General features: G+C 66.1%; 107 protein-coding genes, 2 tRNA genes and 2 pseudogenes (1 of these 111 only partly in view). 44 read left to right on the forward strand and 67 right to left on the reverse strand.

The features are described from left to right. Positions 1-425: pseudogene (locus tag QQK63_RS14425) on the reverse strand (hypothetical protein); the annotation flags it as partial. A 175-nt stretch (positions 426-600) separates the two neighbouring features. Here QQK63_RS14425 and QQK63_RS14430 point away from each other — a divergent pair. From QQK63_RS14430 to lexA, 6 genes are all read left to right on the forward strand, one after another. After that, on the forward strand, positions 601-1,197 hold the full coding sequence (locus tag QQK63_RS14430) for an anthranilate synthase component II (protein WP_277828445.1): 597 nt from the start codon (positions 601-603) through the stop codon (positions 1,195-1,197). Further along, a complete protein-coding gene (gene trpD, locus QQK63_RS14435) occupies positions 1,194-2,219 on the forward strand; it encodes an anthranilate phosphoribosyltransferase (protein ID WP_277828447.1) in 1,026 nt (341 codons plus the stop codon). Before QQK63_RS14430 ends, trpD begins: the two co-directional genes overlap by 4 nt. An 8-nt stretch (positions 2,220-2,227) precedes the next feature. After that, positions 2,228-3,028 (forward strand): indole-3-glycerol phosphate synthase TrpC, encoded by an 801-nt coding sequence (trpC, locus tag QQK63_RS14440; protein WP_277828449.1) that lies wholly within the window; start codon positions 2,228-2,230, stop codon positions 3,026-3,028. Between the two features lie 4 nt (positions 3,029-3,032). Beyond that, complete coding sequence (moaC, locus tag QQK63_RS14445; protein WP_277828451.1) at positions 3,033-3,512, forward strand: cyclic pyranopterin monophosphate synthase MoaC; 480 nt, start codon at positions 3,033-3,035, stop codon at positions 3,510-3,512. 94 nt (positions 3,513-3,606) lie between these two features. Beyond that, entirely contained in the window at positions 3,607-4,806 is a 1,200-nt protein-coding gene (locus QQK63_RS14450) for a molybdopterin molybdotransferase MoeA (protein ID WP_277828453.1), read from the forward strand. Positions 4,807-4,912: 106 nt separating this feature from the next. Next, positions 4,913-5,596 (forward strand): transcriptional repressor LexA, encoded by a 684-nt coding sequence (gene lexA / locus QQK63_RS14455; RefSeq protein ID WP_277828455.1) that lies wholly within the window; start codon positions 4,913-4,915, stop codon positions 5,594-5,596. Here the strand turns inward: lexA and QQK63_RS14460 are convergent. After that, positions 5,590-7,776, reverse strand: a complete 2,187-nt coding sequence (locus QQK63_RS14460; RefSeq protein ID WP_277828457.1) for a ComEC/Rec2 family competence protein — start codon at positions 7,774-7,776, stop codon at positions 5,590-5,592. The two genes, lexA and QQK63_RS14460, sit on opposite strands and share 7 nt — an antisense overlap. Before the next feature lie 155 nt (positions 7,777-7,931). Here QQK63_RS14460 and gltX point away from each other — a divergent pair, with 155 nt between their 5' ends. From gltX to QQK63_RS14520, 12 genes are all read left to right on the forward strand, one after another. Then, positions 7,932-9,347, forward strand: coding sequence for a glutamate--tRNA ligase (gene gltX / locus QQK63_RS14465; RefSeq protein WP_277828459.1), 1,416 nt, complete (start codon positions 7,932-7,934; stop codon positions 9,345-9,347). A 122-nt stretch (positions 9,348-9,469) separates the two neighbouring features. Beyond that, a complete protein-coding gene (locus QQK63_RS14470; RefSeq protein WP_277828461.1) occupies positions 9,470-10,765 on the forward strand; it encodes a citrate synthase in 1,296 nt (431 codons plus the stop codon). A gap of 147 nt (positions 10,766-10,912) precedes the next feature. After that, complete coding sequence (locus QQK63_RS14475; RefSeq protein ID WP_277828463.1) at positions 10,913-11,851, forward strand: nucleoside hydrolase; 939 nt, start codon at positions 10,913-10,915, stop codon at positions 11,849-11,851. 51 nt (positions 11,852-11,902) lie between these two features. Then, positions 11,903-13,345: a protein adenylyltransferase SelO gene (locus tag QQK63_RS14480; protein WP_277828465.1), complete on the forward strand. Its 1,443-nt coding sequence runs from the start codon at positions 11,903-11,905 to the stop codon at positions 13,343-13,345. A 93-nt stretch (positions 13,346-13,438) separates the two neighbouring features. Beyond that, the gene (locus QQK63_RS14485; protein WP_277828467.1) at positions 13,439-13,852 is read left to right on the forward strand and encodes a Fur family transcriptional regulator; all 414 of its coding nucleotides are present in this window, start codon (positions 13,439-13,441) and stop codon (positions 13,850-13,852) included. A gap of 110 nt (positions 13,853-13,962) precedes the next feature. After that, the gene (locus QQK63_RS14490; protein WP_277828469.1) at positions 13,963-15,147 is read left to right on the forward strand and encodes a phosphoglycerate kinase; all 1,185 of its coding nucleotides are present in this window, start codon (positions 13,963-13,965) and stop codon (positions 15,145-15,147) included. A gap of 89 nt (positions 15,148-15,236) precedes the next feature. Next, positions 15,237-16,127 carry a fructose bisphosphate aldolase gene (locus tag QQK63_RS14495; RefSeq protein WP_277828471.1) on the forward strand — a complete coding sequence of 297 codons (891 nt, stop codon included), beginning with the start codon at positions 15,237-15,239 and terminating at the stop codon, positions 16,125-16,127. Positions 16,128-16,258: 131 nt separating this feature from the next. Continuing rightward, positions 16,259-16,552, forward strand: a complete 294-nt coding sequence (locus QQK63_RS14500) for an FtsB family cell division protein (protein WP_277828473.1) — start codon at positions 16,259-16,261, stop codon at positions 16,550-16,552. A 234-nt stretch (positions 16,553-16,786) separates the two neighbouring features. Further along, a complete protein-coding gene (pdhA, locus tag QQK63_RS14505; RefSeq protein ID WP_277828475.1) occupies positions 16,787-17,812 on the forward strand; it encodes a pyruvate dehydrogenase (acetyl-transferring) E1 component subunit alpha in 1,026 nt (341 codons plus the stop codon). A 15-nt stretch (positions 17,813-17,827) separates the two neighbouring features. Further along, positions 17,828-19,204, forward strand: a complete 1,377-nt coding sequence (locus tag QQK63_RS14510; protein ID WP_277828477.1) for a pyruvate dehydrogenase complex E1 component subunit beta — start codon at positions 17,828-17,830, stop codon at positions 19,202-19,204. Between the two features lie 13 nt (positions 19,205-19,217). Beyond that, the gene (locus QQK63_RS14515; RefSeq protein ID WP_277828479.1) at positions 19,218-20,537 is read left to right on the forward strand and encodes a pyruvate dehydrogenase complex dihydrolipoamide acetyltransferase; all 1,320 of its coding nucleotides are present in this window, start codon (positions 19,218-19,220) and stop codon (positions 20,535-20,537) included. A 161-nt stretch (positions 20,538-20,698) separates the two neighbouring features. Beyond that, positions 20,699-21,031 (forward strand): carboxymuconolactone decarboxylase family protein, encoded by a 333-nt coding sequence (locus tag QQK63_RS14520; RefSeq protein WP_277828481.1) that lies wholly within the window; start codon positions 20,699-20,701, stop codon positions 21,029-21,031. 28 nt (positions 21,032-21,059) lie between these two features. Here the strand turns inward: QQK63_RS14520 and QQK63_RS14525 are convergent, their stop codons facing one another. The 5 genes from QQK63_RS14525 to QQK63_RS14545 all read right to left on the reverse strand — a co-directional run bounded on the left by QQK63_RS14525 (position 21,060) and on the right by QQK63_RS14545 (position 26,766). Then, positions 21,060-21,641, reverse strand: coding sequence for a pseudouridine synthase (locus tag QQK63_RS14525; protein ID WP_284283237.1), 582 nt, complete (start codon positions 21,639-21,641; stop codon positions 21,060-21,062). Further along, a complete protein-coding gene (gene polA, locus QQK63_RS14530) occupies positions 21,638-24,442 on the reverse strand; it encodes a DNA polymerase I (protein WP_277828486.1) in 2,805 nt (934 codons plus the stop codon). The genes QQK63_RS14525 and polA overlap by 4 nt, the downstream gene beginning before the upstream one ends. Before the next feature lie 79 nt (positions 24,443-24,521). Beyond that, on the reverse strand, positions 24,522-24,713 hold the full coding sequence (locus QQK63_RS14535; RefSeq protein ID WP_277828488.1) for a zinc-finger domain-containing protein: 192 nt from the start codon (positions 24,711-24,713) through the stop codon (positions 24,522-24,524). Positions 24,714-24,789: 76 nt separating this feature from the next. Beyond that, positions 24,790-25,173, reverse strand: a complete 384-nt coding sequence (locus tag QQK63_RS14540) for an HIT domain-containing protein (RefSeq protein ID WP_277828490.1) — start codon at positions 25,171-25,173, stop codon at positions 24,790-24,792. Between the two features lie 15 nt (positions 25,174-25,188). Next, positions 25,189-26,766, reverse strand: a complete 1,578-nt coding sequence (locus tag QQK63_RS14545; RefSeq protein ID WP_277828492.1) for a DUF5928 domain-containing protein — start codon at positions 26,764-26,766, stop codon at positions 25,189-25,191. Between the two features lie 147 nt (positions 26,767-26,913). On the opposite strand from QQK63_RS14545, the gene QQK63_RS14550 reads away from it, so the two are divergent. Beyond that, the gene (locus QQK63_RS14550) at positions 26,914-27,732 is read left to right on the forward strand and encodes a sulfotransferase family protein (RefSeq protein WP_277828494.1); all 819 of its coding nucleotides are present in this window, start codon (positions 26,914-26,916) and stop codon (positions 27,730-27,732) included. 26 nt (positions 27,733-27,758) lie between these two features. On the opposite strand, the gene QQK63_RS14555 is transcribed toward QQK63_RS14550, so the two are convergent. After that, positions 27,759-28,751 carry an adenosine kinase gene (locus QQK63_RS14555; protein WP_277828496.1) on the reverse strand — a complete coding sequence of 331 codons (993 nt, stop codon included), beginning with the start codon at positions 28,749-28,751 and terminating at the stop codon, positions 27,759-27,761. Next, a complete protein-coding gene (nth, locus tag QQK63_RS14560; protein ID WP_277828498.1) occupies positions 28,748-29,392 on the reverse strand; it encodes an endonuclease III in 645 nt (214 codons plus the stop codon). The genes QQK63_RS14555 and nth overlap by 4 nt, the downstream gene beginning before the upstream one ends. 95 nt (positions 29,393-29,487) lie before the next feature. Between nth and QQK63_RS14565 the strand changes: the two genes are divergently transcribed. From QQK63_RS14565 to QQK63_RS14575, 3 genes are all read left to right on the forward strand, one after another. Then, on the forward strand, positions 29,488-30,321 hold the full coding sequence (locus QQK63_RS14565) for a bifunctional helix-turn-helix domain-containing protein/methylated-DNA--[protein]-cysteine S-methyltransferase (protein ID WP_277828500.1): 834 nt from the start codon (positions 29,488-29,490) through the stop codon (positions 30,319-30,321). 120 nt (positions 30,322-30,441) lie between these two features. Continuing rightward, positions 30,442-31,086: a YiaD family glycine zipper/OmpA-like lipoprotein gene (locus QQK63_RS14570; protein WP_377135118.1), complete on the forward strand. Its 645-nt coding sequence runs from the start codon at positions 30,442-30,444 to the stop codon at positions 31,084-31,086. A 76-nt stretch (positions 31,087-31,162) separates the two neighbouring features. Next, the gene (locus QQK63_RS14575) at positions 31,163-31,933 is read left to right on the forward strand and encodes a FadR/GntR family transcriptional regulator (protein ID WP_277828502.1); all 771 of its coding nucleotides are present in this window, start codon (positions 31,163-31,165) and stop codon (positions 31,931-31,933) included. 65 nt (positions 31,934-31,998) lie between these two features. Here the strand turns inward: QQK63_RS14575 and QQK63_RS14580 are convergent, their stop codons facing one another. Together QQK63_RS14580 and QQK63_RS14585 are read right to left on the reverse strand one after the other, a co-directional pair. After that, positions 31,999-33,228, reverse strand: a complete 1,230-nt coding sequence (locus QQK63_RS14580; protein WP_277828504.1) for a mandelate racemase/muconate lactonizing enzyme family protein — start codon at positions 33,226-33,228, stop codon at positions 31,999-32,001. A 98-nt stretch (positions 33,229-33,326) separates the two neighbouring features. Then, positions 33,327-34,418 (reverse strand): alcohol dehydrogenase catalytic domain-containing protein, encoded by a 1,092-nt coding sequence (locus tag QQK63_RS14585; RefSeq protein ID WP_277828506.1) that lies wholly within the window; start codon positions 34,416-34,418, stop codon positions 33,327-33,329. 160 nt (positions 34,419-34,578) lie between these two features. On the opposite strand from QQK63_RS14585, the gene pcaD reads away from it, so the two are divergent. The 3 genes from pcaD to QQK63_RS14600 are packed head-to-tail and all read left to right on the forward strand — an operon-like array spanning position 34,579 to position 37,970. After that, positions 34,579-35,373 carry a 3-oxoadipate enol-lactonase gene (gene pcaD / locus QQK63_RS14590; RefSeq protein WP_277828508.1) on the forward strand — a complete coding sequence of 265 codons (795 nt, stop codon included), beginning with the start codon at positions 34,579-34,581 and terminating at the stop codon, positions 35,371-35,373. After that, positions 35,370-36,710 carry a lyase family protein gene (locus QQK63_RS14595; RefSeq protein ID WP_277828510.1) on the forward strand — a complete coding sequence of 447 codons (1,341 nt, stop codon included), beginning with the start codon at positions 35,370-35,372 and terminating at the stop codon, positions 36,708-36,710. Before pcaD ends, QQK63_RS14595 begins: the two co-directional genes overlap by 4 nt. 33 nt (positions 36,711-36,743) lie before the next feature. Next, the gene (locus QQK63_RS14600; protein WP_277828512.1) at positions 36,744-37,970 is read left to right on the forward strand and encodes a TCR/Tet family MFS transporter; all 1,227 of its coding nucleotides are present in this window, start codon (positions 36,744-36,746) and stop codon (positions 37,968-37,970) included. 31 nt (positions 37,971-38,001) lie between these two features. Here QQK63_RS14600 and QQK63_RS14605 read toward each other — a convergent pair whose 3' ends face one another. From QQK63_RS14605 to QQK63_RS14615, 3 genes are read right to left on the reverse strand one after another with little or no spacing between them, the layout of a single operon-like run. Beyond that, a complete protein-coding gene (locus QQK63_RS14605) occupies positions 38,002-38,976 on the reverse strand; it encodes a threonine ammonia-lyase (protein ID WP_277828514.1) in 975 nt (324 codons plus the stop codon). Further along, on the reverse strand, positions 38,973-39,809 hold the full coding sequence (locus tag QQK63_RS14610) for an alpha/beta fold hydrolase (protein ID WP_277828516.1): 837 nt from the start codon (positions 39,807-39,809) through the stop codon (positions 38,973-38,975). Before QQK63_RS14610 ends, QQK63_RS14605 begins: the two co-directional genes overlap by 4 nt. Then, positions 39,810-40,496: a haloacid dehalogenase type II gene (locus tag QQK63_RS14615; RefSeq protein ID WP_277828518.1), complete on the reverse strand. Its 687-nt coding sequence runs from the start codon at positions 40,494-40,496 to the stop codon at positions 39,810-39,812. A 162-nt stretch (positions 40,497-40,658) separates the two neighbouring features. Here QQK63_RS14615 and QQK63_RS14620 point away from each other — a divergent pair, with 162 nt between their 5' ends. The 3 genes from QQK63_RS14620 (at position 40,659) to QQK63_RS14630 (ending at position 43,141) form a co-directional block, all read left to right on the forward strand. Further along, complete coding sequence (locus QQK63_RS14620) at positions 40,659-41,087, forward strand: FKBP-type peptidyl-prolyl cis-trans isomerase (protein ID WP_277828520.1); 429 nt, start codon at positions 40,659-40,661, stop codon at positions 41,085-41,087. A gap of 264 nt (positions 41,088-41,351) precedes the next feature. Continuing rightward, positions 41,352-41,675, forward strand: coding sequence for a c-type cytochrome (locus tag QQK63_RS14625; RefSeq protein WP_277828522.1), 324 nt, complete (start codon positions 41,352-41,354; stop codon positions 41,673-41,675). A 194-nt stretch (positions 41,676-41,869) separates the two neighbouring features. Further along, entirely contained in the window at positions 41,870-43,141 is a 1,272-nt protein-coding gene (locus tag QQK63_RS14630) for a PQQ-dependent sugar dehydrogenase (protein WP_277828524.1), read from the forward strand. A 49-nt stretch (positions 43,142-43,190) separates the two neighbouring features. Here QQK63_RS14630 and QQK63_RS14635 read toward each other — a convergent pair whose 3' ends face one another. From QQK63_RS14635 to fabA, 3 genes are all read right to left on the reverse strand, one after another. After that, the gene (locus QQK63_RS14635; protein ID WP_277828526.1) at positions 43,191-43,979 is read right to left on the reverse strand and encodes an enoyl-ACP reductase FabI; all 789 of its coding nucleotides are present in this window, start codon (positions 43,977-43,979) and stop codon (positions 43,191-43,193) included. A 7-nt stretch (positions 43,980-43,986) separates the two neighbouring features. Beyond that, positions 43,987-45,216 carry a beta-ketoacyl synthase N-terminal-like domain-containing protein gene (locus tag QQK63_RS14640; RefSeq protein WP_277828528.1) on the reverse strand — a complete coding sequence of 410 codons (1,230 nt, stop codon included), beginning with the start codon at positions 45,214-45,216 and terminating at the stop codon, positions 43,987-43,989. 124 nt (positions 45,217-45,340) lie between these two features. Then, positions 45,341-45,850: a bifunctional 3-hydroxydecanoyl-ACP dehydratase/trans-2-decenoyl-ACP isomerase gene (fabA, locus tag QQK63_RS14645; RefSeq protein ID WP_277828530.1), complete on the reverse strand. Its 510-nt coding sequence runs from the start codon at positions 45,848-45,850 to the stop codon at positions 45,341-45,343. Positions 45,851-46,014: 164 nt separating this feature from the next. Here fabA and irrA point away from each other — a divergent pair, with 164 nt between their 5' ends. After that, entirely contained in the window at positions 46,015-46,434 is a 420-nt protein-coding gene (gene irrA / locus QQK63_RS14650; protein ID WP_277828532.1) for an iron response transcriptional regulator IrrA, read from the forward strand. A gap of 119 nt (positions 46,435-46,553) precedes the next feature. After that, positions 46,554-48,374 (forward strand): translational GTPase TypA, encoded by a 1,821-nt coding sequence (gene typA, locus QQK63_RS14655; protein ID WP_277828534.1) that lies wholly within the window; start codon positions 46,554-46,556, stop codon positions 48,372-48,374. Positions 48,375-48,483: 109 nt separating this feature from the next. On the opposite strand, the gene cysE is transcribed toward typA, so the two are convergent. The 27 genes and pseudogenes from cysE to QQK63_RS14785 form a co-directional block, all read right to left on the reverse strand. After that, positions 48,484-49,308, reverse strand: a complete 825-nt coding sequence (cysE, locus tag QQK63_RS14660; RefSeq protein ID WP_277828537.1) for a serine O-acetyltransferase — start codon at positions 49,306-49,308, stop codon at positions 48,484-48,486. Positions 49,309-49,380: 72 nt separating this feature from the next. Further along, positions 49,381-50,091: a DUF2793 domain-containing protein gene (locus QQK63_RS14665; protein WP_277828539.1), complete on the reverse strand. Its 711-nt coding sequence runs from the start codon at positions 50,089-50,091 to the stop codon at positions 49,381-49,383. Beyond that, complete coding sequence (locus QQK63_RS17745; protein ID WP_431312820.1) at positions 50,084-52,432, reverse strand: baseplate megatron protein TIM-barrel domain-containing protein; 2,349 nt, start codon at positions 52,430-52,432, stop codon at positions 50,084-50,086. The genes QQK63_RS14665 and QQK63_RS17745 overlap by 8 nt, the downstream gene beginning before the upstream one ends. A gap of 90 nt (positions 52,433-52,522) precedes the next feature. Further along, positions 52,523-54,514: pseudogene (locus QQK63_RS17750) on the reverse strand (baseplate multidomain protein megatron); the annotation flags it as partial. Positions 54,515-54,518: 4 nt separating this feature from the next. After that, on the reverse strand, positions 54,519-54,950 hold the full coding sequence (locus QQK63_RS14675) for an NlpC/P60 family protein (protein ID WP_277828543.1): 432 nt from the start codon (positions 54,948-54,950) through the stop codon (positions 54,519-54,521). Further along, entirely contained in the window at positions 54,947-55,831 is an 885-nt protein-coding gene (locus tag QQK63_RS14680) for a DUF2163 domain-containing protein (protein ID WP_277828545.1), read from the reverse strand. Before QQK63_RS14680 ends, QQK63_RS14675 begins: the two co-directional genes overlap by 4 nt. After that, on the reverse strand, positions 55,828-56,460 hold the full coding sequence (locus QQK63_RS14685; RefSeq protein ID WP_277828547.1) for a DUF2460 domain-containing protein: 633 nt from the start codon (positions 56,458-56,460) through the stop codon (positions 55,828-55,830). Before QQK63_RS14685 ends, QQK63_RS14680 begins: the two co-directional genes overlap by 4 nt. Before the next feature lie 12 nt (positions 56,461-56,472). Next, positions 56,473-57,060 carry a phage tail tape measure protein gene (locus QQK63_RS14690; protein WP_336618813.1) on the reverse strand — a complete coding sequence of 196 codons (588 nt, stop codon included), beginning with the start codon at positions 57,058-57,060 and terminating at the stop codon, positions 56,473-56,475. Then, positions 56,945-57,346, reverse strand: a complete 402-nt coding sequence (locus QQK63_RS17710) for a rcc01693 family protein (protein ID WP_336618810.1) — start codon at positions 57,344-57,346, stop codon at positions 56,945-56,947. The genes QQK63_RS14690 and QQK63_RS17710 overlap by 116 nt, the downstream gene beginning before the upstream one ends. Beyond that, positions 57,343-57,657: a gene transfer agent family protein gene (locus QQK63_RS14700; protein ID WP_277828551.1), complete on the reverse strand. Its 315-nt coding sequence runs from the start codon at positions 57,655-57,657 to the stop codon at positions 57,343-57,345. Before QQK63_RS14700 ends, QQK63_RS17710 begins: the two co-directional genes overlap by 4 nt. 3 nt (positions 57,658-57,660) lie before the next feature. After that, positions 57,661-58,074 (reverse strand): phage major tail protein, TP901-1 family, encoded by a 414-nt coding sequence (locus QQK63_RS14705; protein ID WP_277828553.1) that lies wholly within the window; start codon positions 58,072-58,074, stop codon positions 57,661-57,663. 39 nt (positions 58,075-58,113) lie between these two features. Then, a complete protein-coding gene (locus tag QQK63_RS14710) occupies positions 58,114-58,521 on the reverse strand; it encodes a DUF3168 domain-containing protein (protein WP_277828555.1) in 408 nt (135 codons plus the stop codon). Further along, positions 58,518-58,847 (reverse strand): phage head closure protein, encoded by a 330-nt coding sequence (locus QQK63_RS14715; RefSeq protein ID WP_277828557.1) that lies wholly within the window; start codon positions 58,845-58,847, stop codon positions 58,518-58,520. Before QQK63_RS14715 ends, QQK63_RS14710 begins: the two co-directional genes overlap by 4 nt. Next, positions 58,844-59,431, reverse strand: a complete 588-nt coding sequence (locus tag QQK63_RS14720) for a head-tail connector protein (protein ID WP_277828559.1) — start codon at positions 59,429-59,431, stop codon at positions 58,844-58,846. Before QQK63_RS14720 ends, QQK63_RS14715 begins: the two co-directional genes overlap by 4 nt. A 200-nt stretch (positions 59,432-59,631) precedes the next feature. After that, positions 59,632-60,828, reverse strand: a complete 1,197-nt coding sequence (locus QQK63_RS14725; protein WP_277828561.1) for a phage major capsid protein — start codon at positions 60,826-60,828, stop codon at positions 59,632-59,634. A gap of 27 nt (positions 60,829-60,855) precedes the next feature. Then, positions 60,856-61,419: an HK97 family phage prohead protease gene (locus QQK63_RS14730; protein ID WP_277829082.1), complete on the reverse strand. Its 564-nt coding sequence runs from the start codon at positions 61,417-61,419 to the stop codon at positions 60,856-60,858. A gap of 26 nt (positions 61,420-61,445) precedes the next feature. Continuing rightward, entirely contained in the window at positions 61,446-61,691 is a 246-nt protein-coding gene (locus tag QQK63_RS14735) for a GTA head formation protein, RCAP_rcc01685 family (protein WP_277828563.1), read from the reverse strand. Then, positions 61,688-62,851 carry a phage portal protein gene (locus QQK63_RS14740; RefSeq protein ID WP_277828565.1) on the reverse strand — a complete coding sequence of 388 codons (1,164 nt, stop codon included), beginning with the start codon at positions 62,849-62,851 and terminating at the stop codon, positions 61,688-61,690. The genes QQK63_RS14735 and QQK63_RS14740 overlap by 4 nt, the downstream gene beginning before the upstream one ends. Positions 62,852-62,935: 84 nt before the next feature. After that, positions 62,936-64,291, reverse strand: coding sequence for a DNA-packaging protein (locus QQK63_RS14745; protein ID WP_277828567.1), 1,356 nt, complete (start codon positions 64,289-64,291; stop codon positions 62,936-62,938). Further along, positions 64,206-64,565 (reverse strand): hypothetical protein, encoded by a 360-nt coding sequence (locus tag QQK63_RS14750; protein WP_277828569.1) that lies wholly within the window; start codon positions 64,563-64,565, stop codon positions 64,206-64,208. Before QQK63_RS14750 ends, QQK63_RS14745 begins: the two co-directional genes overlap by 86 nt. A gap of 297 nt (positions 64,566-64,862) precedes the next feature. Continuing rightward, positions 64,863-66,026, reverse strand: coding sequence for an endolytic transglycosylase MltG (gene mltG / locus QQK63_RS14755; RefSeq protein ID WP_277828571.1), 1,164 nt, complete (start codon positions 66,024-66,026; stop codon positions 64,863-64,865). Positions 66,027-66,033: 7 nt separating this feature from the next. Next, entirely contained in the window at positions 66,034-67,290 is a 1,257-nt protein-coding gene (fabF, locus tag QQK63_RS14760; protein WP_277828573.1) for a beta-ketoacyl-ACP synthase II, read from the reverse strand. 172 nt (positions 67,291-67,462) lie between these two features. After that, positions 67,463-67,696: an acyl carrier protein gene (locus QQK63_RS14765; RefSeq protein ID WP_277828576.1), complete on the reverse strand. Its 234-nt coding sequence runs from the start codon at positions 67,694-67,696 to the stop codon at positions 67,463-67,465. A 205-nt stretch (positions 67,697-67,901) separates the two neighbouring features. After that, positions 67,902-68,639, reverse strand: a complete 738-nt coding sequence (fabG, locus tag QQK63_RS14770; RefSeq protein ID WP_277828578.1) for a 3-oxoacyl-[acyl-carrier-protein] reductase — start codon at positions 68,637-68,639, stop codon at positions 67,902-67,904. Between the two features lie 19 nt (positions 68,640-68,658). Next, complete coding sequence (locus QQK63_RS14775; RefSeq protein WP_277828580.1) at positions 68,659-69,231, reverse strand: hypothetical protein; 573 nt, start codon at positions 69,229-69,231, stop codon at positions 68,659-68,661. Then, positions 69,224-70,168 (reverse strand): ACP S-malonyltransferase, encoded by a 945-nt coding sequence (fabD, locus tag QQK63_RS14780; protein WP_277828582.1) that lies wholly within the window; start codon positions 70,166-70,168, stop codon positions 69,224-69,226. The genes QQK63_RS14775 and fabD overlap by 8 nt, the downstream gene beginning before the upstream one ends. A 100-nt stretch (positions 70,169-70,268) precedes the next feature. Then, positions 70,269-71,150 (reverse strand): hypothetical protein, encoded by an 882-nt coding sequence (locus tag QQK63_RS14785; RefSeq protein WP_277828584.1) that lies wholly within the window; start codon positions 71,148-71,150, stop codon positions 70,269-70,271. A gap of 288 nt (positions 71,151-71,438) precedes the next feature. On the opposite strand from QQK63_RS14785, the gene rpsF reads away from it, so the two are divergent. The 4 genes from rpsF (at position 71,439) to QQK63_RS14805 (ending at position 73,998) form a co-directional block, all read left to right on the forward strand. Continuing rightward, positions 71,439-71,861, forward strand: coding sequence for a 30S ribosomal protein S6 (gene rpsF, locus QQK63_RS14790; protein WP_277828586.1), 423 nt, complete (start codon positions 71,439-71,441; stop codon positions 71,859-71,861). Positions 71,862-71,878: 17 nt separating this feature from the next. Then, a complete protein-coding gene (rpsR, locus tag QQK63_RS14795) occupies positions 71,879-72,106 on the forward strand; it encodes a 30S ribosomal protein S18 (protein ID WP_277828588.1) in 228 nt (75 codons plus the stop codon). 12 nt (positions 72,107-72,118) lie between these two features. Continuing rightward, positions 72,119-72,712: a 50S ribosomal protein L9 gene (rplI, locus tag QQK63_RS14800; RefSeq protein ID WP_277828590.1), complete on the forward strand. Its 594-nt coding sequence runs from the start codon at positions 72,119-72,121 to the stop codon at positions 72,710-72,712. Between the two features lie 89 nt (positions 72,713-72,801). Then, positions 72,802-73,998 carry a PQQ-dependent sugar dehydrogenase gene (locus QQK63_RS14805; RefSeq protein WP_277828592.1) on the forward strand — a complete coding sequence of 399 codons (1,197 nt, stop codon included), beginning with the start codon at positions 72,802-72,804 and terminating at the stop codon, positions 73,996-73,998. Between the two features lie 67 nt (positions 73,999-74,065). On the opposite strand, the gene QQK63_RS14810 is transcribed toward QQK63_RS14805, so the two are convergent. From QQK63_RS14810 to QQK63_RS14830, 5 genes are all read right to left on the reverse strand, one after another. After that, entirely contained in the window at positions 74,066-75,565 is a 1,500-nt protein-coding gene (locus tag QQK63_RS14810; protein WP_277828594.1) for a hypothetical protein, read from the reverse strand. A 272-nt stretch (positions 75,566-75,837) separates the two neighbouring features. Then, the gene (tig, locus tag QQK63_RS14815; protein WP_277828595.1) at positions 75,838-77,163 is read right to left on the reverse strand and encodes a trigger factor; all 1,326 of its coding nucleotides are present in this window, start codon (positions 77,161-77,163) and stop codon (positions 75,838-75,840) included. Between the two features lie 207 nt (positions 77,164-77,370). After that, a complete protein-coding gene (gene ggpS / locus QQK63_RS14820) occupies positions 77,371-78,855 on the reverse strand; it encodes a glucosylglycerol-phosphate synthase (protein WP_277828597.1) in 1,485 nt (494 codons plus the stop codon). A gap of 16 nt (positions 78,856-78,871) precedes the next feature. Further along, positions 78,872-79,642 carry an HAD family hydrolase gene (locus tag QQK63_RS14825; protein WP_277828599.1) on the reverse strand — a complete coding sequence of 257 codons (771 nt, stop codon included), beginning with the start codon at positions 79,640-79,642 and terminating at the stop codon, positions 78,872-78,874. After that, positions 79,639-80,781, reverse strand: coding sequence for an NAD(P)H-dependent glycerol-3-phosphate dehydrogenase (locus tag QQK63_RS14830; RefSeq protein ID WP_277828601.1), 1,143 nt, complete (start codon positions 80,779-80,781; stop codon positions 79,639-79,641). Before QQK63_RS14830 ends, QQK63_RS14825 begins: the two co-directional genes overlap by 4 nt. Before the next feature lie 341 nt (positions 80,782-81,122). Here QQK63_RS14830 and QQK63_RS14835 point away from each other — a divergent pair, with 341 nt between their 5' ends. Continuing rightward, a complete protein-coding gene (locus QQK63_RS14835) occupies positions 81,123-82,004 on the forward strand; it encodes a UTP--glucose-1-phosphate uridylyltransferase (RefSeq protein WP_277828603.1) in 882 nt (293 codons plus the stop codon). Between the two features lie 21 nt (positions 82,005-82,025). On the opposite strand, the gene QQK63_RS14840 is transcribed toward QQK63_RS14835, so the two are convergent. Further along, positions 82,026-83,351, reverse strand: a complete 1,326-nt coding sequence (locus QQK63_RS14840; RefSeq protein ID WP_277828605.1) for a UDP-glucose dehydrogenase family protein — start codon at positions 83,349-83,351, stop codon at positions 82,026-82,028. A gap of 132 nt (positions 83,352-83,483) precedes the next feature. Continuing rightward, a tRNA-Thr gene (locus QQK63_RS14845) sits at positions 83,484-83,559 on the reverse strand. Between the two features lie 118 nt (positions 83,560-83,677). Here QQK63_RS14845 and QQK63_RS14850 point away from each other — a divergent pair. Beyond that, positions 83,678-84,553, forward strand: coding sequence for a hypothetical protein (locus QQK63_RS14850; RefSeq protein WP_277828607.1), 876 nt, complete (start codon positions 83,678-83,680; stop codon positions 84,551-84,553). A 253-nt stretch (positions 84,554-84,806) separates the two neighbouring features. Here the strand turns inward: QQK63_RS14850 and QQK63_RS14855 are convergent, their stop codons facing one another. Then, entirely contained in the window at positions 84,807-85,076 is a 270-nt protein-coding gene (locus QQK63_RS14855; RefSeq protein WP_277828609.1) for a DUF2312 domain-containing protein, read from the reverse strand. Positions 85,077-85,216: 140 nt separating this feature from the next. Here QQK63_RS14855 and QQK63_RS14860 point away from each other — a divergent pair, with 140 nt between their 5' ends. Then, positions 85,217-85,432, forward strand: coding sequence for a hypothetical protein (locus QQK63_RS14860; protein ID WP_277828611.1), 216 nt, complete (start codon positions 85,217-85,219; stop codon positions 85,430-85,432). A gap of 41 nt (positions 85,433-85,473) precedes the next feature. Next, positions 85,474-86,313, forward strand: a complete 840-nt coding sequence (rsmA, locus tag QQK63_RS14865; protein WP_277828613.1) for a 16S rRNA (adenine(1518)-N(6)/adenine(1519)-N(6))-dimethyltransferase RsmA — start codon at positions 85,474-85,476, stop codon at positions 86,311-86,313. A 221-nt stretch (positions 86,314-86,534) separates the two neighbouring features. Here the strand turns inward: rsmA and QQK63_RS14870 are convergent, their stop codons facing one another. The 6 genes from QQK63_RS14870 to QQK63_RS14895 form a co-directional block, all read right to left on the reverse strand. Beyond that, positions 86,535-87,218, reverse strand: a complete 684-nt coding sequence (locus QQK63_RS14870) for a DUF4167 domain-containing protein (protein WP_277829083.1) — start codon at positions 87,216-87,218, stop codon at positions 86,535-86,537. A gap of 240 nt (positions 87,219-87,458) precedes the next feature. Next, complete coding sequence (gene prmC / locus QQK63_RS14875; RefSeq protein WP_277828615.1) at positions 87,459-88,307, reverse strand: peptide chain release factor N(5)-glutamine methyltransferase; 849 nt, start codon at positions 88,305-88,307, stop codon at positions 87,459-87,461. A 93-nt stretch (positions 88,308-88,400) separates the two neighbouring features. Continuing rightward, positions 88,401-89,456, reverse strand: coding sequence for a peptide chain release factor 1 (prfA, locus tag QQK63_RS14880; RefSeq protein WP_277828617.1), 1,056 nt, complete (start codon positions 89,454-89,456; stop codon positions 88,401-88,403). Positions 89,457-89,487: 31 nt separating this feature from the next. Continuing rightward, a complete protein-coding gene (locus QQK63_RS14885) occupies positions 89,488-89,943 on the reverse strand; it encodes a DUF1499 domain-containing protein (RefSeq protein WP_277828619.1) in 456 nt (151 codons plus the stop codon). 31 nt (positions 89,944-89,974) lie between these two features. Beyond that, positions 89,975-91,129 carry an acetate/propionate family kinase gene (locus QQK63_RS14890; protein WP_277828621.1) on the reverse strand — a complete coding sequence of 385 codons (1,155 nt, stop codon included), beginning with the start codon at positions 91,127-91,129 and terminating at the stop codon, positions 89,975-89,977. Then, complete coding sequence (locus tag QQK63_RS14895) at positions 91,120-92,499, reverse strand: bifunctional enoyl-CoA hydratase/phosphate acetyltransferase (protein WP_277828623.1); 1,380 nt, start codon at positions 92,497-92,499, stop codon at positions 91,120-91,122. Before QQK63_RS14895 ends, QQK63_RS14890 begins: the two co-directional genes overlap by 10 nt. Before the next feature lie 285 nt (positions 92,500-92,784). Here QQK63_RS14895 and QQK63_RS14900 point away from each other — a divergent pair, with 285 nt between their 5' ends. From QQK63_RS14900 to QQK63_RS14910, 3 genes are all read left to right on the forward strand, one after another. After that, entirely contained in the window at positions 92,785-92,991 is a 207-nt protein-coding gene (locus tag QQK63_RS14900) for a cold-shock protein (protein ID WP_109670163.1), read from the forward strand. Between the two features lie 222 nt (positions 92,992-93,213). Continuing rightward, complete coding sequence (locus tag QQK63_RS14905) at positions 93,214-94,914, forward strand: FkbM family methyltransferase (protein WP_277828625.1); 1,701 nt, start codon at positions 93,214-93,216, stop codon at positions 94,912-94,914. Continuing rightward, positions 94,914-96,035: a glycosyltransferase family 61 protein gene (locus QQK63_RS14910; RefSeq protein WP_277828627.1), complete on the forward strand. Its 1,122-nt coding sequence runs from the start codon at positions 94,914-94,916 to the stop codon at positions 96,033-96,035. The genes QQK63_RS14905 and QQK63_RS14910 overlap by 1 nt, the downstream gene beginning before the upstream one ends. 11 nt (positions 96,036-96,046) lie before the next feature. Here the strand turns inward: QQK63_RS14910 and QQK63_RS14915 are convergent, their stop codons facing one another. The 7 genes from QQK63_RS14915 to QQK63_RS14945 form a co-directional block, all read right to left on the reverse strand. Further along, complete coding sequence (locus tag QQK63_RS14915) at positions 96,047-97,816, reverse strand: IlvD/Edd family dehydratase (RefSeq protein WP_277828629.1); 1,770 nt, start codon at positions 97,814-97,816, stop codon at positions 96,047-96,049. Between the two features lie 109 nt (positions 97,817-97,925). Further along, a complete protein-coding gene (locus QQK63_RS14920; RefSeq protein WP_277828632.1) occupies positions 97,926-98,129 on the reverse strand; it encodes a formate dehydrogenase subunit delta in 204 nt (67 codons plus the stop codon). Then, positions 98,119-98,928: a formate dehydrogenase accessory sulfurtransferase FdhD gene (gene fdhD / locus QQK63_RS14925; protein ID WP_277828634.1), complete on the reverse strand. Its 810-nt coding sequence runs from the start codon at positions 98,926-98,928 to the stop codon at positions 98,119-98,121. The genes QQK63_RS14920 and fdhD overlap by 11 nt, the downstream gene beginning before the upstream one ends. Further along, entirely contained in the window at positions 98,925-101,837 is a 2,913-nt protein-coding gene (fdhF, locus tag QQK63_RS14930) for a formate dehydrogenase subunit alpha (protein WP_277828636.1), read from the reverse strand. The genes fdhD and fdhF overlap by 4 nt, the downstream gene beginning before the upstream one ends. 118 nt (positions 101,838-101,955) lie before the next feature. Beyond that, a complete protein-coding gene (locus tag QQK63_RS14935) occupies positions 101,956-103,452 on the reverse strand; it encodes an NADH-ubiquinone oxidoreductase-F iron-sulfur binding region domain-containing protein (protein ID WP_277828638.1) in 1,497 nt (498 codons plus the stop codon). After that, on the reverse strand, positions 103,449-103,922 hold the full coding sequence (locus tag QQK63_RS14940) for a formate dehydrogenase subunit gamma (protein WP_277828640.1): 474 nt from the start codon (positions 103,920-103,922) through the stop codon (positions 103,449-103,451). Before QQK63_RS14940 ends, QQK63_RS14935 begins: the two co-directional genes overlap by 4 nt. Before the next feature lie 137 nt (positions 103,923-104,059). Next, positions 104,060-104,944, reverse strand: coding sequence for a LysR family transcriptional regulator (locus QQK63_RS14945; protein WP_277828642.1), 885 nt, complete (start codon positions 104,942-104,944; stop codon positions 104,060-104,062). A gap of 350 nt (positions 104,945-105,294) precedes the next feature. Between QQK63_RS14945 and QQK63_RS14950 the strand changes: the two genes are divergently transcribed. Next, positions 105,295-109,377 (forward strand): calcium-binding protein, encoded by a 4,083-nt coding sequence (locus QQK63_RS14950; RefSeq protein ID WP_277828644.1) that lies wholly within the window; start codon positions 105,295-105,297, stop codon positions 109,375-109,377. A gap of 76 nt (positions 109,378-109,453) precedes the next feature. Here the strand turns inward: QQK63_RS14950 and QQK63_RS14955 are convergent, their stop codons facing one another. After that, positions 109,454-110,341 (reverse strand): homocysteine S-methyltransferase family protein, encoded by an 888-nt coding sequence (locus tag QQK63_RS14955; protein WP_277828646.1) that lies wholly within the window; start codon positions 110,339-110,341, stop codon positions 109,454-109,456. 334 nt (positions 110,342-110,675) lie between these two features. On the opposite strand from QQK63_RS14955, the gene QQK63_RS14960 reads away from it, so the two are divergent. Beyond that, complete coding sequence (locus QQK63_RS14960) at positions 110,676-111,068, forward strand: DoxX family protein (protein ID WP_277828648.1); 393 nt, start codon at positions 110,676-110,678, stop codon at positions 111,066-111,068. Positions 111,069-111,118: 50 nt separating this feature from the next. On the opposite strand, the gene QQK63_RS14965 is transcribed toward QQK63_RS14960, so the two are convergent. Then, positions 111,119-111,203: transfer RNA gene (locus QQK63_RS14965), tRNA-Leu, on the reverse strand. Positions 111,204-111,435: 232 nt separating this feature from the next. Between QQK63_RS14965 and QQK63_RS14970 the strand changes: the two genes are divergently transcribed. Then, positions 111,436-111,456 carry the start of a Hint domain-containing protein gene (locus QQK63_RS14970; RefSeq protein WP_277828650.1) on the forward strand. It continues 471 nt past the right edge of the window, so the window shows 21 of its 492 coding nt (coding positions 1-21); it begins with the start codon at positions 111,436-111,438; its stop codon lies beyond the right edge, outside the window.

Raw genomic sequence — 111,456 nt, forward strand, 5'->3', positions numbered from 1 at the left:
GGGGTATCGGCGCGCGGCAGGCGCGGCGCGGGATCGGCGGCGGGCCGGGGCAAGGCCGTGGCCATGGGCTGTTCCGCCTCGGCCGGGGGGGCGGCGGCGGGATCCGGGGCGACATCTGCTTGCGGCTCAGGGGCGGCTACGGCCTCGGGCGCGGTTGCGGGGGGGCGTGTGGCGGCGGGTTCCTCGGCCGCAGCCTCGGGCATCGCGCCCGGCAGCACGACAACGGGAGAGGTCGGTGCGTCATCGGCGTCGGGCGCGGCATCCTCGGGGACGGCCGGAACGAGGGTCAGCGGCCCGACCGGCATGGGCGCGGGCGACGGTGCCTCGCCACGATCCGGCAGCGGCGTGGAGAGCGACACGGCCCCCAGGACCACGCCGGAGACCACGAGGCCGAGGATAAACCCGTTCAGAATTCCGCCACCCATACTGCCCCCGCTCGTTTGCGTCGGGCCAGATACCCGGGCGCTGTCCCGGCGATCCTGGCCCCAGCCGCCTTGACCACGGGCGCTTGACCACCCGGCGCGGCTTTGAAACATGTATACCTCGGGTGTGCGCCGCCTTCACCCCCCCTTTTGAACCTCAAGCGCCGGACCCGCCCCCATGCTGCTCCTGATCGACAATTACGACAGTTTCACCTGGAACCTCGTCCATTACCTGGGCGAATTGGGGGCCGAGACGCAGGTGGTGCGCAACGACCAGATCACGGTGCAGGACGCGCTGGCGCTGGCACCTTCGGCCATCGTCCTGTCGCCCGGCCCCTGCGATCCGGCGCAGGCGGGCATCTGCCTTGCGCTGACGCGGGCCGCCGCCGGGGCGGGTGTGCCGCTGTTGGGGGTTTGCCTCGGCCACCAGACCATCGGGGAGGCCTTTGGCGGCAAGGTGCAGCGCCACAGCGAGATCGTGCATGGCAAGATGGGCGAGATCCATCACGCGGGCAAAGGCGTCTTTGCGGGCCTGCCCTCGCCGCTCAAGGCCACGCGGTATCATTCGCTGGTCGTCGACCGCCCCACGCTGCCCGATGTGCTGGAGGTGACGGCCGAGTTGCCCGACGGCACGATCATGGGCCTGCGCCACAAGACCCTGCCCATCGAGGGCGTCCAGTTTCACCCCGAAAGCATCCGGTCCGAACATGGCCATGCGATGCTGAAGAATTTCCTGAACATGGCGCAAACCGCCGAGGGAGCCGTCCCCGCATGACCGATGCGATGAAACCGTTGATCTATGCCGCCTCGGAAGGGCCGTTGTCGCGCGCGCAGGCCGAAGCCGCCTTCGAGGAATTGTTCGAAGGTACCGCCACGCAAGCCCAGATCGCGGGATTGCTGATGGCGATGCGGGCGCGGGGCGAATCCGTGGCCGAATATGCCGCAGCGGCCCAAGTGATGCGGGACCGCTGCGTGAAGGTGGCGGCGCCCGAGGGCGCGATGGATATCGTGGGCACGGGCGGCGACGGGATGGGGACGCTCAACATCTCGACGGCGGCGGCTTTCGTCGTGGCGGGCGCGGGCGTGCCGGTGGCCAAGCACGGGAACCGCAACCTGTCGTCGAAATCGGGATCGGCCGATGCGCTGTCGGAGCTGGGGATCGACGTGATGGTCCCGCCGGCGGTGGTCGAGCGCGCCATCGCGGAGGCGGGCATCGGGTTCATGATGGCCCCCATGCATCATCCGGCGATGAAACAGGTGATGCCGGTGCGGACCGAACTGGGCTGCAAGACGATCTTCAACATCCTCGGGCCGCTGACGAACCCGGCGGGGGTGAAGCGGCAATTGACCGGGGCCTTTGCCATCGACCTGATCTTTCCCATGGCCGAAACGCTGCAGGCGCTGGGGTCGGAGGCGGCGTGGCTGGTGCATGGATCGGATGGAACCGACGAGATTTCCATTTCCGGCCCGACCTCGGTTGCGGTGCTGAAAGACGGAAAGATCCGGCCGCGCGAGGTTCATCCCGAGGAGGCGGGGCTGCCGGCGCATCCGTTCCGCGACATCCTGGGCGGGACGCCCGCCGAGAATGCGGTCGCGCTGCGGGCGCTTTTGGCCGGTGAAAAAGGCGCCTATCGCGACGCGGTGCTGCTCAACGCAGCCGCCGCACTGGTGGTCGCGGAAAAGGCCGGGGATCTGAAAAGCGGGGTCGAGATCGCCGCCGAGAGCATCGACAGCGGCAAGGCAAAGGCCGCGGTCGAGAAGCTTGCCGCGATCACGCAAGCGGCCAAGGGAGCATGAGCGCGGCGATGGCAACCATTCTGGACAAGATCAAGACCTACAAGCTGGAGGAAATCGTCGCCGCCAAGGCCGCGCGACCGCTCGCGGGCGTGGAGGAGGCCGCACGCGCCGCCCCCCGCGTGCGGGGCTTCGGCGCGGCGCTGACGGCGGCGGAGAAAACCGGCTACGGGCTGATCGCCGAGATCAAGAAGGCGAGCCCGTCCAAGGGTCTGATCCGGGAGGATTTCGATCCGCCGGTTCTGGCGCGGGCCTATGAGGCGGGTGGCGCGACCTGCCTGTCGGTCCTGACCGATACCCCCAGTTTTCAAGGCAAGCCCGAGTACCTGAGCCGGGCGCGGGCGGCCTCCTCCCTGCCCTGCTTGCGGAAGGATTTTCTTTACGACACCTACCAGGTGGCCGAGGCGCGGGCCTGGGGCGCGGATTGCATCCTGATCATCATGGCCTCGGTCGAGGATGGTCTGGCGGCTGAACTGGAAGATGCGGCGCGGCATTGGGGGATGGACGCCCTGATCGAGGTGCATGACGATGCGGAGCTGGACCGCGCCTTGACGCTGAAAAGCCCGCTGCTGGGGATCAACAACCGCGATCTGAACACCTTTGTGACCGATCTGGCGACGACCGAGCGGTTGGCGGCGCGGGTGCCCGGAGACCGTATGGTCATCTCGGAATCGGGACTGTTCACTCCTGCCGATCTGGCGCGCATGGCCGAGGCGGGGGCGCGGTCCTTCCTGATCGGTGAAAGCCTGATGCGACAGGCGGATGTGACGGCGGCAACCCGCGCGATCCTGTCCGACCCAGTGGCGGGGTGAGACCATGGCGGAACTGACCCATTTCGACGGCGCGGGACAGGCCCATATGGTCGACGTCTCGGACAAGGCGGTGACCGACCGGATCGCGGTGGCCGAAGGTTGGGTCAAGATGCGGCCCGAGACGCTGGCATTGGTGGAACAGGGCAGCGCGAAGAAGGGCGATGTTCTGGGCATCGCGCGGCTGGCGGGCATCATGGGCGCCAAGAAGACCGCCGATCTGATCCCGCTCTGTCACCCTTTGCCGATCACAAAGGTGACGCTGGATCTGGTGACGGATGCGGCGCTTCCCGGCGTACGGATCACGGCGACGGTCAAGACCACGGGCCAGACAGGTGTCGAGATGGAAGCGCTGACCGCCGTGTCGGTGGCGGCCTTGACGGTCCATGACATGTTGAAGGCGGCCGAGAAGTCGATCGAGATCGGCGGCATCCGCGTCGTGCTGAAGGATGGCGGCAAATCCGGGCGTTACGAGGCGGCGCCGTGAGAGGCGGTCCGCGCCCTGCCCCGTGGGTGGCGCGGGTGGCAGCGGCCCGCCATCCGTATTTTCGGGAAGATGAAGCCATGAGCGGGGGGCGCGGATGATCACGGTCGAGGAAGCGCTGGCCGCCTGCCTTGCGCTGGTGCGCCCGTTGGAGGTGGAGCGCGTGGCGCTGGCCGATGCCGGGGGGCGCGTTCTGGCCGAGGATGCCGTCGCGCGCCGCGACCAGCCGCCCTTTGCCGCATCGGCGATGGATGGGTACGCGATCTTGCAGGAGGATCGGGTGGCGGGGCGCAGCCTGCGCGTGGTGGGCGAGGCGCCCGCCGGCCGCGCCTGGGCCGGCCGCCTCGGGCCGGGAGAGGCGCTGCGCATCTTTACCGGCGCGCCGGTGCCCGAGGGGGCGGATTGCGTCGTGATCCAGGAAGATGTGAGCCGGGCGGGCGATGTCGTCACGCTGGGGGCACAGCTTGACGGCGCGTCGAACATCCGCCCTGCGGGGGGCGATTTCCGCTTGGGTGCGCGGCTGGCCGCCCCGCGGCGGATGAGCCCCGCCGATGTGGCGCTGTGCGCCGCGATGAACCTGCCCGGACTGGTGGTGCGGCGGCGACCCGAAGTGGCGGTCATCGCCACGGGAGACGAATTGGTCAGCCCCGGTGAGGCACCGCGCGCCGATCAGATCGTCGCCTCGAACAGTTACGGGGTGAAGGTGCTGGTCGAGGCCGAGGGGGGGCGTGCGCGGCTTTTGCCCATCGCGCGGGATCGGCGCGAGAGCCTTGAGCAGGTGCTGAAACTGGCCGAGGGCGCCGACCTTGTGGTGACGATCGGTGGCGCATCGGTCGGGGATCATGACCTTGTCGGCGCGGTCGCGGGGGGCATGGGATTGGAGCGCGCGTTCTACAAGGTCGCGATGCGGCCCGGAAAGCCGCTTATGGCCGGTCGGCTTGGTGATGCGGTCTTGCTGGGCTTGCCGGGAAATCCGGTCTCGTCGCTGGTGTGTGCCGAGATCTTCCTTGTGCCGATGCTGCGGGTTCTGCTCGGGTTGCCGGGCGGGCCCCGGGTGCGGCGGATGGGCGTGTTGGCCTGCGACCTGCCCGAGAACGGGCCACGCGAGCATTACATGCGCGCGACGCTGACGTCCGGGGGGGACATGCCGCGCCTCTTGCCGCATGACAGCCAGGACAGTTCGCTCCTGACGGTGCTGGCCCATGCCGGGGCACTGGTCGTGCGTCCGGTCCATGACGGGCCGCGCGCGGCGGGCGATGTTGTGGAGTACCTGCCGCTTGGGGCGGATTTCACGTGATTCGTTGACACGGACCGGGAACAGGGGTAGAACATTACCCGAACGTGGCGGGAATGGACCCCGACATTGGACCCGATGTGATGCCCCATCTGAGGAGTATGCGCCGATGCTGACCCGCAAGCAGCGTGACCTGCTGGAATTCATCCACAAGCGCGTGCAGCGCGATGGCGTGCCGCCGTCCTTCGACGAGATGAAGGAGGCGCTGGACCTGCGGTCGAAATCCGGCATCCATCGGCTGATCACGGCGCTGGAGGAACGGGGCTTTATCCGGCGACTGGCGCATCGGGCCCGCGCGCTGGAAATCGTGAAGATGCCCGATGCGGTCGAACGGCCCGGGTTTGAGCCGCGCGTCATCGCGGGCGACCGGACGGATCCGCCCCGCGGCGCGATGCCTGTGGAGGCCGCGGCGATGGAGGTGCCGGTGATGGGCCGGATCGCGGCGGGCACGCCGATCGAGGCGATTTCGCAGATCGAGAGCCATGTCGCGGTGCCGCATCAGATGATGCGGTCGGGGCGCAGCCATTACGCGCTGGAAGTGCGCGGGGATTCGATGATCGAGGCCGGGATCAACGATGGCGACATCGTGGTGATAGAAGAAGGATCGACAGCCGATAACGGCGATATCGTCGTGGCCCTGGTCGAAGGCCAGGAAGCCACGTTGAAGCGATTGCGCCGCAAGGCGGGGATGATCGCGCTGGAGGCGGCGAACCCCGCCTATGAGACGCGGGTGTTCCGCGACGATCAGGTCAGCGTTCAGGGCAAACTGGTCGGGTTGATCCGCACCTATTGAGGGGCAATGGCCTCGGCTTGGGGCGACCATGGGCGGTCGCCCTGCACCCTGCGCGCGGTGATCACACGAAGCGCCGCGCCTTCGGGCATCAGCGCGATTGCCCCGGTCCGGGCCAGAAGCGTCCCGTCGAGGACATGACAGGCGGGCCCGGGCAGAAGCCTTGCAGCCGGGTCACCCGATAGCCTTTCGGCGAGCTCCGCGGCGGATGCGGTCAGGGGGCCCTCGGGCGCGGGTTCCGAAAGGACGACCAGATCGTATCGGGTGCAAGCGGCGGCAGCCTCGGCCAGCGCCGTGCGCCCTGACCCGTGCCATATCGACCAGTCGCCGATCCGCGCCCATTGCCCGGCCCCCGAGATTTGCCAGACGGGACGGGCCGCAGCCTCGGGCTGGGTGGCGGGATCGCCGTCATTCTCCAGCCAGATTCCGGCGACGAACCCCTCGCCCTGCGCGCGGCTGAGCGCGCGCCCCGCCTGAGACATGAGGCCGACCATGCCGCCGCTGTCGGAGACGAGGATGGCAGGCCGCCCGTCAGCCGACCACAGCAGGAGCGCGGTGATCATAGGCAGAACGCCCAACCACCGCGCCCGCCCCTGCCAGAGCAGCACGACAAGCGCGCCGAGCGTGATCGCCCCGAGCGTCCAGCCCGCTGGTGTCGGCACCGGCTCCACCGCGCCGGGCAATGCTGCGACATGGGCGGCCACGGCAAGGATCCAGGCCAAGCCCCATTCCATTGCCCACCAGACCGGTCCCGACAGGCCAAGCGGCCAGAGGATCGCGGCCAGAACCGCACCGGGGATGATCAAACTGCCCATTACCGGCACGCTCAGAAGATTTGCGGCCAGGCCATAGACCGAGATCTGGTTGAAATGCACCGCCCCGAATGGCGCGGTTGCGGCACCCGCAACGGCGGAAGATACGACCAGCGCAAAGGCCCCCTTGGCCCATTTCGGCCAACCCTGCATCCAGACAGCACCCCGCAGCGCACCAAAGACCCCCACAAGCGCCGCAGTGGCCGCAAAGGACATCTGGAAACCCGGCGAGAGCAGCGTTTCAGGCCGGTGAACCAACACGATCAAGGCCGCGATGGCGACCGAGCGCAACGTCAGGGCACGGCGGTCAAGAAGCACGGCGGCAAACATCACCGCCACCTGAATGAAGGCGCGTTCGGTCGCGACATTGCCGCCCGACAGCGCGAGGTAGAAGGCCCCTGCCCCCAATGCCGCCACCGCCGCCCATTTGCGGATCGGGTAGCGCAAGGCGAGCGCGGGGATCAGCGCGAGGAGCTGGCGCAGGGCTGCGTAGACGAAACCTGTGAGCAGGCCCATGTGCAGCCCGGAGATTGCCAGAAGATGCGCGATGTTGGCGGCGCGCATCGCCTCGACCGGGCCGGCCTCCAGCCCGGAGCGATCCCCGGTCAGGACGGCGGCGGCAAAGGCCCCCGGCTGCCCCGCGATCCGGTCCTGTATCGCGGCCGACATGGCAAGGCGCAGGTGAAAAAGGCGCGCAGCCCCCGGCGCGCGGTGGTCGAGCAGCACAACGGGCGTGCGCGTATAGCCGACCGCGCCGAGCGACAGGAAATAGGCGTGAAGCTGGAAGTCGAACCCGCCCGGTTCGGCGGGACCGGCAGGGGCCGACAGATGCCCGGTCATCATCACGATGCTGCCCGGTTCGGGCGCAGCGCCCTGCCCCGCGCCGTGAAGCGACACCCGCACACGCGGCGGGGTGCGGGCGGGATCCAGATCTTCGAGCCGGACCTGGTCGAGCGTGAGGCGGATCGCATCGGAGGCGGAGCGGTCGACGCCCACCACCCGCCCCTCGATCGCACCGTAGTAGCGGAATTCAAGTACGGGTCCCGCCACCTGATGCGTGCGCCCCGCCGCAACAAGGACGCCACCGGCGACAAGCGCCACGGCAAGAAAAAGCGGCCCGAACCCGTCGCGCCAACGCCACGCGCCCAGAAGACCGGCACACAAAAGAAACGCGATGCAGGCAAGACCGAGAGGCCCCGGTTCCCGCGGCAGCGCGAAATAGATCGACACCCCCAGCCCCAGCATCACCGCCGACCAAGGCATGAGCGCGCCCCGCTGCCGCACAAGCATCCCGACAAGAGGCGCGGCAAGCCGGATGGAAGCCTTTGGCGCGCGTTCCGGCGCGAGGATGGCGTCAGCCCGATCTGCCACTTGCCCGACCTGTCACTTGCGGACCCGCCACTTGCCGACCCGCCACTTGCTTGTCAGCGCCCCGAGAGTTGCGGTAACGAGCCCAAGTCTTGCCCGGACATGGTTTCCAACAGGTTAACGCGCGCCCGCCTGCCGGGATGCGGAAGGGATGAGAAATGGCCAATTCCTCGCAGATCGTCACGCGCATCGCGCCCTCGCCCACGGGGATCATGCATATCGGCACGGCGCGCACGGCGCTGTTCAACTGGCTCTACGCGCGCGGGCGCGGCGGCAAGTTCCTTCTCAGGATCGAGGATACGGACCGCGCGCGATCGACCCCCGAGGCGACCGAGGCCATTTTGGAGGGCATGCGCTGGCTTGGCCTCGATTGGGATGGGGAGGCGGTCAGCCAGTTCGCCCGCGTCCCCCGCCATGCCGAGGTCGCCCACGAGATGCTGGCCATGAGCCATGCCTACAAATGCTTCGCCAGCCAGGACGAGATCGAAGCCTTTCGCGAGGCGGCGCGGGCCGAGGGGCGGTCGACCCTCTATCTCAGCCCGTGGCGCGATGCCGACCCGGCAAGCCATCCCGACCGGCCTTTCGTGATCCGGCTGCGCGCACCCCGCGAAGGGGAGACGGTGATCGAGGATGCGGTGCAGGGACGCGTGACCTTTCGCAACGACCAACTCGACGACATGGTCCTGCTGCGCTCGGACGGAACGCCGACCTACATGCTGGCCGTGGTGGTCGATGACCATGACATGGGGGTCACCCATGCGATCCGGGGCGACGACCACCTCAACAATGCCGCGCGGCAGGCGCAGATTTACCGCGCCATGGGCTGGGCGGAGCCTGTCTGGGCGCATATCCCGCTGATCCATGGCGAGGACGGCAAGAAACTGTCCAAGCGCAACGGGGCCACGGGCGTCATGGAATATGCCGAGATGGGGATACCCGCGGCAGCGATGCGCAATTACCTTGCGCGGCTGGGCTGGAGCCATGGCGATGACGAACTGTTCACCGATGCGCAGGCGATGGCGTGGTTCGATTTGCCCGGCATCGGGCGCGCGCCCGCCCGTCTCGACATGAAGAAGCTGGAGAATGTTGCGGGCTGGCACATCGCCCGGATGGCCGATGACGTGCTCTTGTCGGAAATCGAGGCTTTCTTGGCGCTGACAGGCCAGCCGCCCCTTTCGCAGGCGCAGCACGATCTGATGAATGCTGCGATGTATTGCCTCAAGGATCGGGCGAAATCCCTGCCCGATCTGCTTGAAAAAGGCCAGTTTGCCTTGGCCTCCCGCCCCTTGCAGCCCGACGAGAAGGCACAAGCCGCGCTCGACCCGGTATCCCGTGGTATACTGCATGAATTGACTGCGCAGTTGCAGAATGTTAGCTGGGATCGCGACACGCTCGAGGCGGTGCTGACCCGGACGGCAGAGGCCCATGGGACGAAATTCGGCAAGCTTGCCGCGCCCCTGCGCGCGGCCCTTGCCGGGCGCAGCGTCACGCCGAGCGTCTTCGACATGATGCTGGTCATCGGCCGCGCGGAATCGCTTGCGCGCCTGACCGAGGCGGCTTCCCGCGACGGCTGACAGGTCGGGGGGCTGCCGGAGACGGACAGGGGGCCGGCTGCGTTGCGTCTGGCACGCCCCATGCAGGTACCGCGCAGCGCCAATCCGGCGCGGCGACAGGCCAAGACGGAGAAGGGACGACCATGGCAGACACGACCAGAACCGCGACCTTGACGATTGACGGACAGAGCTACGAGCTGCCGATCCATTCGCCCACGGCCGGCCCCGATGTCATCGACATCACAAAGCTTTACGCCAAGGCGGGTGTCTTTACCCATGACCCGGGCTTCACCTCCACCTCGTCTTGCGAAAGCGCCATCACCTATATCGACGGCGACAAGGGCGAGCTGATGCACCGCGGCTACCCGATCGACCAGCTGGCCGAGAAATCGCATTACCTCGAAGTGTGCTACCTGCTCTTGTACGGTGAACTGCCCTCGGCGGCCGAACTGGAACAGTTCGAGACGACGATCACCCGTCACACGATGATCCACGAGCAGATGCACAACTTCTTCCGCGGCTTCCGCCGCGATGCGCATCCGATGGCGACGATGGTGGGTGTGGTCGGCGCGATGTCGGCCTTCTACCACGATTCGACCGACATCAACGACGAGCGCCAGCGCGAGATCGCAAGCCACCGCCTGATCGCCAAGATGCCCACGATCGCGGCTATGGCTTACAAATATTCGATCGGCCAGCCCTTCGTCTATCCGCGCAACGACCTCGACTACGCCTCGAACTTCCTGCGCATGTGCTTTGCCGTGCCGGCCGAGGAATATGTCGTCGATCCGGTTCTGGCCCGGGCCATGGACCGCATCTTCACGCTCCATGCCGATCACGAACAGAACGCCTCCACCTCGACGGTGCGTCTGGCTTCCTCCTCGGGTGCCAATCCCTTTGCCTGTATCGCGGCCGGCATCGCCTGCCTCTGGGGGCCCGCGCATGGCGGCGCGAACCAGGCCTGCCTCGAGATGCTCAAGGAAATCGGCACGCCCGACCGCATCCCCGAATTCATCGCGCGCGCCAAGGACAAGAACGATCCGTTCCGCCTGATGGGCTTCGGCCACCGCGTCTACAAGAACTTCGACCCCCGCGCGACGGTGATGAAGCAATCCGCCGACGAGGTGCTGGATCTTCTTGGGGTGGAAAACAACCCGCTCCTGCAGATCGCCAAGGAGCTGGAGCGGATCGCGGTCAACGACGAGTATTTCATCGAGAAAAAGCTCTTCCCGAACGTCGATTTCTACTCGGGCATCATCCTCGAGGCGATGGGCTTCCCCACCTCGATGTTCACGCCGATCTTTGCCGTCTCGCGCACGGTCGGCTGGATTTCGCAGTGGAAGGAACAGCTGGCCGACCCCGCGATGAAGATCGGTCGCCCGCGCCAGCTCTACATGGGCGAGACGCTGCGCGACTACGTCGAGATCGAGAACCGCTGAGGCTTGTCGCCTTGCGCAACGAGGGCCGTCCCGTACCGGGCGGCCCTTTTCCTTTGGCCTTCATCTTTCCCCAAATACGGCCGCCGGAGGCATTGAAGTCTCTGCCGCAACTGTGAAACCTGCGCCGCGACAGACAGGAGCCCCAGCATGGCCAGAAAGATCATCATCGACACCGACCCCGGACAGGATGACGCCGTGGCGATCCTGCTCGCGCTTGCCTCGCCCGAGGCTTTGGAGGTTCTGGGCATCACCGCCGTCGCGGGCAACGTGCCGCTGTCCCTGACCCAAAGGAACGCGCGCATCGTCTGCGAACTGGCTGGGCGGCGCGATATCCGGGTCTTTGCCGGATGCGAAAAACCGCTGGCCCATGCGCTGGTGACCGCGGAACATGTCCATGGCAAGACCGGGCTCGACGGCATCGACCTGCCCGAGCCGACCATGCCGCTGCAGGAGATGCACGGCGTCGATTTCATCATCGAGACACTTCGGACCGAACCGGCCGATACAGTCACGCTCTGCCCGCTCGGGCCGCTGACGAATATCGCCACGGCCTTTCGGACCGCGCCCGACATCATCCCCAAGGTGCAGGAGATCGTGCTGATGGGCGGGGCCTATTTCGAAGTGGGCAACATCACGCCCGCGGCCGAATTCAACATCTATGTCGATCCCGAAGCCGCCGAGATCGTGTTCAAGTCGGGTGTGCCGCTGACCGTGATGCCGCTCGACGTGACCCACAAGGTCCTGACCACGCGGCCGCGGATCGAGGCGATCCGCGCCATCGGATCGTCTGTCGCCCATGCGGTCGCGCAATGGACCGATTTCTTCGAACGCTTCGACATGGAGAAATACGGCCATGACGGTGCACCGCTGCACGACCCTTGCGTCATTGCCCATCTGATCAATCCGGGCCTGTTTTCGGGGCGGCACATCAACGTCGAGATCGAAACGATGTCGGAGCTGACGCGGGGCATGACGGTGGCCGATTGGTGGGGCGTGACCAAAAGACCCAAGAATGCCCATTTCATGGGCGATGTGGACGCCGATGGCTTTTATGACCTGCTCACCGAACGTCTTGCGCGGCTCTGACCCTTTCCCCCGGCGGCCCCGCCCCCTATGTCTGTGGGGAAAGGAGGGCCCATGACCCCCCGTTTCCCCTTCGACAACAGCTATGCGCGCCTCCCCGACAGGTTCTACACCCGCCAGCCGCCGGTGCCCGTCACCGCGCCCCGACTGGTTGCGGTGAACCGGGCGCTGGCCGGCCGGCTGGGGATCGAACTGCCGCAAGATGAGGCCGAAATCGCCAGCATCTTTGCCGGAAACGCCCTGCCCATGGGGGCGGAACCCTTGGCGCAGGTCTATGCCGGTCACCAGTTCGGCGGCTGGTCGCCGCGTCTGGGCGATGGGCGCGCGATCTTGCTGGGCGAGGTGGTGGCACCCGACGGCGCGCGGTTCGACATCCAATTGAAGGGTGCGGGCCAGACGCCCTATTCCCGCATGGGCGACGGGCGTGCGTGGCTTGGTCCGGTGCTGCGGGAATACATCGTCTCCGAAGCCATGGCCGCGATGCGCATTCCCACCACCCGGGCGCTTGCCGCCGTCACCACGGGCGAGATCGTGCAGCGCGACGGCTTGCTGCCCGGTGCCGTCTTTACCCGGGTGGCCGCCTCTCACATCCGGGTCGGAACCTTTCAGTATTTCGCCGCCCGCAAGGATACCGAGGCGCTTCAGGCGCTGTGCGACCACGCCATCGCGCGGCATTACCCGCAGGCGAAAGGTCCGGCCGGGTTGCTCGACGCGGTGATCGGGGCGCAGGCGCGGCTGATCGCGCAATGGATGGGCGTGGGCTTCATCCATGGCGTGATGAACACGGACAACATGGCGATTTCGGGCGAGACCATCGATTACGGCCCCTGCGCCTTCATGGATGCCTATCACCCCGATACGGTGTTTTCCTCGATCGACCAGTTCGGGCGCTATGCCTTTGCCAACCAGCCCCGGATCGCGGTCTGGAACCTTGCGCAGCTGGCCACGGCCCTGTTGGCCCTGATCCCCGACCGCGACGAGGGGATCGAGGTCTTCACCACCGCCGTCAACGGCTTTGCCGACCGGTTCGATGCCGAATGGCAGTCTGTCTTGGCGCGCAAGCTCGGCCTTGGCGAAAACCGGGAAGGTGACGCAAGCCTTGCCTTTGACCTGTTGAACATGATGGCCGAGAACGGGGCCGATTTCACCCGCACCTTCCGCGCGCTGTCCGGCCCCGATCCCGCGCTGGCGCGCGACGAATTCATCGACCCGACCGTCATGGACGCCTGGCAGGTGCGGTGGCGCGCGCGGATGGCGCAAGAAGACATCGGGCCAGAGATGCGCGTGGCGCGGATGCGCGCGATCAACCCCGCGCGGATCCCGCGCAACCACCGGATCGAACAGGTGATCGCCCAAGCCGCCGAGGGCGATTATGCCCCCTTCCACGGGTTGATGGCGGCACTGGCCGATCCTTTCGCCGAAGCCCCCGAGCTTGTCGCCTACGAGGCCGCGCCCGAGGATGGCGAACATGTCACCCAGACCTTCTGCGGCACCTGAGCGCCCCTGCCCTTCTCCGGCTTCCTTGCGGCTTTTCCCACGCCGCCAAATCGCCTAAACCTGCGGGCCACGACCAAAGCTGCGGGGCCCGCCATGTCCGACACGATCGAAGGCCGCTGCGAGGCGCGGGGCCTGCGCATGACCGAGCAGCGCCGCGTCATCGCGCAGGTGCTGGAACAGGCGACAGACCATCCCGATGTCGAGGAACTCTATGCCCGCGCAAGCGCCCGTGACCCGCGCATCTCCATCGCCACTGTCTACCGGACGGTGAAGCTTTTCGAGGAATCGGGTATTCTCGACCGGCTGGAATTCGGGGATGGCCGCGCCCGCTACGAGGATGCGGAGCGCGATCACCACGATCACCTGATCGACATGCATACGGGACAAGTGATCGAATTCGTCGACCCCGAGATCGAGGCGCTTCAGGAAAAGATCGCCGAGAAGCTGGGTTACCGGCTCAAGGGGCATCGGCTGGAACTTTACGGCGTGCCGATCAAGCGGGGCTGAGCCGCCAAGGTCTCTTGTCCCTCGTCCGGGCCAGCAGACGCTGGCCACCAGACGCTGGCCTGTCGCGCGTCGCATGATATGACGGGCCCGAACAGATGACGGAGATCGCGATGAGCTGGAAAACCCTCGACGACATGGATCTTGCGGGCAAGACCGTCCTGACCCGCGTGGACATCAACGTGCCCGTACAAGACGGCCGCGTCACCGACGACACCCGCATCACCCGCATCCTGCCCACGATCCGCGATATCCTCGCCAAGGGGGGCAAGCCTGTCCTGATCGCCCATTTCGACAGGCCGAAAGGCAAGGTGGTGCCGGACATGTCGCTCAAGGTGACCCTGCCCGCGCTGGAGGCAGCCTTGGGCCAGCGCGTCCGTTTCGCCGCCGAGGATTTCGCGGCGGCCATCGCCGCCACCGAACCGGGCGAGGTTTTGCTGCTGGAAAACATCCGCTTCTTTCCCGGCGAGGAAAAGAACGATGCCGCATTTGCCGCCGAACTCGCGGCGCTGGGGGATATCTATTGCAACGATGCCTTTTCCGCCGCGCACCGGGCCCATGCCTCGACCGAAGCCGTGGCGCATCTCTTGCCCGCTTGTGCCGGGCGCCTGATGGAGGCGGAGTTGCGCGCGCTCGAGGCGGCCTTGGGCAATCCCGCGCGCCCGGTCGTGGCGGTTGTGGGCGGGGCAAAGGTTTCGACCAAGCTCGACCTGTTGTCGAACCTGATCGACAAGGTGGACAGCCTCGTGATCGGCGGCGGCATGGCCAATACCTTTCTCGCCGCGCAGGGCATCGGCGTGGGCAAATCCTTGTGCGAACATGATCTTGCCGACACCGCCCGCGCGATCATGGCCAAGGCCGAGGGGGCGGGTTGTGAGATCATCTTGCCCGGCGATGTCGTGGTGGCAGACCGTTTCGCCGCCGGGGCCGATCACGAAACGGTCGCGGCGGGTGCCGTGCCCGAGGGCGGCATGATCCTGGACGCGGGCCCCGAGACGGTCGCCCGCATCGTCGCGGCCTTCGAGGCCGCGCGGACCCTGATCTGGAACGGGCCGCTTGGCGCCTTCGAGATCGCGCCCTTCGACGCGGCGACCGTGGCGGCGGCGCGGGCCGCGGCCGATTTGACGGAAGCGGGGCGGCTGGTTTCGGTCGCGGGCGGCGGCGACACGGTGTCGGCGCTGAACCATGCCGGGGCGGCCGATCGCTTCACCTATGTCTCGACGGCGGGTGGCGCATTCCTCGAATGGATGGAGGGCAAGACCCTTCCGGGCGTCGCGGCGCTGGAACGGGCGGGCTGATCCGGGACTGTTTGCGCCACCATCATGGACAGCGCCCGCCCGCTTTGGCAGACAGGCGCGACAAGACCCCCAGCAGGAGAGCGAGACAGATGCCCGACGCCGCCATGACAGACCGGATCGCGACCGGACAGGGGTTCATCGCAGCCTTGGATCAATCGGGCGGCTCGACCCCCAAGGCGCTGCGCCTCTACGGCGTCGGGGAAAACGACTATGCCTCCGAAGCCGAGATGTTCGACCTCATCCATGCCATGCGGACGCGCATCGCCACCTCGCCCGCCTTCACCGGCGACAAGGTGATCGGCGCGATCTTGTTCGAACAGACGATGGACCGCGATTTCGCGGGCAAACCGGCCGCGACCTACCTGTGGCAGGACAAGGGCGTGGTGCCCTTCCTCAAGATCGACAAGGGTCTGGAAGAGGCCGCAAGCGGCGTTCAGATGATGAAGCCCATCCCGGGCCTCGACGCCCTGCTCGACCGCGCGGTGGCCAAGGGCATCTTTGGCACCAAGGAGCGCTCGGTGATCCTTGCGGCCAATGCGGGCGGCATCGCGGGCATCGTGGCCCAGCAGGTCGATCTGGGCTTTCAGGTGCTGGCCAAGGGCCTGATCCCGATCCTCGAACCCGAGGTGGACATCAAGGCCCCCGACAAAGCCGAGGCAGAAGCCATCTTGCTTGCCGAATTGCTCAAGGGGGTCGATGCCATCCCGGAGGGCCAGCAGGTGATGCTGAAACTCAGCATCCCGACCAAACCCGACCTCTACGCGCCGCTGATCGCCCATCCGCGCGTGATGCGCGTCGTGGCGCTGTCGGGCGGCTACGAGCGGGCCGAGGCCTGCAAGCGGCTGGCTGCCAATCCCGGCATGATCGCCAGCTTCTCGCGCGCCTTGACGGAAGGGTTGTCGGCGCAGCAATCGGATGCGGAATTCAACGCGACGCTTGCCGCCACGATCGACGCGATCCGCGCGGCCTCCATCACCTGACCAAGGGGCCGCGCGCCCTGCCCTGTGGCCCCCTCGAAAGGGGGGATTCCCTTTTGCGAATCAATGTGCGAATCTGTTGTCCACGGCCCCGTCAGAGGGCCGGTTGATCCGAGGCACAGGCAGATCACCACATGGCGCGCAGCGCATCGCTTACCGGGCTCGTCCTGCCCCTCGCCCTACTGCTGATCGGGGCCTATTTCACCTTCACCGCGGTGCAGGGCAATTACGGCCTGTTCCAGCGCATCCAGATCAGTGCTGAGGCCGACCGGCTGGAAACCCAGCTTGCCGCGCTGGAGACGGAGGTGGCGCGCATGGAATTGCTGACGCGGCGCCTGTCGGACGATTACCTCGACCTCGACCTGCTCGACGAACAGGCCCGTGACGTGCTGGGCTATGTCCGCGCTGACGAGATCATCCTGCCCTAAACCTCCGACGCGAGCGGCACGAAAGCCGACAGGAGGTTCCACGGCGACCTCCCGAAAGACAGCGTCCCTCCCTTCATCTTCCCCCAAATACGGACAGCCCCACGCCTGTCGTGAAGCCTTGCATCCCCTGCAAGGCCCTGCGTCAGGATTGCGGGGTGCAATCTGCGGTTGCCTCTGGTAGAGAAATGTTCAACGTTAAACTATCTCTGCGACCCCCGGGGGAGGATAACCCGAATGCCACCACGCAAGACCGCCGCAGCCCAAGCGGGCGCCACGCCGAACGTCTCGGCTGACGAGCTCAAGCGCTATTACCGCGAGATGCTCCTGATCCGTCGCTTCGAGGAAAAGGCCGGCCAGCTTTACGGGATGGGCCTGATCGGCGGCTTTTGCCACCTCTACATCGGGCAAGAAGCGGTCGTCGTGGGCCTTGAGGCTGCGGCCTCCGAAGGTGACAAGCGCGTCACCTCTTATCGCGACCACGGGCACATGCTGGCCTGCGGCATGGATCCCAAGGGCGTCATGGCCGAGCTGACTGGCCGCGAGGGCGGCTATTCCAAGGGCAAGGGCGGCTCGATGCACATGTTCTCCAAGGAGAAGCATTTCTACGGCGGCCACGGCATCGTCGCGGCGCAGGTGCCGATCGGCGCGGGTCTGGCCTTTGCCGACAAGTACCTTGGCAATGACCGCGTGACCTTCACCTATTTCGGGGATGGCGCGGCCAACCAGGGCCAGGTGGCCGAAAGCTACAACATGGCCCAGCTCTGGGATCTGCCGGTCATCTTCGTGATCGAGAACAACCAGTACGCGATGGGCACGAGCGTCAAGCGCGCGACCAAATCCCCCGATTTCTGGGAACGCGGCGCCGCCTACGGCATCAAGGGCGAAGCGGTCGACGGCATGGACGTTCTGGCCGTCAAGGAAGCGGGCGAGCGCGCCGTGGCCGAGTGCCGCGCGGGCAAGGGTCCCTATATCCTCGAGGTCATGACCTACCGCTACCGCGGTCATTCCATGTCGGACCCCGCGAAATACCGCACCCGCGAAGAGGTGCAGGAGATGCGCGAGAAGCGCGACGCCATCGAACATGTCCGCCAGATGCTGCTGACCGGTGGCCATGCCTCCGAAGACGATCTGAAAAAGATCGACAAGGAGATCAAGGACATCGTGAACGAGGCGGCCGAGTTTTCCAAGGAAAGCCCCGAGCCCGATCTTTCCGAGCTTTGGACCGACATCTACGCCGACGCGGCACCGCAGACCGCCTGAGGGGAGCAGACAGATATGGCAACCGAAATTCTCATGCCCGCCCTCTCCCCCACGATGGAGGAAGGCACGCTGGCCAAATGGCTGGTCAAGGAAGGCGACACCGTCAATGCCGGTGACATCCTGGCCGAGATCGAAACCGACAAGGCCACGATGGAATTCGAGGCCGTCGATGAAGGCGTCATCGGCAAGATCCTTGTCGCGGAAGGCACCGAAGGTGTGAAGGTCAACACCCCCATCGCCATCATCGGCGAGGCGGGCGAGGAGATGGAAGCGCCCAAGGCCGCCGCCGCCCCTGCCCCTGCCGCTCTCCAGACCTCCGAGGGCCGGGCCGATCCCGCGCCGTCGACGGCAGCCCCGGCCCCGGCAGCGCCCAAGGCACCCCGCACGCCCGATTGGCCCGAAGGCACCAAGATGAAGACCCAGACCGTCCGCGAAGCGCTGCGTGACGCCATGGCCGAGGAAATGCGATCCGACGACACCGTCTTCGTCATGGGCGAGGAAGTTGCCGAGTATCAGGGCGCCTACAAGATCACCCAAGGCCTGCTGGACGAATTCGGGGCGCGTCGCGTGATCGACACGCCGATCACCGAACACGGCTTTGCCGGGATCGGTGTCGGCGCGGCCTTCGGCGGGCTCAAACCCATCGTCGAATTCATGACCTTCAACTTCGCCATGCAGGCGATCGACCATATCATCAACTCGGCGGCCAAGACGCTCTACATGTCGGGCGGCCAGATGGGCGCGCCGATGGTGTTCCGTGGTCCCAATGGTGCCGCGGCCCGCGTCGGCGCGCAGCACAGCCAGGATTACGCGGCGTGGTATTCCCACATTCCGGGCCTCAAGGTCGTGCAGCCCTATTCGGCGGCAGACGCCAAGGGCCTCTTGAAGACCGCGATCCGCGATCCGAACCCGGTCATCTTCCTTGAGAACGAGATCCTCTACGGCCGGTCCTTCGAAGTGCCGGATGTAGAGGATTTCACCATCCCCTTCGGCAAGGCCCGTATCTGGCGCGAAGGGTCGGATGTGACCATCATCAGCTTCGGGATCGGCATGACCTACGCGCTGGAAGCGGCCGAGAAACTGGCCGCTGAGGGCATCGAGGCCGAGGTGATCGACCTGCGCACGCTGCGCCCGCTTGATTACGACACGATCCTAGAAAGCGTCCGGAAAACCAACCGCTGCGTGACGGTCGAGGAAGGTTTCCCCGTCTGCTCCATCGGCAACCACCTGTCGGCCTATATCATGACCCATGCCTTCGATTACCTCGATGCGCCGGTCCTGAACTGCACCGGCAAGGACGTGCCGATGCCCTATGCGGCCAATCTCGAGAAACTGGCGCTGACCTCCACCGCCGAGGTGATCGAGGCCGTTCGCCAAGTCACCTACCGCTAAGGAGAAGCGCGCGATGCCCACGGAAATCCTGATGCCCGCGCTGTCCCCGACCATGGAGGAAGGGACGCTGGCGAAATGGCTGGTCAAAGAGGGTGATACCGTCAATGCCGGTGACATCCTGGCCGAGATCGAAACAGACAAGGCGACGATGGAATTCGAAGCCGTCGACGAAGGCGTGATCGGCAAGATTCTTGTAGAAGAAGGCAGTGCAGGGGTGAAGGTGAACGCCCCCATCGCCGTGCTGCTGGCCGAAGGCGAAACCGCGGCGGATATCGGCGGCGGATCGGCACCGGCGGCCAAGACCTCCGACGCCCCCAAAGCGACAGAGGCGGCCCCTGCCCCCGCGCAGGCCACCCCTGCGCCTGCGGCCACCAAGGCTGCGGATGGCGAGCGCGTCTTTGCCTCGCCGTTGGCACGCCGGATCGCCGCCGACAAAGGCCTCGATCTGAGCCAGATCAAGGGGTCCGGCCCGCATGGGCGGATCGTGAAGGCCGATGTGGAGGGCGCGACCGCCAGCGCCGCACCCAAGGCAGCGGCCCCTGCCGCGGCGGCCTCTGCCCCGTCCGAGGCGCCCAAGGCCGCAGCAGCGGGGATGCCGACCGGCCCCGATGCGAGCCAGGTCATGCGCATGTACGAAGGCCGCGACTACGAAGAGGTCAAGCTTGACGGGATGCGCCGCACGGTTGCTGCCCGTCTGACCGAGGCGAAGCAGACGATCCCGCATTTCTACCTGCGCCGCGACATCAAGCTCGATGCGCTGATGAAATTCCGCGGCCAGCTGAACAAGCAGCTGGAAGGGCGCGGGGTGAAGCTGTCGGTCAATGATTTCATCATCAAGGCCTGCGCCAATGCACTGCAACAGGTGCCCGCCGCCAATTCCGTCTGGGCGGGTGACCGGATGCTGCGGCTGAAGCCCTCGGACGTGGCGGTGGCCGTCGCGGTCGATGGCGGGCTGTTCACGCCGGTCCTGAAGGACGCGCACCAGAAATCTCTGTCGGCCCTGTCGGCGGAGATGAAGGACCTCGCCACACGCGCCCGCGACCGCAAGCTTGCCCCACATGAATATGTCGGCGGCAGTTTCGCGATCTCCAACCTCGGCATGTTCGGGATCGAGAATTTCGACGCGGTGATAAATCCGCCCCATGGCGCGATCCTGGCCGTGGGCGCAGGCGTGAAGAAACCCGTGGTTGGGGCCGATGGCGAATTGACCGTGGCGACCGTCATGTCGGTGACGCTGTCCGTCGATCACCGGGTCATCGACGGCGCGCTGGGTGCCGAACTTCTGCAAGCGATTGTTGACAATCTTGAGAACCCCATGACAATGCTTGCATGAACAAGGAATAGCGGCGCCGGGGAGGAGTGGCGACGCTTTTAGACGGGGCTGCGCAGAAACGCGCGGCCCCGTCGCCATTTGGAGATGACATTTGATCTGTCGCAAGGTGGCGGCGCGGGCATCGATCTATCCGGGGAAGATCTTGCACAAGGATAGTACCGATGGATTGGAAAGACACGCTGCGCCAGACCTCTGCCCTGCTGGGTCCGATGCGCGCGGAACAGGCCGCGACCGCCAAAGGGTTTCACGAGCTGCACGAAGCGGCCCTTGCCCCCGGCGCGCTGTCGACCAAGGACAAGGAATTGATCGCCCTTGCCATAGGCATTTCCAAGCAGTGCACCGATTGCATCGGCTTTCACGTCAAGGCCGCGATCCGGGCGGGCGCCACGCGCAAGGAGGTGGCGGAAACGGTCAATGTCTGCGTGCTGATGAACGGTGGGCCCGGCTACATGTACGGGGCCAAGGCGATGGAGGCGTTCGACCAGCTGTCGTGATCTTGCGCAAAACTGCAGGTTTGTCTGACTAGGGCTGAAGCGCCTTCCAGCCGCCGGGCCTCAGACCCTCGACCGTATGAGGGCCGACGGACCAGCGGATCAGGCGCAGCACGGGCAGGCCGACATGGGCACACATGCGCCGGACCTGCCGGTTGCGCCCCTCGGTGATCGTCAGCTTCAACCACGCCTCGGGGATGCTCGCGCGGAACCGCACCGGGGGATCGCGGGGCCAGAGCCAGCCGGGCTCCGCCACCTGTTCGACCCGCGCGGGCCGCGTCGGCCCATCCTTGAGCGTCACGCCAAGACGCAACGCCTCGAGCGCGGCTTCGGTCGGTGTGCCTTCGACAAGGACGAAATAGGTCTTGGGCGTGTGGGATTTCGGATCGGTCAGCCGCGCCTGCAAGATGCCGTCATTGGTGAGCAGGAGAAGTCCTTCGCTGTCGCGGTCGAGCCTGCCCGCCGGATACATCCCCGGCATGTCGAGATACCGCTTCAAACCCGGCCAATTCCCGTCATCGGTGAATTGGCTGAGCACATCCATCGGCTTGTTGAAGGCGATCAACCGCGTCTCGCCCTTGGGCGTCCGGGGTCTTGGGCGTGGACGGCTCAATGCGCCACGGCCCAGTTCGCCCCCTGCCCCGCATCGACGATCAGCGGCACGTCGAGATGCACGGCGGGATGGGCGGCCCCCTCCATCACCTCGCGGGCACGGGTGATGAGCGGATCGACCGCGCCCTCGTCGACCTCGAACAGAAGTTCGTCGTGGACCTGCAACAGCATCCGCGCGGGCAGATCCTCAATGGCATCCTCCATCCGGATCATGGCGCGGCGAATGATGTCTGCAGCCGTGCCCTGAATGGGCGCGTTGATCGCCGCGCGATAGGCAAAGCCAGCGCCCGGACCCTTGGCATTGATCTCGGGCGTGTGGATCTTGCGCCCGAAGAGCGTCTGGACGTAGCCGTTCGACTTGGCGAAGGCCTTGGTCGCCTCCATGTAATCCTTGATGCCGGGAAAGCGTTCGAAATAGCGGTCGATGAACCCCTGAGCCTCGGCGCGCGGGATGCGCAGGTTGCGCGCAAGGCCAAAGCCCGAGATGCCGTAGATCACGCCGAAATTGATCGCCTTGGCCTGACGGCGCACATCGGCTGTCATCTGGTCGAGCGGCACGCCGAACATTTCCGACGCGGTGGCCGCGTGAATGTCCTGCCCCTCGCGGAAGGCCTGTTTGAGCGCGTCGATCCCGGCGATATGGGCAAGGATGCGCAATTCGATCTGGGAATAGTCGAGCGATACCAGAACCTTGCCCCGATCCGCCACGAAAGCCTCGCGGATGCGGCGGCCTTCTTCGCTGCGGACAGGGATGTTTTGCAGGTTCGGATCGGTCGAGGCGAGGCGCCCGGTATTGGCGCCCGCGATAACATAGGAGGTGTGGACGCGCCCCGTCTCGCGGTTGATGTGGTCTTGCAGGGCATCGGTATAGGTCGATTTCAGCTTCGACAGTTGCCGCCAATCCAGCACGCGGCCCGGCAGGTCGTGTTCGGTGGCCAGATCCTCCAGCACATCGGCGGGGGTCGCGTATTTGCCGGTCTTGCCCTTCTGTCCGCCGGGCAGGCCCATCTTGTCGAACAGGATCTCGCCCAGTTGCGCGGGGCTGCCCACGTTGAAGCTTTCCCCGGCCAATTCATGGATTTCGGCCTCCAGCCCCGCCATCTTCTGGGCGAAGGCATTGGACATGCGGCTCAGGACATCGCGGTCGACCTTGATCCCTGCCATTTCCATCCGCGCCAGAACCGGCACCAGCGGGCGCTCCAGCGTTTCATAAACCGTCGTGACCTGCGCGCGGTGGAGTTGCGGCTTGAAGGTCTGCCACAGCCGCCATGTCACATCGGCATCCTCGGCGGCATAGGGGGCGGCATCCGCGATCTTGACCCGGTCGAAGGTGATCTGGGATTTGCCCGATCCGATCAGATCCTTGATCGGGATCGGCACATGGCCAAGGTAGCGTTCGGAGAGCGCATCCATCCCATGCCCGTGCAGGCCCGCGTTCATCGCGTAGGACATCAGCATCGTGTCGTCGATGGGCGCGACCTCGATCCCGTAGCGCGCGAGGATCTTCACGTCATACTTGGCGTTTTGCAGGATCTTGAGAACGCTCGCATCCTCGAAGAGCGGTTTCAGGAGCGCCAGTGCCTCCTCGAGGCCCAACTGCCCCTCGGCCAAGGCGTCGGACCCGAACAGCCCCTCGCCGCCCTCGGCCTTGTGCGTGAGCGGGATGTAGCACGCAGCCCCCGGCCCGGTGGCCAGCGCGACACCGACCAGATCGGCTTTCATCTCGTCAAGCCCGGTGGTTTCGGTGTCGATGGCGACCTCGCCCCGCGCGGTGGCGCGCTCGATCCATGCCTTCAGCGCGGCGGCGTCGCGCACCACCTCATATGTGCTGCGGTCGATGGGCGGCATCTTGGGCGCATCGCCCGGGGCGGGCTCCGCCCCGGCGGGATCGGCATCGGGGATGGCGGGCGCCTCGACGCCCAGACCATCGGCGATGCGCTTGGTGAGCGTGCGGAATTCCATCTTGCCCAGGAATTCGAGCAGCACCTGCGCATCGGGTTCCATCACCTCCAGATCGTCGAGCGTCACGTCCAGCGGCACCTTGTCATCGAGCGTGACCAGACGCTTGGACAGGCGGATCTGGTCCGCAAACTCGATCAGCGTCTGGCGGCGCTTGGGCTGCGGCACCTCCTCGGCCCGCTCCAGCAGCGCCTCGAGACTACCGAATTCGTTGATGAGAAGGGCGGCGGTCTTGATCCCGATGCCGGGGGCGCCGGGAATGTTGTCGACGCTGTCGCCCGCCAACGCCTGCACATCGACCACCTTGTCGGGGGCGACCCCGAACTTGGCCTCGACCCCCTCTGTGTCGATGCGGGTGTTCTTCATCGCGTCGAACATCTCGACCCCGCCGCCGACCAGCTGCATCAGGTCCTTGTCCGAGGAAATGATGGTGCAGCGCCCGCCCGCCTCGCGCGCCTGTCGGGCCAGTGTCGCGATGATGTCGTCGGCTTCGTAATTCTCCAGCTCCAGACAGGCGAGGTTGAAGGCGCGCGTCGCCTCGCGCGTCAGCGGGATTTGGGGGCGCAGATCCTCGGGCATGGCCTCGCGGTTGGCCTTGTAGAGGTCGTACATGTCATTGCGGAACGTATGGCTGCCCTTGTCGAAAACGACGGCGGCATGGGTCGGCGCATCGGGGCCGGTGTTGGCCTCGATCATCCGGTGGATCATGTTGCAAAAGCCCGAGACGGCCCCGATGGGCAATCCATCGGATTTGCGGGTCAGCGGCGGCAGCGCGTGATAGGCGCGAAAGATGAAGGCCGAGCCGTCGACCAGATGCAGGTGATGTCCCTTGCCGAATGCCATTGCCGCGCCCTTTCCCCGGTTCGTCCAAGGGTGGTTCTAGCGCGGGCGGGCGCGGGGTGCATCCCCGGTTTTGCGCCTCTCAGTCGGCGACGCCGGTCTTGTCGGCGAAATCGGCATGTACGAATTTCTTGTCGCAATAGCCGCATTCGACCTCGCCCGTCGCGGGTGACAGCGACAGCCAGACCCGCGGATGGCCCAATGCGCCCTGCCCGCCGTCGCAGGCGACGCGCCATTGGGTCACGATCTCGGTTTCGGGCGCGGGGACGGGCATGGCTGTACTCCTCGGCTGGTCGTTGCGGGCGATATGGCAGGTTGTGGCGGCCCGGACAAGTCGCGGGCCCTGCGGCTCATTCGGCCTTTTGCAGCATGCGGCCCAACGGGCGGCCTGACAGGATATGGACGTGGTAATGCGGCACTTCCTGCACCGCGACCTCGCCCGCGTTGGAAATGGTGCGATAGCCCTGACCGCCCTCACCGGGCTGAAGACCCTTGTCGGCACAGATGCGCCCGACCGTGCGCCAGAAATCGACGATCTCGGCCTCCGATGCCTCCAGCGCGAAATGGTCGGCGCAGACATAGGGCCCCTTGGGGATCACCAGAACATGGACCGGCGCCTGCGGATAGATGTCGTTGAAGGCCAGCGTATGCTCTGTCTCGGCCACGGTCTGGTTGGGAATCTCGCCGCGCAGAATACGGGCAAAGATGTTCTGGGAGTCATAGGCATAGGGCATGGCAGTCTCCGGGCTTCAATCTGCGAAGAGATACGGTGTCTCGGCCAGAGCCTGACCGTGATCGGCGGGAATGTCGAAGAAATCGGCAAGGGCCGCCGCATTTTCGGCAACGGACCGATCCTGCCGGATCCGCCAGTGGCGCGGGAATTCGGCATCCCGGATGCGGATCGACTCATCGGCGAATTCATGGCGCAGTGTCGGCAGCATCCGCCCGATCACCTCGCCCGGCGTGTCGGCCGTGGCCAGCCCCACCCGATGGGCATGGCCGACCAGATACTGGTCATCGAAGACGCATTGCAATTCGAGGATGCGGGCGTTGGCGCGGTCGGTCATGAAATCGCGCATCAGTCCGATATTGCCGGGATCGAGGCAGATCATCAGCTTGTCGGTGTCGTAATAATCGAACAGCATCCGCATCAACGCGCGCCTGTGGCGGTTGCGCTTTTCCAACGTGCGCTCGATCCCGCCCAGATGCGGCACCGCGCAAGACGCCTCGTCGAACAGGTACTCCACACCCCGGATGTCCAGCCCGTCCGAGGCGGCGTGCAGCAGGCGCTTGGCCACGTGCCATTTCTTGCAGACCAGCATGTAGAGATTGCGGTCGGGGCCCAGCGTGCTTTCGCGTTCCCAGAACCGCGTGCCGTAGCGCTTGCCGATCCGCCCGCGCCCGGTGAGGAAGGCGTGGAGTTTCTCGCCCTCCTTGCTGGTGGCGAAATCCACCCGTTCGGATTGCCACAGCGCGCCAAGCCGTTCCTTGAGCAGCATCGCCTCAGGGCTGATCTTGCGGGCGAACAGGTAGTCTTGCGAAATCAGCAGGTCATATTGATCGTTGTAGAAAGTGACGGGCATCCCGTAATCGCTGAACATCTTGAAAGTCAGCGTCCGGCTCTCGATCTCGCGGTCGGGCACGAGATGGCGCACCAGCGTCTGGAAAAACGTTTCGTCCGGGATCCAGGTCGTCGAGAAAAAGCGCACCACGTCACGCCGCGTGCGGCAGAATTCCAGCACCTTCTCGATCGTCCGGCGGCGCAGGCACCACCACTGGCTGCCGATCTGCACCTCGATATCCTCGGGGATACGCCGCGTCAGGCCCAGCGCCTTCTGGATCTCAAAGCTGCGGTAGAAAAGCTTCTTGTGGGTGCGTTCGTTGAACCAGTGCCGGTAGATCAGGCGTTCTTCCTTGAAGCCCGTCTTGATCCAGTCCGAATTGAAGAAATCGAAGCTTTCGATGTAGTCGCGGTCATGCGCGTCGAGAAACCTGTGGGCATAGGCCGCCGATTTCACCGGCAGGCAATCGCCCGACAGCATGTAGAAATGCGTGGCCTTGGGAAACTTGCGCTCGGCCGCCTCGATCGCGTTCAGCGTCGCCTGCACAAGGCTCCACGCGCCCCAGCCGCATTTGATCCGCCGCTTGGCGAAACAGACCGAAGGATTGTCGGCCAGCGCCTCGGTTATGGCGGCGTAATCGGCATCCTTCGACCGCGCGTCGAAATGGATCGCCACGCAATCACCTGTCGCCGTCAGACGCTCGGCCTGACGGATGACTGCGGCCGGGTCCTTGTGACACAGCAAGATGAATGCGATTTTCGCCATGCGTAGAACTACTGCGCCTCAGTCGTACGTTAGTGTTTGACTATACATAACTTGCCAGAGAATGAAGACGCAGATCTAGTTTGATCCTATCGGTAACTTGTCCTAACGGCACCCTGTCTGGGCAAGAGCAAGAACGAGGCCAAGAGTATGGGATTTCCCGGAACCTGGATGACGGAGAGCGAGAGCGTCGTGTACCGCGTGGTGCCGAAATGCGCCTGTTCGACCATCGGCCAGATCATGTATTATTCAGATAACGGCGTCTATTTCGACGGCGACATCCATGACGCGACCGGTGGCATGCACAAATGGTCGCTCGAGGCGAGCCAGCCGGTGATCGAGCGCAGCGTCAGGGCGCGCGAGACCTATACTTTCACCTGCGTGCGCAACCCCTATACCCGTATCCTGTCGTCGTTTTTCGACAAGATCTGCGGCATCCAGCGCAACGGCAAACGCTATCGCGGCAACCTCGTACCGCTCTTGATCCAGAAATACGGGATCGAGGTGGGCGGCGATGACGGCAAGGGCGAATTCGACCAGATCGCGAGCTTTCGCCGCTTCCTGTTGTTCGCGCGCGACACGATCCGCTGGCGCCGCCCGATGGAGCCCGACATCCACTGGTCGGCCATGGCGGGACATGTCTCGACCCTGATCGTGAACGGCGGGCGCTACGACAACATCTTCTGGACCGAGAAATTCGACGAAGGCATGCAAAGCGTTCTGGACGCGATCGAGGTCAAGCACCCGGTCGAGTTGAAGAACGTGCCGCGGTTCAACGAAAGCGAAGGACACGGGCCCAAGCGGCTGCACCCGGTGGAGGAGTACTTCGACGATCTGTCGATGCATCTCGTCTACGAGATCTACCACCGGGATTTCGAGCTGTTCCGATACGATTTCGAGAACCCTGCGAACAAGATGCCGACAGGGGAAATCGATCTCGACGAGGTCCACGCCAAGTTGGGCGACTGACGCGTCGCCCGACCTGCTTCTCCGGATCAGATGAGACCGGCCTCGGCAAAGACCTCCGACAGGGGGCGCTGCGGGCGGGGGCCGACATGGCGGATCACTTCGGACGCGGCGGCCACGCCCATGCGCCCCGCCGTCTCCAGATCGCGGCCCGTGGCCATGCCATACAGGAACCCTGCCGCGAATTGATCGCCCGCGCCGGTCGCGTCCACGGGCGTGATGCGGGTCACCGGCACCTCGACGCGTTCGGCGCCGCGCAGGATCTTTACCGGTTCCCCGGAATGGGTGCAGACGACGATATCGCAGATCGCGGCAGCCTGCGCGAGCGCCGCATCCAGGTCATCGGTCTGGTAGAGCGCCAGCCATTCCTCGTGGTTGCCGATAACGTAATCCATCTGCCCCTCGATCAACGACAGGAAATCGGCGCGGTGCCGGTCGACGCAGAAGGGATCGGAAAGCGTGATGCCGACCTTGCCACCCCCCTTGCGGCAATGATCGGCGGCAGCGGTGAAGGCCGTTTTCCCCTCAGGCTTGTCGTAAAGATAGCCCTCGAGGAAGAGCCACCGCGCATGACCCGCGACAGAGGCATCCACATCGCCCGCGTCGAAATCGGCACCGGCTCCGAGGTAGGTGTTCATCGACCGCTCGCCATCGGGCGAGACGAAGATCATCGAACGCGAGGTCGGCGCAGGCGCATCCTTGACCGGCGGATTGGGAAAATCGGTGCCCTGATCGGCCATGCCCTGCGCATAGAAACGGCCCAGCGCGTCATCCTTGACTTTGCCGAGGAAGGCCGTGGTCAGCCCGAGCGTGCCGGCCCCCGCGATCGTGTTGGCGACCGACCCGCCCGGCGTCTGCACCCGGTCCTTCATCGCGGCATAGAGCAATTCGGCGCGTTCCCGGTCGATCAGCTGCATGATCCCCTTCTCGATCCCCATGTTGTCGAGAAAACTGTCATCGCCATGCGAAATCACGTCGACGATGGCATTGCCGATCCCGACAAGGTCGTAGGTCTTGGTCATTGGGTCTTGTCCTCGTATTGGCACAGGTCGGCGATCAGGCAGGCGGCGCATTTGGGTTTGCGCGCGACGCAAGTATAGCGGCCGTGCAGGATCATCCAGTGATGGGCGTGAAGCTGGAATTCGGCGGGAACATGGTCTTCGATGGCGCGCTCGACCGCATCGACATCACGGCCCGGCGCGATGCCCGCCCGATTGCCAAGCCGGAAGATATGGGTGTCGACCGCTTGCGCGGGAAAACGCCACCACATGTTCAAGACCACGTTGGCGGTCTTGCGCCCCACGCCCGGCAGCGATTGCAGCGCGGCACGGGAGGACGGCACTTCCCCCCCGTATTCCTCGACGAGGATCCGGCTCAGCTTGATGACATTCTTGGCCTTGTTGCGGAAAAGGCCGATCGTCTTGATATGCTCGATCACACCCTCTTCGCCCAATGCGAGCATCTTTTGAGGCGTGTCCGCGATCTCGAAGAGCCGCTTTGTCGCCTTGTTGACACCGGCATCGGTGGCCTGCGCGCTGAGCGCCACGGCGACGACGAGGGTGAAGGCGTTGGTATGGTGCAATTCGCCCTTGGGCTCAGGTTCGGCAGCCTGAAACCGGGCGAAGATCTCGCGCATCACGGGATAGGGCAATTGCTTGGCCATGGCGCCCTTTTGGCCGCTTGCGCCCCGCCCGGCAAGGCCGTTTTGGCGCAAGTTCCGGGTCGCGCGCCCTGCCCTCGGCAGGCTATGGTCGCGGCATGACCCAAGAGACCGCATATCATTACAACGTCATCCGCCGCGCCATCGCGGAGATCGACGCAGCCGATGCCCCGCTGAGCCTCGAGGCGCTGGCCGCACGAATGGGGATGAGCGCCGCGCATTTCCAGCGCATCTTCACCGCATGGGTGGGCGTCAGCCCCAAACGCTACCAGCAATATCTGGCCTTGGATCACGCGCGGATTCTCTTGCGTGAGCGGTTCACGACGCTGGCCACCGCGGATGCCATCGGCCTGTCCGGGTCCGGGCGGCTGCACGATCTGTTCCTGACCTGGGAGGCGATGGCCCCGGGCGATTACGCGCGCGGGGGCGCGGGGTTGACGATCCGGCAGGGATGGTTCGACAGCCCCTTTGGCCCGGCGCTGGTGATGGGTACTGATCGCGGCATCTGCGGACTTGGCTTTGCCGCCGAAACCGGGCCGGAGGCGACCTTGGCCGACCTGCAGGGGCGCTGGCCCGCAGCGCGGTTTGTCGAAGATACGGCGGCGCTGGCCCCGATGGCCGCAGCGGCCTTCGGCGAGACCGAGGGCGAAGCCAAGCTGCACCTCATCGGCGCACCCTTCCAGATCAAGGTCTGGGAAGCGCTGTTACAGGTGCCCACAGGCCATGTGACCACCTATTCCGAGATCGCGCTGGCCACGGGCCACCCCCGTGCGGTCCGGGCCGTCGGCACGGCGGTGGGGCGCAACCCGATCAGCTGGTTGATTCCCTGCCATCGGGCCTTGCGCAAATCGGGCGAATTGGGCGGCTATCACTGGGGCCTGCCGGTCAAGCGCGCCATGCTCGCGCATGAAGCGGCCCGCACCGGGGCGTGACCGGCGGGATTCCGCCATTTTTGCCAAATTCCCCCTGCGACCGGCGCGCGGGACTGCTATAGTTGCTCTGAACGAGATCCGCGGGCCAACCGCGCCGGAGCAGACTGGAAGGGCTAAGCCATGAACATCCGTACGACATCCATTGCCTTCGTCACCGTATCGGCCTTGGCCCTGACGGGCTGTGTGAACACCGCCCCGATGGGCGAGCGCACCCAAAGCGGCGCGATCATCGGGGGCATGCTGGGGGCCGCGGCCGGCGCCTTCGGCAATGACAGCGATCCGGGCATGGGCGCGATTGTCGGCGGCGCGGCGGGGGCGCTGGCGGGCGGGGCCATCGGTGCCGCACTCGACCGGCAGGCGCGCGACCTGCGCGGCAGCCTTGCCAGCGACGACATCCGCATCGTCAACACCGGCGAGGAACTGGTCGTGACCATGCCCGAAGGCATCTTGTTCGACATCGACAGCGCCGCGATCCGCGCCAGCCTGCAATCCGATCTGCGGGCGCTGGCGCGCAACCTGCAACAATATCCCGACACCACGGTGGACGTGATCGGCCATACCGACAACACCGGCAGCGCGGGCTACAATCAGGACCTCTCGGCGCGCCGGGCGCAAGCGGTGGCAGGCGTCTTGCTGGAACAGGGCGTGTCGCCGGGCCGGGTGCGCGCCTTTGGCCGCGGCGAGGACGAACCCGTCGCCTCGAACCTCACCCCCGAGGGTCGCGCACAGAACCGCCGTGTCGAGGTGGTCATCCGCCCGCGCTGATCCCCGGACGCGCCGCCATTCAACTGGACAGCCCTCTCCCGCTGGTCATAGAATTTGACCAATTCGGGAGGGGGCCATGCCGTTTCAACGCATCGAGGCCGAGAAACTGTCGCATTCCGTGGTGCGGCAGATCGAGCAACTGATCCTGCGCGGCATCCTGCGCCCGGGTGAACGTCTGCCGTCCGAACGCGAATTGAGCGAGCGTCTGGGCGTGTCGCGTCCGTCCTTGCGCGAGGCCATCGCGGAATTGCAGGATCGGGGGCTTCTGGCCACCCGGGCGGGCGCGGGGATTTATGTCGCCGATGTGCTGGGCTCTGCCTTTTCGCCGGCATTGATCCGCTTGATCTCGAGCCACGAAGAGGCGGTTTTCGACTACATCGCTTTTCGCCGCGATCTGGAGGCGATCGCCGCCGAACGGGCCGCCGTGCAGGGTTCGGACACCGATCTGAAGGTGATCGACACGATCTTCCGCAAGATGGAAGCCGCCCACAAGAAACGGAACCCCGCCGACGAAGCCGAACTGGACGCCGAGTTTCACCTCGCCATCCTCGAGGCCAGCCACAACGTGATCTTGCTGCACATGATGCGCTCGATCTTCGACCTCCTGAAACAGGGGGTCTTCTTCAACCGCCAGCGCATGTTCAAGAGCCGCACCACACGGGATTTGCTGCTGGATCATCACCGCGAGATCAACGCGGCCCTTCAGGCCCGCGATGCGCCCGCCGCCCGCGCCGCCGTGGTGGAACACCTGAGCTATGTCGAAAGCCGGCTGGGTGAATTGCGCCGCGCCGAAAAGAACGAGGAAGTCGCGCGGCTGCGTTATGCCCATGAGCAGGAACGCGACTGAACCCGCGCCCTGCCCTTCCTCTTTCCAAAAATATGCACGGGCCCAAGCGGGCCGCGCGCGCAGCGTCAATCCACTGCGCCGCCGCCGAACGCATTGCCGTTCTGCCAGTCGCAGGGTGCCTCCTGCATCTCCAGATGCAACCGATTGCCCGTCCAGGAGTGGGCGGCGGCCAGCGTATCGTCCAGTTCGATCCCGAGACCCGGCGCATTCGGCGCTTCGACAAAGCCCCCCTCCACGACGGGGCGACCGCGCACCAGGGACTTGTGAAAATCGGTTTCGATCGCCTCGACCATGAGGAGGTTTGGGCAAGCGACGCCCAGATGCACATTGGCCGCCCATTCCACCGGACCGGCATAGAGATGGGGCGCGATCTGGGCGCTGTGCGCTTCGGCCAGGATGGCGATCTTGCGCCCCTCCCAGATACCGCCCGCGCGGCCCAGCGCGGGTTGCACGATCCGCACGCCGGCGCGCAGCGCGGCGGCGAATTCCATCTTGCCGCACAGCCGTTCGCCGGTTGCGACCGGGATCGAGGTGGCGCGCGCCACCTCCGCCAGCCCCGCGATATCGTCGGGCGGGATCGGTTCCTCGTACCACAGCGGGTCATACGGTTCGATCGCCTTTGCCAGCCGGATGGCATGGCCGGGCGTGAATTGGCCATGGGTGCCGAAAAGAAGATCGGCGCGATCCCCCACGGCACCCCGGATCGATTTGCAAAACGCCGCCGACAGGCTGATGTCCGCCCCCGCGGGCGCATGGCCACCCCGGATCGTGTAAGGCCCTGCGGGGTCGAATTTCACCGCCGTCCAGCCCTCGGCCACGCGGGCGGCGGCGGCTTGTGCCTGGGCATCCGCATCGACCCAGAACCGCCCCACCTCCTCTGCCGGGGTGTCGTCGTCGGGGTAGATGTAGGTATAGGCGCGCAACCTTTCGTTCATCTTGCCGCCCAGAAGCGCCCAGACGGGCCGTTCCCGCGCCTTGCCGAGAATATCCCAGCACGCCATCTCGAGACCTGCGAAGGCTCCGAAGACGGTGGGATCGGCGCGCTGGGTAAAGCCCGATGACCAGACGCGCCGCGCCATCAGTTCGATATTCTCGGGATTTTCGCCCAGCATATGGCGTTCGAACACGTCACCGATCACGGCGCGCATGGCCTTTGAACCTACGGCCGCGGCGTAGACTTCACCCAGCCCCGTAATCCCGCAGGCGGTGGTGATCCGCACGATCTGCCAATACCGCCCGCCCCAGCCGGGCGGCGGCGGTGCGATGCTGAAGATCTCGAGGTCTTGGAGTTTCATGGGTCATTCCCTGTGGTTGGCGGGGGGGCGGGGGGCTCTGCCCCCGACACGGCCCCTGGCCGCGTCTCCCCCGGAGTATTTCGCAAGCAAAGACGGGATCAGGGCGGGAAGGTGAGGACGTTGCGCCGGGCCTGCCCGGCTTTCGTGTCGGCGATGGCGTCATTGATCTGTTCGAAGCGCCATGTCCGGGAGACGAGTTCGTCGAGCTTGAGGCGGCTCTGGGCGTGGAGATCGACCATCCACGGGATGTCGCGGGCCAGAACCACGTCGCCCATCTTGGTCCCGCGCAGGCCCTGTCCGAGGGCGGCGAGAATGACCGGTTCGTAGGAGGCGCGCGCACCCGAATGCGGCATGCCCACGGCATAGGCCGTGCCCCCCGGCGCCAGAAGCCGCGGCGCGACATCATAGGCCGGGATCGCCCCCACGGTGACGAAAACATGGGCTGCAAGCCGCCCACCCGTGATCTGCAAAAGCTTGCGCCAAGGCTTTGGGTCGGTGGCGGCAATCGTGTCGGTCGCGCCGAAAGCCATCGCATCCTCGAGCTTGGAGGGTTCGAGGTCCATCGCCACGATCCGCGCCGCCCCCGCGATCCGTGCCCCCTGTATCGCGTTCAGCCCCACGCCGCCCGCACCGATCACAACGACGATCTCGCCCGGACGCACGCCGGCGGTGTTGACGACGGCGCCGACCCCCGTGGGCACCCCGCAAGCCAGCAGACAGGCGCAATGGGGGGCGATCGTCTCGCCCAAGGGCGCGATCTGCGAGCGGTGAACCAGCACATGATCCGCAAAGGCGCCGCAGTCCATCGCGGCCTCGACCACGTGGCCCGCCGTATCCGTCAGCTTGGGGGCGGTCGCAGGCTTTCCGCCGCAGTAGACCGGGCGGCCACCCGCGCAATCGGGGCAGCTGCCGCAGGCGCGGATCAGGGTGACCAGCACGCGGTCCCCGAGCGCAAGGCCGCCGGTTTCGGGGCCAAGGGCGGTGATCCGGCCTGCCGCCTCATGGCCATAAACGGCGGGCAACGCGCCACCCCACGCTCCTTCGAGATAGGAAATGTCGGAATGGCAGATCGCGACCGCCTCGAGCCGCACCTCGATCTCGCCGGGGCCCGGGTCGCGCAGCGTAAGCGTCTCTAGGCCAAGCGGCGCGCCAAAGGCGCGGCAGACCGCGGCGCGAATTTGTCTGGGCATGCGCTGGGATCCTCCCTCCCGCCGTTCCGGGTCCCATCCTTGCACAGGGGACGCGCGCCGCAAGGCCGAACTGCGCCCCCGGCTGGCCCGTTCGCGACCCTGCCCCCTTGCAGGGCGCGGGTGGCTGGCCCAAAACCGGGGCATAGGCAGGGAGGATGCAATGGACAGTCTCGATCTGGGCGATGTGGTGCTGCATTACGCCGATACCGGGCCACGGGAGGCACCGGTTGTGGTGTTTTCCAATTCGCTGGGCACGGATTTCCGGCTTTGGGATGCGATCTTGCCCTATCTGCCCCAAGGCCTGCGGGTGATCCGCTACGACAAGCGCGGGCATGGGCTGTCGACCTGCCCGCCATCGCCCTACACGATGGGCGGGCTGATCCATGACGCCGAACGGCTGCTCGACCATCTGGCTGTGCGGGACTGCGTTTTCGTGGGCCTGTCGATCGGGGGGATGATCGCGCAGGGTCTGGCGGCCAAGCGGCTGGACCTGATCCGGGCGGTAGTCCTGTCGAACACGGCACCCAAGATCGGCACACGCGAGCTTTGGGCAGAGCGCATCGCCATCGCCGAGACGGAAGGTACGGGGCCGATGGCCGACGCGATCATGACGCGCTGGTTCTCCAAGGGCTTCCGCGAGACGCCGCAGGTTTCGCCTTGGCGGCGCATGGTCGAGACGACGCCGGGGGCAGGCTATGCAGGCTGTTCGGCGGCGATCGCGGGCACGGATTTCTACCCCACAACGGCCGCGTTGCGCCTGCCTGCGCTGGTCATCGCAGGATCGGAGGATGGATCGACGCCGCCCGATCTGGTGCGCGAACTGGCCGATCTGATCCCCGGCGCGCGCTATGAGCTGATCCGGGGCGCAGGCCATCTGCCCTGCGTGGAAAAGCCTGAAGTCTTCGGCCCGCTTCTGGCAGGGTTCCTGCGCGATATCGGGCATCTCGCGCCATGAGCGTCAGCCCCTTTGACAGCGCGATCCACCGCCAGCTTTTCGGGGATGCCGAGATGGGTCGGCTATTTTCGGACACCGCCGAGATCCGGGCGATGATGTTGGTTCTGGGCGCCTTGGCCAAGGCGCAGGGCCGCGCGGGCGTGATCCCGGAGGTTTCTGGCGCCTTTCTGGCGCGCGCCATGATGGAAGTGCAGATCGACCCCGCGGGCCTTGCCGACAGCGTCGGACGGAACGGGGTCAGCGTGCCGGGCTTGGTGGCAGCCTTGCGCAAGGCGCTGGACGCGCCGGAACATGCCACCTGGCTGCATTTCGGAGCCACGAGCCAAGATATCCAGGACACCGGCCTGATGCTGCGGCTCAGGCAGGTGCTTGCGCTGATCGAGGCGCGGCTGGTCATGGCCTCGGCGCGGTTGGCCGATCTGGCAGAGGCGGCGGCAGAGATGCCCATGGCCGCGCGGACCTATGGGCAGGTCGCGGTGCCGACCAGTTTCGGTGCGATGGTGGCGGGATGGGGTTGGCCCGTAATGCGCGCGGTGGAGCGCGTCCGCGCCCTGCGCCCCCGGCTTGTCGTGTCGCTCTCCGGGGCGGGCGGAACGGCATCCATGCTGGGGGAGGATCCGGCCGCGATCCGGGCAGATCTCGCCGAGGCATTGGGGCTGGCCGATCCGGGCAGAAGCTGGCACGCGGACCGGAGCCTGATCGCCGAACTCGGGCATCTGTTGCAGGAGGTCACGGCAGCGAGTGCGAAGGCGGGTGAGGACCTCCTGATCCTGACGCGCAGCGATGTGGTCGAGGTACGTCTGGGCGGTGGGGGGGCCTCGTCGACCATGCCGCAAAAGGAAAACCCGGTCGCGCCCTCGGTTCTCGTGGCGCTGGTGCGCTTTGCCGCCGCCCAAGGCGCAGCACTTGGCCATCCGCACCGCGAGGCGCGCGATGGGGCGGGCTGGTTCACCGAATGGCTGGTGCTGCCGGGGCTGGCGATGGCCGCGGGGAAATCCGCCGCCGTACTGGCCGATGTCATGGCGCAGGTGGAACCCGACGCCGCCGCCATGGAGACACGGCTGACCGCCGCGCCGGGCCTGATCCATGCAGAGGCACTCAGTTTCGCACTGGCCCGCCACATGCCCCGGCCCGAGGCGCAGGCCGAGGTCAAGCGGCTGGCGGGCGAGGCGCGGGCAACGGGCCGCCCGCTGCCCGATCTGGTCGCAAAGGCCTATCCGGGGCTTGACCTGTCGGGCCTGTCGAGCCTCGGGCAAGCACCGGCCGAGGCGCGGGCCTTTGCCCGGGAAGCGCGAAAAATCGGCGATGGACAAGGGCAAGGTGTAAATCTAGATTGACACATGTCCGACAGAAACCCTGAAAGGCCAGCCATGGCCAACCCCCGCCTGCCCGTCCTGTTCATCCTGATCACCGTGACGCTGGACGCGATGGGGATCGGGTTGATCCTGCCCGTTATCCCGGACCTGATCCGCGAGGTGGAGGGCGTGTCGCTGTCGGATGCGGCGCTTTGGGGTGGCATCCTGTCTGCCTCCTACGCTGTGATGCAATTCGGCTTTTCCCCCACGCTGGGCAACCTGTCGGATCGGTTCGGGCGGCGGCCGGTTCTGCTGGTGTCGTTGGCCGTTCTCGCCCTTGATTACGTCATCATGGCCGTGGCGGGCTCGATCTGGATCCTGCTTTTCGGGCGGATCATCGCGGGGGCGGCTGCGGCGACGCATTCGACCGCCTTGGCCTACATGGCCGACATAACGGATGGGTCCAAAAGAGCGCAGAATTTCGGCCTGATCTCGGCGGGCTTCGGGATGGGGTTCATCTTCGGCCCAGCCCTTGGGGGATTGCTGGGCGGGCTTGATCCGCGCGCGCCCTTTGTCGCCGCCGCCTGCCTTGCAGCGCTGAATTTCGCCTTCGGCTATTTCGTTCTGCCCGAAAGCCTGCCCAAGGAACGCCGCCGCGCCCTGGACTGGAGCCGCGCGAACCCCGCAGGTGCCTTGCGCGCGGTCGGACGCTTGCCGGGTGTGAAGGCGCTTCTGGCGGTGATGCTGGCCTACCAGATCGCGAATTTCACCTATCCTGCCATCTGGGCCTATTACATTCAGGGCGCGTTCGGCTGGGACGCGCGAATGGTGGGCCTGTCGCTGGCCGCCTACGGGGTTGCCATCGCGGTGGTGCAGGCGGGGCTTATCCGGGCGATCCTGCCCCGACTGGGCGAGACGCGGGCCGTTGTCTGGGGGCTCATCCTGAACACGCTGTGTCTGGTGCTTTACGGATTTGCCACGCAGGGCTGGATGATCTGGATCCTGATCCCGATCTCGGCCATGGGGGCCATCGTCGCCCCTGCGATGCAGGGCGTGATGAGCCGCGCGGCAGGCCCGGACGCGCAGGGCGAATTGCAGGGCGTCCTGTCCTCTATCTCGGCGCTGTCGATGATCCTGTCGCCCTTGATCATGACACAGGCCTTTTTCTGGTTCACGCGGCCGGAGGGCGCGATCATCCTGCCCGGTGCGCCCTTCCTGATCGCCGCCGTGCTGATGGCGGGGGCGTTCTTTCTCTATGTCTCGACGCGCGCCACCCCCACGCCGGTGACAGCGGCGGAGTGAAGGGTTCCCGTATTTGGGGAAAGATGAAGGATCAGCCGCCCGCGAGGATCTCGGCGTAATGGCCGGGGTCGGCGTTGCCACCCGAAAGCGTGCAAATCACCGGGCCATCGTCTAGATCGCGGCCATGAAAGAGCGCCGCGGCAAGCGCCACCGCGCCGCCGGGTTCCACCACCAGTTTCAATCGGCTGGCGGCAAGGCGCATCGCCTCCTTCACTTCCAGTTCGGTGACGACGATACCCGGTCCGCAGAGGCGCGACAGGATCGGAAAGGTGATCTCGCCCGGCATTGGCGTGAGAATGGCGTCGCAAAAGCCTGCTTCGGGCGATGCGTGGCGGGTGCGGGTGCCGGAGGCGAGTGAACGCGCGGTATCGTCGAAGCCTTGGGGCTCCACCGGACGGACGGTCATGCCCGGCGCGTGTGCCGCAAGCGCCAGCGCGATCCCGGCGGTCAGCCCACCGCCACCGCAGCACGTCAGGACCGTGCCGGAGGTGACACCCAGTACCGCGGCCTGCGCGGCGATCTCTAGCCCGCAGGTGCCCTGCCCCGCGATGACCTGAATGTCATCGAAGGGTTTGATCAACGTCATGTTCCGTTCCGCCTGCAGCCGCGCACCGATCTCCGCGCGATCCTCGCCGCCTGCCCGGTCGTAAAGTACAACCTCGGCCCCCAAGGCGCGCGTGTTCTCGATCTTCAGCGCGGGCGCGTCCTTGGGCATGATGATGACGGCAGGCACACCATGGAGCGCCGCCGCATAAGCCACGCCCTGGGCGTGGTTGCCCGAGGAAAAGGCCAGAACGCCGCGGGCGCGCGTTTCGGGATCGAGGGCGGAGACGGCCGACCATCCGCCCCGGAACTTGAAGGAGCCCGTGTGTTGAAGCACCTCGGCCTTGGCAAGGACAGGGCGGCCCGCGATTTCGTCGAGGAAAGGCGAGGAGAGAAGCGGCGTTTCGCGCACGATCCCCTTGGCGCGGACGGCAGCGGCTTCGATCTGGGCGATGTCGGTCATGTCTTTGCTTGCTCCAGCACGGTTTCGATCACGCGGATCGCGGGGGGTTCATCGAGGAAAGGCACATGGCCCCGATCGGCCAATTCGGCATGGGCCATGTCGGGGCGGCGGCGGCGCATTTCGGATGCGGTTTCGGCCGACAGGATGTTCGACCCTGCTCCCCGGATAAGGCCAAGCGGCGCGCCCGCGAGCGCATCGAACAATGGCCAGAGATCGGGGGCCACGGCACCCGGTGCAAAGGCGGGCGCGACCGCCTCGCGCAGGGCGGGATCATAGCGGTTCACCAAACGCCCCTGCTCCTCGCGGTAGATCCGGCGGGCCATAGCGGCCCATGTCGTATCAGGCACGTTGCGAAAGGCCGGGGCATAGTGGCGCGGCAGGGAGGTCGCGGCTTCCTCAAGCGTTTTGAAGCGCGGCGGCTTGCCAAGGTAATCCATGATATAGGCCAACCCCTCGGGCATGATCTCGGGGCCGATGTCGTTGAAGATGACGCCAGCGATGCGGGGGCGCGCCATGGCGGCAAGGACCAGCGCCACAAGCCCGCCGCGCGAGGTGCCGAGGATCGTGACACGCTCAAGCCCAAGATGGTCGAGGAGCGCAAGAACATCCGCCGCCTCCTGTGGAACCTGATAGGTGGCCGGATCGCCCCAATCAGAGGCCCCACGCCCTCGAAAATCCATGCGGATGACCTGCGCGCGATGGCCGAAGGCGTCGAGGACGGGTTCGAAATCCCCCATGTTGCGGGTCAGGCCCGGCAGGCAAAGGAGTGGCGATCCGGTCCCCTGCACGTCATAGGCAAGGCGAAGTCCGTCGGCGGCGGTGAGGAATTCCATTCAACCCTCCAGAAAGTCGGGGATCGCGGCAAGATCGGACGCAATGCGGTCGGGACGTCCCGGCAAGCGATCCACAGGCAGGCCCGCGCGATTGACCCACAGCGTGCGGAACCCGTAGGCGGCCGCGCTGCAGATGTCCCACCCGTTCGATGACACGAAGAGAACCTGCCCGCGCGCTTTGCCGAAGCGCGCGCCCACAAGGTCATAGACACGCGCGTCGGGCTTGAAGGTCCTCAGCGGCGCGACACTCAGCACGGCATCCAGATGGACGCCGATGCCCGCGCTGGTCACGGCGGCTTCCAGCATGTCGGGCGACCCGTTCGACAAGATGGCGCAGGTCAGGCCACGCGCCTTGAGACCGGCCAGAACATCGGGCACCTCGGGGTAGGCCGCGAGCCGATGATAAAGATCCAGAAGCGCCACGCGCAGATCGGGATCCGAGAGCCCCGCACGCTCCAGCGCCCAATCAAGCGCATCCTGCGTGAGTTGCCAGAAATCGGCGTAATCCCCGGTAATCGCGCGCAGCCATGAATATTCCAGCTGCTTCAGACGCCAGTCGGCAGCGACCTGTTGCCAGTGCGGGGCAAAGCCACCCTGCCCCGGCGCTTGCGCCAGCGCTCGGGCCGCGGCCGCCACGTCGAACAAGGTTCCGTAAGCGTCGAAAACGCAGGTCGTGATACGGGTCATCGCATCCCCCCTTTCCCGGTCGGGGCACCCTTGCACGACGCGCCGGCCGCGACAATTCGTGTCGGGCCGGTTTAATCCCGGCGACGGGTCGCCTATAGTGAAACAGAGCCGCGGCAGATCAACCCATGCCGCAAAACCCATTTCCCCAACAAAGGATATCCCATGACCCAGGCTATGCCCGGCACGAAAGTTTCGATTCATTACACCGGCACGCTGGCCGATGGCACCACCTTCGACAGTTCCCAAGGACGCGAGCCGCTGACCTTCGAAATGGGTGCAGGCCAGATCATTCCGGGCCTCGAAGCGGCACTTGACGGCATGTCGGAAGGCGAGACCAAGACGGTAACCATCCCGGCTGCGCAGGCCTATGGGCCGCGCCGGGAAGAGGCGATGCAGCAGGTCCCGCGCGACGCGGTTCCCGCGCACATCCCGCTCGACCTCGGGACGCAATTGCAGGTGCAGACGCCCGACGGTCAGGCCATGCCGGTAACGGTGGCCGAGGTGACCGAGGAGGCGGTGACGCTCGATGCGAACCATCCGCTGGCCGGGCAGGATCTGACCTTTGCCGTGGAACTGGTGAAGGTCGCCTGATCAACGACTGCGACTGTGCCGGGGTGGTCCCTGACGGCCCCGGCACACTGCCCTGCACTGTCGAGCGCGGGCTTTTCGACAACGCGCGCACTGCAGCGATCAGCGGATCTTCGTTCGGGCACAAGTATCGGCGCGATTGCTCGTTGACGTCGAAAGATACTGATTTACCTTCCGTTGCGTCAGTCTGACGCAGAGGGTGATTCCGGGTGCTGTATGTCACCGCCCCCTCCGCGACGGCCTCGACAGCCATGGAAGGGAGGGTCCATGAAATCACTTATTTTGGCCGCGTCCTGCGCGGCGGCCGTGTCAGGTCTTCAGCCTGCAAAGGCCGATACGGCCAGCGATGCGATGGCGGCAGAGATGTACGCGACATCGTGCTCGGCCTGTCACGGACGCACGGGGCGCGGTGTGTCGGTCTATCCGTCGCTGCAGAACCGCCCCGTGGAATATCTTGTCGAAAAGCTGGAAATCTATCGCTCCGGGCAAGCCATCGGGCCGAATTCGGGCCTGATGATCCCAAATGCGCGCGACCTGACGGACGAGCAGATCGCGTCCCTGTCCCAATTCATCTCGGCCACGTTCCAATAGGAACGATCGCCTGACGGGGGGGGCAGACACCGATCCGCCCTGCCCCAACCGGATCCGGTAACGCCGCAAGGGCAAGGGGCCGCATCATGCGGACGGCCAATTGCCCGGCACGACCGGAGATCAGCGGCCTTGGCCGCACCCATCCGCATGGCGCGGTGTCGGGGAGGACACCGCTTTTCACAGGGAGGAAGACGATGAAAACTGCAAAGATTGGGTTCACGCTTGGCGTGGCGCTCGCCTCGACCGCATTGATCGGGCTGACAGCATTCGACGCTCGCGCGGAGGCGCCCAGCCTGACCCACGAAGTGGTCATGTCCGAGCTGCGCGGCCCGTGGGACATGGCGTTCCTCGACGATGGAACCATGTTCTTCACCGAGAAGTGTCATGGGCTGTCGGTGCGGATGCCTTCGGGCGACGTGATGCCGCTACTGGGAATGAGCGGATCGGAAGGGTATCCCACCACCGCCGATGACCTGTTCTGCGAGGGACAGGCCGGGATGCTTGGCGTCGCCATCGACCCGGATTTCGCCAACAACCGCCGAATCTACGTCTATTCCGCTTCGACCGCGACCGGCACGCAGTCGAACCATGTGATGCGGATGACTGTGGCCGAGGATTTCGCCTCCGTCTCGGATCGGGTCGATATCGTCGACGACATTCCCTACAAGCCCGCAGCCTCGGATCATCCGTTCGGCGGGCCCGGCGCGCATAATGGCGGGCGCATACGTTTCAATGACGGATTCTTGTTCGTGACCACCGGCGACACCCATAACGGCGAAGTGCCCCAATCTCCGACGCTGTTGGGCGGCAAGGTTCTGCGCATCGACACCGATGGGAACGCTGCACCCGACAACGGCGCGCCCGAAGGGTTCGATCCGCGCGTCTTCACCTATGGTCACCGCAACGTGCAGGGGATCGCCTTCGATCCCGACACCGGGGCGGTGGTGATCGCCGAGCACGGGCCGTGGCATTCCGACGAGGTCACAGTGCTGCGCGCGGGCGGCAACGGCGGATGGGATCCCCGCCCGAACATGGCTGGACGCGGCGATTGCCCGGACAATTACTGCGGCTATTCGCCGAACCAGATGGAGGGGATGGATCCCGGCGAACGCGCGGCCTTCATGCCGATGACGGATACCGCGACCTACCCCGACGCCATGCCGCCCGCTTGGGTCAACGATGGCCTGTCACAAGGCACGGGGTCTGCCGCCTTCCTCGTCGGGGATCAATGGGGTGACTGGAACGGCCACATGGCAGTCGGGATCATGGGCATCGGCTTTGGTGGCACGCCCGTGGGCCAGCGGATCGACCTGTTGGACATTGCCGAAGACGGCATGTCCGCCGAGGTGATCTCGATGCCGCTCCCGATGGAGCCGGGCCGCTTCCGGTCGGTCGTCCTTGGGCCGGACGGCAATCTCTACGCCGCCATGGACGAAGGCGAGATCTACCGGATCATCCCGAACTGACACCACAAAAGCCGCGTCGCCTGATCGGGCGGCGCGGCCCACTGGCAGATCACATGTTCTCGGGCTGCATCATGCCCAGCACATGATAGCCGCCATCCACGATGACGATCTCGCCCGTGGTGCAGGCCCCGTAATCCGAACACAGGTAGGCCGCCGTGCCGCCGATCGCCTCGAGCGTGGCATTGGCGCGGAGCGGCGCATTCGCCTCGGTCGTCTTGAAGGTCTTGCGCGCGCCGCCGATGGCTGCGCCCGCAAGGGTCTTCATCGGGCCGGGGCTGATGGCGTTCACGCGGATCTGTTGCGGCCCGAGGTCATTGGCCAGATAGCGGACCGAGCTTTCCAGCGCCGCCTTGGCCACACCCATCACGTTGTAGAAGGGCGTCACCCGGTTCGACCCCTGATAGGTCAACGTGATGAGCGAGCCACCATCGGGCATCAATTCCGAGGCACGGCGCGCCACGTCGATGAAGGAATAGCAACTGATCGTCAGCGAATTCCGGAAATTCTCGCGGCTGGTGTTGATGAAGCGGCCGGTCAGTTCGGTCTTGTCGGAATAGGCGATGGCATGGACCAGAAAATCGATAGTCCCCCAGCGCGCTTTGAGCGCGGCAAAAGCGGCGTCGAGGCTTGCGTCATCCATCACGTCGACATCGACAAGGAAATCCGACCCGACCGAGGCGGCCAACGGCTCGACCCGCTTGCCAAACGCTTCACCTTGATAGGAAAAAGCCAGCTCTGCCCCTTCCGCGTGCAGCGCCGAGGCGATGCCCCACGCGATGGAGCGGTCATTCGCGACCCCCATCACAAGCCCGCGTTTGCCCGTCATCAAATTCGCCATGTCCGTCTTACCCGTCAAACCGGCTGAGCAGCATGGAGCCGTTCGTGCCGCCAAACCCGAAGGAATTCGTCATCACCGTATCCAGACCCGCGTTCTCGCGCAGGCTTGTCGCGATCTCATCCGGCGATAGCGCAGGGTCAAGGGTTTCGACATTGATCGAGGGCGCGATGAAATCGCCTTGCAACATCAAAAGGCAGAAAATCGCCTCGAGCGCGCCGGCCGCGCCCTGCGCATGGCCGGTCATCGATTTGGTGGAACTGATCGGCGGCGTTGTTCCCTCGCCAAACACGCGGCGCACGGCCTGAACCTCGCCCACATCGCCGACGGGGGTCGAGGTGCCGTGCGCGTTGATGTAATCGACGTGGCGGCCCGCAGGCAGGGTTTGCAGCGCCAGCCGCATCGCCCGTTCGCCGCCCTCGCCCGAAGGCGCGACCATGTCATGCCCGTCGGAGGTGGCGGCAAAACCCGTCACCTCGGCAAGAATATTGGCCCCGCGGGCCAGCGCGTGATCGAGCGCTTCCAGCACCACGATGCCGCCGCCGCCTGCGATCACGAAGCCGTCGCGCCCCGCGTCAAAGGCACGAGAGGCCTCGGCGGGGGTGTCATTGTATTTCGACGACATGGCGCCCATCGCGTCGAAAAGACACGACAGCGTCCAATCCAGCTCCTCGGCCCCGCCCGCGAACATGACGTCCTGCTTGCCCAGCATGATCTGTTCCGCCGCCGCGCCGATGCAATGGAGCGATGTCGAACAGGCCGAGGTGATGGAATAGTTGATGCCCTTGATCTTGTAGGACGTGGCAAGGTTCGCACTGATGGTCGAGGACATGCATTTGGGCACGGCAAAGGGGCCGATCCGCTTGGTGGCACCGGTCGACAGCACCGATTGATGCGCCGTGAACATCGCGCTGGTCGATGGCCCACCCGATCCCGCGATCAAGCCGGTCCGTTCGGACACGATCTCCGCCTCGGTCAGGCCCGCATGGGCGATGGCTTGGCCCATGGCGATATGGGCATAGGCAGCCCCCGGCCCCATGAAGCGCAAGCTCCGCTTGTCGACATGTTCGGCCGTGTCGATCTTGAGCGTTCCGGCGATCTGGCTGCGGAACCCGTGTTCCACCATATCGGGATGGGTTTCGATCCCCGACCGGCCAGCGCGCAAAGACGCCTCCACCTCGGCGGCATTGTTCCCGATGGGCGAGACGATGCCCAAGCCCGTGACGACGACACGTCTCATTTGCAAACCCCTCGTTTGACGCGGCGCATAAGGGCCTCCCTCGCGTTGGTCCGGGCCTGTTTAGGCAAGCCGCGTCAGTGACGCAAGCAGCGCGCCGCGCGGTTGCGCGTCACACGACCCGTGCTCAGCTTTCGCTCAGCGCGACCTTCATGTCCTTGACGAGATAGATCACCTCGCCATCGGCTTCGACACGGCCATCGGCGACGCCCATCGTCAGGCGACGCGTCTGCACGGCCTTGGTGAAATCGACGTGATAGGTCAACATCTTGCGGTCAGGGCGCACCATGCCCGTCAGCTTGACCTCGCCAACGCCCAAGGCGTAGCCCCGGCCCGTCCAGCCGCGCCAACCGAGGTTGAAGCCGGTCAACTGCCACAAACCGTCAAGGCCAAGGCAGCCGGGCATGATGGGGTTGCCGGGGAAGTGGCAGGAAAAGAACCACAAGTCGGGGGTGATATCGAATTCGGCCACGACATGGCCCTTGCCATGCACACCGCCATCCCCCGAAATCTCGGTGATCCGGTCCATCATCAGCATCGGCGGTTCGGGCAGTTGCGCGTTGCCCGGCCCGAAAAGCTCGCCACGGGCGCAGGCCAAAAGCGCCTCGCGGTCGAAAGATGTGGGATAATCTGCCATGTCCCCCCGCAGATGCCATGACCGTTCCGGCCGAAAATGTTGCAACCCTCTAGCACCGCCCGCGACCACGGTGCAAGGCCGCGGGACGGCACCTTCGGCTTTGCGATTGAAACCAGCGGGGAAAACGCCCTATATATGGAACAACCGCAACGAAAGTCGCCACCATGACGCCCGCAGCACTAGAACGCAGCAAAACCTGGCTCACCCAAGGTGATCTTAGGCCGACGCGCCAGCGTCTGGCGCTTGCTTCGCTGCTGGTGGGCGACGGAGAAAACCGCCACGTCACCGCCGAGGGACTTCACGATGCGGTGATCGCGACGGGGGACAAGGTGTCGCTCGCCACCGTCTACAACACGCTACGCGCCTTTTGCGACGCCGGCCTGATGCAGGAAGTCACCGTTGATGGCTCGCGCAGCTATTTCGACACCCGCATGGACGACCACCCGCATTTCCATTTCGAGGATAGCGGCGACCTGACCGACGCGCCCGCCGCCGATCTTGAGATCCGCGGCCTGCCCGATGTGCCGGAAGGCTACGAGATCGCCAAGCTCGACGTCGTGATCCGCCTTCGCAAGACGCGCTGATCCGCCGCTTTTGCCGCGCCGCGGCACCACCCTGCCCTTTCGGCCTAGCCAAAGCTGCCCCGAGCCTGTAACGGCACGGCCAACCCTGTCCCTTTCCGATCCAAAGGCCCTTCCCTCCCATGGACCTCCGCAATATCGCGATCATCGCGCACGTCGACCACGGCAAGACCACGCTGGTCGACAACCTTCTCAAGCAATCCGGCGCTTTCCGCGAAAATCAGGCCGTGGCCGAACGGGCGATGGACAGTAACGATCTGGAACGCGAACGCGGCATCACGATCTTCGCCAAACCCACCTCGGTGGAATGGAAAGGTACGCGGATCAACATCGTCGACACCCCCGGCCACGCCGATTTCGGCGGCGAGGTGGAACGCATCCTGAGCATGGTTGACGGTGTCGTTCTCTTGGTCGACGCCGCCGAGGGCCCGATGCCCCAGACGAAATTCGTGACCTCCAAGGCGCTGGCGCTTGGGCTGCGGCCGATCGTGGTCCTCAACAAGGTCGACAAGCCCGACGCCGATCCCGACCGCGCGCTGGACGAGGTGTTCGACCTCTTCGCAGCCCTCGATGCCGACGAAGACCAACTCGATTTCCCGCATCTCTATGCCTCGGGCCGTTCCGGCTGGGCCGATCCCACGCTCGACGGCCCGCGCAAAGATCTGCACGCGCTTTTCAACCTGATCGTGCGCCATGTCCCCAAACCGCGCCAGATCGCCCGCCAGAACGAGGATTTCCGGATGCTCGCGACGACGCTGGGGGCCGACCCGTTCGTCGGGCGGCTTTTGACGGGGCGGGTGGAATCCGGGCGGCTCAAGGTCGGCCAGACCGTGCAGACGCTCTCGCGGCTCGGTGAAAAGGTGGAACAATTCCGCGTCACCCGCATCCAGGCCTTCCGCGGCCTCGGTCAGCAGGACATCGAAGAGGCGCTGGCAGGCGATATCGTAAGCCTCGCGGGCATGACGAAATCCACCGTGGCCGATACGATCTGTGCACTGGCGGTCGATCAACCCCTCCGCGCCCAGCCCATCGACCCGCCCACGATCACCGTGACCTTTGGCATCAACGACAGCCCGCTCGCGGGCCGGGACGGCAAGAAGGTGCAAAGCCGCGTCATCCGCGAACGCCTGCTGAAAGAGGCCGAAAGCAACGTCGCCATCCGCGTCACCGACACCCCCGGCGGCGAAGCCTTCGAGGTTGCGGGCCGCGGCGAACTCCAGATGGGCGTCCTGATCGAGAACATGCGCCGCGAAGGGTTCGAATTGTCGATCTCCCGCCCGCAGGTGCTGTTTCGCGACATCGACGGGGTGCGCCACGAACCAGTCGAAGAAGTCACCATCGACGTGGATGACGACTACACCGGAGCCGTGATCGAAAAGATCACCGGCCCCCGCAAGGGCGAGCTGAAGGAAATGAAACCGGCCGGTGCGGGAAAGACGCGGATCATCGCGCTTGTCCCCTCGCGCGGTCTCATCGGCTACCACGGCGAATTCCTGACCGACACGCGCGGAACGGGCGTTCTGAACCGTGTGTTCCACGCGTGGGAACCCTACAAGGGCCCGATCGAGGGACGGCGCGCGGGCGTTCTCATCTCGATGGAGAACGGCGTGTCCGTGGCCTATGCACTTTGGAACCTCGAGGAACGCGGCCGCATGTTCATCGGCGCGCAGGAACCGATCTACACCGGCATGATCATCGGTGAGCACAGCCGCGACAACGATCTCGAGGTGAACCCGCTCAAGGGCAAGAAGCTGACGAACATCCGCGCAAGCGGAACGGACGAGGCTGTGCGCCTGACCACGCCGATCACCATGACGCTGGAACAGGCGATCGCCTATATCGACGACGACGAACTGGTCGAGGTCACGCCCAACGCGATCCGCCTGCGCAAGCGCTACCTTGATCCGCATGAGCGCAAGCGGATGTCGCGCGCCGCCGAGTGACGGAACCGGTGCGCCCGGCGGCGCACCGACCTCTCTTGCTGAGAAAAAGCGCCAAGGGTGCGCCACGCGGCGCAACTGACGGCGTTGCAGGTGTGACTGAAGGCGTGCCTTACTCGGCCGCGCTCGTCCCCGCATTGGGCAGCAGGTGATCCATGCTCATGGCGGGTTGTGCGCAGCCCGCCTCGCCCACGATCCGCGCAGGTACACCCGCCACGGTCTTGCAGGGCGGCACTTCCTCCAGCACCACGGATCCCGCCGCGATGCGCGAGCAATTCCCGATGCGGATATTGCCCAGAACCTTGGCGCCGGCCCCGATAAGAACACCGTCACCGATCTTGGGGTGGCGATCCTCGGTCTCCTTGCCGGTACCGCCCAGCGTCACCGAATGCAGCATGGAGACATTGTCGCCCACGACAGCCGTTTCGCCCACCACGATGGAATGGGCATGGTCGATCATGATCCCCCTGCCGATCCGCGCGGCGGGGTGAATGTCGACGCCGAAAATCTCGGAGACGCGCATCTGGATGAAATAGGCCAGATCCTGCCGCCCCTGCGTCCAGAGCCAATGGCCGACGCGATAGGCCTGCACCGCCTGAAATCCCTTGAAGAACAACAAGGGCTGGATGTAGCGATGGCAGGCCGGATCGCGGTCATGGACCGCCATGATATCGGCCCGTGCCGCAGCGCCCAAACCGGGGTCGGCACGATGCGCCTCATCCGCGATCTCGCGCACCAATTGCTCCGACATCTCGCCCGAGGCCAGCTTTTGCGCCAGCCGGTAGGCCAAGGCCCGCTCGAGACTGTCATGATGCAGCACGCAACCATGGATCAACCCGCCCAGAAGCGGTTCGTCGATCACCGCCTGTTCGGCCTCGGTCAGAATGCGCTGCCACACAGGGTCTAGTCCGGCCAGTTTTCTCTGCACCTTCGCCATGGCATTGCCCTCCGGTTGCTACCCCCTGAATATCGCAGATAGGTCGCATCGTCCATCATGGAAGGAGGCCGCTCACACCGGATCGGGCAGGAACAATTCCGTGTAATGTACCGCGAACCGGACCCGACCGCCGCTGAACCCACCCCCAGCCGCCGTCAGGACAAGTGGCGTAGCATCCCAATAGACGATCGGCGCCGCAGGCCCGTTGACCCATGAATTGAGCCCTGTGCCAAGGCCCGTGCCGAACCGCCCCGGATCGCCCGCAACCCCCAGCGACCAACTGGTGGCTCCACCAACAATCGCCTCCACCACGCGGCCCGTGATCCCGAACACGGTCGCGCGCGGCGGTATGACAGGGGCGGTCGTCACCGTTGCCCCGCCCGCGACCGGCTGGTCGAATTCCACAATAGCCACGGACAGCCCCGCGCCCGACGCACCCAGCGTCAGCGCGCCGATGCGCCAATCCGCCCCGGAATGGATCGCGGGCAGACCCCGGTCCAGAACCATCGCCCGCCATCCCCGGCGCGGCGGAACAAAAACCCATCCGCCGTTGACCGCGATGGCCAGCATCCCCGCCTGCCCAGCCCAAGCATTCACCGCCCCCTGCGGCACGCTATACATGTCGCCCTCGACCGGCACGGCGGGCGGCGTCGCAACGTCAATGGATGCCAGCGTCAAATGGGTCAACGCATCGATCCGCGCCAAGGCCTCGTTCATGGTCACATGCTTTTGCGCCTGCGACGGCGACAAAAGCGGCAGGGACATGCGCGGTGTGTCAGTCATCGATCGTGATCCTTGCAAAGGGGCCCGGTCCGAACCGGTCGGAAACCTGGGCGATTTCGACGGTGAAGGGTGCAATCGTGCCATCCCCTGCCCGCATCGCATTCGTGTATAAGAACTCCGCTGCGCCGGTCAGCGCCTCGCGCCGCGTGCCGCTGGCATCGACGATGCGCAGCAAATAGCTTTCGACACTTTCGCCCAAGGGCACGTCCACGCCCTGCCAGCTGTCGGCGTCGATCCGGCTGCGCCGGATCCAGCTCAGCGCCAAACCTTCCGCCTCGACCCGCGCGCGCAGATGGACAGGGGAATACGGCCGCAACCCCACCCCCTCAAAGGCAAGGCGGCGCGCGACATGGCTCGCATCCTCCACGCCCCGGCGCGCAGGCCCGATCCGGTAATTCCGGGCCAATCCGCGCGCCGATAGCCCAAGGTCGATCTGCACCGGCGCGCCGTCGAGCAAGACGAACAGGCTTCCCTCCGGCCAGATCTCCGGCATCAGCGCATCCGTGCCCTGCTGCCCCCTCAACCGCAGGCCGATCTCCCACAGGTCCGGTCCGACCAGCTCCGCGCCCTCGAACTGGATCACCTCCCACGGCCCGTCATCGCCCAGCCCGATCGCCGCGACATTGGCGCCGTTCAGAACCGCCTCCCGCTCTGCCCCCGACAGGTTTCCCTCCGGCAAAAGCACCCTGAGCGGACCCGACCGGTCCCAAAGCCCCGCCCGCGCCGCAACCAATGGTGTCTCCAGCCGTCCGATCCGGGCCCTCCGCTCGACGAAACGGACCAACGAAAACCCATCCTCCGAGGCCGAGGCATGAACCGCCACCGCACCCGGCCATGGCTGTGCCGTGACGGCCAGATGGGGGGCGTGTTCGATCTCCGACCCCGACAACAGCGGCAGGTCGAGGAAAACCGGGCTGACCGGCAGGGGCGGTATGTAACGCGTGACCGGCGCGCGCTCTTCCACTGCTTCCGACGGCTCAAACACCGATGGTTCGACCCGCACCGCCTCGATAGCCCGCGCGCCCCGGTCCTCCACCCGGTCGATGCGCCAAGTCGATCCATCGCCCAGCGCAACCATGTCGCCCGCCCCCAGACCCCGGGCCGAGGGCGGCAACGCGAAACTCACGCCGTCGCGCGCAACCCGCGCCTCCGCCAGCCAGCGTTCCGCCATCGCCTGCGCCTCGGGCCCGGTAAGGGCCAAGGGCAAATCACTCACCGTCACAAGGTCAGACCCATCCGCCGGAAACACGGCTTCGGCCACGCGCTCCCCGTAATCGGCCTCAGCCGCGGTAAAGCCGATGCGCACACGCCCCGTCACCTCCGCCTCCGCCGCGCGGCTCAGCGTCAGGCCCCCGGCCCCGCCCTCGCCCAGCGCGGTCAGGCCTGGATCGATCACCGCCGCCGCGCGTTCCGGCAGAGGTCGGAACACCAACATCCCCTCGCGCTCCACGGCAAGGAACCCATAGGCCAGCATCAGCGCCTGCAACCTTGCCCGTGCGCTTTCCGTCTCGCCCGACAGATGCCCACGCACCAGCCCGTGGAGCGCCGAAACATCGTAGCGCGCAACACCCGCCGCCTCGCACAGTTCCGCCACCACATGGCTCAGCGGCACCGCCTCGATCCGCCCCGCGATCCAATGCCCCAGCCGCCAGTTGTCCCCGTCCGACCACCGGGCCGTGTCGCGCGGAAAGGCAGGCCAAGGCCGCGCATCCCAGGCCCAGACATGCGCGCGGTCCATCTCCAGCATGGGTCCGCCATAGACGGGCGAGACCGGGTTTTTCCCCGGCTCCTCCCAATAGGACAGGATCGCACGCAGGTATTGCGCCTGGATCAGATCGTCGCGCCGCCCGGTCGAATACTGCGGCAGGCCGCTTTCCGAACTCTTGGGATCAAAGAACTTGTTGGGCTCGTTCGTGCCCTTGTCGACGGCGGGGCAGCCGATCTCGGTAAATCGGATGGGCTTCGACTTCGGCACCCAACCCGTCTTGTGCAGCGCCCGCGCCTCCACCTGCACCCCGACCAGATCGACCGTCTGCCCCGGCACGTTCGATCCCGGCCCGAACCCGATGTTCACCGCCGGATCATGCCCCTTGAACAGGATCTCGCAGCGAAACTCATGCGTTCCATCGGGATGCAGGACATTCTCCACCCCCTGCACCACATGGCCCGAGACGACCAGCGGGGCCAATTCTCCCGGCGCGCCCACCACGTAGATCCATGCCACCGCCGGATCGCGGTAATCCACCGTCAGGCGCAGATAGGTGGCGCTGCCCGCCCGGTAGAACAGCCGCACCTTGTAGGGCGTGCCGGCCAAGCCCGGAAAATCCGCCGACCGCGCCATCGACAGGAAATTCCCTGTCGCGTCGGTGACGGTGACGGCGTTCCGGAACCGTCCATCGACAAAACTGCCCGCCACGGGCGTCAGAACCGCGCCACCCGCCGTCGCCCAAAGATCAGGCCGGTCGCCCTGCGGCACGGCCCATCCACGCGACCCCGGGATGCGTTCGTGATGCTCCGCCTCCCACCAGCCGCGCAGATCCTTGTAGCGAAACGTCCACGGCTCGTCGTGCAGGCCATCCGTGATCGGCTCCCGGCGCTGCGCCGCCCGCGCCTCGGACGTGGGGTAATACCAGTCGTACCCCTCGCCCCCCTCGATATTGGCGCGCAGGTAATCCAGATCGTGGATCGTTTCCCAATCCGCATCGGCATGATCCGACCCGTCGCGCCAATCGCTCAAGGGCATGTAATTGTCGATGCCGATGAAATCGATCTGCGGATCGGCCCAGAGCGGATCGAGGTGAAAATACACCTCGCCGCTGCCGTCTTGCGGATGATAGCCGAAATATTCCGACCAATCGGCGGCATAGCCCAGATCGGCATGGGGCAATAGCAGCCGCACCTCGGCGGCCAGCGCCTTAAACGCCGCCACCGCCGGAAAACCCAGGTCGTCGCGCATCTGCGTCAGCGCCCGCATCTCCGACCCGATGCAAAACGCCTCCACCCCGCCCGCCGCCGCACAGAGCGCGGCGGCATGCAGGATGAACCGCCGATAGCTCCATTCCGAAGGCCCGGAATAACCGACTTGATCGCCCGAGATGCTGAAATGTGCCGCCCGCGCGCTGCCGAAAAACGCCGCCACCGCCGCGCCATTGGCCGCTGTCCCGTCCGGGCTACCGGGCAGGCCGGGTGCAACCGCGCCCGTGATCCGCCCCCGCCACGGCAATGGCGGCTGTTCCGCCCCGCCCCAGGGATCCGGCCGCCCATTCCCGGTCAGGATTTCCATCAGTAGAAAGGGATAAACCATCACCTCCTGCCCGCCCGCCCGGATCGCGCGGATCGCCTCGATCACCGATCCATCCGCGGGCGTGCCGCCATAGACCGGGCGCCCGTCGACACGCGCCAGCCGCTCGGCGCCCGACCGCCCGATCCCGCCCGACCGCCACGGCATCTGCGCCCCGTCCCGGCTCAGATCCTCGACCTTGGGCTTCACCCGGCACGACCCCGCGCGCAGATCATCCCCGAACCACGAATAGATCAGGCTGACCGATCTCAGCCCCGGCAGGACCTCGCGCATCTGCCTGAGTGCATGAGGAAAATCCGCCCCACCCGCGGGCGTGCTGGCATTGAGCGCCCCACCCGACCCATAGCCGTCGGAATAGGTGACGACCCGTGTTGCCAGCACATATTCCCCCGTGCCGGGCATCAGCGCGACCGCCCGCACCATGTCGGCGGCGGCGGGCAGCAGATCGGCCTGCGGCTGCGCCCCCCGCGTCACCTCGAAGGCGAATTGAGGCACCCGGTTGCCATAGGCCGTCAGGTCCAGATCCTCGAACACGACATAGGCGATCCCGCGATAGGCGGGCACGGCCCCTGCCCCTTCCACCGCCTCCATCAACGGGTCGGGCATCTGGTCTGCACCGCCCCGATAGACGCGCATCGCCACGCCACTCAGATCCAGTTCCACCCCATCGGCCCAGACCCGGCCCACCCGCCGGATTTCCCCCTCGCACAGCGCCAGCGCAAGGCTGATCGAATAGGAATAGGTGGTCGTCGTGACGGTCGGCTCGGGCGGGCGGCGCGGCGCGCCCTTGCCGCCGCCACCGCCGCCACCCCCACCGCCCGTTGTGGTCGTGGTGACATGCTCCACGAATTGCGTGGCCCAGATCACCTGCCCGCCCAGCCGCATCCGGCCAAAGAGCTGCGCCACCGGCACGCCCTCGTCGGCCTGCGTTATGCGGAACCGGTCGATCCGCCCCCGTTCCACCAGTTCCGAACCGCTTTCGGGCGCAGAGCGCTGGTCAATCATTCGCCCCAGCGTCGCACCCACCGCGCGCCCGATCACCGCCCCGCTCAGGCCCAGAACTGTGCCCGAGGTCATGCCGCCGATGGCCGCGCCCGCAGCCGACAGAAGTAGCGTCGCCATGTCCTCAGATCCTTTCGGGAAACGCGAAGCGCGCCACGACCCGCCGCGCCCAAGGCGGCGTCAGCGCGCTTTCCACCACACCACGCCCCGAATAGGCGTGGATGAAACTGGCCTCAGGGCCGATCTCGCCCTGCAAGCCGAGATGCTTGGCGACCCCCTCGTCCCGCATCCGGAACAACAGCACATCGCCCACCGAAGCTTCCGCCAACGGCTTTTGCTGGAGATGACGCAACGCCGCCGCCCAAAGCCGCTCTTCGCCGCCCGCCTCCGACCAATCGGCCGTATAGGCGGGCACGGCCTCGGGCTCTGCCCCCACAACCTCGCGCCAGACCCCGCGCAGCAGGCCCAGGCAATCGCAGCCCGCGCCCCGGCAACTGGCCTGATGCACATAGGGCGTGCCGATCCAGCCCCGCGCCGCCGTCACGACCGCGCTCATCTCCGGCTCCCCCCCGACCGCGCGGATTGCCGCGAGGGGTGGGCCACCATCCAATCGGTGCCCGGAATATCCGGAAAGCCTTGGAAATTGAGCAGGTTGGCGAATTTGAACCGGCAGGTGTCCATGCTCTTGTCACACCCTGCCGTCAGCCGCAGCCGATCGCCTGCCACGATCCCGGCGCGCAGCCGATCCCACAGCTCGATCCGGCGCAGCGCACCCTCGGGCCGGTCGATCTTGACCGCGCCCACCAGCCCGGCCGCCCGCCCGTCCAGGATCTCGCAGCGCCCCCGCTCGAACCAGCGCGGCTCGAACCCATCGGCACCCGCCACATGGATCACCCGGCCCCCGTCCACGGCGACCACCTCCGCCTCGGTGACATATCCCGGCGTCGTCAGGTCGAACCTGCACGCCCCATCCCCCAGAACCGCCGAACAGCTCCGCTGGTAAACCCGCCCCGTCGGCGCGTTCATCCGCTCCGCCAGCCCGCGCAGTTCCGCGCTGAAGGCACCGTTCGCCCGCGTCACCTCGCCCAGCGCGCCGCGGAATTGCAGCACCCGGTTTTCCGGCGCATCCCATTGCACCAGCCAGGCCTCGATCTCCGCCCCGTCATAGCGACCCGCCGCGATATCCTCCTCGGTGATCGCCGCATCCGACAAGACGCCCACGGCCTCCGTATTGTCGACCGACAGGCCCGTGCTCTGCATCAGCGCCGCCGCCGACAGCCCCGTCTCGGGCCGAAAGGTCACGCCCTCGAACACCAGCGCCCGGTCGTGATCGGTGAACCCCAGCGTCAGCCCGTCGCCCCGCACCAGCTTCCAGCAGCGGCAGACCGAACTGGCACCTCCCGCCAGATGCGCCTCCAGCGCCCCCGCGCCGCTCACAGCCGGATCTCCACCACCGGCACATTGGGCACCTCGCCCGCCTGGAAACTGGCGACCGAGGTCTGGATCATGTCGGTGTCGAACCGGACCGGCACGTCGAATTCGAACCCCGCCGTGATCGCTTCGCCCGCATCCGGCGGCTCGGCAAAGGTCACCCGCCCGCTCGCGGCATCCAGTTCGAAATCCACGCCCAGGATCTGCGCATCCCCCGAGATGCCCACCAGCACGCTGCCCTCCACCGGCTTCACGATCTCGCGCGCATATTCCTGCCCGCCCGAGGCATAGGTTTTGACCAGCCGAAACACTCGGCTGACGCCATCCCCCGTCCCGATCCGCTGGTCGCGGAACGCAGGCTCCGCCGAGGGCAGGCAGCTTTTGAAATCCGACCAATCCTTCCAGCGGAACCCGTGCAACTGCCCCCGCCGCGCCTCGAAAAACGCGATCAGCGCCGCGATATCGTCGAGCGAGCGCAGGCTCACGCCCGCATCATAGCGGCGGCGCGATTGCGCCCAAGGCGTGTTGCGCTCCTCGAACCCGTTCGAGAGCGTCACCACTTCGGTGCGCCGCTCGGGTCCACCCACCGACCCGAAACTCAGCTTGGCCGGAAACCGGACCTCGTGAAATGCCATGTCCCTGCCCCCTCAGCGGTTGCGCTGACCGCGCGCCAGCGCCCGGCCCATCTGCGCCGCGATCTGCGTCTGGCTGCGGGCAAAGCCCTGCACATCGGGCGTCGTGATGTTCATCACCACCTGCACCGAACCGGCCCCTCCGCCGGGTGCCGCGACGCCCAAACGCCCATCCGCCCCCCTTGCCAGCGGCAAGATCGCCTCCGGCCCCGCCTCCCCCATCAACCCGGTCGCGCCCCGCATGGGAAACATCGTCGGCCCCTGCACCACGCCGCCCCGCGCAAAGGGCATGACCCGCCCCCCCGCGATGGCACCGCCCGCCTGAAACGGCAAAAGCCGCCCCAGCAATCCCCCGATCCCGTCGCTCAAGGCCGATCCCACCGCATCCTGCACGGGCCGCATCGCGCGGGTATAGGCGGCATCCGACATGCTGCGCGCCACCATCCTCAGCGCATCGGACAACCGCATCCCGTCGAACACCACCCCGTCAAAGGCCCGCCGCAAACCCCCGCCCAGCGTCCGGCTCATCGCGTCGATCTCCCGGCCTGTCCCGGCCAGCGTCCCCGACATGCTCCGCAATTCCGCCTGAAAGGCCGCCGTCATCCCCGCGGCCTCCCCCAGCCGCGCCTCCAACTCGACCAGCTGCGCCTCCAGCGCCACCGATCCCTCGTCCAGATCCGCCATCATCCGCTTCCTTTCGCGTCACATCAGGAAACCGCGCCAGCAGGGCCTCCAGCCCCGCGCGCCCCAACGGGACAGGCCCCCGCACCTCGCCCAGCATCAGCGCCAGTTCCGCCGGGCTCAGCCGCCAGAACACATCGGGATGAAGGCCCAGACCCTGCATCCCCGCCCGCATCAGCCCGGGCCAATCAAGACACCCCGCACTCATGCCGCCCCCCGGAATGCCAGCGCGAGCAACCGCGCCGCCACCCGCGCCGCTTCCAGCGGCCCGCCCTCGATCTCGGCGGACAACAGATCGGGCAGATCACCCCGCCAGCCGCCGCCGCGCAGCCCCGCACAGACCAGCATCAGCACATCGCCCGCCCGCAGATGGTCTCCCTCGAACCGGGCCACCAGATCGGCCAGGCTCTCGGCCTCCAGCCGCGCCTCCAGCTCGGCCAAGGCCCCCAGCGTCAGCTTGGCCACCAGCCGCTCGCCATCGACGACCAGCGCGACCTCCCCCGCCCAAGGATTGGCCATCCCTCAAAGCGCCGTGAAAACCAGCCGCCCCGCCGAGGCCAGCGCCACCTCATAGGTCGCCTCCCCGTCATGGCTGCCCGCATATTCGATGGCGGTGATCTGGAACGCGCCCTCCACGATCCCGAAATCGGGGATCACCACCTGGAAATCCGGCACCGCCCCGTCGAAAAAGATCTGCCGCGCGCGCGCGTCCGTCGCCGCATCCCGGAAAATCCCCGACCCAGATATCCCGGCCGATTTGACACCGCCCCCCGCCAGCAACTCGCGCCAGCCCCCGGCGGATTCAAGGCTCGTCACATCCACCTGTTCCGCGTTGAAACTGAGCCGCGTGGCCCGCAACCCCGCCAACGTCTCGAAGACGCCCGTTCCATCCATATCGACCTTCACCAAAAGGTCCTTGCCGCTCTGCGCCGCCATGCCCGTCTCCATCCTTGCCTGAAAAAGCCCGACCTCGTGTCAGACCCCGTGATCCACCCTTGCGCGAAACCAGACCTCGATCTCGCGCTGCCCGCTCACCCGGCGGGCCCGCGCCCGCAGGAAATCCATCCGCACCAACTGTCCCCGCGCCAGAACCAGCGCCGCACCCGTCAACGCATCCGACACCGCCACCGCCAAGGCCTTGGCGCCTGCGAAACCGGGCCCAAGGCTCACCACTGTCACCGGGAACTCATGCACCGCCCCCGCCCCCGTCTTGTCCGAGGCATCGCGCACACTCTCCGGCCCAAGGCTCACGTAAAGCTGTGGCACCGGTCCCGGGGGCAGTGCGTCATGCACGGCACCCCCCGACAGGCTCGCCACCAAAGGATCGGCCACCAGCGCGGCATACACCGCCGCCTGCAAGGCCGCGGCACCCCCATAGCTCATCGCCCCACCTCCTCGACCGCGTAACAGACCAGCGTGCGGCCTTGGGTGTCGCCCTCATGCACCGCCTCGATCCGGTAGACGCGGTCGCCATCGACGAACCGCATCGCCGCATCGGGCCGCGCGCCCGCACCCGGCAGCACCCAGCGCATGGTGATCTTCAGCTGCATCCGCGCCGCCTGATCCAGCTCGCGCCCCGCGCCGCGCGGCTCCACCGCCGCCCAGACATGGCCCAGCGCGACCCAGATTTCGCTAAAGCCCCCCGCGCCATCCTCGAGCCGTTCGGGCGCCTCCAGCAAAAGGCGGCGGTTCATCTCCGGCGCGCTCATTGCAGGTTCCCCCGCAAACGCACTGGCCGATGCGGCTCCAACAGCACCGAAACCGCAAAGGGCAGGCCCGATTGCGCCTCAAGGTTCTGGCCCCAGTATTCGCCTGCAAGGATCAGCGCCGCCTGCCGCAGATCGGCGGGAATGCCGGTCCACTCGGTGGCGTGACCGGCGGTGAATTCCACCTCGATCGTGCCGCCCTGCCCCGGCGCGGGCAGGCTCGCGCCCGTCGCGGCCAGCGCGGGCCTCTGCCCGTCCGGCCGCAAGCGGTAAAGCCCCGGCTCCACCAGCGTTTCCGCCCCGGCCCGCGTGATCAACTTCACGCTGTCGATCCGGCTCACCGGCGCGATGGGCAGCACATGCCGGTCCCGTCCCTGCCAGGCCATCAGCGTCAGAACGAACCGGCGCTGGAACAGCGCCTTTCCGATCCGCGCCTCGATCCCCGACAAGGCCGCGCGCAGACAGCTTTCCAACTGGCTGTCCTGGCTTCCATCATCGGAAAACCCGCGCGCCAACCGCAGGTGATCGGCCAGTTCCGCAACCGGCAGGGCCGCACCGGGAACCGAGGTCAGTTCGACCATCATCATTGTCCATCTCTCCGAATTGTCCGCACCTGTCAGGGGTGGGGCGACCCGCCGCCCGCACTGCTCGTGCGGAGAGCCGCGCAGCTGGACCGCGCGCGACGCATCGCCCCTCCCACGCCCCGCGACCATCACCGGTCCGGGGCGCGGGGTTTCATGTCGGTCCATGCGCCGCGCGGGCGGGGCGTGCCCCGCCGCTCAGGGCGTCAGGACAGGCCGAATTTCAAAAGCTTGATCGCCGCGAAATCGGACACCGCACCGCCCACGCGCTTGGTGGCATAGAACAGGACATGGGGCTTGGCGCTGAACGGATCGCGCAAGACGCGCAGGTCGGGCCGCTCCGCGATCGTGTAGCCCGCGCGGAAATCGCCAAAGGCGATGGCAAGGCTGTCGGCGGCGATGTCGGGCATGTCCTCCGCGATCAGCACCGGATAGCCCATCAGCCGCGCCGGTTCCCCCGCCGCCAGACCGTCCGACCACAGGAAACGGCCATCGGCATCCTTCATCTTGCGCACCGCGCCCGCAGTCTTGGAATTCATCACGAAACTCGCGCCCGCCCGGTATTGCGCGCCCAGCGCGTAGACCAGATCGACGATGGCATCCGCAGGCGCCGCGGCGTCGAAATCGCCCACCGTGCCCGTCGCCACATATCCCAGCGCCCCCCAGGTCCATGCCGCATTGGGCAGGGCGACCCCGTCCAGGAAACCGGTAGGCTTGCCCGCCCCGTCACCCGAAACAAAGGCCGCGGCCTCCGCACGGGCGAACTTGTCCGCGATCCGGCCCGCCAGCCAGCCCTCGATGTCAAAGGCACTGTCGTCGAGCAGCCGCTGCGAGGCCTTGGGCATCGCCGACAATTCGAAAAGCGGGATCGAGATGCGCTCGATCTGCGGCGCGGCGGTCTCGGCGGTCTCGGTCACCTCGTCCGCCCAACCGGCGCCGGTGTCGGTCGTGTCGATCAGCACGTCAAAGGAACTGGCCTCCACCTGCACCACATTGGCGATGGCCCGCAGGCTCGACGCGTTGCGCAACACGCCCCGGATCGTCTCCGCCGTCTGCGGATCGACCAGATATCCGCCCTCCGCGTTCACAGCCGTGTTCAGGCCCTTGTGCTCCAGCTCGAGGCCGCGCAGCGCATCGTCATCGCCGTTGCGCAGATAGGTCGCCAACGCCTTGCGGTGCGGCGCTTCGGGATCGGCCGCCGCCGACAGCGCGGGACGGGCATGGGTCATGGTCTTCGTACTCAGCATCGCGATACGCTCTTCCTGTTTGTGGAACTTGGTTGTCAGGTCAGTCTGGAACTCGCTGAATTCGCTCAGGAAACCGCCAAGGGCCTCCCGCATCTCCTCCAGCGGGGCCTTGGCCAAGGGGGGGCCTTCCGCCGCCCCGGTTCGGGTCTCGGTCATGCATCACCTCTCACTCGGTGCTTGGGGTCAGCGCGGCTTTCGGGCCGCCAGTCGGGCCCGCGCATCCCGAAACGCGCGCGCCATGTCCCGCAGGTCCTCGCCCGCCTTGGCCTCCTCGGCCGCGGCAAGGGCGCTCACCCGCGCCTCGGGCAGCATGGGAAAGGTCACCAGCGACACTTCCCACAGCTCCACCTCGGACAGGAGCCTGCGCCCCTGCCCGTCCTTCGTCGCGCGCAAGGTGCGGTAGCCGATCGACAGCCCGTCGATGGCCCCCGCCGCGATCAGCGCCGCCGCCTCCCGGGCGCGCGCCACCTCGGGCAGAAGCCGCCCCTTGACGTAAAGCCCGCGCCCATCCTCGCGCACCTCGTCCCAGATGCCGATGGGTTCCGCCGGATCATGCTGCCACAGCATCCTGACCCGCCGCCCCTCGTCCGCCAGCCGCGTCAGGCTGCCCGCATAGGCCCCCGGCGCGACCGTGTCGCCGCCCCCGTCACAGGCCCCGAACAGGCTCGCATATCCCGCGATCTCCCGCCCGCCCGTGACCGTGACGCCGCCCGCGTCGAACCGCGCGAACTTGGTCTCCAGCCCCATGATGTGAAACTCCCGCATCTGCCCTCCTATCCTGCTCCGCCCAACTGGATCAGCTCCTGGATGCCCTGCGCCAGGATCACCGACACCACGCCGAAAACCGCCAGCCACAGCCGCCGCTCCAGCCGCTCCAACGCCGCCTCGATCGCCTCCAGCCGGAAATTCAGCGCTTGCCAGCGCTCGTCCTGCACCCGTTCGTTGGCCTCGATCCGCGCGCTGGCCGCGTCGAAGGGCGCATACAGATACCGCGACCCGCCGGCGCGGCCCTCGCTCATGCCTCCTCCGGCCGCTCCGGCAGACCCAAAAGCCGCCGCTTCTCGCCCGCGCTCAGGAAATCGGCCTCCGCCACGCGCCGCCACTGCGCCTCCCGCTCGGCGGCCAGCGCCGGCACCTGGTCCAGATCGGGGGCCAGCGTGATCGCCTCCCCCGTCAACCCGCCCAGCCAATGCCCCATCTGCGCCAGAACCTTCTGCGCCAAGGGCAGCACCGTCAGCCGGTAGAACGCCCGGTGCGCCTCGGCGTAATTGGCATAGGTCGCATCCCCCGGTATCCCGAGCAGCATCGGCGGCACCCCAAAGGCCAGCGCGATATCGCGCGCCGCCGCCTCCTTGGTCTTCTGGAATTCCATGTCGCTGGGGCTGAACCCCATCGGCTTCCAATCCAGCCCCCCTTCCAGCAACATCGGCCGCCCCGCATTGCGCGCGCCCTGATGATGCGTGGCCAATTCGTCCTGCAACCGCGCGAACTGGTCCTCGGTCATCGTGCCCGCGCCATCCGCGCCGCGATAGACGATCGCCCCCGAAGGCCGCGCCGCATTGTCCAGAAGCGCCTTGGACCAGCGCGCCGCCGCATTGTGCACATCGATGGCGGTGGCCGCCGCCTGCAACGGGGCCAGCCCGTAATGGTCGTCCTGCGGATGGAAACACCGCACATGGCAGATCGTTTCGGGCGCGTGGCGATGCCGCTTGGCCCCCACCACGTAATCATACCCCACCGGCCAACCATCGGGCCCCGGCACAAGGCTCATCCGGTCCGACCGCAGCACATGCAATTCCACCGGCGCGCCGCCCGCATCCTGCACTGCCTCGACATAGGCATTGCCCGACAGCATCAGCTGGGTGAACACCGCCTCCATCAGATCGGCCCGCCCCTGCGCCGGGTTGGGCCGGGTCATCAACGCCAGCACCGGGTGGCTGTCATAGCGGCAGCGCGCATCCTGACACAGCACCGGCAAAGCCGCCGCCGCCTCCGCGATCATCCTGACCGACCGGAACCCCACCGGGTTGCCCAAAAACCCCGACCGCGTCAGCGATACGCTGTCCCGCGGGGTCCACGCGACGCGCCCGCCCATCCCCCAGAACGCCACCCGCGCGCTGGCCGAAGCCTTGCGCTCGGGCACCGCCACGGGGGTTTTCCGCAAGAAATCCAGTACCATGCGCCACTCTCCTGCCACTTTCCACGCCAAGGGGGGCCGCACCCCGCGACCGCGCCCTTCGTTTTCCCTGTCGTCAGATCGGCCCTACAGCGCCCTGATCCGGGGCCGGGCGGCCCGCCCACCGGGCACCAGCAAACCCTCGGTCACCGCCCAGACCAGCGCATCCACCCGGTCCGGGCTCCCCCTGCCCTCGAACCCCCTCAGGCTCATCTGGCACATCTCGTCCTCCAGCGCGGCCAGAACGCCCAGGTGCCGCACCCGCCCCTGTTCATAGAGCGCCGCCACCGGTTCGGCCCGCGCGGTCTTGCCCTGGCTCGCCCTTACGCTGCGCAAATTCACATGCGGATCGACCTGCCGCATCACCATCGCCACCAGGTCGCCGCCCTGGTTCACCTCGGCCACCATCCGCACCGCGCCGTGCCGGTGATAGGCCGCGGCCGCCGCTTCCGCCCATTGCTTGGGGCTTGCCGCCGTCACGCTCGCATCCTCCAGCACCACGGCCCGCCAATCATGCGGCGGCCCCTCTTCCACCACCGCCAGAACCACGATCCCGCAGGCATCCGATCCCGCATGCCCCGTCACCGGCGGATCGACCGCCACGATCACCCTTGCGCCCTCGGGCACCTGGTCCGTCCGCAACCCGTCCAGCCGCGCGCGCGTCCACAGCGCGTCGGGCGCATCCTCCAGCATCTCGCCATCCAGCTCCTGCCGCCCCAGCCGCGTCTGGCCATAGCGCGCCCGAACCTCGCGCAGGAAACCCGGGGCCAGATGCGCCCGGTTGGCTTCCGTCGCGGCCCGCGTCACCACCGTGCTCTCGCGCGCCAGCAGCGCCTTGAGCAGCCCGATGTTGCGCGGCGTCGTCGTCACCACCTGTTGTGGTGCCTCCCCCAGCCGCAGCGCGAATTGCAGCATGTCCCAGGTGTCCTGGGCCTTTGGCCATTTCGCCAGCTCGTCGCACCAGGCCGCATCGAATTGCGGCCCCCTCAGCGCTTCGGGATCATGCGCCGAATAAAGCCGCGCCTCCGCCCCGTTGGGCCATTCCAGCCGCCGCTCCCCCGCGATCCAGCGCGGGCACCGGTCGGGCGGAGAGCAGGCGATCAGCCCGCTCTCCCCCTTCACCATCACCGCCAGCGCCTGGTCATAGGTTTCCCCCACCAGCGCCACGCGCCGCGCCCGTCCGGGGGCCGCGGGCGTCGGCCCCTCGACCATCGCCCGCACCCATTCCGCCCCGGCCCGCGTCTTGCCCGCGCCCCGCCCGCCCAGGATGACCCAGGTCAGCCAATCGCCCTCGGGCGGCAATTGGTGGGGAAGCGCCCAGAACTCGAACAGGTAGGGCAGCGCGGCCAGCGCCTCGTCACTCAGGCCCGCAAGGAATGTCTCCACCCTCTCCGGCGGCCCGGAGGCGAGCCAGCCTGCCGCGGATTTCAACCCGGGCAGCATCAAGATCGAGGATTCCCCCCTCGGGTCCGGCCCCATATTTTCGGCTTCCTGCCTCACGCGCCTTCGCCTCCTGCTGGATGGCCAGTTGAAAGGCGGCGACAATCGCCTTCACCTCCTGAACCACCTCTCCCTCGCTCAGCTCTTCCTCTGCCGCGCGGGCCCGATCCAGCCGCCGTTCCAGCAGCCGCGTTGCCGTCTCAAGCGCCTTCAACGCCTGCGCCGCGCTGCGTTCGGCACGAACCAGCCCGTCAGTCTCGTCAATGGTGTCGGTCATCGAACAAATCCCGTGTCCCAAAAAACTCCCGGGCACGAGCAGCACATGGGCAGGTCACGGCGGTCGTCCGGCCTCCCGGATCGGCACGACCGGGCGGCTGGCATCACGCCATGAAAAAACGGCCACCGGGGCTAATCCCGAGGCCGTTGACCCATGTATTCCAGCATGCCCAAAGGAATGCCATGGAGCGTTCGCAGGGTCAAGAAGTTTTTTCTTTACAGATGGTTAACGGATTTCTTGGCGTTAAGGATCCGGTAAGAACCGAACCGGATCGTCAAGCTTTCCTTAACCATTGCCTCACTGGCGCTGCGCTTCGCGCTCCGCCTCGATCCGCCGCCAGACCGCGACGTTCCGGTTGTGCTCTTCCAGCGTCTCGGCAAAGGCATGTCCGCCCGTCCCATCCGCCACGAAAAAGATATAGGGGCTGCCGTCCGGGTTCACCGCCGCCTCGATCGCCGCCCGCCCCGGATTTGCGATGGGCGTCGGCGGAAGCCCGTCGATTACATAGGTATTCCAAGGGGTTTCGGCGCGAAGCTCACTCGCCCGGATCCCCCGCCCCAGCACGCCGCGCCCCTCCGTGATGCCATAGATCACCGTCGGATCGGTCTGCAATCTCATGCCCCGGTTCAGCCGGTTCACGAACACGCTCGACACCATCCGCCGCTCGTCGGGAACGCTCGTCTCCTTCTCGATGATGGAAGCAAGGATCAAAACCTCTTCCGGGCTCGCCAGCGGCAATCCATCTTGCCGGGCGGCCCAAGCCTCGGCCAGAATTTGTTCTTGATTTTCAATCATCTGATCGATGATTTCCTGCCGGTCCTGCCCCCGCCGCACCTCGAACGTATCGGGGGCCAGCATGCCCTCGGGCGGTACTTCGGCGATCTCGCCCGACAGGAAATCGGCCATCCGCAAGCCTTCGACGATCTGCCAGGATGTCAGACCTTCGGGAACCGACACGCGATAGACCATCGGCGTGTTGCTCTCGACCAGCTGGGAATAGACCTCCGGAATGCCGTTTTCATAAGTGAAATCAGCCAATTCCACGACGTCTCCCGTGCCCGGAACCCGCTCGCGCAGGCGCAATTCGCCCGTGCCCGCCAGTTGCAGGACATAGGTCGCCGTATAGCGGAACTGCGACGGGCCGCCCGCCGTCACGATCTCCAGCACCTCTTCCATCGAGGCACCCGCTGGAATCTCGTAACTGCCGAACCGCAGCTCTTCGGCCATGCCGGAATATTCCGCGCCCAGCCGGAACAGAATGGATGAAGAAACCGCGCCAAGCTCTTCAAGATCCTCGGAAACTCGACGCAAGCTTGCGCCCCGCGGCACCTCGAAGAACACCGGCTCCGCCAAGGGCCCCGCCGTCCGGTACTCCCTCTGCCCCCAGGCGATCGCGCCCGCGAGCGCAATGAACACGAGGATGAGAAAGCTCATTCCATTGGCGGCGACGCTCTTCCACATGGGCTGCTCAAACCCGTCCCATGATCAGGCAGGCGTTGGTTCCGCCAAAGCCGAAAGAATTGGACTGAACGATGTTGATCTCGCCCTTCTGCGCGGCATTGGCGCAAAGGTTGATCGCGGTCTCTGCGGCCACGTTGTCGAGGTTGATCGTCGGCGGCGCAATCTGGTCGCGGATCGCGAGGATCGAAAAGATCGCCTCGATCGCACCGGCCGCGCCCAACAGATGCCCGGTCGCCGATTTCGTCGATGACATCAACACCTTGCCGGCATGATCGCCCATCAGACGCTCGACCGCGCCCAGTTCGATCGTGTCGGCCATGGTCGATGTGCCATGCGCGTTGACGTAATCCACGTCCGACGGCTGCAGCCCCGCCCGCTTCAGCGCCGCGCGCATCGCGCGTTCCGCGCCCTCGTGATCGGGCGGCGGCGCGGTGATGTGATAAGCATCGCCCGACAGGCCATAGCCCAGGATCTCCGCGTAGATCTTGGCCCCGCGCGCCTTGGCGTGTTCGTATTCCTCCAGCACGACAACGCCCGCGCCCTCGCCCATGACGAAGCCATCACTGTCCGCATCCCAGGGGCGGCTTGCCTTTTGCGGCTCATGGCCCCGCTTGGTCGACAGCGCCTTGCAGGCGTTGAACCCCGCGATGCCGATCTCGCAGATCGGGCTTTCCGCGCCGCCCGCGATCATCACTTCGGCATCGCCCCACTGGATCAGCCGTGCGGCATCGCCGATGGCATGTGCGCCCGTCGAACAGGCGGTCACGACCGCATGGTTGGGCCCTTTGAACCCGTAGCGGATGGACACCTGCCCGGAAATCAGATTGATCAGCGCGCCCGGGACAAAGAAAGGCGAAACCCGCCGCGGTCCCTTTTCCTTGAGCGTGATCGATGTATCCGCAATCGACGAAAGCCCCCCGATCCCCGACCCGATCAGAACGCCGGTTCGCTCGCGATCCTCGGTCCCCTCGGGCTTCCATCCCGAATCCTCCACGGCCTGAACTGCGGCAGCCATCCCGTAGAGGATGAAATCATCGACCTTGCGACGCTCCTTGGGCTCCATCCAGTCATCAGGATTGAAGGTCCCGTCGCTGCCATCGCCCACGGGCACTTCGCAGGCATAGGTGGTGGCCAGATGGCTGGCGTCAAAACGCGTGATCGTGCCCGCGCCCGATTGCCCGGCCAAAAGCCGTTCCCAGGTCTTTTCCACCCCGGAAGCCAGCGGCGTCACCAGCCCCAGCCCCGTCACAACCACTCGCCGCATGCTGCCCAGCCCCTTCGTCACAGGTCTTGCCCTGGGCGACCTGATACCGCGCAGGGCGCGTCTTGCGCAATCCCTCCGGCCCGGTCGCCCGGCAGATCACCGCTTGCGCGGAACGGAAACGGCCCCCGCATCGCTGCGAGGGCCGAACCGAATTCCGTCACCGGATGCGCGATTACTGCGCGTCCTTGATGAACTTCACGGCGTCGCCGAAGGTCTGGATGGTTTCGGCGGCGTCATCGGGGATCTCGATGCCGAACTCTTCCTCGAAAGCCATGACCAGCTCGACCGTGTCGAGCGAATCCGCGCCCAGATCGTCGATGAACGAGGCGTTTTCCGTCACCTTGTCCTCTTCCACGCTCAGGTGCTCCACCACGATCTTCTTCACGCGCTCTGCGATGTCGCTCATCTTCATCCTCGTTCGTTGCGGCCCCGCTCGTCGTCCGGCGCCTTCGTTTGCGTTCTGCCTCTCGGCCCGCTCATGGGGTGGCGGGCATTTGCCCTACCCCCTGCCGAAAACCATAGCGCCCCCGGCAAAATCTGCGCCGCCTATAGCATAGAACAAGACAAGCGCAACGGCCTTCGCGTCATCCTGTCCTCCGCCGGCGCCTCGGTCAGATCATCGCCATGCCGCCATTCACATGCAGCGTGGTGCCAGTGACATAGCCTGCCTCGGGGCTGGCGAGGTAAAGTGCAGCCGCCGCGATCTCGTCGGCATGGCCCATCCGCCCCGCCGGGATCTGGGCGAGGATCTTGCCCTTTTGATCTTCGTTCAGCTTGTCGGTCATCGCCGTTTCGATGAAGCCGGGCGCGATGCAATTGACCGTGATGCCCCGGCTTGCCACCTCGTAGGCAAGGCTTTTCGACATGCCGACCATCCCGGCCTTGGAGGCTGCGTAATTCCCCTGACCGGGGTTGCCCGTGGCCCCCACGACCGAAGAGATGTTGACGATCCGGCCCCACCGCGCCTTCATCATGCCGCGCAAAACACCCCGGCAAAGCCGCATGGTGGAGGTCAGGTTGACCTCGATCACCTGCGCCCATTCCTCGTCGGACATGCGCATGAACAGGTTGTCGCGCGTGATCCCTGCGTTGTTCACAAGGATATCGACCGCGCCCATCGCCTCCACGGCCTGTTTCGGCAGCGCCTCGACCGCAGCGGCATCGCCAAGGTTGCAGGGCAGCACATGCGCCCGTCCGCCCAGCTCGGCGGCCAGCGCCTCCAGCGGTTCCAGCCGCGTGCCCGACAAGGCCACGGTCGCACCTGCGCCATGCAAGACGCGCGCGATCCCGGCCCCGATACCGCCCGATGCGCCCGTCACAAGCGCGGATTTTCCCGTAAGGTCGAACATTCCTGCCCCTTTCCTTGTCTCAATTCGTTGTCGTCAGACCAAAGCGCGCGATATCCGCCTCGGTCAGGATGTATTGGCCCTGCGCGGCACGCGTCTCGGCCATGAAAGCCGCAAAATCCGGTGCGCCCAGAACGGCCTCGACAAATCTTTGCCGATCGCCCTCGGCGGCCGTGCTTTGATCGACGGCCACACCGGCCTGACGCTGCACGGCGTCACCCTGCAAGACCAGCGCGCCGCCCGCCATGCTGCGCGTCACGCCGCCGAGAAACAGGAAGATCGCGTCGTTCACCACGACACCCTCGACCCGCGTGGCGAGACCCTGGGCGCGAATCAAGCGGCCCATGCCGGTGACCCAGTTCACGTCATCCGCGCCGGGAATATCCCCAAGCGCCAGCGTGGTGAGACCGGGGTTTTCCTCCAGCAAGCGGTCCAGCCGGTCCGCCGCTGCTCCGGAAATCGGCCCCGAGATGCGCAGTACCGCCCCTTCGACCGAAAAGGCCGTCGCGCCTTGATCCATCATCCGCACAAGGACCGCACCGCCCACGCCGAGCGCAAGGACCACGGCCAGCGCGATGCCCAGCCTCTTAAGCATCCTTGAGGCTTTCGACGGCGGCGCGCACTTCGGCGGCCGATCCGATACTGCGCGTCTCGACCTCGCGCGCGATGCGCTTGACCATGCCGCTCAACGCCTTGCCCGCGCCGATTTCCCATGTCTCGGTCACACCGTTGGCGGCCATCCACGCGACGCTTTCGCGCCATCGCACGCGTCCCGTCACCTGTTCCACCAACCGCGCGCGGATCGCGTCGGGATCGCGCGACGCCTCGGCGGTGACGTTGCCGACAAGCGGCACGGCAGGCGCATGAAAGGCCACGGTTTCAAGCGCTTCGGCCATGGCGTCGGCGGCGGGCTGCATCAACGCGCAATGGAAGGGGGCGGAGACCGGCAGCAGCAGCGCGCGCTTTGCGCCCTTGCCCTTGGCGATCTCGACCGCGCGCAGGACGGCGGCGTGGTGGCCGGAAATGACCACCTGAGCGGGGTCGTTGTCATTGGCGGCGGTGCAGACCTCGCCTTGCGCGGCCTCCTCTGCCAGCGCCATCACGGCCGCGAAATCGAGCCCAAGGATTGCGGCCATCGCGCCCTCGCCTGACGGGACGGCCGCCTGCATCGCCTCGCCCCTCAGCCGCAACAGCCGCGCGGCATCCGATACGCTCAGCGCGCCAGCCGCGCACAGGGCGGTGTATTCCCCCAGCGAATGGCCGGCGACAAACGCCGCTGTCGTCACCTCGACCCCTTCGGATTTGAGCGCGGCCATGGCAGCCATGGAGGTCGCCATCAACGCGGGCTGCGCATTGCGCGTCAGGGTCAGGCTGTCCTGCTCCCCCTCCCAGATCAGCGTCGACAGCTTTTCGCCCAGCGCGGCATCGACCGCCTCAAAGACCTCGCGCGCCGCCGGATAGGCCTCGGCAAGGTCACGGCCCATGCCGATGGTCTGCGCCCCCTGCCCGGGGAAAAGAAAGGCTTTCGTCATCATGTCCCTCAGCGTCACCTGTCGGGACGGGCTACCCGAAGCCCGCCGCCTGCGCAACGCTGGAGGCCCTGTTGCGGCAGCGCGGTGCCGCGCACCGCACTCAATCGTCGGCGTCGATCCGGATATCGTCCCAGCGGTTGCACTGGCCGGGTGACTCGACACCGACCCAGATACTGACAAGACCGTTCAAGGCCGAGAGGTTGTCTCTGATCCGAATGCGGTTGTCGCTGCGGCCCTCGTCTTCGGCGTACCAATTGCCTTGCGCATCCCGCAACAGGAGCGACAGCGCACAATTGTTGCTTGTCCGGATCCGGAACTCGTCCCAACGGTTGGTGAAGCCCGACAGGTTCAGGGTAAAGGTCGGATTGGCGTAGAAATAGCCGTTACCGGGCAAGCCGGGGCAGCTCGTGGCAGCCGTCGTGCCCATGCCCACCATCGTGCCGCGCAGGTCGTTGTCCTCCAACTGGTCGGCGGTGACGGCAAATGGCTGCGCGATGTAATCGCCCGAGGGGCACCCCTCGACCGGGCTGTCCACGATCTGCGGCCCCGAAGGCGCGGGCGGAGGAGGAGGAGGCGGTGGCGGCGGAGGAGGCGGCGGCGGCGGAGGCGGCGGCGGAGGCGGCGGCGCGGGTTCCGGTTCGGGCTCGGGCTCGGGCTCGGGTTCCGGCGCCGGATCGGGCGCGGGATCTGGGGACGGGTCCGACACCGGAGTGATCGGCTCGGGCGGTTCGGCGTCACCCCAGTATTCGCGCGGCGGGATCTCGAGCGACGAGGTCCAGGAAGCGTCGAAATACGGCGACTGCACCTCGTCCCGTACGCCCCGGCTGTAATCGGTGATTGTACCCTGCCCCATTTCCAGCGCGACCATCGCGGCCCCGGTCGCAAAGGCGGTGATGATGACCCAATCCACCGTGGCCACGCCCCGCGTGTCGCGGGCGAAACGCCGGAGCGGGGCAAGTCGGAAGTCTGAGGGACGAATCATGGCGGTGTCCTGCCCATGGGGCGCGGGGTTGCGTTTCTCCTTCCTGATGGCTGGGGCGGATGGTAAAAATGTGGCTGCAACGTGATGGCAATTTGGTCCTGCACCGGTGGCTGCCTGAATCAGCCCTGTCCCGGGGGGAGCGGGGCTTGCCACGACGGCGCGCGTGGTCTATCCACCGCGGGTCTCCGCCGCAGTTCATCCTGATCGGCGCTCTACCTCGTGGTCCGGGGGGCGGAGATGCGAATGCCCCGGCCTTTGAAAGACGCCCGTAACAGAACTGGAGCTTCCATGCCTCTCTACGAGCATGTGATGATCGCGCGCCAGGACCTTTCCGGCACGCAGGCCGAGGGCCTGATCGAACACTTCGGCACCGTCCTGTCCGACAACGGCGGCAAGGTGGTCGAAAGCGAATACTGGGGCCTCAAGACGATGGCCTACAAGATCAACAAGAACCGCAAGGGTCATTACGCCTACATCCGCACCGACGCGCCCTCCGAGGCGGTGCAGGAGATGGAGCGCCTGATGCGCCTACACGAAGACGTGATGCGTGTCCTGACCGTCAAGGTCGACGCCCACGAAGATGGTCCCTCTGTCCAGATGCAGAAGCGCGACGAGCGCGACCGCGGGGACCGTGGCGATCGGGGTGACCGCGGCGATCGCGGTGACCGGGGTGATCGTGGCGACCGCGGCGAACGCCGCGAGCGCCGCTGAGAGGAAGGAACACGACCATGGCAGCAAAACCGTTTTTCCGTCGTCGCAAGTCGGATCCCTTCGAGGGCGATGGCGCCCCAAAGATCGACTACAAGGACGTTCGCCTCCTGCAGCGCTACATTTCCGAGCGCGGCAAGATCGTGCCCTCCCGCATCACCGCGGTCGGCGCCAAGAATCAGCGTAAACTGGCTCAGGCCATCAAGCGCGCGCGGTTCCTGGCCCTTCTGCCCTATTCCGTGAAGTAAGGAGACGATCCGATGGAAGTCATCCTGCTCGAACGCGTGGCCAAGCTGGGTCAGATGGGCGAGGTCGTGACCGTCAAGGACGGTTACGCCCGCAATTTCCTTCTGCCGCAGAAAAAGGCCCTGCGCGTCAACGACGCCAACCTCAAGACCTTCGAAGCGCAGAAGGCGCAGCTTGAGGCGCGCAACCTCGAGACCAAGAAGGAAGCCGAAGCGCTTGCCGCCCGTCTGGATGGTCAGCGTTACGTCATCATCCGTTCGGCCTCTGACGCCGGTGCGCTCTACGGGTCGGTCACGCCCCGTGACGCTGCCGATGCAGCGGCCGAGGCCGGCATCACCGTCGACCGTCGCCAGGTCCAGATGACCCGGCCGATCAAGGAACTGGGCTTGCACGAGGTTCTCGTGGTGCTCCACCCCGAGGTCGAGGTCACGATCGTCCTGAACGTCGCCCGCTCCGTCGAAGAGGCCGAGCTTCAGGCTTCGGGCAAAACGATCCAGGAACTGGCCGCCGAAGAAGAAGCGGCAGCCGAATTCGAGATCGCCGAACTGTTCGACGATATCGGTGGCGCACAGAGCGACGACGACGAGGGCGACAGCCGCGAAGGCTGATCCACCCAAGTGTTGCTCGCGAAATTGTCAGGCCGCACCCACCGGGTGCGGCCTATTTCGTTGTTCGAAACCGGTCCGGAGATGTCATCATGCGCGCCATACCCATTCTCGCCCCCGCCTTGGCGGCCACCCTTGTTGCAAGCGGTGCGGCGGCAGAACCGTGGCCCGACGGGGCGGCGAACCGTCCCGACATCACCCCCGCCTTTGCCCAACAGACGGAGGCGCAGGCCGTGGTCACCAGCCCCGCCCCGACCTTGGGACAAGTGGCAGATGGTCTCGACACGCCGTGGGCGATCGACGTCCTGCCGGGCGATGCAGGCTATCTGGTGACCGAACGGGGCGGAACGCTGCGCCATGTCGCCCGCGACGGAACCCTGTCGGCACCGATCGCGGGCGTGCCCGAGGTCGTGGCCGAACGGCAGGGTGGATTGCTCGATCTGGCGCTGGCCCCGGATTTCGCCCAAAGCCGGGCGCTATACCTGACGTTTTCCGCGCCGGAACCGGGCGGGCAATCGGCAACGGCGGCCATCCGCGCCACCCTGTCGCCGGATCTCTCGTCCCTCGGCGACGTGACCGAGATTTTCCGCCAGACCCCGCCCGCCAGCACACCCGGACATTACGGCAGTCGAATCGTACCGCTGCCCGATGGGACGGTGGCGATCACCACGGGGGATCGGATGCGCCACGCCGCCCGCGCGCAGGACCCAGGCACCGCCTATGGCGCCGTGATCCGTATGCGTCCTGACGGATCGGCGCCGCCTGACAATCCCTTTGTCGGGCAGAGCAATGCGCTTCCGACGCTTTACAGCTACGGCCACCGCAACCTGCAAGGCGCCGCTCTCGACGGCGATGGCCGCCTCTGGACGCTGGAACACGGGCCCGCAGGCGGCGACGAATTGAACCTGATCGCCCCCGGCGGCAATTACGGCTGGCCTGTTGCCAGCTACGGCGTGAATTACAACGGGGCCGAGATCGGCGACGGGCGCAGCGCCCATGCCCCCGATTTCACGCCGCCGCGCTACTACTGGGACCCGGTGATCGCGCCGGGGGGCATGGTGGTCTACAACGGCGCGATGTTTCCCGAATGGCGGGGCGATATCCTTGCCGCGGGGCTGATCGCGCAGGCGGTTGTCCGGCTCGACCTGCAGGGCGACAGTGTGATGGCCGAGGAACGACTGGCCGAAGGGGTGGGCCGGGTACGCGACGTGGCCATCGACCATGACGGCGCGATCCTCTTCGTCACCGACGAGGGCGCTGCATCCCGCCTGATGCGGCTGGCCCGCTAAAATCGCCCAGACATGAAAAGGCCCCCGGCATGGCCGGGGGCCCCGTTCCCTTGACGCGGGAAACCCGTCAGCTGTGCCAGGTTTCCAGCTCGATCGTCGCCGAACAGGCGCTGCCGCTGTAGCTGCCGACCCAGACATCCAGCCGCCCGTTCAGCATGAACATGTTGGTCAGGTCCAGCCGCGGGTTCAGGTTGCCGTTGGAATCGTCATCCAGATACCACTGGCCATCGGGTGTCCGCACCAACAGCACGGTATCGCAAGATGCCTCGCCCTCGATCTCTAGCCGCCCGTATTCCTGCATGCCGGACAGGAAAAAGCTGAAATTCGGCTGGGCGTTGAAATAGCCGTTGCTCGACACCGGCAGGCCGCAGGCGGTCAACTGCTGGCTGCCGCTGGCGGTGGTGTAGTAATCCGTCGGGCTGTAGAGCGCCGATCCCGTCGTGGTCACCGGCACGCCCTGCATGCTGGGGTTCGGACAGCCACCCATGGTCATCCCGCCTTGCGGCATGGTGGAGGCCGTGCGGAAGGTGATCGTACCTTGGCAGGTCGAGGCGCCGAAACCGCCCACCCAGATGTCCACCTTGCCATTCAGCGTACTCCCGTCGACCACCAGCTGCGGCTGCAAACCGTTCGTGTCGTCGTTGAAATGCCACTGGCCGAAGGCGTCCCGCAGCAGCAGCGTCGGGTCGCAATCCGACGTGATGTCGGTGGTGAACTGGAACCCGTCCATCTGCGACATGTAGAGGGTGAAGCTCGGGGCCTCGGTTGCCGATCCCCAAGCCCCAAGCTCGGGGCAGGACGACAGGTCATGTGGCCCGCCGACGGTGGCCATATAGGCCTGCGGCTGCAACAGCTGCGCCCCGGCCAGCGTCAGCGAGGGGCCGACCATGTTGGGATTGGGGCAGATCGCGACCGGGACCGGAACAGGTGCGGGGACCGGCGCGGGGACCGGTGCCGGCATCGGCACGGGAACCGGTTGCGGCGCGGTCTGCGCGGGCTGCGGCGCCATGGGCGCAGGCGTACCCGGCAAGGGCGGCGGCATGACATTGGCAAGCGCCGCACCCGGCACGCTGCCGGTCGAGGGTGGGGCGACAGGCATGGCCGCATCGGCCTGCGCCAGCGTCAGGCTGGCCGCGCAATCGCCTCCGGCAAAGGTGCCGACCCAGACATCCACCTGCCCGTCCAGCGCCGCCCCTGCGGGGATCGTCAGGCGCGGATCGAGGTTGCCATTCGCATCATCGTTGAAATGCCACGCGCCATCGGCGCTGTTGACCAGCATGGCCGCATCACATTCGGAGGTGACGGCCAGCACCACGTCCTGCGGGAAGCCCCCTTCGACGACGAAAGAATAATCGGGCGCGCTGCGGAACTGACCAAAGCCGAGCATCCCCAGACCGCATTGATCCAGACGGTTCTCGCCCCCCGCGCTCAACGCGATGCTTGTCGGGACGGCCAATTGCCCCGCGCTGAGGTTGGTCGCGCCCTGCGACATGTTCATGGCAGGACAGGCCACCGCCGCGGTGGTCCCCGCCAACCCGCCCAAGAGAGTGAATACCAACAGACGCATCGGAAGTTCCTCCAGCTGATGCTTCGGCCCTCTTCATGCCGTGGGCCCTTTGCGCGACTGGCTTGAGCCTAGACCGCGCCGGTGCACGCCGGAATTGCGGAAACCCTGACCCTGCAGTCTGGCAAAGCTTACCCCCGCGCCTTGCATCGCGCCAGAAAAACCACGAACGGCACATTCGGACCGTGTGCCAAGGAAAAAGGGCGGCCCGAGAAAGGCCGCCCCATAGCGAATTTTGCACCATGTATGCCGCAGCGCCGGTCAGGCGCGCGGGATCATTCGTCTTCCAGCGCGTCGACGGCAGCTTTCAGATCGTCCTTGGTGATTTCCTTTTCCGTCACCTCGGCCAGTTCGACGATGAAATCGACGACCTTGTCCTCGAACAAGGGTGCGCGGATCTGCTGCTGCGCGGCCTGGTTGGACTGGATGAATTCGAAGAAGGCGCGCTCCTGACCCGGATACTGGCGAGCCTGCATCATGATCGCTTGCGTCATCTCCGCGTCCGAGACCTTGACCTCGTTCTTCTGGCCCAGTTCGGCGAGCAGGAGGCCCAGCTTCACGCGGCGCACCGCAAGCTTGGTGTGCTCCTCGGTCGGCGTGATCTCGGGGTGGTCATGGCCGTGCACGTCGGGGTTTTCCTCGTGCCACAGCTGGTGCGCGATCTGGCCCGCCTCGGCTTCGACCAACCGCGAGGGCAGGTCAAAGGTCACCAGCGTGTCCAGCTGGTCCAGCAGGCTGCGCTTGAGCACCTGGCGCGCGGCACCGGTGTATTCGGCGGCCATGCGCTCGGAGATCTGGCCCTTCAGGGCATCGAGGCTTTCGGCACCGTATTTCTTGGCCAGCTCGTCATCGACCTCGGCCGGAACGGGCTTTTTAACGTCCTTGACGGTCACGTCGAAGGTCACGGCCTTGCCTGCCAGATGCTCGGCACCGTATTCCTCGGGGAAGGTCACTTCGACCACCTTCTCCTCGTCCTTCTTCAGGCCGACAAGCTGCTCCTCGAAACCGGGAATGAACGACCCCGAACCCAGCACCAGCGGGTAATCCTCGGCCGCGCCGCCGTCGAAGGGCTCGCCATCCAGCTTGCCCAGGAAATCGATCACGACCTGATCGCCATCGGCGGCCTTGCCCTTCTTGGTCTCGAAATTCTGCGCATTCTCGGCAAGGTTTTTCAGCGCCTCGTCGATATCGGCATCCGACGGCTTGGCGACCAGCTTTTCCAGCTTCACGGCCTTGAAGTCGATCTCGGGGATCTCGGGCAGCTTTTCGTAGGACATGGAGACGACGATATCGTCGCCTTCCTTCCAGTCCTCGTTCACCATCTTGACGTCGGGCTGCATCGCCGGACGGTCGCCGCTGGCGGTCAGGTGGTCCTGCATCGCGCCGTCCACGGCTTCCTGCATCGCCTCGCCCAGCAGGCGGGGGCCGAACTGCTTGCGCAGAAGCGCCATCGGCACCTTGCCTTTGCGGAAGCCCTTCAGCGCCACTTCCGGCCGCGCTTCTTCCAGCTTTTCGGTCACGCGGGCATCAAGATCGGACCCGGTGATGGTGATCTGGTATTCGCGCTTGAGGCCCTCGGCCAAGGTCTCGGTGATCTGCATCGCATCCTCACGAAAGTCGGGGCCGGACCGGGCAGCGCTCTGCAACCCGGGACAACCCGATGGCGTCACGAAATTTGCGTCCTTCTAGGGTTGCGGGACGGGCACTGCAAGCCGAATCCCGGCCCTCCGCATGCCCTGCCCCGGCTCTGACGCAAATCTGCGGTTTTGCGACCGGGAAAACCGCCGATTTGCCTGCAAGCGCCCGGGTTACGCCGCGCGCTTCGGCCCGGCGCCCACTTCCAACCTACCCGGCCCCCAGCGGCTCAGGTCGTTTTCGGACACCGCCGCGCGCAGCCGCTCCATCCGGTGGCGCCGCTCCATCCCGTCCATCTCCAGCGCCTGCAGGATGCTGCGATCCATCGCCCGGTTGGAGAAGGGATTGACGATCAGCGCGTCGCTCAATTCCACGGCCGCGCCTGCGAATTCCGACAGGACCAGAACCCCCTCGCCGTCCACGCGCGAGGCGACGAATTCCTTGCACACAAGGTTCATCCCGTCCGCCAGCGGCGTGATCCACGCGACATCCGCCGCCCGGTAATAGGACACCAGTTCATCGAACGGGATCGCGCGGGAAATCAGCGCCACGGGCTGCCATTCCAAGGTGCCGAACCGCCCGTTGATCCGCCCCGCGATCTGTTCAATCTCGTTCTGGATATCCTCGTAGGACGACATGTTGCGGTTGGCCGACACCGACACATGCATGAGCCGCACCTTGCCGCGCAGCTCGGGATTGGCCTCCAGCACGCGCTCGAAGCTCTGCAATTGCTGCGCGCCGCCCTTGGTATAATCGGTGCGCCCGACCGACAGGATCAGCTTGGCCGGTCCCAGATCCTGCCAGATTTCCTTGACGCGGGCCTCGGTCTCGGGGCGGCGGGCGCGGGTCTCGATGAACTCCGTCGCCACACCCAGGGGGCAAATGCTCACGCCCGTCTCATGACCGTCATGGGTGATCGTCTCGCGCATCACCCGTTCGGTCAGGGCCGTGCCTTCGGTAAACCACTTGTCTGGCACGCGGATGGGCGGGCTGACCTCCACATCGAACAGGCTGCGCACCACCGAGACGAAATTCGCGGCATAGCGCGGAATGTGGAACCCCACGTCGTCACAGGCCAAGAGGCTTTCCACGATCTGCTTGCGCCACGGCAACACGTTGAACATGTCCGCCGAGGGAAAGGGCGTGTGATGGGTGAAGGCGATGCGCAGATCGGGCCGGATCGCGCGCAGGTAGCCGGGCACGAGCCACAGGTTGTAATCATGCACCCAAACGAGCGCGCCTTGCGCGGCTTCCTCGGCGGCGGCTTGGGCGAAAAGCTTGTTCACCTCCTGGAAATTCTCCCAGTCGACGGGATCGTAATTGTAGCGTTCCTTGAAGGAATGGAGGATCGGCCAGAATGCCTCTTTCGAGGAGACATGGTAGAATTCCCGCACTTGCCGCTCGGTCAGCGGCAAGCGCGAGACGGTGTAGCGCCCATGGGCATCATCGATCTCGACCCGCTGGTCGAACCCGGGGTTGTCTGGGTCCTCGGCCAGTTTCCACGCCACCCATGCGCCGTGGTTCACAGAGCCGAAAAATCCCTTCAACGTCGGAACGATCCCATTGGGGCTCTTGTTCTCACGAAAGACGGTCTTTCCGTTTTCCTCAACCTCTTCATAGGGTTGACGATGGTAGACGATCACCAGATCGGATGCCATGGACGCTACCCTCCCCTTACGCGAACAATTTGTGGTGCAAGATCGCCTCGGCGATGCCGGCAACCCCTTGCTGGCGGGCAGCATGGACATGAGGCAGCTCGGCCACCCGTTCCAGCAGCGCGGGTTCCGAATTGCCGACTGCAACGGCGGGCAGGCCCATCGCCAGCATCGACAGGTCGTTGAGCGTATCGCCCGCAACCAGAACCTTGCGGCTGTCCACGCCCAGATGGGTCAGCAGACGCAACAGCGACGGCCCCTTGCTCACATCCTTGGGCAACACATCGAAAAAGCGGTGGTCCGACACCAGCGCGTCCAGCCCAAGCCCCGCCACGATGTCGAGCGCGCGCGGCTCGAACTGGTCGGGGTCCATGTCATAGCTCACGCGAAACCGGAACCCGGTGGACTGCAGGCGCAGGCCGCCAACACCCTGCAGCGCGGCCTGAACACGCATGCCCGCGTTGTTCCAAGCCTTCTCGATCTCGCCCTCAAGTTCGGGGATCGGGTTGAGGAAATGGTCTTCGTCGACCGCGGCGATGGTGGTTCCCACGTCGCCCACGACGTAGTCGGGCTTGGGCACACGGCGCTTGCGCGTCAATTCGCGGACATAGCCCGGATCGCGCCCGGTAACAAAGATCAGGCCAACGCGCGCGCGCGTCCCCTCGATCCAGTCATAGAACTGCCGGCGCTCGTCTTCGGTGCCCCCGAGGAAGGTGCCGTCAAGGTCGGTGGCAAGGATGAAATCCTTGTCCGCAATGGATTTGGTCGGGAAGGTTTCGTGACGGGTCATGCGATCCTTTCTGCAAGTGTTGCGATATCCTTGTCGGTCGCGGGATGCGAAAACGACAGGTCCATGGCGCGGGGTTCCGCCTCGATGGGGCGTGCCCACAAGGCGGCAAAGGCTTCGCCCAGCGGGCGGCCTTCGTGCAGGATGGACCGGACCGTTTCGCAAATCGGCAGGTCCACCCCCAGTTTGCGCGCCAGATCCGTGACCGAGGTGGCATTGACCTCCCCCTCGACCACGACGGGCGCGCCGTCGAAACAGGCCGCGCGCGCCACGCCGCGGCCCAATTGCAGGCCAAGGGCCATGTTGCGCGATGTCGGGCTGGAACAGGTCAGCGTCAGATCGCCCACCCCGGACAGGCCGGTGACGGTCTCGCGCCGCCCACCCAACGCCTCGGCCAGTCGCTTCATCTCGTCCAATCCGCGCGTGATCAGCGCCGCGCGCGTGTTTTCCGCAAAGCCAGCGCCGGTCATCATCCCGCAGGCGATGGCGATCACGTTCTTCAACGCGCCGCCGATCTCGACGCCCACAAGGTCATCAGAGACATAGGCGCGGAAACTTTCCGTCGACAGCGACAGAGCCAACCGCACTGCCGGGCTTTCGGCGGGGTTCAGGCGGTCGGCATAAGTAAACGGAAACGCGACGGTCGCGGCGGTCGGATGGCCAAGCGCCGTCTCGACCGCAAAGGTCGGGCCCGACACGCATCCGACGGGGCGGCGGCCCAGTTCCTCCTCGGCCACCTGTGTCATCAAAAGGCCCGTTTCCGCCTCGATCCCCTTGGCGCAGACCGCAACAGGCATGCCCGGCGCGGCATGTTCGGCCACGGCGCGCGCGACCGACCGGACGGATCGCGACGGTACCACGATCAGCGCCACGTCAACCCCGGCCAGCGCGTCCGCCAAGGCGTGAACGCCGAACAAGCCCTCGGGCAGGTCGACATCGGGCAGGAAATCGGGGCTTTGTCTCGTGCGGTTGATCTGGTCGATGACCGCGCGATCCCGACCCCACAGCTGTGTGCGCACCCCTGCCCGCGCAAGCGTCGCCGCCAGCGCCGTGCCCCACGACCCCGCGCCGATGACGGCGGCGCTGCGATAGCGATTGGCATGGGACGGAAGCGGATCGCCGGACAGGGATTGATGTCGCATGGAACCTCCGGGGATCGGAACGGGACGGGACGGGCAAGCGGGTCCGGCAAGCCCGAAGGGTGCCGGGAGATATGTCGGTTACTGTCGCTGCATGTCGTAAATGTTATAGTTCCGAGCCGGAAAATCAATGCCGCAGGCGCAAAAACGCCTGAAAGCGACATCGGCTCCGCGCCGCGAAGCGCCAAAAACGACTCCAACTGCCGGGTATTTCAGCACATCGCCCGCGTTCTGTGCGCCGAAATGATGCAAAACCGACTATTTTTTGTCGTTTTTTGACATATCAGCCTGATCGGCTATTCTTCTGCAATGCAGCGCAACAAGACCAACAAGGAGACGACGCCATGACATCCCCCGTCCGCACCGCCATCTTCCCCGTCGCAGGTCTGGGAACCCGGTTTTTGCCGGCGACCAAGGCAACGCCGAAGGAGCTTTTGCCGGTGCTCGACACGCCCCTGATCCAATATGCGATCGACGAGGCGCAGGCGGCCGGGATCGAGCGGATGATCTTCGTCAGCCACCCGTCGAAATCCGCAATTGAGCGTCACGTGATGGATGATGCCCGCCTGCGCGCCGAGCTCAAGTCGCGGGGCAAGGCGGATCTCGCCGATGCACTGCGCGATGCCGCGCTCTGCCCGATCGAGGATGACGTGATCTTCACCATGCAGCCGCAGCCGCTTGGGCTTGGTCACGCGGTGCTATGCGCCCGCGATCATGTGCTGCCGGGCCCGGTGGCCGTGATCTTGCCCGATGACCTCATCCTCGGCACACCCTGCCTGCCCGAGATGGTGGCGGGTTATCGTGGTGGCCACATGGTCGCGACCATGCAGGTCGAGGCTGAGGATGTATCGAAATACGGCATCCTCTCGGTCAAAGGCCGCGACGGGGCGACGCTCCGTGCCGATGGCATGGTCGAGAAACCCGCGCCCGCCGATGCCCCCTCCCGCGATGCGGTGGTGGGGCGTTACATCCTCGACAGCGCGATCTTCGAAGCGCTCGAAACGCAAACCCCCGGCGCAGGCGGCGAGATCCAGTTGACCGATGCCATCGCGCGCGGCGCGGCCGATCTGGGCCTGTCCGGCTTCCGGTTCAGCGGGCAACGCTTCGATTGCGGCTCCAAGGCCGGGATGCTGCGCGCAACGCTTCACCTCGCGGCGCAAGACCCGGAATGCGCCGAGGTGCTGGATGAGGTGCGCGGCCTTGCCGCCCCGCCCCGCGCCGCCTGACCTCGGATCGGGCGGTCCGGTTCACGCCTCCGGGTTCAACCCCGGCCGCCCGATGCAATCATAGGCGACAAAGCCCGCGCGCTTGGCGTCTTGCACCGAATAGATGTTGCGCAGATCGGCAAGGCGCGGGGTCGCCATTTTCTTTGCGATCTTCTTCAGGTCCAGCGCCCGGAACTCGTTCCATTCGGTCAAGATGACGACCAAATCGGCATTCTGCGCCGCCTTGTAGGGATCATCGGCCCAGACGACACCGGGCAACAGCCCCTCGCCCTCGCGCCGCCCCTGCGGATCCACCACCCGCACCTTGGCTCCGCCCCCGACCAATGCGGGCACGATCGTCAGGCTCGGCGCATCGCGCATATCGTCGGTGTTGGGCTTGAACGTCACCCCCAGAACCGCGACCGTCTTGCCGTTGAAGGACCCCTCGCACAGGTCGCGCAGCTTCTCGATCATCCGGTGCTTCACCGCGTCATTCACGCGGATGACGGTTTCCACGATGCTCTGGGGCGCGGCGTGGTCCTGCCCGATCCGCGCCAGCGCGGTGGTGTCCTTGGGAAAGCACGACCCGCCATAACCCGGGCCCGCATGCAGAAATTTGTTCCCGATCCGGCCATCCAGCCCGATGCCCTTGGCCACTTCCTTTACGTCCGCGCCGACCTTTTCACACAGCGCCGCCACCTCGTTGATGAAGGTGATCTTGGTCGCCAGAAACGCATTGGCCGCGTATTTGATCATCTCGGCCGATTCCAGATCGGTCGTCACGATGGGAAATTCCCGCAGGAAAAGCGGGCGGTAGATCTCGGCCATCACCTCGGCCGCGCGCTCGGTCTGCACGCCCACGACCACGCGGTCGGGCTTCATGAAATCGTCGATCGCCGCGCCCTCGCGCAGAAATTCGGGGTTCGAGGCCACGTCGAATTCCGCGCCGGGATTGGCCTTGGCCACCACCTGCTTGACCTTGCGGTTGGTGCCCACGGGGACAGTCGATTTCGTCACGATCACGGCATAACCCGTCAGCGCGCGGGCCACATCCTCGGCCGCGGCCATGACGTAACTCAGATCCGCATGCCCATCGCCCCGCCGCGTTGGGGTGCCGACCGCGATGAAGATCGCCTCCGCCCCATCCACGGCCGCCGCAAGATCGGTGGTGAAAGACAGCCGCCCAGCCTCCACATTGCGCGCCATCAGCGCATCGAGCCCCGGCTCGTAGATCGGAACCTGCCCGGCGTTCAGCATCTCGATCTTGCGGGGATCCTTGTCGACGCAGATCACGTCATGCCCGAAATCCGAAAAACACACCCCCGACACAAGGCCCACATAGCCCGTCCCGATCATCGTGATACGCATGAAAATCGCCCCTCGGTCACCGTCGTTTGCCGACGGGTGTCCCCGAAAACGCCCCCCCGTTCAAGGCCAGAAGGACGCGGCATACGGCAAGCCGCTGCCCGGCTCCGACCTCTAGGATTGCGCTGGATGCCATGGTGCCCCCAGACGGACTTGAACCGCCGACCCTCTGATTACAAATCAGATGCTCTACCAGCTGAGCTATAGGGGCACGTCCGCTGCCATACGCCATGCCCCTGCGTCGCGCAAGATCGGGCGGATTTGCACCTCCCCCGGCCCCGGTATACGTTCGCCCCGAAAAACCGTAGCGGGACAGGGTCGTTCACCACATGCAGGTTGTCTTTCATCTCGGGGCTCCCTGCACCGACGGCGGTCTCCTGCTGCACTCGCTCGGCAAGAACCGCGCGCGGCTGGCCGAAAACGGGATCTTGGCGCCGTCCCAACCGCGCTACCGCCCGCTCCTGCGCGACACGGTACGCGCGCTCAAGGGAAGGCTCGCCAATCCAGATATCGAGGATGCGCTGCTCGACGCCATCATCGAAGACCGCGAGGTCGACCGCCTGATCCTGTCCGATGCGCAGCTCGTCTCGATCCACCGCCTCGTACTCGTCGGCCCGCAGATCTGGCCGATGATCGAACGCCAAGTGGCCGCGCTGCGCAATCTCTTTCCCTCCGCCAAACCCGAGATCTTCCTCGGCATGCGCGATCCGGCCACGCTGATCCCGGCGCTGTTCGCCTCCTCGAAATTCACCGATTTCAGCGAGTTTTCCCAGAACATGCAGCCCCATGCCGCGACATGGTCGGAAATGCTGCGCCGCCTGCGCATGGCCCATCCCGACATTCCCGTGACGGTCTGGTGCAACGAGGATACGCCGCTCTTGTGGGGTCAGATCCTGCGCGAGATCACGGACACCACCTTCGACTACCCGATGAAGGGCGTGGACGACCTGATCGAAACGATCATGGAGCCGACGGGCTTCAAACGCCTGCAACGCTATCTCGCCGACAATCCCCCGCAATCAGAGATCCAGCGCCGCCGTATCGTCGGGGCTTTTCTCGACCGCTATGCGGTCGACACCGCCATCGAGGAAGAATTGGACCTGCCCGGCTGGACGCCCGACCTGATCGAGACGCTCAGCCTCGCCTACGAGGACGACATGGTCGAGGTCGCGCGCATTCCCGGCGTGACCCTGCTTGCGCCATGAGGGCCTGTGGGCCGGATGTCTGCGCAACCGGCCCGCTCACGGCATGCCGCCTTCGGGTTTCCGGGCGGGCCTTCATGCTCTCGCTCATGGCCGTTCCGGCGATGCATCGCCTTCCGCCGTCCCTCGCCCGCGCGCCCCGGCCAATCTCGTCGCGAGTCTAGACCTCGACCCTTGGCAGCATCACGGCTTCAGTCGCTGGCTCGTGCTGTCGGGCGGCGCAAAGATCGACCTGTGCGGCCTGACGCGCCGTGGCTCAGCGCATCCCCAGCGCTTCCTTGTACATCTCGAGGATCGCTTCCTCCTCGGCGATGTCGTCGGGCTGACGCTTCCGGAGTGCGATCACCTTGCGCATGACCTTGGTGTCATAGCCGCGCCCCTTGGCCTCGGCCATCACCTCTTTCTGCGCATCGGCGATGTCCTTTTTCTCCGCCTCCAGCCGCTCGTAGCGCTCGATGAACTGACGCAATTCATCGGCGGTCACGTTGTAGCTGTCGGGGCGGTCGGCGGTCGGGGCTTGTGTCATGTCCATCGGATCTCTCGCGCTCTCGCAATCGGGGAAAACTCGGACCACGGGTCTAGCCGCCACTGCGCCGCGCCACAAGCCTTGCCAGCGGCGAAGTGCTGGCCTAGGTCAAATATCGCGTCACTGCAAAAGGATCGCCGATGCCCTTGCTCGTCTATGCCGGAACCGCGATCGCCCTCGCTGGTCTTTTGACACTGGGCTGGTGCATCTGGGCCGCCGTCGCGGCCAAGCGCGCGGGCCTGCCCGATGCCGATCTGCGGGCGCGGCTGCAACGGATCGTGACGATCAACATGGGCGCGCTTTTGATCTCGGTGATCGGGCTGATGTCGGTCGTGATGGGCATCTTCCTGTCCTGAGGGCTTGCGCAAGCCTGCCCTTTCGCGTCTAGCCTCGCGGCATGAGCGCCATCGACACCCTCCCCCCCCTGCGCGAGGTCATCGCCACCCACGGCCTGACCGCGAAAAAGGCGCTGGGGCAGAATTTCCTGCTCGACCTGAACCTGACCGCACGCATCGCGCGGGCGGCGGGCGATCTGACCGGCTGCGACGTGCTCGAGGTCGGGCCCGGCCCCGGCGGCCTCACCCGCGGGCTTCTGGCCGAGGGGGCGCGCCGCGTCGTCGCCATCGAAAAGGATGCCCGCTGCCTGCCCGCCTTGGCCCAGATCGCCGAGGCCTATCCCGGCCGTCTCGAGGTGCTGAACGCCGACGCCCTCGCGCTTGACTGGACGGCCCATCTCGCCCCGCCGATCAAGGTCGTGGCAAACCTGCCCTACAATGTCGGAACCGAATTGCTGGTGCGCTGGCTGACCCCGCCCAGTTGGCCACCGCTCTGGCAATCGCTCACCCTGATGTTCCAGCGCGAGGTGGCCGAACGGATCGTGGCCCCGCCCGGCTCCAAGGCTTACGGCCGCCTGGCCATCCTCGCCCAATGGCGGGCCGAGGCGCGCATCGCCCTGACCCTGCCGCCCGAGGCGTTCACGCCTGCGCCCAAGGTGCGCTCGGCTGTTGTGCATCTGACGGCTCTTCCCGCGCCGCGCTTTCCCGCCGATCCCGCCGTTCTGGAACGCGTCGTGGCCAAGGCGTTCAACCAGCGCCGCAAGATGCTGCGCGCCGCCCTCAAGGGTCTTGCGCCCGATATCGAGGATCGGATTTTGGCGGCGGGCCTCTCGCCCACCGAACGTGCCGAACAGGTTCCGATCGAAGGGTTCTGCGCGCTGGCCCGCGCCGTTGCGGCCTGAGGGCTTGGAGCAGGGCAAGACCAACGGCGCTTCGGGCAGACGCGATCCGTCATTGGCCCGTCAGATGGCCTTCGCGGCTCCCGGATGCGCCCCGCCCCGGGTCAGATCAGCTCCGGCAACGCCAGCGCGTCTTGCACACGAACATGGCGACCCGTCTTTCAAATGAAAAGGCGCGGCGCCCTACGGCTGCCGCGCCCGTCATGTCTTGTCGCCGCTCTGCGTTATTCAGCGGCTTCCTGCGGCGTGTCGGGCGGGGTCTCCCCGCCGCCACCGGCCTGCCCGCCATCCTCGGCCTTGCGCGGACGGCGCGTGCGGCTGCGCTTGGGCTTGGGGGCGCTTTCGGGCGTTTCAACCAGCCCGCTGTCGCCCTCGCCCTCGGCGTCGATCACCGCGTCAAACCCGCCGCGCTCGGGACGCGGGGCGCGCGGTTCGCGGACCTCCTGCTGCTCCTGCCGACGCTGTTCGCGGGACTCGCGCTGTTCGCGCGGTTCACGCGGCTCGCGCTGCTCCCGGGGCTCCTGCTGGCGCGACTCGTGTTGGCGGTTCTCCTGCCCGTTGCCCTCGTCGCGGGGTGCGCCGTCGCGGTCATCGCCGCCTTCGCCCCGGTCACGCCCACCGCCGCCCTGCTGGGGCTGCTGGTTTTGCTGCCGTGCATCCTGCTCGCGCTGCGCCTCGGCAAGCATGCGCAGGTAATGTTCCGCGTGCTGCTGAAAATTCTCCGCCGCGACGCGGTCATTGGACAGCTGCGCGTCCCGCGCAAGCTGGTTGTACTTGTCGATGATCTGCTGCGGGGTGCCGCGCACCTTGCCTTCCGGCCCGGACGAATCGAACACGCGGTTGACGATATTGCCGACCGAGCGATTGCGGTTCCCCTTGGACCGCGAACGGTTCTTCGATGATCTCATGTGTAAAATACGGTTCCAGTTGTCCTGGGTTGGCAGCATCCGCACGACCAGCGCGAGAACGCTTTAAACCCGTACCGGCACTCGGGTGTCACGGCACGGAATGTGAGGCAGAACCGCGGGGGATGGTCCTTCGACGATCCCGCTCGCTGACCCCGAGTAAGCACGGGACGCGCCGCAAGACAAGCGCAATATACGCCCAAGTCCGCGAAAACCGCGGAAATGCGCGCAACCTGCGCCTCTTCAGCCGCAGTCCGTGGCAGCGGGCACCCGCCCCGACACGACCCGCGCCTTGCCCGCCATGTCCAGATGGACCTCCACCGCCTGCAACCCCGCCGCCGTGAAAAGCGCCGCCACCGCCTCTCCCTGCGCCGCACCGATCTCGACAAGGACCCGTCCACCGGGCCGCGCATGCGCGCCCACACCCCCAAGGATCGCGCGATAGGCCGACAGCTCATCGCCCCCAGGAGTCAGCGCCGCGCGCGGCTCCCATTGCGTGATCTCGGGCTGAAGCGCCTCGTACTCCGCCGCGCTGACATAGGGCGGGTTGGACACGATCAGGTCAAACTCCCCCGTCACGCCCTGCCACCAATCGCCCCGCTCAAAGGCCAGCCGCCCGGCCACGCCATGCCGCGCCGCATTGGCCGCCGCCACCTGCAGCGCCCCTTCCGAAACATCGACCGCCACACCCTCGGCCCCTGTCCGCTCGGCCAAGAGCGTGACAGCGATCGCCCCGCTTCCCGTGCCCAAATCGATCACCCGCCCGAAGGGCTCGGCCAGCGCCAGCTCCACCAACGTCTCCGTATCGGGTCGCGGCACCAGCGTGTCCCGCGTCACCGCGAAACTCCGCCCGAAAAACTCCCATTCCCCCAGGATCAGCGCCAGCGGCTCGCGCGCCAGCCGCCGCGCCAGCATCGCCTCCAGCAGCTTCAGGACAGCCGGATCCAGCATATCGTCGCGCGCTACTGCAACCCGCGCGGGCGACCAACCGCTCGCAGCCCGCAGCATAAGCCGCGCCTCGCGCGCCGCCTCGCGTCCGGCCATCGGCTCCAAAACCGCACCCGTTCGCTGCAGCCACGCCCCGGCCTTCATCCCCTGACCCCCACGGCCTTCATCTTTCCCCAAATACGGCCGCCGGAGGCAGACAAGACCGCCCCGCGCAAAAGACGCCCGTCAAAGACACCCTCAGCCATCCATCTCGGCCAAAAGCCGCGCCTGCGCCTCGGCGGTGAGCGCGTCGATCACCTCGTCCAGATCGCCGCCGACGATCTGCTCCAGCCGGTAAAGCGTCAGGTTGATCCGGTGATCCGTCATCCGGCCTTGCGGGAAATTGTAGGTCCGGATCCGCTCCGACCGGTCGCCCGTGCCGACCTGCGCGCGGCGGTCGGCGGCCTCTGCCTCCGCGACGCGGCGGCGTTCCATGTCATAGAGCCGCGCCCGCAGCACGCCCATGGCGATCTCGCGGTTGCGATGCTGCGATTTCTCCGAGCTTGTCACCACGATCCCGGTGGGCAGATGGGTGATGCGCACCGCCGAATCCGTCGTGTTCACATGTTGCCCGCCCGCGCCCGAGGACCGCATCGTGTCGATCCGGATATCGCCCGCCGGAATGTCGATCTCGACCGCTTCCGCCTCTGGCAGAACCGCGACCGTCGCGGCCGATGTATGGATGCGTCCGCCCGACTCCGTTTCTGGCACACGCTGCACCCTATGCACGCCGCTTTCGTATTTCAGCCGGGCGAAAACCCCCTCGCCCTCGATCCGCGCGGTGACTTCGCGGATACCGCCAAGATCGGTTTCCTGCAGATCCACGATCTCCATCCGCCAGCCCTTGGCCTCGGCATAGCGCGTGTACATCCTGAGGAGATCGGCCGCGAACAGCGCCGCTTCCTCACCCCCCGTACCGGGCCGGATCTCGATCATCGCGGGCCGCGCATCGGCGGCGTCCTTGGGCAAAAGCGCCAGCTGCAGGGCCTTTTCCGCCTCGGGAAGCGCTGCGCGCAGACGCGGCAATTCCTCTTCGGCCAAGGTGCGCATCTCGGGGTCGGCGCGCATCGCCTCGGCCTCCGCGATATCGGCCCTCAGCCTGTCCCATGCCGCGATCTGCATCACGACCGGCTTCAACTCGGAATATTCCCGGCTGATCGACGCGATTTCCTCGGCCGCGGGCCCGGCATTCAGCCGCGCCTCGAGAAACTCGAACCGGTCTGTGATCTGGCGCAGGCGATCCTCGGGTATCATGGGCGCGATGTGACGGGCGGGCGCGTCGGGGTCAAGCCCCGCCCGTATCCCGCACCGCCGCGATCCAGCGCGCCACCCGCGCCGCGTTCACGCCCATGTCCGAATAGCCGAAACGTGACCGGGAATAGATCTCTATCCGCGTGCCTTGGGCCAGCGGAACCAACCTGATCGAAACTGCATCCGGAAATCCCATGACCCGTGTGCGCGCCACATAGGTCATCCGCCCCTCCGCCAGATCGCCCGCGATCATGTCCGCGCCCTCGGCGGTGGCGACCGCATCGATCCGCATCGCCAACACATCGGGCGCCATGTCGAACACGGGCGCCGCATCCCCCACCAGCAAGGCATAATTCGGGCTTTGCAGCGGCGTCACGCCCGACGGGTCCACATCCCAGACGTCGGGGGCCATGGCGACGCTGCGGAAATAGACCGCCGCGCCGATGACGGCGGCAAGGATCAGGACAACAAGGATCAAAAGGATACGCATGACAACCACCTCGGCCCTTCCCGCCCCGCCGTCAAGCCCCCAGCGCCTCGGCTGCGGCCCTTGCGATCACGCGCTCCTCATCCGTCGGCATGACGAGGATCGGCACCCGCCCCGCATGGATCGTGGCGGCATGGACCGCGTTCCGCTCCGCATCCACGGCAAGGCCCAGGAACCCCAGCCGCTCCAACGCCCGCGCCCGGATCGGGGCCGCGTTCTCCCCGATGCCGCCGGTAAAGACCAGCGCGTCGATCCCACCCAGCGCCGCCGCAAGCCCCCCGATCTCGCGCGCCAGCCGAAAGGTGAAATAGGCGATGGCCTCCTCGGCCCCCGCGCTGTCCGAGGCCAGCAGCACCCGCATGTCATGGCTCAGCCCCGACAAACCCTTCAGCCCGCTTTCGGAATACAGCAGGTCGGTGATCTGGGCGGCACTCATCCCCTGTTCCATCAGAAACAGCACCACACCCGGGTCGAGCTGCCCCACCCGCGTGCCCATCGGCATCCCGTCCAGCGCCGAAAATCCCATGGTCGAGGCGATGGATCGCCTCCCCTCCAGCGCGCAAAGCGACGCCCCGTTGCCCAGATGCGCCACAATCACCCGCCCGCGCGCCAGAACCGGGTGATCGCGCCTGAGCCGCCCTACGATGTAATCGTAGCTCAACCCGTGGAACCCGTAGCGCCGCACGCCTGCCTCGTAGAACCGGCGCGGCAGCGCGAAGGTGTCGTTGACGAAAGGATGGCCGCGGTGAAAGGCCGTGTCGAAGGCCGCGACCTGAACGGCTTGGGGAAATTGCACCGCCGCCGCGCGCACGCCCGCAAGGTTGTGGGGCTGGTGCAGCGGCGCAAGCGGCGACAGGGTCTCCAGATAGGTCACCAGCTCAGGCGTCAGGACGCGCGGCCCGTCGATCTCCGGCCCGCCATGCACGATCCTGTGGCCAACCGCCGCGATCTCGCGCCCTTCCCCAAGGGGCAGCAGCGCCGCGACCAGCCGCCCCAAGGCGCCCGCGTGATCCGCGGCACCGATATCCGCCTCCTCCCGCAGCGCGCCGCCCGCAACGATCCGCATCCGCGCATCCTCGCCCAGCGCTTCGACCTGCCCACGCGCAAGTTCGCGCGGCTCGGGGCCCGCCTCGTAGAGCGCGACCTTGATCGAGCTCGACCCCGCATTCAGCGTCAGGATCAGGCGCATCCGTGCGCCTCCGCGCACAGCACCGCCACCGCACAAGACGCCAGCCGCGCCCTGTCGTCATCGGCCCGGCTCGTCAGGATCACCGGCACCTGCGCCCCCATCACGATGCCCGCCGCCTCCGCATGGGCCAAAAAGGTCAGCTCCTTGGCGATCATGTTGCCCGCCTCGAGGTTCGGCACGACAAGGATATCGGCCCGCCCCGCCACCAGCCCGGTCAGCCCCTTGGTCCGCGCCGCCCCCGGATCGACGGCATTGTCCATGGCCAGCGGCCCATCGACCAGCCCGCCCGTGATCTGCCCCCGCTCGGCCATCTTCGACAGGATCGCGGCATCCAGCGTCGAGGGGATCGAGGGCGTGACCGTTTCGACCGCCGACAGGATGCCGACCTTGGGCTGCGTCACGCCCAGCGCGCGGGCAAGATCGATGGCGTTCTGCACGATCGACACCTTGCACTCGAGGTCCGGCGCGATGTTGATCGCGGCATCGGTGACGAACAGCAGGTGATCGAGCCCCGGCACATCCATCACATACACATGGCTGACACGCCGGTTCGTCCTCAGCCCTCCCTCCTTCTTGAGGATGGCATGCAGGATCTGGTCGCTGTGCAGATGCCCTTTCATCAGGGCGCGCCCCCGTCCCTCGTGGATCATCGCCACCGCGCGCAGCGCCGCCGCGCGGTGATCGGGGATGTCGACGATCTCGATCCCCGTCACATCGGCCCCAGCCTCCTCGGCCGCCGCCGCGATCTTCGCGGGCGCTCCGACGAACACCGGATCGATCAGCCCTTGATCGCGCGCCATCACCGCGCCCCGCACGGCCTCCGGGCTTTCAGGGCTGACGACGATCGTGTGCAAGGGTGGCAACGCCGCCGCCCGCGCCAAGAGCGCGTCGAAATGCCGATGCATCTGCACCGTCAACCCCGGCACCTCCACCCCGTCAAAGCGCCGCGCGGCATCGGGCGCGCGCACCAGCACCTCCCCCTCCACGATCCGCCCGCCCGGCCCATCCACCCAGACGGCCATCCGCACCACCCGGTCGGGCAGCTTTTCCACCACCCGCACCCCCGCGCGGAGCGTCTCACCCGCATGGGCCCGACCGACGAAGCGCAGATCCTGCGCCAGATACAGCGTCCCCGGCCCCGGCAAAAAGTTGCCCAACACCCCCGAGATCAGCGCCGCCACCCAGGCCGAGGGCGCGACCGCCTCCGCCCGCCCGTCACCATCGCCATCGAGATCGGGCAGATGCATCGGGTTCAGATTGCCGCTCGCATGGGCAAAGACGTACAGATCCTCGGCCCGGCACAGGCGGCTCACCTCGGCCTCCTGCCCGATCCGCAGCGCATCATGGGGGGTGCTTGTCAGGCTGGTCATCTCGCTCCTTCCGCATCGCGCAGCGATCCGGGCCGTGCCGGACTGCCCCAACCCTAGCCGCCGCGCATCACAGCACCTTGATCTGGGTCACGTCCACCCCCGATGCTTGCGCCACGGGAAACACCTTTACTTTCAGGCGCGGATCAGGCACTGTCCCCGCGCTATCTCTACTCTATCGACCCCTGTCTTTCGCCCCTTCGGCAAAGCTTGTGCTCTCGATCTTGCATGGGTGACGCCGAAGCTGCCGCATGTCGCGGGCAGCGATACATGACAGGAGACACGGATATGGCCACCGGCACCGTGAAATGGTTCAACACCACCAAGGGCTACGGCTTCATCGCCCCCGATGGCGGTTCCAAGGACGTTTTCGTCCACATCTCGGGCGTCGAGCGTTCGGGCCTCACCGGCCTCGCCGACAACCAGAAGGTCAAGTTCGACCTCGAAAAGGGCCGTGACGGCCGCGAAAGCGCCGTGAACATCGAACTGATGTAATCGGTCTTCCGTAACGGAATTTGGAAAGGGCGCGCCTGTCAAAGGCGCGCCCTTTTCGCATCCTTGGTCGGGGCAAGGGCGCAACACTGTCCCACCCGCCATGCCGGCCACGGGCCCGTAGGCTTCCGAACCGGGGCGAATTCGGCTATCCTGATAAAGAACTGGCACCGCGGACGGCCCAAGCGCTCCACCGCGGGTAACGATCGAGATCGAGTGGCTTACATGGATTGCGACCCGGACATCGTCGCCGAATTGCACGGCGTCCGCATCCCCGCCGCTCCGCATCTGGCGCCGCGCACCATCGCTTCGATCCGCAGCGGCCTGTACGAACGCCCCGAGATCGAGGGGATTCTCGTCAACCTGCGCCCCGGCGACCGCGTGGTCGAACTTGGCTCGGGCGCGGGCATCGTCAGTTCGATCATCGCGCGCAATTTCGACGAGGTGCAGGTCCGCACCTTCGAAGGCAATCCCAACCTCATCGACCACATTCGCAAGATGCACGCGGTCAACGGCCTCTCGGATCGGGTCGAAGTGCGCAATGCCCTCGTGATGGCCGCGCCCGACCCCGACCCCTTCACGCTCTTTTCCGTCAGTTCCAGCTATCTCGGCTCGCGCATCGCGGAACCCGGCACGGACACGCACGACGACGATCGCATCTTCCGGGTCGAAAACCTGCCCTATGCCGACCTGCGCGAAAGCTTTCCCCACAACGTCCTCGTCATGGACATCGAAGGGGCCGAGCTTGATTTTCTCGCGGCGGCCGATCTGTCGGGCATCGACTTCCTGATCGTCGAACTGCACCCGACCGTCTACGGGGCGGACAAGGCCGCTGAATGCATCCGCCATATCGAGGCGGCGGGCCTCGTGCTCGACCCGGCCTCCTCCGACCTTCAGGTCAAGGCGTTCAAGACACCGGCGCGGATGCGGCTCGGCATCGACCGCAGCCGCGTCGCATGGCGCGACATCCCCGACCGCCTCGCCTTCGATCCCGACAGCGAATTGGCCGGGGCGATCGAGTGGTTCGACGCCGCCGTCATGGTCAAAAGCCCGGGCTTCGCCCCCGAACCCGTCATGGCGAGCGTCTTCGACGCCGATCAGCGCGAAATACCGGGCGCGATCGCATGGCATGACGCCACCACCCGCGCCACCCAAAGCCGCCACCATCCAAGGCCCAAACGCATCACCGACATCGGCGGCACATGGCTCTTCGGCGGCGCGCTCGACCCCGAGGCGCCCATGGCGCTGCAACAGCTCTTGGCGCGGCTCTGGGCCCTGCCGCACCTGACCGGACCAGCGCCGCGCGGCATCGTGGTCTTCCCCCACGGCCCTGCCGCACCCGAAGTCTATGCCGCCTTTCTCGACGCCAACCTGTCCCTCTGGGCACCGGGGCTCGAGCCGCTGGTGCTTGGCGGTCCCAGCCGGTTCGAAACCCTGATCGTGCCGCCGCAAGGCGTCGCATCGGGCCGCTTGCGCCACGGCACGGCCGATTTCCGCGCCTTCGTGCGTGCCCGCGCGACGGGCACAACTGCACCCGGCACCGGTGCGCCGATCCTTCTTCACGACACGCGCCTCGGCAGGCTGGACGACACGCTCCTCCAGACGCTGACCGGGACGGGCTACACGCTCCACGATCTGGCCCTGACCCCGATCCCCGAGGCGATCACGCGGATCACCGGGGCCTCGACGATCCTCGTCGCGGGCAGCAGCGCCGAGGATCTGGTGCTTTATACCGCGCCCGATGAAACGCCGGTCGCCAGTCTGATCGCGGCAAAACCCGACGGGCAGAAAGATTTCGAAACCCTCGCCCGGCTCTACGGCCTTGCCGCCGCCCATGCGATCCCCCTGCCCGAACTTGCCGGCCCACGCAGCGCCGCAGCGCTCGACAGCTTCACGCTGCATCTGGCCGTGCAGGGGCTTTTGTGATGCAGGCGCGCCCCATCTTCGACCCCGCGCGATCCCGGGCCGACAGCATCACGACCCTCCACGCGCCGCTGATCTGGCCCGTGACCTACCACCCCAAGAACCACAGCCCCCGACCCGGCGGCGTGATCGCGGCGGATGGAAGCTATCTCGACCTGTCGCATTGCCATTACACCACCGCCAAACGCTGGACCCTGCCCTGCGCGCCCGACCCCGAGGTGCCGGTGACCGACCTGCCGGGCACATGGCTTTACGGCGGCGTCCTCGACCCGGCCTTCGGCCATTGCATCATCGAAAGCCTGTCGCGGCTCTGGGTGCTGGACCATCTCGACAGCCCGCCTGATGGCATCGTTTTCCTGCCTGCCGTGCATCGGACCTTCTACCAACGTCCCAAACGCTATCTGGCCGCGACCGCCGCCGTTTTTGACAGCCTCGACGGCCTGCCCGCCCGCCGCGCCTGCCCCACGCAACCCGTCCGGCCCGAACGCCTGATCATGGGCGCGCAAGGCATGGGCGGCGGCGATTTCAGCGCCGGATCGCCGGAATTCCGCGCCTTCATGCAGCGACATTTCCTGCCCGATGTGGCCCCTTCGGGCGGCGAAAATCTTTATGTCTCGCGCGCGCGGCTGTCGGTCATGGGCAACATCATGTTCGAGGACAGGATCGAGGCGCTCTTCGCCGCCAATGGCTACGAAATCTTCTATCCCGAGGAACACAGCCTTGCCGAGCAGACCGCCCGATACCGTGCCGCACGCCGCATCGTGACGGTCGAAGGGTCGGCGCTCCATGTCATCGCCTATGCGCTCGGCCCCGACCGGCCGGTCGAGATCGGGATCATCCCGCGCCGCACAACGGACAATACGGCATCCTTCGAGGCGCAATTGCGCTGGCAAAGCGCGGCACAGGTCCATGTCACCGGCGCGCTGACGCGGCTCTACCATCCGGGCCGCATCTACGGCGAACAATCCAACGTCCGCGCCCTGCATGATCTGCGGCAACTGGCGGACCAGCTCGCGTCGACCGGCCTGATCGAAGACGCATCCGCAATCGAAAATCCGACCGAAGCCGAGATAGACGCCGCCCTCGCCGCCCTGCCCAAACAAATGGTGCGGATGGAGGTCTGACGGCACGCCCGTCAGTGGTTGTCGCGCGGCAGGTCCTTGGCAATCCGCTGATAGGCGGTGGCCAGTTCAAGGCATCCGCCCTGCGCCAACTGCCCGACATGGGTCCGGTAGATTTCCTGCCAGGGCGTCTGGTGGACGATCTCTGGCGGGGTCCAGCCCGCGCGCCGCGCCTCCCATTCCTCTGGCGCGACCATCGAGTCGAGCCGCCCAGTGTTCAGGTCCAGCCGCACCGGATCGCCCGTCTGGATCAGGGCAAGGCCGCCGCCCACCACCGCTTCGGGCGATGCGTTCAGGATCGAGGGGCTTTCCGATGTCCCCGATTGCCGCCCGTCGCCCACCGTCGGCAGATGCCGGATGCCCGCGCGGATCAGGTGATCGGGCGGTTGCATGTTCACCACCTCCGCCGAACCGGGATAGCCGACACAGCCCACGTTCCGGATGAACAAAATTGAGGTTTCGTTAATACCTAACCCCGGATCGTTAATCCTTTGGTGATAATCCTCGGGCCCTTCAAAAACCACGGCGCGCCCTTCGAAGACTCCATCCTTCAGGAAACGTTCCCGGAAATCGGCCGAGATCACGCTCGTCTTCATCAACGCGCTGTCGAACAGGTTCCCGCTCAGGACCGCAAAGCCCGCCTTTTCCCTAAGCGGTTGATCGCATGGGCGAATAACATCCTGATCGACGCTCCTCGCACCGCCCAGTGCCTCAGCCAGCGGCACGCCGCTCGCGGTCATCACACCGCCGTCGAGATGTCCCGCCGCCAGCAATTCCCCCATCACCGCGGGAACACCGCCCGCGCGAAAGAAACTCTCGCCCAGATACGCGCCCGCAGGCTGCATGTTGACCAGCAAGGGCAAATCCAACCCGTGATCCTGCCAATCGCGCACATCCAGTTCCACGCCCGCATGACGGGCGATGGCGGCCAGATGCGGCGGCGCGTTCGTGGAGCCGCCGATGGCCGTGTTCACCTTGATTGCATTGAGAAAAGCAGCCCGGGTCAGGATATCGGACGGCTTCAGATCATCCTCCACCATCGCCACGATCCGCCGCCCGGTCAGATAGGCCATCTCCATCCGCTCGCGGAACGGCGCAGGGATCGCAGCCGCGCCCGGCAACGTCATGCCAAGCGCCTCGGCCAGCGCGTTCATCGTGCTCGCCGTGCCCATCGTGTTGCAATGCCCCAGCGACGGCGACGAGGCGCAGGCGCGCGCCATGAATTCCTCGTAATCGATCTTGCCCTCGGCCAGCAGCCGGCGGCTTTCCCAGATGATCGTGCCCGATCCCGCGCGCTTGCCCTGCCACCAGCCATCCAGCATCGGCCCGCCGTTCAACGCGATGGCGGGCAGATCGACCGTCGCCGCCCCCATCAGCATCGCGGGCGTGGTCTTGTCGCAGCCCGTGGTCAGAACCACGCCGTCGATCGGATAGCCGTGCAACACTTCGACAAGGCTCAGATATTGCAGGTTTCTATCCAACGCCGCCGTTGGCCGCTTGCCGGTCTCCTGGATCGGATGAACCGGGAATTCCATCGGAATGCCGCCTGCGTCGCGGATGCCTGCCTTGATCCGGTCCATCAGGAACACATGGATCTTGTTGCACGGCACAAGGTCGCTGCCCGTCTGGGCGATGCCGATGATCGGCTTTTCCGCCTGCAATTCGCCTTGGGTGAAAGCCTGGTTCTGGTAGCGCTCCAGATAGAGCGCGGTCATGCCCGGATTGTTGGGATTGTCGAACCATTCCTGGCTGCGGTAGCGGCGGTTGGCGCGGGTGTCGGACATGACTTGTTCCACATTTTGAAACCAAAGGCCGCATAGTGAAACGACCTGCGCCAGTGGTAGCGGAGGAAGCGGCCATGCCACAAGCCCCCGACACGATCCACTAAGCGTCCTAGATCAAGGGCAGCGCCCGGCGCACCAGATCGTCCATCTCCTGCGCGTGGTCCGCTGCCTGCGCCTTGAGATCCGCGCGCATCTCGGGCGCCCAGTAATCCTTCAGATGGGCCGCGACCTTCTCCACCTGATCCGAACCGGGCTGGCTGCGAAAAAACGTGGCGATCTGGTTGGCCATGCGGATCAGCTTGTCATGCGACATCGGACTGGTCCTCCCGGATGCGGTGGGGATGCGTGAAGACCTGCAACCGCCCCTCGCGCCCGAAGGCCGCAACGCTCACGCCCGCCGCCTCGGCGCTGCGCAGGGCCTGCGCGGTGGGCGCAGAGACTGCGATCAGCAACGGATTGCCGAACATGGCCGTCTTCTGCACCATCTCCACCGAGACGCGGCTGGTGATCACGACGGCGCCGCAGGCGGGGTCGATCTCCGCCCGCAGCGCCGCCCCGATCAGCTTGTCGAGCGCATTATGACGCCCGACATCCTCCCGGGCCATAACGATACCCTGACCAGGCAGGAAAAATCCAGCCGCATGAACGGCATGCGTCTGGTCGTGCAAGGGCTGATGGGCGCGCAGCGCCTCGGCGGCGCCCGAAGCCTCGGCCAGCCCGAGGCTCAGAGCAGCCGCGACAAAGGGGAGATCGCGCAAGGCCTGATCGAGGCTGTCGATCCCGCAAAGCCCGCATCCGACCGGCCCCATCATCGCGCGCCGCCGCGCGCCAAGGGCCACGGCGGCCTCCTCTGCGATCCAGAGCCGCGCCTCGATCCCCTGCGGCAGGTCGATCACCTCGACCCGCTCGATCTGATCAAGGCGCGCGAACCCCTCGGTCACGGCAAAGCCCGTGGCGAAATCCTCCAGATCGGTGGGGCTGCACATCATCACGGCCTGCGTCGTGCCGTTGCATGTGATGGCCACCGGCACCTCTTCGGGCAGGGCGCGCGCGATGTCGCGCCCACCTTCGGGCCCCAGCGCCCGCGCCGATATGGACCGGACGGGCCTCATTCGGCCGCCGGCAGGATGCGACGCGCGCGTTCGGCCAGTGCGTCATATTCTTCCTGCCACTCCGTGGGGCCGTTGGACAGGCCCACCTGAACTGCCGTCACCTTGTATTCCGGGCAATTCGTGGCCCAGTCGGAATAATCCGTGGTGATGACATTGGCCTGCGTGGTGGGGTGGTGAAAGGTCGTGTAGACCACGCCGGGGCTGACGCGGTCGGTCAGATGCGCGCGCATCGCCGTCTCGCCAGAACGCGACGCGAGCTTGACCCAATCCCCCTCCTTCACGCCGCGCACCTCGGCATCATGGGGATGAATTTCCAGAACATCCTCCGTGTGCCAGACCGTGTTCGGCGTCCGCCGCGTCTGCGCACCCACGTTGTATTGCGACAAGATCCGCCCCGTCGTGAGCAACAGCGGAAACCGTGGGCCGGTCCGTTCCTCGGTCGCGACGTATTCGGTCACGATGAACCGCCCCTTACCGCGGACAAAGCCCTCGACATGCATGATGGGCGAGCCTTCGGGGTTGGCGTCGTTGCACGGCCACTGGACCGAGCCCTTTTCCTCGAGCATCGCGTAATCCACATGGGCGAAGCCCGGCGTCGTGGCCGCGATCTCCTCCATGATCCGGGCGGGATGGGTGTAATGCCACAGCGGGCGATCCTCGGCCGCGAGAATGGCATTGGCCAGCATCTGGGTGATCTCCCAATCCGCATACCCGTTGCGCGGGGCCATGACCTTGCGCACGCGGTTGATGCGGCGCTCGGCATTGGTGAAGGTCCCGTCCTTTTCGAGAAAGGTCGATCCCGGCAGGAATACGTGGGCGTAATTCGCCGTCTCGTTCAGGAAGAGGTCATGGACGATCACGCAGTCCATCGCGGCTAGCCCCGCCGCGACATGGCGGGTGTCCGGGTCGGATTGCAAGATATCCTCACCCTGACAGTACAGTCCCTTGAACCGGCCCGAAACGGCGGCATCCAGCATGTTGGGAATGCGCAAGCCCGGCTCGGCGTCGATCTCGACGCCCCAGGCCGCCTCGAAAATCGCGCGAACCTCGGCACCCTTCACATGGCGGTAGCCCGGCAATTCGTGCGGGAACGAGCCCATGTCGCAGGAGCCCTGCACGTTGTTCTGACCGCGCAGCGGGTTCACCCCGACGCCATCGCGCCCAATGTTGCCGGTGAGCATGGCAAGGTTGGCGATCCCCATCACGGTCGTCGACCCTTGGGAATGTTCCGTCACACCGAGCCCGTAATAGATCGCGCCGTTGCCCCCCGTGGCGTAAAGCCGGGCCGCCGCGCGCAACTCTTCCGCCGGGACGCCCGTGAGCATCTCGGTCGCCTCGGGGGAATGGCGGGCATCGCTGACGAACTCGGCATATTCCGCGAATTCATCCCAATCGCAGCGCTCGCGGATGAAGCCCTCGTCATAAAGCCCTTCGGTCACGATCACATGCGCCATGGCGGTGACGACGGCCACGTTGGTGCCGGGCCGCAGGGCAAGGTGATGCGCCGCTTCGACATGCGCGCTTTTCACCAGGTCGATCCGGCGCGGGTCAATCACGATCAGCTTGGCCCCCGCGCGCAACCGTTTCTTGAGACGGCTGGCGAAAACCGGGTGTCCGTCGGTCGGGTTGGCCCCGATCACCACAACGACATCCGCCTTGCCGACACTATCGAAATTCTGCGTTCCCGCGCTGGTGCCGAAGGTTTGGCCCAAGCCATAGCCCGTCGGCGAATGGCACACCCGCGCGCAGGTGTCGGTGTTGTTGTTCAAAAACACGGCGCGGGCGAGTTTCTGGACCAGGTAAGTCTCCTCGTTCGTGCAGCGCGAGGAGGTGATGACACCCACCGATTTCCGCCCATACTTGGCCTGAATGCCCCGCAACTTGTCGGCAGCGAAACCCAGCGCTTCGTCCCAGCTGACCTCGCGCCACGGCTGATCGATCCTTTCGCGGATCATCGGCTTCAGGATGCGGTCGGAATGGGTGGCATAGCCATAGGCGAAGCGGCCCTTGACGCAGGAATGCCCGCGATTGGCCGCCCCGTTCTTGTAGGGAACCATGCGCACCAATTGGTCGCCGTTCAACTCGGCCTTGAAGGAACAGCCCACCCCGCAATAGGCGCAGGTGGTGATGACCGAGCGTGTGGGCGTGCCCAATTCGATTACGCTTTTTTCCTGCAACGTCGCGGTCGGGCAGGCCTGCACGCAGGCGCCGCAACTGACGCAATCGGACGACAGGAAATCGTCCCCCACGCCACCCGCCGAAACGCGGCTCTCGAAGCCCCGGCCTTGAATCGTCAGGGCGAAAGTCCCCTGCACTTCCTCGCAGGCCCTGACGCAGCGGTTGCAGACGATGCATTTCGCAGGATCGTAAGTGAAATAGGGGTTGCTGTCGTCCTTGGGTATGTATTCGGGGTTCGCCTCCCCGCTGGTGTCGCGGCGCGCGAAATGGGTGCGCATGCCCCCCTCGGGCGCCTCGAACCGCTGATCGCGTAGGCCCACAACGCCCGCCATGTCCTGCAATTCGCAATCGCCGTTGGCGCTGCAGGTCAGGCAATCGAGCGGGTGGTCGGAGATATAAAGCTCCATCACCCCCTTGCGGATACGCTGGACCTGCTCGGATTGGGTGCGCACCACCATGCCCGGTGCAACCGGCGTCGTGCAGGAGGCCGGCGTACCGCGGCGCCCTTCGATCTCGACGACGCACAAACGGCACGAACCGAAGGCTTCAAGATTGTCGCTGGCGCACAGCTTGGGGATCTGCAAGCCCGCGATCGCCGCCGCGCGCATCACGGATGTGCCTTCGGGGACGGTCACGGAAAAGCCGTCGATCTCCAGCGTGACGGGCGCACCCTCCTTGGCAGGCGTGCCCATATCGCGGTCATCACCCCATGGAATAATGAAATCTTTCATGGCGTTACGACCTTCCTGCCCATCTTTGCTTTCCAAATACTTCGGGGGAGCGCGAGGGGGGAGCGCGAGGGGGCAGCGCCCCCTCGCATGGGTCGACGCCGAAGGCGGCGAAACACCCTCACTCCGCCGCCTCCCGTCGCGCTGCGAATTCCTCGGGGAATTGCTCCAGCGCGCTCATCACCGGATAGGGGGTGAAGCCGCCCAGCGCGCAAAGCGAGCCATGCTTCATTGTCTCGCACAGATCGACCAAAAGCGGCACGGCGCTCGCATCGCCCGCCGCGATCCGGTCGATGGTTTCCACGCCCCGTACCGCCCCGATCCGGCAAGGCGTGCATTTCCCGCAACTCTCGACCGCGCAGAATTCCATCGCGAAACGAGCCATCGCGCGCATGTCGGCGCTGTCGTCGAAGACCACGATGCCAGCATGGCCGATCAATCCGCCCTGCCCGTCGAATTCCTCGTAGGCAAAGGGCGTGTCGAACTTCTCGGGTGCAAAATACGCCCCGAGCGGCCCGCCGACCTGCACCGCCTTCACCGGCCGCCCCGTTGCGGTGCCGCCTGCGATATCGTGGATCAAGCTGCCCAAGGGCATGCCGAAGGCGGTTTCGAACAGGCCGCCGCGCGCGACATTGCCCCCGATCTGGATCGGCATCGTCCCCTTGGATCGCCCGAGGCCAAAGCCCGCATAATGGGCCGCACCTTTTTCGAAGATGACCGGGATCGTGGCGAGCGAGATCACGTTGTTGACCACCGTGGGGCGCCCCATGAACCCCTCGAGCGCGGGCAAGGGCGGCTTGGCGCGAACCACCCCGCGCTTACCCTCGAGCGAATTCAAAAGCGCGGTTTCCTCACCGCAGACATAGGCGCCAGCGCCGACGCGGATCTCGATATCGAATTCATGCGATGCATCAAGAACACGGCCCAGTATATTGTTTTTTCTTGCTATCTTGACCGCGGCGTTCATGGCCTCGATCGCATCGGGATATTCCGAGCGGATATAGATCAGACCCTTGCTTGCCCCGACACCCAGACCCGCGATCACCATCCCTTCGATCACGGAAAACGGGTCCCCCTCCATGATCATCCGATCGGCGAAGGTGCCGCTGTCGCCCTCGTCGGCATTGCAGACGATGTATTTCCGGTCCGCCGTGGCGCGGGCCACGGTCTCCCATTTCAAGCCAGTCGGAAAGCCCGCACCGCCCCGCCCGCGAAGCCCGCTTTCCTTGACCTCGGCCACGATGCCATCGGCGCCAAGGTCCAGTGCGCGGCGCAAACCGACAAGACCACCATGCGCTTCGTAATCGCTCAGGGACAACGGGTCGATCACGCCACACCGCGCGAACGTGAGCCGCGTCTGATTGGCGAAAAACGGGATATCTTCAACCGAGCCAAGGCTTTGCACCGCACCCGACAAGATGCCCGCCACATCGCCCGGCGTCACATTTCCATAGGCACGGCGGCGGCCATTCTCCGCGATCTCGACCAGCGGTTCCAGCCAGACCATGCCGCGTGACCCGTTCCGGATCACATTATGACCCATGGCCGAAAAAGCCTCGGCCACGGCATCGGCCCCAAGGGCGCGGGCGGCGGCGTCGCGGGGCACGTAGATCTTCATGCCCCCACCTCCAACAAGATCGCATCGGCGGTGGCGCGTCCCTTGGCCTTGCCATCGACCATCGCGGCGGGTGCGCAGGCGCAAAGACCCAGGCAATACACCGGTTCGACAGTGATGCGCCCGTCGCGGGTCGTTCCGTGCCAGTCGAGGCCGAGTTGGGCAAGGACAGCTTCGGACATCGCCGCCCCGCCCATCGCCTGACAGGCCTCCGCACGGCAGATCCTGACAACATGAACGCCGGCAGGTTTGTCTCTGAAATCATGGTAGAAACTGACCACGCCATGCAGTTCCGCGCGGGTGATGTTCAGCGCCTCGGCAATGGGCGCATGGGCGAAGGCCGGCACATGGCCGAAGCTTGCCTGCACCGCGTGCAGGATCGGCAGAAGCGGCCCCTCGAGATCGCTGTGATCGGCGATGATCGCCGAGATCCCTTCGAGATCGGCGGCGCGCGGCGCGGCTTTGGTCGTCATGGCTGGCTCCGGAGGTTCGGATGCCATTTTCAGGGAAAAATCAATCGATGATCAATATTGATGTTCCGTTGCTTGATAGGGTTTTTCAATGAAGCGCGCGCGACGCTTGGGGCGCTGAAAGCGACTTGGGGGCGGGTTCAGGCCGCGGCGAGGCGGGCGGCTTCGGTCAGAAGGGCGTCCAGAACCGGGGTATGGGGTTCGCGATACGGCGCCACGAGGCCTACGGCATGTTCCAGATGGCCCCCGGCGATCGGCAGGATCGCAAGGCGTTTGCCCGAGGCGAGAAACCGCGCCATGTCGGAGGGCAGAACGGTGACCCAGCCCCCTTCTTCGACATGGGCGGCCAACACGACGGTGGAATTGGCCTCGACCAGCGCGTCGGGGGTCACATCGGCCTCCATGAAACACTGGTTGATGATGCGGCGGTTCTGCATGTCGGGGGTCAGCAGGCAAAGCCTTTCACCTGCGATATCTGCCCATGTCACCTCGGCCTGAAGCGCCAATGCGCTTTCGGCATGGCAGACCAGCATGTAGCGCTCGGTATAAAGCGGCTGGGTCGTCACGCGGCCCAGTGGCTCATTGTCGAGATAGGACAGGCCGGCGTCGATCTCGAGATTCTCGAGCATTTTCAGGATCTCGGACGAGGTGCGCGAGAGGATGGTGAAGCGCACCCTTGGGTGCCGGTCGGAAAACCGCGCCGACAGCCGCGCGGCCCAGGTCAGCGCGGTCGGAATGACCGCAAGACGCAAATGGCCCGAAAGACCGTGGCGGCTGACGCGCATTTCCTCGCGGAAAGCGCGGCTGTCCCCCACCAAGCGCCGCGCCCAGACCAGCGCCCGCGCACCTTCCGGCGTCAAGCCGCCATAGCGCGAGCCGCGAAAGATCAGCTGGACGCCCAGCATCTCCTCCAACTGCTTGATGCCGGTCGAGAGCGTGGGCTGCGTGATCCCGAGGCTTTCGGCAGCGCGTCCGAAATGCCCCTCCTTGGCGACGGCGATGAACATTTCGAGCTTGTTGATCATTTTATCTACCTATCACATGGCTGAAATGTGATCCACATTCTCTATCAATCTGACCGGAGCTCAGCGATGAAAAAGTCTTTCGAATGGGTGAAGATTTTGCCCGGAACCTTGCGAAAGCGTTAACTTTCCGGCCCGTTTCTTGCCAAATCCCTGCCGCTACGGCGCATCGTCAAGGATCCGGCAAGGGATTGGCGCGCGACCCGCCCAACCGCAGGCCGGAGACCCCCTTGCAGGGCCAAAAAATCGTTGGACCGGTCGTACCGCGCATTGTATCGAAAGTGGCAACGATGGTTATCTTTGGTTTGCCATCTTTTGCTAGGTAACGATTTTTCCAGTGTGGAGCATAGACGATGCCGACATTCGTACTGCGTGGTATTTCCTTTTCGACGGCTGAGATTCCCGACTTTCTTGGAACGACCGATCTGACGATCACGCTGCCCGCAGGTGGCGACCAGATCTACACTTATGCAGCCCCCACACCGGAGGATGATTTTGTCCCCCAAGCGATCTTCGGCCCCGAGAATCCGCCCCTCTACATCCGACCTTTTGGCGAGGATGAGCTGGACGAGGTCTACTTCGCCCATGTGACCCTCACGGACGGCACCGTTCTGACGGTTCTGTTGGTCACGGACAGATCCGCCGAGACCGAGAACCTGTTCATCCTGCAAAGCAGCGATCCGGGTTTCACCTTGCCGACGACTGCGGCGGAGCTTGCCGCGCTGGATGCCAGCATCGGCAGTTTCGCCCAGATCACCTCCGGCCCGTTCGCGCCGGGAGCGCCCATCGACTTCGGTGCCATCCGGCCGCAGACGCTGATCGCGACAACCGATGATGACCTGTGGATCGGGACGGCGGAAAACGAGGCCTTTGAAGGCGGGACAGGAAGCGACACGCTCGATGGCGGTGCGGGCAACGACACGATCGACGGCGGCGCGGGCGATGACAGCCTGGTGGGCGGCGCGGGCTTCGACCGCATCGATTACCGCGACGCAACCGGCCCCGTACTGGTCGATCTTTCGAATGGTACGGTGACCGGGGCCGCGGGCAATGACACGGTGTCGGGGTTCGAGGATGTTTTCGGCAGCGCCTTCGACGACACGATCATCGGCAACACCACCGGCTTTACCTGGCTCAATGGCGGCGCGGGCAACGACAGTCTTGTCGGGGCCGGTGGCACATCGCTGGCCGATTATTTCAACGCGCCGGGCGCGGTTCTGGTCAACCTGGCGCTGGGGACGGCTTCGGACGGGACCGGTGGGACGGATACGCTGGTCAACATCGACGGCGCCTTTGGCACCAACGACTTTGACGACACGCTGATCGGATCCAGCTCTTCCGACATTTTCTGGGGTCTGGGCGGCAACGATTCGATCGATGGCGGCGCGGGCGAGGACAGCGTTTCCTATTTCTTTTCGGACGAGGCCGTCGCGGTCGACCTTGCGGCGGGAACGGCGAGGGGCGAAGGCGTCGACACGCTGGTCAGTATCGAAGATCTCTATGGTTCGGATTTCGACGATACGCTGCTTGGCACGGATGGAAGCAACTTCATTGATGGCGGGCTTGGCGATGACCTGATCGACGGTCGGGACGGCAACGATTCCCTGACCGGCGGCGCGGGTGAGGACAGCCTTCTCGGCGGCGCGGGCGATGACACGCTGCGCGGCGGGGAAGGCTTCGACATCCTGTCCGGGGGACAGGGCAATGACCTGCTTGACGGTGGCACGATCACGGACCGGACGCCGAATGGGGAAGATGGCAATGCCGTTTCCTATCAGGATGACACCGGAACCTTGGGTGTCGTCGTCGATTTGCAAGCCGGCACCGCGACGGATGGCTGGGGCGGCACCGATACGCTGATCGACATCGATGGCATGGCCGGATCGGATCGCGCCGACACGCTTCTGGGGGATGGGTTCAGCAATTACTTCGCGGGCGGCGACGGGGCCGACAGCATCGATGGCCGCGGCGGGATCGATTTCGTCGTCTACGATTTCCTGTCCGAAAGCGGCGTATCCGTCGATCTGTCGACCGGACGGGCGACCGACAGCTGGGGCAATACCGATACCTTGATCAGCATCGAGGGTGTCGACGGATCGAATTTCGCGGACACGATCATCGGCAGTGACGAAGACAACCACATTCACGGACGCGACGGCGACGACAGCATCGACGGCGGCGCGGGGAATGACAGCATCGTGGGCGGGCTTGGAAACGACACCATCACCGGGGGTGACGGGATCGATACGGTCTTCATCTACAGTGCTTCGCCAAACGTGACCCATACCACGGCGGACGGTGTCACGACCGTCACGAACTCCGACACAGGTGAAACGGATATTCTGACCAATGTGGAATTCCTGTGGCAGAGGGGTGAGTTGATCGCCCTGCCCACCGCACCGGAACCCGTCACCGCGACCGAGGGCGATGACACGCTGAGCGGCACGGAGGGCGATGACACGATCGACGGGCTGGGCGGGGATGACACGATCGAAGGCGGTGACGGGGCGGATGAAATCGTCGGCGGGGCGGGCGATGACAGCCTGACCGGTGGACTTGGCGACGACAGCCTGACCGGCGGCAGCGGCGATGACAGCCTTTACGGCGACGAGGGCCATGACACGCTTGTTGGCGGCGATGGAATGGACCTGCTTGAAGGCGGTGAAGGCAACGACAGTCTCGACGGCGGGGCGCAGGCCGACTGGATCGACGGCGGGACAGGCGATGACAGCCTCGATGGCGGGGAGGAGGATGACGACCTCTTGGGGGGTGTCGGGAATGACACGCTGATCGGGGGGGGGGGTGATGACATCCTCGAAGGCGAGGAAGATCACGACAACCTCGACGGCGGCACGGGCGAAGACCTGCTCTATGGCGGGGCCGGTGATGACAGCCTCGACGGGGGCAGCCAAAATGACACCCTTTACGGCGACGATGGCAATGACACGCTGATCGGTGGCGATGGTTTCGACACGCTCGGTGGCGGGGCGGGTCACGACAGCCTCGACGGCGGGGCGGGCAATGACCTCCTCGATGGCGGGGCGGGTGACGACAGCCTCGATGGTGGGGATCGGCATGACCGGCTCTTGGGGGGGGACGGAAACGACACGCTGCTCGGTGGCGCGGGTGGCGATATCATGGACGGCGAGGCTGGCGATGACAGCCTGTCGGGCGGGGCCGATGATGACCGCCTATCGGGCAGCACCGGGAACGACACCATCGAGGGTGACGAGGGGAACGACCGGCTCTTTGGCGGCACGGAGGTTGACGAACTCTTCGGTGGGGATGGCGATGACAGCCTTGACGGTGACAGCGGCTTCGATCTGCTGGATGGCGGGGCGGGTGACGACAGCCTCGATGGCGGGGCGGATGATGACCACCTCTTGGGCAGTCACGGAAATGACACGCTGATCGGCGGGGCGGGTGACGACATTCTCGAAGGCGAAGCGGATCATGACAGCCTCGACGGCGGCACGGGCGAAGACCTGCTCTATGGCGGGGCCGGTGATGACAGCCTCGACGGGGGCAGCCAGAATGACACCCTGTACGGCGACGAGGGCAATGACACACTGATCGGTGGCGACGGTTTCGACAGGCTCGATGGCGGGGCGGGTCACGACAGCCTCGACGGCGGAGCGGGCAATGACCTGCTCGCTGGCGGGGCGGGTAACGACAGCCTCGATGGCGGGGATCGGCATGACCGGCTCTTGGGCGGGGACGGAAACGACACGCTGCTCGGTGGCGCGGGTGGCGATATCCTGATCGGCGACGACGGCCATGACAGCCTGTCGGGCGGGGCCGATGATGACCGTCTTTCCGGCAGCGCCGGGAACGACACCATCGAGGGTGACGAAGGAAACGACCGGCTCTTTGGCGGCACGGAGGATGATGAACTCTCCGGCGGGGATGGCGACGACAACCTTGACGGTGGCAGCCAGAACGACAGGCTGTTCGGTGACGACGGCGACGACACGCTTCTAGGCGGCAATGGTTTCGACACGCTCGATGGCGGGGCGGGTCAAGACAGCCTCGATGGCGGGGCGGGCAATGACCAGTTGTTCGGCGGGGCGGATGATGACGTCCTCGATGGCGGGGATCGGCACGACCGGCTTTATGGCGGCGATGGGAATGACACGCTGATCGGTGGCGCGGGCAGTGACCGTTTGTTCGGTGAGGCGGGATCGGATGTCTTCATCTTCGCCAATGGCCATGGCCGGGACACGATCTCCGATTTCGATGCGACCGACGGGCTGGAACAGATCGACCTGTCGGGTATCAGCGATCTTGCCGCCTTTTCCGGTTACGACGTGCTTTTCTCCGATGGACGGGTCACGACCGTGTCGGCGGGTGTCCTGATCGACACGGGATCGGGGAATTCGATCCTGTTGGCGGGGGTGGATATCGCCGATCTGGACAATGCCGATTTCCTCTTCTGACGCTTGTCCGAAGCGAGCATGACATGAAGGGGGCGGCCTGTCGGGCCGCCCTTTCGCGTTCGGGGGAGGGTTGCGGTCAGGCGCGCAGGCCCTTGCCGCGCAGGCGGGCGGCGATTTCGGCGATATGGGCGGGGCCGGTCTCGCAGCAGCCGCCGATGATCGTCGCGCCCAGATCGATCCAGCGCATCGCGTGATCGGCATAGGCGGCAGGCCCCATGTCGCGGCGGGCGGAGAGGGTATCGGTCGTGGGGCGGGCGGCGAGAAATTCCTTGGTGATCTGGGTGAAACCATTGGCATAGGCGCCGAAGGGCAGGCCGCTGTGGCCGAAGATCGCCAGCGCCGCGGGCATCGCCTCGGGGGCGGAGCAATTGGCGAGGATGGCCTGTGCGCGCCCCGGCAGGAGCGGCAGCAGGTCGGCCACCTTTTCGCCCGAGCGCAGGATCGTGCCATCCTCGTCATCGAGGGTGACGGAGAGCCAGACCGGCCTGCCCTGCCCCTCGGCGGCGGCGAGCGCGGCCTCGGCATGGCCGAGGGAGGCCACGCTTTCGAACAGGATCAGGTCGGCCCCGCCCGATACCATGGTCACCATCTCGGCATAGAGCGGGATGGCGGTGGCGGGATCGGGGTGCAGATCGGGGCGGTAGGTGGCGCCGAGCGGGCCGATGGAGCCCGCGATCAGGCCGCGGCCATGGGTGGCGCGGGCGGCCTCGGCCTCGGCCATGGCGGCAGCGTGGAGGGGCGCGAAGAGATGGTCGAGACCGTCGGGCGCGAGCCGGTCATGGTGGATCGCATAGGTGTTGGTGGTCGCGATATCGGCCCCGGCGGCGAAGTAATCGGCGTGGATGCCCTGCAGGAGGCCCGGGTGATCCATCATGGCGCGCGTCGACCAGAGCGGCGTGGGCTTGTCGCCCGCGCGCGCCACAAGCTCCTGCCCGATACCGCCGTCCAGAAGGGTGATGGTCATCGCGATACTCCCGGCAAGGCAAGGGTGGATGTCGTGCGGATGGGGGGCGATCGCCCCCCTACGCGGCGCGGTGCAGGGCGTGTGATCGGACGACATCGCGTGTCAGTCAATATGTCGAGCCATCTTTTTCGGGGCGTGATGACCCCGAGCGGGGACCCTGCGACGGGGCGTGCGGGGTGTCGGACAGGCCCCGGGGCGGCGGGCGGGAGGCGACCGGCCCCCGATCCCGGTCGCGCGTTACAGGCGGCAGGAAACCGGCGGCCCCGAAACTTCGACCGCGCCGAGGCCGTGGCTGTAGCTGTGGGCATCATCAGAAAGGCCTGGGGAACGGGACATGTTGAGGACGGGATTTGTCGCGGGCGGTGCGCGGGCGGCGCTGGATCTGGCGGGCCGGGGTCTTTTGGCGCTTCTGTTCATCGGGGGGGCGGTTCAAAAGACGCTGGACCCCGCGCCGGTCATGGCGATGCTGGACGGGCTTGGCCTGCCGGGGGCGCTGATCTGGCCGCTTGCGGGCTTCAACGCGCTGGGGGCTGTGGCGCTGTTTCTTCCGGGCCTGACATGCCGCGCGGCGCTGGTTCTGGCGCTCTATTGCATGGCGACGAGCGCGGTCCACTGGCAGTTGCGCGCCGACCCCTGGCAGGTGACGATCATGGTCAAGAACTGGGCCGTGGCCGGTGGGCTTTTGATCCTCGCGGCGCGCCCTGCCCCGGATCCGCGTCGTGCGTGACGCGGCGCGGCTGACCTGACAGCCCGGACAGGACCCCGATGGAGCCAAGATGGTGCGGGTGAAGGGACTCGAACCCCCACGCCTTGCGGCGCCAGAACCTAAATCTGGTGCGTCTACCAGTTCCGCCACACCCGCAACGGGAGGCGGTCTAGCAGAGGTGGTGCGACAGCTCTAGCGTGAAAATCACCCGGTTCTGTCGCGCGGCAGGTGGGCCGGAAGGCGCTTGCCGTCTTTGGCTTTCGCGCAACAGTTCCGATGCCGTTCAAGAGCATTGCGAAATTTTCATGTGTCGCGCGGGCCGTCGCGGGCTAGGCTGAGATCATAAAACAAGGGCGCAAAAAGCGTCCATGACCGAGCAGGTTTCGACATGACAGACTTGATCTCTCTC

It is taken from the genome of Roseicyclus marinus, from assembly GCF_030163795.1.
Classification (GTDB): Bacteria; Pseudomonadota; Alphaproteobacteria; order Rhodobacterales; family Rhodobacteraceae; genus Roseicyclus; species Roseicyclus marinus.

What these genes read in the sequence shown, in the direction of transcription:
- QQK63_RS14565 (WP_277828500.1), top strand. Translation starts at nt 29,488, where the DNA reads ATGACCCAAGAGACCGCATATCATTACAACGTCATCCGCCGCGCCATC.
- QQK63_RS14745 (WP_277828567.1), bottom strand. Translation starts at nt 64,291, where the DNA reads ATGCTGCCCGGGTTGAAATCCGCGGCAGGCTGGCTCGCCTCCGGGCCG.
- QQK63_RS14685 (WP_277828547.1), bottom strand. Translation starts at nt 56,460, where the DNA reads ATGGCATTTCACGAGGTCCGGTTTCCGGCCAAGCTGAGTTTCGGGTCG.
- QQK63_RS14600 (WP_277828512.1), top strand. Translation starts at nt 36,744, where the DNA reads ATGGCCAACCCCCGCCTGCCCGTCCTGTTCATCCTGATCACCGTGACG.
- QQK63_RS14765 (WP_277828576.1), bottom strand. Translation starts at nt 67,696, where the DNA reads ATGAGCGACATCGCAGAGCGCGTGAAGAAGATCGTGGTGGAGCACCTG.
- QQK63_RS14835 (WP_277828603.1), top strand. Translation starts at nt 81,123, where the DNA reads ATGACATCCCCCGTCCGCACCGCCATCTTCCCCGTCGCAGGTCTGGGA.
- QQK63_RS14950 (WP_277828644.1), top strand. Translation starts at nt 105,295, where the DNA reads ATGCCGACATTCGTACTGCGTGGTATTTCCTTTTCGACGGCTGAGATT.
- QQK63_RS14470 (WP_277828461.1), top strand. Translation starts at nt 9,470, where the DNA reads ATGGCAGACACGACCAGAACCGCGACCTTGACGATTGACGGACAGAGC.
- QQK63_RS14785 (WP_277828584.1), bottom strand. Translation starts at nt 71,150, where the DNA reads ATGATTCGTCCCTCAGACTTCCGACTTGCCCCGCTCCGGCGTTTCGCC.
- QQK63_RS14715 (WP_277828557.1), bottom strand. Translation starts at nt 58,847, where the DNA reads ATGAGCGCGCCGGAGATGAACCGCCGCCTTTTGCTGGAGGCGCCCGAA.
- QQK63_RS14495 (WP_277828471.1), top strand. Translation starts at nt 15,237, where the DNA reads ATGCCCGACGCCGCCATGACAGACCGGATCGCGACCGGACAGGGGTTC.
- QQK63_RS14485 (WP_277828467.1), top strand. Translation starts at nt 13,439, where the DNA reads ATGTCCGACACGATCGAAGGCCGCTGCGAGGCGCGGGGCCTGCGCATG.
- rplI (WP_277828590.1), top strand. Translation starts at nt 72,119, where the DNA reads ATGGAAGTCATCCTGCTCGAACGCGTGGCCAAGCTGGGTCAGATGGGC.
- QQK63_RS14665 (WP_277828539.1), bottom strand. Translation starts at nt 50,091, where the DNA reads ATGACTGACACACCGCGCATGTCCCTGCCGCTTTTGTCGCCGTCGCAG.
- fdhF (WP_277828636.1), bottom strand. Translation starts at nt 101,837, where the DNA reads ATGAAAGATTTCATTATTCCATGGGGTGATGACCGCGATATGGGCACG.
- QQK63_RS14840 (WP_277828605.1), bottom strand. Translation starts at nt 83,351, where the DNA reads ATGCGTATCACGATGATCGGGACGGGCTATGTGGGCCTTGTGTCGGGG.
- QQK63_RS14570 (WP_377135118.1), top strand. Translation starts at nt 30,442, where the DNA reads ATGAACATCCGTACGACATCCATTGCCTTCGTCACCGTATCGGCCTTG.
- QQK63_RS14605 (WP_277828514.1), bottom strand. Translation starts at nt 38,976, where the DNA reads ATGACCGACATCGCCCAGATCGAAGCCGCTGCCGTCCGCGCCAAGGGG.
- QQK63_RS14850 (WP_277828607.1), top strand. Translation starts at nt 83,678, where the DNA reads ATGCAGGTTGTCTTTCATCTCGGGGCTCCCTGCACCGACGGCGGTCTC.
- pdhA (WP_277828475.1), top strand. Translation starts at nt 16,787, where the DNA reads ATGCCACCACGCAAGACCGCCGCAGCCCAAGCGGGCGCCACGCCGAAC.
- QQK63_RS14740 (WP_277828565.1), bottom strand. Translation starts at nt 62,851, where the DNA reads ATGGTACTGGATTTCTTGCGGAAAACCCCCGTGGCGGTGCCCGAGCGC.
- QQK63_RS14905 (WP_277828625.1), top strand. Translation starts at nt 93,214, where the DNA reads ATGGATTGCGACCCGGACATCGTCGCCGAATTGCACGGCGTCCGCATC.
- QQK63_RS14430 (WP_277828445.1), top strand. Translation starts at nt 601, where the DNA reads ATGCTGCTCCTGATCGACAATTACGACAGTTTCACCTGGAACCTCGTC.
- QQK63_RS14895 (WP_277828623.1), bottom strand. Translation starts at nt 92,499, where the DNA reads ATGACCAGCCTGACAAGCACCCCCCATGATGCGCTGCGGATCGGGCAG.
- QQK63_RS14900 (WP_109670163.1), top strand. Translation starts at nt 92,785, where the DNA reads ATGGCCACCGGCACCGTGAAATGGTTCAACACCACCAAGGGCTACGGC.
- QQK63_RS14635 (WP_277828526.1), bottom strand. Translation starts at nt 43,979, where the DNA reads ATGGCGAATTTGATGACGGGCAAACGCGGGCTTGTGATGGGGGTCGCG.
- QQK63_RS14555 (WP_277828496.1), bottom strand. Translation starts at nt 28,751, where the DNA reads ATGACCAAGACCTACGACCTTGTCGGGATCGGCAATGCCATCGTCGAC.
- rpsR (WP_277828588.1), top strand. Translation starts at nt 71,879, where the DNA reads ATGGCAGCAAAACCGTTTTTCCGTCGTCGCAAGTCGGATCCCTTCGAG.
- ggpS (WP_277828597.1), bottom strand. Translation starts at nt 78,855, where the DNA reads ATGGCATCCGATCTGGTGATCGTCTACCATCGTCAACCCTATGAAGAG.
- fabG (WP_277828578.1), bottom strand. Translation starts at nt 68,639, where the DNA reads ATGTTCGACCTTACGGGAAAATCCGCGCTTGTGACGGGCGCATCGGGC.
- cysE (WP_277828537.1), bottom strand. Translation starts at nt 49,308, where the DNA reads ATGGCGAAGGTGCAGAGAAAACTGGCCGGACTAGACCCTGTGTGGCAG.
- QQK63_RS14955 (WP_277828646.1), bottom strand. Translation starts at nt 110,341, where the DNA reads ATGACCATCACCCTTCTGGACGGCGGTATCGGGCAGGAGCTTGTGGCG.
- QQK63_RS14690 (WP_336618813.1), bottom strand. Translation starts at nt 57,060, where the DNA reads ATGACGGCGGCCTTTCAGGCGGAATTGCGGAGCATGTCGGGGACGCTG.
- QQK63_RS14585 (WP_277828506.1), bottom strand. Translation starts at nt 34,418, where the DNA reads ATGCCCAGACAAATTCGCGCCGCGGTCTGCCGCGCCTTTGGCGCGCCG.
- QQK63_RS14675 (WP_277828543.1), bottom strand. Translation starts at nt 54,950, where the DNA reads ATGAGCGCGGTCGTGACGGCGGCGCGGGGCTGGATCGGCACGCCCTAT.
- typA (WP_277828534.1), top strand. Translation starts at nt 46,554, where the DNA reads ATGGACCTCCGCAATATCGCGATCATCGCGCACGTCGACCACGGCAAG.
- QQK63_RS14550 (WP_277828494.1), top strand. Translation starts at nt 26,914, where the DNA reads ATGGGATTTCCCGGAACCTGGATGACGGAGAGCGAGAGCGTCGTGTAC.
- QQK63_RS14535 (WP_277828488.1), bottom strand. Translation starts at nt 24,713, where the DNA reads ATGCCCGTCCCCGCGCCCGAAACCGAGATCGTGACCCAATGGCGCGTC.
- QQK63_RS14940 (WP_277828640.1), bottom strand. Translation starts at nt 103,922, where the DNA reads ATGACGACCAAAGCCGCGCCGCGCGCCGCCGATCTCGAAGGGATCTCG.
- QQK63_RS14620 (WP_277828520.1), top strand. Translation starts at nt 40,659, where the DNA reads ATGACCCAGGCTATGCCCGGCACGAAAGTTTCGATTCATTACACCGGC.
- QQK63_RS14810 (WP_277828594.1), bottom strand. Translation starts at nt 75,565, where the DNA reads ATGCGTCTGTTGGTATTCACTCTCTTGGGCGGGTTGGCGGGGACCACC.
- QQK63_RS14540 (WP_277828490.1), bottom strand. Translation starts at nt 25,173, where the DNA reads ATGCCCTATGCCTATGACTCCCAGAACATCTTTGCCCGTATTCTGCGC.
- QQK63_RS14890 (WP_277828621.1), bottom strand. Translation starts at nt 91,129, where the DNA reads ATGCGCCTGATCCTGACGCTGAATGCGGGGTCGAGCTCGATCAAGGTC.
- rsmA (WP_277828613.1), top strand. Translation starts at nt 85,474, where the DNA reads ATGAGCGCCATCGACACCCTCCCCCCCCTGCGCGAGGTCATCGCCACC.
- QQK63_RS14870 (WP_277829083.1), bottom strand. Translation starts at nt 87,218, where the DNA reads ATGAGATCATCGAAGAACCGTTCGCGGTCCAAGGGGAACCGCAATCGC.
- QQK63_RS14575 (WP_277828502.1), top strand. Translation starts at nt 31,163, where the DNA reads ATGCCGTTTCAACGCATCGAGGCCGAGAAACTGTCGCATTCCGTGGTG.
- QQK63_RS14700 (WP_277828551.1), bottom strand. Translation starts at nt 57,657, where the DNA reads ATGGCCAATCCTTGGGCGGGGGAGGTCGCGCTGGTCGTCGATGGCGAG.
- mltG (WP_277828571.1), bottom strand. Translation starts at nt 66,026, where the DNA reads ATGTGGAAGAGCGTCGCCGCCAATGGAATGAGCTTTCTCATCCTCGTG.
- QQK63_RS14855 (WP_277828609.1), bottom strand. Translation starts at nt 85,076, where the DNA reads ATGACACAAGCCCCGACCGCCGACCGCCCCGACAGCTACAACGTGACC.
- QQK63_RS17710 (WP_336618810.1), bottom strand. Translation starts at nt 57,346, where the DNA reads ATGAGTGCGGGGTGTCTTGATTGGCCCGGGCTGATGCGGGCGGGGATG.
- QQK63_RS14510 (WP_277828477.1), top strand. Translation starts at nt 17,828, where the DNA reads ATGGCAACCGAAATTCTCATGCCCGCCCTCTCCCCCACGATGGAGGAA.
- QQK63_RS14480 (WP_277828465.1), top strand. Translation starts at nt 11,903, where the DNA reads ATGACCCCCCGTTTCCCCTTCGACAACAGCTATGCGCGCCTCCCCGAC.
- tig (WP_277828595.1), bottom strand. Translation starts at nt 77,163, where the DNA reads ATGCAGATCACCGAGACCTTGGCCGAGGGCCTCAAGCGCGAATACCAG.
- prfA (WP_277828617.1), bottom strand. Translation starts at nt 89,456, where the DNA reads ATGATACCCGAGGATCGCCTGCGCCAGATCACAGACCGGTTCGAGTTT.
- QQK63_RS14710 (WP_277828555.1), bottom strand. Translation starts at nt 58,521, where the DNA reads ATGAGCTATGGGGGTGCCGCGGCCTTGCAGGCGGCGGTGTATGCCGCG.
- QQK63_RS14640 (WP_277828528.1), bottom strand. Translation starts at nt 45,216, where the DNA reads ATGAGACGTGTCGTCGTCACGGGCTTGGGCATCGTCTCGCCCATCGGG.
- QQK63_RS14500 (WP_277828473.1), top strand. Translation starts at nt 16,259, where the DNA reads ATGGCGCGCAGCGCATCGCTTACCGGGCTCGTCCTGCCCCTCGCCCTA.
- QQK63_RS14545 (WP_277828492.1), bottom strand. Translation starts at nt 26,766, where the DNA reads ATGGCGAAAATCGCATTCATCTTGCTGTGTCACAAGGACCCGGCCGCA.
- QQK63_RS14475 (WP_277828463.1), top strand. Translation starts at nt 10,913, where the DNA reads ATGGCCAGAAAGATCATCATCGACACCGACCCCGGACAGGATGACGCC.
- QQK63_RS14730 (WP_277829082.1), bottom strand. Translation starts at nt 61,419, where the DNA reads ATGGGGCTGGAGACCAAGTTCGCGCGGTTCGACGCGGGCGGCGTCACG.
- fabD (WP_277828582.1), bottom strand. Translation starts at nt 70,168, where the DNA reads ATGACGAAAGCCTTTCTTTTCCCCGGGCAGGGGGCGCAGACCATCGGC.
- QQK63_RS14825 (WP_277828599.1), bottom strand. Translation starts at nt 79,642, where the DNA reads ATGACCCGTCACGAAACCTTCCCGACCAAATCCATTGCGGACAAGGAT.
- QQK63_RS14915 (WP_277828629.1), bottom strand. Translation starts at nt 97,816, where the DNA reads ATGTCCGACACCCGCGCCAACCGCCGCTACCGCAGCCAGGAATGGTTC.
- QQK63_RS14910 (WP_277828627.1), top strand. Translation starts at nt 94,914, where the DNA reads ATGCAGGCGCGCCCCATCTTCGACCCCGCGCGATCCCGGGCCGACAGC.
- QQK63_RS14935 (WP_277828638.1), bottom strand. Translation starts at nt 103,452, where the DNA reads ATGAAGATCTACGTGCCCCGCGACGCCGCCGCCCGCGCCCTTGGGGCC.
- QQK63_RS14750 (WP_277828569.1), bottom strand. Translation starts at nt 64,565, where the DNA reads ATGACCGACACCATTGACGAGACTGACGGGCTGGTTCGTGCCGAACGC.
- QQK63_RS14720 (WP_277828559.1), bottom strand. Translation starts at nt 59,431, where the DNA reads ATGATGATGGTCGAACTGACCTCGGTTCCCGGTGCGGCCCTGCCGGTT.
- QQK63_RS14450 (WP_277828453.1), top strand. Translation starts at nt 3,607, where the DNA reads ATGATCACGGTCGAGGAAGCGCTGGCCGCCTGCCTTGCGCTGGTGCGC.
- QQK63_RS14885 (WP_277828619.1), bottom strand. Translation starts at nt 89,943, where the DNA reads ATGCGTATCCTTTTGATCCTTGTTGTCCTGATCCTTGCCGCCGTCATC.
- lexA (WP_277828455.1), top strand. Translation starts at nt 4,913, where the DNA reads ATGCTGACCCGCAAGCAGCGTGACCTGCTGGAATTCATCCACAAGCGC.
- QQK63_RS14615 (WP_277828518.1), bottom strand. Translation starts at nt 40,496, where the DNA reads ATGACCCGTATCACGACCTGCGTTTTCGACGCTTACGGAACCTTGTTC.
- QQK63_RS14515 (WP_277828479.1), top strand. Translation starts at nt 19,218, where the DNA reads ATGCCCACGGAAATCCTGATGCCCGCGCTGTCCCCGACCATGGAGGAA.
- QQK63_RS14775 (WP_277828580.1), bottom strand. Translation starts at nt 69,231, where the DNA reads ATGCTTAAGAGGCTGGGCATCGCGCTGGCCGTGGTCCTTGCGCTCGGC.
- QQK63_RS14860 (WP_277828611.1), top strand. Translation starts at nt 85,217, where the DNA reads ATGCCCTTGCTCGTCTATGCCGGAACCGCGATCGCCCTCGCTGGTCTT.
- QQK63_RS14580 (WP_277828504.1), bottom strand. Translation starts at nt 33,228, where the DNA reads ATGAAACTCCAAGACCTCGAGATCTTCAGCATCGCACCGCCGCCGCCC.
- fabF (WP_277828573.1), bottom strand. Translation starts at nt 67,290, where the DNA reads ATGCGGCGAGTGGTTGTGACGGGGCTGGGGCTGGTGACGCCGCTGGCT.
- rpsF (WP_277828586.1), top strand. Translation starts at nt 71,439, where the DNA reads ATGCCTCTCTACGAGCATGTGATGATCGCGCGCCAGGACCTTTCCGGC.
- trpD (WP_277828447.1), top strand. Translation starts at nt 1,194, where the DNA reads ATGACCGATGCGATGAAACCGTTGATCTATGCCGCCTCGGAAGGGCCG.
- QQK63_RS14625 (WP_277828522.1), top strand. Translation starts at nt 41,352, where the DNA reads ATGAAATCACTTATTTTGGCCGCGTCCTGCGCGGCGGCCGTGTCAGGT.
- QQK63_RS14830 (WP_277828601.1), bottom strand. Translation starts at nt 80,781, where the DNA reads ATGCGACATCAATCCCTGTCCGGCGATCCGCTTCCGTCCCATGCCAAT.
- QQK63_RS14945 (WP_277828642.1), bottom strand. Translation starts at nt 104,944, where the DNA reads ATGATCAACAAGCTCGAAATGTTCATCGCCGTCGCCAAGGAGGGGCAT.
- QQK63_RS14920 (WP_277828632.1), bottom strand. Translation starts at nt 98,129, where the DNA reads ATGTCGCATGACAAGCTGATCCGCATGGCCAACCAGATCGCCACGTTT.
- fdhD (WP_277828634.1), bottom strand. Translation starts at nt 98,928, where the DNA reads ATGAGGCCCGTCCGGTCCATATCGGCGCGGGCGCTGGGGCCCGAAGGT.
- trpC (WP_277828449.1), top strand. Translation starts at nt 2,228, where the DNA reads ATGGCAACCATTCTGGACAAGATCAAGACCTACAAGCTGGAGGAAATC.
- QQK63_RS14610 (WP_277828516.1), bottom strand. Translation starts at nt 39,809, where the DNA reads ATGGAATTCCTCACCGCCGCCGACGGACTTCGCCTTGCCTATGACGTG.
- QQK63_RS14805 (WP_277828592.1), top strand. Translation starts at nt 72,802, where the DNA reads ATGCGCGCCATACCCATTCTCGCCCCCGCCTTGGCGGCCACCCTTGTT.
- QQK63_RS17745 (WP_431312820.1), bottom strand. Translation starts at nt 52,432, where the DNA reads ATGGCGCGGTCGGCGGATTTTCCGGGCTTGGCCGGCACGCCCTACAAG.
- polA (WP_277828486.1), bottom strand. Translation starts at nt 24,442, where the DNA reads ATGGCATTCGGCAAGGGACATCACCTGCATCTGGTCGACGGCTCGGCC.
- QQK63_RS14630 (WP_277828524.1), top strand. Translation starts at nt 41,870, where the DNA reads ATGAAAACTGCAAAGATTGGGTTCACGCTTGGCGTGGCGCTCGCCTCG.
- QQK63_RS14960 (WP_277828648.1), top strand. Translation starts at nt 110,676, where the DNA reads ATGTTGAGGACGGGATTTGTCGCGGGCGGTGCGCGGGCGGCGCTGGAT.
- fabA (WP_277828530.1), bottom strand. Translation starts at nt 45,850, where the DNA reads ATGGCAGATTATCCCACATCTTTCGACCGCGAGGCGCTTTTGGCCTGC.
- QQK63_RS14725 (WP_277828561.1), bottom strand. Translation starts at nt 60,828, where the DNA reads ATGACCGAGACCCGAACCGGGGCGGCGGAAGGCCCCCCCTTGGCCAAG.
- QQK63_RS14705 (WP_277828553.1), bottom strand. Translation starts at nt 58,074, where the DNA reads ATGGCGGCGCAGAGCGGCAAGGACCTTTTGGTGAAGGTCGATATGGAT.
- gltX (WP_277828459.1), top strand. Translation starts at nt 7,932, where the DNA reads ATGGCCAATTCCTCGCAGATCGTCACGCGCATCGCGCCCTCGCCCACG.
- irrA (WP_277828532.1), top strand. Translation starts at nt 46,015, where the DNA reads ATGACGCCCGCAGCACTAGAACGCAGCAAAACCTGGCTCACCCAAGGT.
- prmC (WP_277828615.1), bottom strand. Translation starts at nt 88,307, where the DNA reads ATGAAGGCCGGGGCGTGGCTGCAGCGAACGGGTGCGGTTTTGGAGCCG.
- nth (WP_277828498.1), bottom strand. Translation starts at nt 29,392, where the DNA reads ATGGCCAAGCAATTGCCCTATCCCGTGATGCGCGAGATCTTCGCCCGG.
- moaC (WP_277828451.1), top strand. Translation starts at nt 3,033, where the DNA reads ATGGCGGAACTGACCCATTTCGACGGCGCGGGACAGGCCCATATGGTC.
- QQK63_RS14520 (WP_277828481.1), top strand. Translation starts at nt 20,699, where the DNA reads ATGGATTGGAAAGACACGCTGCGCCAGACCTCTGCCCTGCTGGGTCCG.
- QQK63_RS14595 (WP_277828510.1), top strand. Translation starts at nt 35,370, where the DNA reads ATGAGCGTCAGCCCCTTTGACAGCGCGATCCACCGCCAGCTTTTCGGG.
- QQK63_RS14490 (WP_277828469.1), top strand. Translation starts at nt 13,963, where the DNA reads ATGAGCTGGAAAACCCTCGACGACATGGATCTTGCGGGCAAGACCGTC.
- QQK63_RS14735 (WP_277828563.1), bottom strand. Translation starts at nt 61,691, where the DNA reads ATGAGCGAGGGCCGCGCCGGCGGGTCGCGGTATCTGTATGCGCCCTTC.
- pcaD (WP_277828508.1), top strand. Translation starts at nt 34,579, where the DNA reads ATGGACAGTCTCGATCTGGGCGATGTGGTGCTGCATTACGCCGATACC.